General features: G+C 66.5%; 108 protein-coding genes and 1 pseudogene (2 of these 109 cut by a window edge). 58 read left to right on the plus strand and 51 right to left on the minus strand.

The annotated features are described in order from the left end of the window. From N7607_RS14000 to N7607_RS14020, 5 genes are all read right to left on the minus strand, one after another. Positions 1-66, minus strand: the 5' end (the start) of a protein-coding gene (locus tag N7607_RS14000) for a tetratricopeptide repeat protein (protein ID WP_279866278.1). Its footprint begins 534 nt before the window's first position; the window shows 66 of its 600 coding nt (coding positions 1-66); it begins with the start codon at positions 64-66; its stop codon lies beyond the left edge, outside the window. Between the two features lie 91 nt (positions 67-157). After that, a complete protein-coding gene (locus N7607_RS14005) occupies positions 158-787 on the minus strand; it encodes a hypothetical protein (protein WP_279866277.1) in 630 nt (209 codons plus the stop codon). Continuing rightward, a complete protein-coding gene (hemL, locus tag N7607_RS14010; protein ID WP_279866276.1) occupies positions 787-2070 on the minus strand; it encodes a glutamate-1-semialdehyde 2,1-aminomutase in 1284 nt (427 codons plus the stop codon). Before hemL ends, N7607_RS14005 begins: the two co-directional genes overlap by 1 nt. Before the next feature lie 32 nt (positions 2071-2102). Then, positions 2103-2738 (minus strand): thiamine phosphate synthase, encoded by a 636-nt coding sequence (thiE, locus tag N7607_RS14015; protein ID WP_279866275.1) that lies wholly within the window; start codon positions 2736-2738, stop codon positions 2103-2105. Next, entirely contained in the window at positions 2735-3532 is a 798-nt protein-coding gene (locus N7607_RS14020) for a hydroxymethylpyrimidine/phosphomethylpyrimidine kinase (RefSeq protein WP_279866274.1), read from the minus strand. The genes thiE and N7607_RS14020 overlap by 4 nt, the downstream gene beginning before the upstream one ends. A 190-nt stretch (positions 3533-3722) precedes the next feature. On the opposite strand from N7607_RS14020, the gene N7607_RS14025 reads away from it, so the two are divergent. The 3 genes from N7607_RS14025 (at position 3723) to N7607_RS14035 (ending at position 8505) form a co-directional block, all read left to right on the plus strand. Then, a complete protein-coding gene (locus N7607_RS14025) occupies positions 3723-6110 on the plus strand; it encodes a hybrid sensor histidine kinase/response regulator (protein ID WP_279866273.1) in 2388 nt (795 codons plus the stop codon). Positions 6111-6218: 108 nt separating this feature from the next. Beyond that, positions 6219-6854, plus strand: coding sequence for a TetR/AcrR family transcriptional regulator (locus N7607_RS14030; protein WP_279866272.1), 636 nt, complete (start codon positions 6219-6221; stop codon positions 6852-6854). 1 nt (position 6855) lies between these two features. Next, positions 6856-8505: an acyl-CoA dehydrogenase family protein gene (locus N7607_RS14035; RefSeq protein ID WP_279866271.1), complete on the plus strand. Its 1650-nt coding sequence runs from the start codon at positions 6856-6858 to the stop codon at positions 8503-8505. A gap of 127 nt (positions 8506-8632) precedes the next feature. Here the strand turns inward: N7607_RS14035 and N7607_RS14040 are convergent, their stop codons facing one another. Next, entirely contained in the window at positions 8633-9349 is a 717-nt protein-coding gene (locus N7607_RS14040) for a hypothetical protein (protein WP_279866270.1), read from the minus strand. A gap of 154 nt (positions 9350-9503) precedes the next feature. Here N7607_RS14040 and amn point away from each other — a divergent pair, with 154 nt between their 5' ends. Next, positions 9504-10970 (plus strand): AMP nucleosidase, encoded by a 1467-nt coding sequence (gene amn, locus N7607_RS14045; RefSeq protein ID WP_279866310.1) that lies wholly within the window; start codon positions 9504-9506, stop codon positions 10968-10970. Between the two features lie 158 nt (positions 10971-11128). On the opposite strand, the gene N7607_RS14050 is transcribed toward amn, so the two are convergent. Both N7607_RS14050 and N7607_RS14055 read right to left on the minus strand, forming a co-directional pair. Next, complete coding sequence (locus N7607_RS14050; RefSeq protein ID WP_279866269.1) at positions 11129-11608, minus strand: GNAT family N-acetyltransferase; 480 nt, start codon at positions 11606-11608, stop codon at positions 11129-11131. After that, positions 11605-12630 carry an NAD(P)-dependent alcohol dehydrogenase gene (locus N7607_RS14055; protein WP_137975014.1) on the minus strand — a complete coding sequence of 342 codons (1026 nt, stop codon included), beginning with the start codon at positions 12628-12630 and terminating at the stop codon, positions 11605-11607. Before N7607_RS14055 ends, N7607_RS14050 begins: the two co-directional genes overlap by 4 nt. Before the next feature lie 186 nt (positions 12631-12816). Between N7607_RS14055 and N7607_RS14060 the strand changes: the two genes are divergently transcribed. Next, positions 12817-13383, plus strand: a complete 567-nt coding sequence (locus N7607_RS14060) for a pseudouridine synthase (protein WP_279866309.1) — start codon at positions 12817-12819, stop codon at positions 13381-13383. A 94-nt stretch (positions 13384-13477) separates the two neighbouring features. Here the strand turns inward: N7607_RS14060 and N7607_RS14065 are convergent, their stop codons facing one another. Beyond that, positions 13478-13696, minus strand: coding sequence for a DUF2788 domain-containing protein (locus N7607_RS14065; RefSeq protein WP_279866268.1), 219 nt, complete (start codon positions 13694-13696; stop codon positions 13478-13480). Between the two features lie 94 nt (positions 13697-13790). Continuing rightward, a complete protein-coding gene (locus N7607_RS14070; protein WP_043308345.1) occupies positions 13791-14270 on the minus strand; it encodes an Lrp/AsnC family transcriptional regulator in 480 nt (159 codons plus the stop codon). 338 nt (positions 14271-14608) lie between these two features. On the opposite strand from N7607_RS14070, the pseudogene N7607_RS14075 reads away from it, so the two are divergent. Then, positions 14609-15235: pseudogene (locus N7607_RS14075) on the plus strand (GDSL-type esterase/lipase family protein); the annotation flags it as partial. 57 nt (positions 15236-15292) lie between these two features. Here the strand turns inward: N7607_RS14075 and N7607_RS14080 are convergent. The 3 genes from N7607_RS14080 to N7607_RS14090 all read right to left on the minus strand — a co-directional run bounded on the left by N7607_RS14080 (position 15293) and on the right by N7607_RS14090 (position 17304). Then, complete coding sequence (locus N7607_RS14080; RefSeq protein ID WP_279866267.1) at positions 15293-15712, minus strand: MAPEG family protein; 420 nt, start codon at positions 15710-15712, stop codon at positions 15293-15295. Between the two features lie 235 nt (positions 15713-15947). Next, on the minus strand, positions 15948-16832 hold the full coding sequence (locus N7607_RS14085) for a cation diffusion facilitator family transporter (protein WP_279866266.1): 885 nt from the start codon (positions 16830-16832) through the stop codon (positions 15948-15950). A 55-nt stretch (positions 16833-16887) separates the two neighbouring features. After that, positions 16888-17304: a polyribonucleotide nucleotidyltransferase gene (locus N7607_RS14090; RefSeq protein WP_279866265.1), complete on the minus strand. Its 417-nt coding sequence runs from the start codon at positions 17302-17304 to the stop codon at positions 16888-16890. 185 nt (positions 17305-17489) lie between these two features. On the opposite strand from N7607_RS14090, the gene hrpB reads away from it, so the two are divergent. Beyond that, positions 17490-20009: an ATP-dependent helicase HrpB gene (hrpB, locus tag N7607_RS14095; RefSeq protein ID WP_279866264.1), complete on the plus strand. Its 2520-nt coding sequence runs from the start codon at positions 17490-17492 to the stop codon at positions 20007-20009. Here the strand turns inward: hrpB and N7607_RS14100 are convergent. Beyond that, on the minus strand, positions 20006-20743 hold the full coding sequence (locus N7607_RS14100; RefSeq protein ID WP_279866263.1) for a transporter substrate-binding domain-containing protein: 738 nt from the start codon (positions 20741-20743) through the stop codon (positions 20006-20008). The genes hrpB and N7607_RS14100 overlap by 4 nt on opposite strands. A gap of 257 nt (positions 20744-21000) precedes the next feature. On the opposite strand from N7607_RS14100, the gene N7607_RS14105 reads away from it, so the two are divergent. Then, positions 21001-21729, plus strand: coding sequence for a transporter substrate-binding domain-containing protein (locus N7607_RS14105; protein WP_279866262.1), 729 nt, complete (start codon positions 21001-21003; stop codon positions 21727-21729). A gap of 22 nt (positions 21730-21751) precedes the next feature. On the opposite strand, the gene N7607_RS14110 is transcribed toward N7607_RS14105, so the two are convergent. Together N7607_RS14110 and N7607_RS14115 are read right to left on the minus strand one after the other, a co-directional pair. Beyond that, positions 21752-22186: a VOC family protein gene (locus tag N7607_RS14110; protein ID WP_279866261.1), complete on the minus strand. Its 435-nt coding sequence runs from the start codon at positions 22184-22186 to the stop codon at positions 21752-21754. Between the two features lie 70 nt (positions 22187-22256). After that, complete coding sequence (locus N7607_RS14115; protein WP_279866260.1) at positions 22257-22931, minus strand: hypothetical protein; 675 nt, start codon at positions 22929-22931, stop codon at positions 22257-22259. Positions 22932-23041: 110 nt separating this feature from the next. Here N7607_RS14115 and N7607_RS14120 point away from each other — a divergent pair, with 110 nt between their 5' ends. Together N7607_RS14120 and N7607_RS14125 are read left to right on the plus strand one after the other, a co-directional pair. Next, complete coding sequence (locus N7607_RS14120) at positions 23042-23521, plus strand: NYN domain-containing protein (RefSeq protein ID WP_279866259.1); 480 nt, start codon at positions 23042-23044, stop codon at positions 23519-23521. 25 nt (positions 23522-23546) lie between these two features. Further along, a complete protein-coding gene (locus N7607_RS14125) occupies positions 23547-24152 on the plus strand; it encodes a 3'-5' exonuclease (protein WP_279866258.1) in 606 nt (201 codons plus the stop codon). Between the two features lie 107 nt (positions 24153-24259). On the opposite strand, the gene N7607_RS14130 is transcribed toward N7607_RS14125, so the two are convergent. Beyond that, the gene (locus tag N7607_RS14130) at positions 24260-25843 is read right to left on the minus strand and encodes a peptide chain release factor 3 (protein ID WP_279866257.1); all 1584 of its coding nucleotides are present in this window, start codon (positions 25841-25843) and stop codon (positions 24260-24262) included. A 530-nt stretch (positions 25844-26373) separates the two neighbouring features. Here N7607_RS14130 and N7607_RS14135 point away from each other — a divergent pair. From N7607_RS14135 to N7607_RS14150, 4 genes are all read left to right on the plus strand, one after another. After that, on the plus strand, positions 26374-27537 hold the full coding sequence (locus N7607_RS14135; protein ID WP_279866256.1) for a type III PLP-dependent enzyme: 1164 nt from the start codon (positions 26374-26376) through the stop codon (positions 27535-27537). Positions 27538-27652: 115 nt separating this feature from the next. Beyond that, on the plus strand, positions 27653-28396 hold the full coding sequence (locus tag N7607_RS14140) for a LamB/YcsF family protein (protein ID WP_279866255.1): 744 nt from the start codon (positions 27653-27655) through the stop codon (positions 28394-28396). Continuing rightward, on the plus strand, positions 28393-29067 hold the full coding sequence (gene pxpB / locus N7607_RS14145; protein WP_279866254.1) for a 5-oxoprolinase subunit PxpB: 675 nt from the start codon (positions 28393-28395) through the stop codon (positions 29065-29067). Before N7607_RS14140 ends, pxpB begins: the two co-directional genes overlap by 4 nt. Continuing rightward, positions 29064-29984 (plus strand): biotin-dependent carboxyltransferase family protein, encoded by a 921-nt coding sequence (locus tag N7607_RS14150; RefSeq protein ID WP_279866253.1) that lies wholly within the window; start codon positions 29064-29066, stop codon positions 29982-29984. The genes pxpB and N7607_RS14150 overlap by 4 nt, the downstream gene beginning before the upstream one ends. A 94-nt stretch (positions 29985-30078) precedes the next feature. On the opposite strand, the gene N7607_RS14155 is transcribed toward N7607_RS14150, so the two are convergent. Beyond that, positions 30079-30471 carry a heme utilization protein gene (locus tag N7607_RS14155; protein WP_279866252.1) on the minus strand — a complete coding sequence of 131 codons (393 nt, stop codon included), beginning with the start codon at positions 30469-30471 and terminating at the stop codon, positions 30079-30081. Positions 30472-30788: 317 nt separating this feature from the next. On the opposite strand from N7607_RS14155, the gene N7607_RS14160 reads away from it, so the two are divergent. Continuing rightward, positions 30789-31922, plus strand: coding sequence for an ABC transporter substrate-binding protein (locus tag N7607_RS14160; RefSeq protein ID WP_279866251.1), 1134 nt, complete (start codon positions 30789-30791; stop codon positions 31920-31922). Positions 31923-31929: 7 nt separating this feature from the next. Here N7607_RS14160 and N7607_RS14165 read toward each other — a convergent pair whose 3' ends face one another. The 7 genes from N7607_RS14165 to N7607_RS14195 all read right to left on the minus strand — a co-directional run bounded on the left by N7607_RS14165 (position 31930) and on the right by N7607_RS14195 (position 40287). Beyond that, complete coding sequence (locus N7607_RS14165; protein WP_279866250.1) at positions 31930-32901, minus strand: ABC transporter ATP-binding protein; 972 nt, start codon at positions 32899-32901, stop codon at positions 31930-31932. After that, positions 32901-33875, minus strand: coding sequence for an ABC transporter ATP-binding protein (locus N7607_RS14170; protein WP_279866249.1), 975 nt, complete (start codon positions 33873-33875; stop codon positions 32901-32903). The genes N7607_RS14165 and N7607_RS14170 overlap by 1 nt, the downstream gene beginning before the upstream one ends. A gap of 162 nt (positions 33876-34037) precedes the next feature. Then, the gene (locus N7607_RS14175) at positions 34038-34937 is read right to left on the minus strand and encodes an ABC transporter permease subunit (RefSeq protein ID WP_279866248.1); all 900 of its coding nucleotides are present in this window, start codon (positions 34935-34937) and stop codon (positions 34038-34040) included. A 114-nt stretch (positions 34938-35051) separates the two neighbouring features. Then, on the minus strand, positions 35052-36062 hold the full coding sequence (locus tag N7607_RS14180; RefSeq protein ID WP_279866247.1) for an ABC transporter permease subunit: 1011 nt from the start codon (positions 36060-36062) through the stop codon (positions 35052-35054). Between the two features lie 54 nt (positions 36063-36116). Next, positions 36117-37703, minus strand: coding sequence for an ABC transporter substrate-binding protein (locus tag N7607_RS14185; RefSeq protein ID WP_279866246.1), 1587 nt, complete (start codon positions 37701-37703; stop codon positions 36117-36119). Positions 37704-37758: 55 nt separating this feature from the next. Continuing rightward, entirely contained in the window at positions 37759-39360 is a 1602-nt protein-coding gene (locus tag N7607_RS14190) for an ABC transporter substrate-binding protein (protein ID WP_279866245.1), read from the minus strand. Positions 39361-39573: 213 nt separating this feature from the next. Further along, entirely contained in the window at positions 39574-40287 is a 714-nt protein-coding gene (locus tag N7607_RS14195; protein WP_279866244.1) for an SIMPL domain-containing protein, read from the minus strand. A 202-nt stretch (positions 40288-40489) separates the two neighbouring features. Here N7607_RS14195 and N7607_RS14200 point away from each other — a divergent pair, with 202 nt between their 5' ends. The 3 genes from N7607_RS14200 to N7607_RS14210 all read left to right on the plus strand — a co-directional run bounded on the left by N7607_RS14200 (position 40490) and on the right by N7607_RS14210 (position 43407). Beyond that, a complete protein-coding gene (locus N7607_RS14200) occupies positions 40490-41761 on the plus strand; it encodes an ATP-binding protein (RefSeq protein ID WP_279866243.1) in 1272 nt (423 codons plus the stop codon). Then, on the plus strand, positions 41754-42314 hold the full coding sequence (locus N7607_RS14205; RefSeq protein ID WP_192400226.1) for a response regulator transcription factor: 561 nt from the start codon (positions 41754-41756) through the stop codon (positions 42312-42314). Before N7607_RS14200 ends, N7607_RS14205 begins: the two co-directional genes overlap by 8 nt. A 151-nt stretch (positions 42315-42465) precedes the next feature. Further along, complete coding sequence (locus N7607_RS14210; RefSeq protein WP_279866242.1) at positions 42466-43407, plus strand: AEC family transporter; 942 nt, start codon at positions 42466-42468, stop codon at positions 43405-43407. 311 nt (positions 43408-43718) lie between these two features. On the opposite strand, the gene pbpC is transcribed toward N7607_RS14210, so the two are convergent. The 7 genes from pbpC to gatC all read right to left on the minus strand — a co-directional run bounded on the left by pbpC (position 43719) and on the right by gatC (position 56169). Then, on the minus strand, positions 43719-46022 hold the full coding sequence (gene pbpC / locus N7607_RS14215) for a penicillin-binding protein 1C (RefSeq protein ID WP_279866241.1): 2304 nt from the start codon (positions 46020-46022) through the stop codon (positions 43719-43721). A 44-nt stretch (positions 46023-46066) separates the two neighbouring features. Continuing rightward, a complete protein-coding gene (locus N7607_RS14220) occupies positions 46067-51901 on the minus strand; it encodes an alpha-2-macroglobulin (protein WP_279866240.1) in 5835 nt (1944 codons plus the stop codon). Between the two features lie 140 nt (positions 51902-52041). Then, the gene (locus N7607_RS14225) at positions 52042-52413 is read right to left on the minus strand and encodes a carboxymuconolactone decarboxylase family protein (protein WP_279866239.1); all 372 of its coding nucleotides are present in this window, start codon (positions 52411-52413) and stop codon (positions 52042-52044) included. A gap of 34 nt (positions 52414-52447) precedes the next feature. Further along, positions 52448-52903 (minus strand): septal ring lytic transglycosylase RlpA family protein, encoded by a 456-nt coding sequence (locus N7607_RS14230; protein ID WP_279866238.1) that lies wholly within the window; start codon positions 52901-52903, stop codon positions 52448-52450. A 50-nt stretch (positions 52904-52953) separates the two neighbouring features. Beyond that, positions 52954-54399: an Asp-tRNA(Asn)/Glu-tRNA(Gln) amidotransferase subunit GatB gene (gene gatB / locus N7607_RS14235; protein ID WP_137974961.1), complete on the minus strand. Its 1446-nt coding sequence runs from the start codon at positions 54397-54399 to the stop codon at positions 52954-52956. A gap of 14 nt (positions 54400-54413) precedes the next feature. After that, positions 54414-55865 (minus strand): Asp-tRNA(Asn)/Glu-tRNA(Gln) amidotransferase subunit GatA, encoded by a 1452-nt coding sequence (gene gatA / locus N7607_RS14240; protein ID WP_279866237.1) that lies wholly within the window; start codon positions 55863-55865, stop codon positions 54414-54416. A gap of 16 nt (positions 55866-55881) precedes the next feature. Next, positions 55882-56169 (minus strand): Asp-tRNA(Asn)/Glu-tRNA(Gln) amidotransferase subunit GatC, encoded by a 288-nt coding sequence (gene gatC / locus N7607_RS14245; RefSeq protein ID WP_279866236.1) that lies wholly within the window; start codon positions 56167-56169, stop codon positions 55882-55884. Between the two features lie 218 nt (positions 56170-56387). Between gatC and mreB the strand changes: the two genes are divergently transcribed. From mreB to tldD, 8 genes are all read left to right on the plus strand, one after another. Further along, positions 56388-57425 (plus strand): rod shape-determining protein MreB, encoded by a 1038-nt coding sequence (gene mreB / locus N7607_RS14250; RefSeq protein WP_021701292.1) that lies wholly within the window; start codon positions 56388-56390, stop codon positions 57423-57425. 79 nt (positions 57426-57504) lie between these two features. Then, positions 57505-58536: a rod shape-determining protein MreC gene (mreC, locus tag N7607_RS14255; RefSeq protein WP_279866308.1), complete on the plus strand. Its 1032-nt coding sequence runs from the start codon at positions 57505-57507 to the stop codon at positions 58534-58536. Continuing rightward, entirely contained in the window at positions 58536-59024 is a 489-nt protein-coding gene (gene mreD, locus N7607_RS14260; RefSeq protein WP_279866235.1) for a rod shape-determining protein MreD, read from the plus strand. The genes mreC and mreD overlap by 1 nt, the downstream gene beginning before the upstream one ends. Positions 59025-59057: 33 nt before the next feature. Then, on the plus strand, positions 59058-59642 hold the full coding sequence (locus tag N7607_RS14265; protein ID WP_279866234.1) for a Maf family protein: 585 nt from the start codon (positions 59058-59060) through the stop codon (positions 59640-59642). Positions 59643-59711: 69 nt separating this feature from the next. After that, positions 59712-61169 (plus strand): ribonuclease G, encoded by a 1458-nt coding sequence (rng, locus tag N7607_RS14270; protein WP_279866233.1) that lies wholly within the window; start codon positions 59712-59714, stop codon positions 61167-61169. Beyond that, positions 61170-65009 (plus strand): YhdP family protein, encoded by a 3840-nt coding sequence (locus N7607_RS14275; protein WP_279866232.1) that lies wholly within the window; start codon positions 61170-61172, stop codon positions 65007-65009. It begins immediately after the preceding gene. A 46-nt stretch (positions 65010-65055) separates the two neighbouring features. Then, on the plus strand, positions 65056-65910 hold the full coding sequence (locus N7607_RS14280; RefSeq protein ID WP_279866231.1) for a carbon-nitrogen hydrolase family protein: 855 nt from the start codon (positions 65056-65058) through the stop codon (positions 65908-65910). Next, on the plus strand, positions 65907-67364 hold the full coding sequence (tldD, locus tag N7607_RS14285; RefSeq protein ID WP_279866230.1) for a metalloprotease TldD: 1458 nt from the start codon (positions 65907-65909) through the stop codon (positions 67362-67364). The genes N7607_RS14280 and tldD overlap by 4 nt, the downstream gene beginning before the upstream one ends. A gap of 60 nt (positions 67365-67424) precedes the next feature. On the opposite strand, the gene yjgA is transcribed toward tldD, so the two are convergent. Beyond that, positions 67425-67946: a ribosome biogenesis factor YjgA gene (yjgA, locus tag N7607_RS14290; RefSeq protein ID WP_279866229.1), complete on the minus strand. Its 522-nt coding sequence runs from the start codon at positions 67944-67946 to the stop codon at positions 67425-67427. 89 nt (positions 67947-68035) lie between these two features. On the opposite strand from yjgA, the gene pmbA reads away from it, so the two are divergent. The 6 genes from pmbA to N7607_RS14320 all read left to right on the plus strand — a co-directional run bounded on the left by pmbA (position 68036) and on the right by N7607_RS14320 (position 73313). Then, on the plus strand, positions 68036-69382 hold the full coding sequence (gene pmbA / locus N7607_RS14295; RefSeq protein ID WP_279866228.1) for a metalloprotease PmbA: 1347 nt from the start codon (positions 68036-68038) through the stop codon (positions 69380-69382). A gap of 154 nt (positions 69383-69536) precedes the next feature. Continuing rightward, a complete protein-coding gene (locus tag N7607_RS14300) occupies positions 69537-69929 on the plus strand; it encodes a FagA protein (protein ID WP_279866227.1) in 393 nt (130 codons plus the stop codon). Continuing rightward, positions 69922-71298, plus strand: a complete 1377-nt coding sequence (gene fumC / locus N7607_RS14305) for a class II fumarate hydratase FumC (protein WP_279866226.1) — start codon at positions 69922-69924, stop codon at positions 71296-71298. The genes N7607_RS14300 and fumC overlap by 8 nt, the downstream gene beginning before the upstream one ends. Positions 71299-71337: 39 nt before the next feature. After that, positions 71338-71787 (plus strand): tetratricopeptide repeat protein, encoded by a 450-nt coding sequence (locus N7607_RS14310; RefSeq protein ID WP_279866225.1) that lies wholly within the window; start codon positions 71338-71340, stop codon positions 71785-71787. Positions 71788-71799: 12 nt separating this feature from the next. Next, positions 71800-72417, plus strand: coding sequence for a superoxide dismutase (locus N7607_RS14315; RefSeq protein ID WP_279866224.1), 618 nt, complete (start codon positions 71800-71802; stop codon positions 72415-72417). A gap of 5 nt (positions 72418-72422) precedes the next feature. Next, entirely contained in the window at positions 72423-73313 is an 891-nt protein-coding gene (locus N7607_RS14320) for a ZIP family metal transporter (protein ID WP_279866223.1), read from the plus strand. A 147-nt stretch (positions 73314-73460) separates the two neighbouring features. Here N7607_RS14320 and N7607_RS14325 read toward each other — a convergent pair whose 3' ends face one another. The 10 genes from N7607_RS14325 to N7607_RS14370 all read right to left on the minus strand — a co-directional run bounded on the left by N7607_RS14325 (position 73461) and on the right by N7607_RS14370 (position 80537). Then, positions 73461-73733: an HPr family phosphocarrier protein gene (locus N7607_RS14325; RefSeq protein ID WP_137974950.1), complete on the minus strand. Its 273-nt coding sequence runs from the start codon at positions 73731-73733 to the stop codon at positions 73461-73463. 8 nt (positions 73734-73741) lie between these two features. After that, positions 73742-74599: an RNase adapter RapZ gene (gene rapZ / locus N7607_RS14330; RefSeq protein ID WP_279866222.1), complete on the minus strand. Its 858-nt coding sequence runs from the start codon at positions 74597-74599 to the stop codon at positions 73742-73744. 14 nt (positions 74600-74613) lie between these two features. Continuing rightward, on the minus strand, positions 74614-75078 hold the full coding sequence (gene ptsN / locus N7607_RS14335; RefSeq protein ID WP_279866221.1) for a PTS IIA-like nitrogen regulatory protein PtsN: 465 nt from the start codon (positions 75076-75078) through the stop codon (positions 74614-74616). 13 nt (positions 75079-75091) lie between these two features. Beyond that, a complete protein-coding gene (gene raiA / locus N7607_RS14340; RefSeq protein ID WP_021701305.1) occupies positions 75092-75400 on the minus strand; it encodes a ribosome-associated translation inhibitor RaiA in 309 nt (102 codons plus the stop codon). A gap of 157 nt (positions 75401-75557) precedes the next feature. Then, positions 75558-77060 (minus strand): RNA polymerase factor sigma-54, encoded by a 1503-nt coding sequence (locus N7607_RS14345; protein WP_279866220.1) that lies wholly within the window; start codon positions 77058-77060, stop codon positions 75558-75560. A 141-nt stretch (positions 77061-77201) separates the two neighbouring features. Then, complete coding sequence (gene lptB, locus N7607_RS14350) at positions 77202-77927, minus strand: LPS export ABC transporter ATP-binding protein (RefSeq protein ID WP_279866219.1); 726 nt, start codon at positions 77925-77927, stop codon at positions 77202-77204. Next, positions 77927-78472: a lipopolysaccharide transport periplasmic protein LptA gene (gene lptA, locus N7607_RS14355; protein WP_279866218.1), complete on the minus strand. Its 546-nt coding sequence runs from the start codon at positions 78470-78472 to the stop codon at positions 77927-77929. Before lptA ends, lptB begins: the two co-directional genes overlap by 1 nt. Then, positions 78459-79028 (minus strand): LPS export ABC transporter periplasmic protein LptC, encoded by a 570-nt coding sequence (gene lptC / locus N7607_RS14360; RefSeq protein ID WP_279866217.1) that lies wholly within the window; start codon positions 79026-79028, stop codon positions 78459-78461. Before lptC ends, lptA begins: the two co-directional genes overlap by 14 nt. Positions 79029-79037: 9 nt before the next feature. After that, the gene (locus N7607_RS14365; protein WP_279866216.1) at positions 79038-79562 is read right to left on the minus strand and encodes an HAD family hydrolase; all 525 of its coding nucleotides are present in this window, start codon (positions 79560-79562) and stop codon (positions 79038-79040) included. Continuing rightward, a complete protein-coding gene (locus tag N7607_RS14370) occupies positions 79563-80537 on the minus strand; it encodes a KpsF/GutQ family sugar-phosphate isomerase (RefSeq protein WP_279866215.1) in 975 nt (324 codons plus the stop codon). Positions 80538-80782: 245 nt separating this feature from the next. Between N7607_RS14370 and N7607_RS14375 the strand changes: the two genes are divergently transcribed. From N7607_RS14375 to hisC, 10 genes are all read left to right on the plus strand, one after another. Then, positions 80783-81592 carry an ABC transporter ATP-binding protein gene (locus N7607_RS14375; RefSeq protein ID WP_279866214.1) on the plus strand — a complete coding sequence of 270 codons (810 nt, stop codon included), beginning with the start codon at positions 80783-80785 and terminating at the stop codon, positions 81590-81592. Continuing rightward, on the plus strand, positions 81592-82389 hold the full coding sequence (gene mlaE, locus N7607_RS14380; protein WP_279866213.1) for a lipid asymmetry maintenance ABC transporter permease subunit MlaE: 798 nt from the start codon (positions 81592-81594) through the stop codon (positions 82387-82389). Before N7607_RS14375 ends, mlaE begins: the two co-directional genes overlap by 1 nt. Further along, entirely contained in the window at positions 82389-82856 is a 468-nt protein-coding gene (mlaD, locus tag N7607_RS14385; RefSeq protein ID WP_279866212.1) for an outer membrane lipid asymmetry maintenance protein MlaD, read from the plus strand. Before mlaE ends, mlaD begins: the two co-directional genes overlap by 1 nt. Positions 82857-82858: 2 nt before the next feature. Then, on the plus strand, positions 82859-83506 hold the full coding sequence (locus N7607_RS14390) for an ABC transporter substrate-binding protein (RefSeq protein ID WP_279866307.1): 648 nt from the start codon (positions 82859-82861) through the stop codon (positions 83504-83506). Further along, positions 83503-83811 (plus strand): STAS domain-containing protein, encoded by a 309-nt coding sequence (locus tag N7607_RS14395; RefSeq protein WP_279866211.1) that lies wholly within the window; start codon positions 83503-83505, stop codon positions 83809-83811. Before N7607_RS14390 ends, N7607_RS14395 begins: the two co-directional genes overlap by 4 nt. Before the next feature lie 117 nt (positions 83812-83928). After that, complete coding sequence (locus N7607_RS14400) at positions 83929-84168, plus strand: BolA family protein (protein ID WP_192400255.1); 240 nt, start codon at positions 83929-83931, stop codon at positions 84166-84168. A 28-nt stretch (positions 84169-84196) separates the two neighbouring features. Next, positions 84197-85462: a UDP-N-acetylglucosamine 1-carboxyvinyltransferase gene (murA, locus tag N7607_RS14405; RefSeq protein ID WP_137974936.1), complete on the plus strand. Its 1266-nt coding sequence runs from the start codon at positions 84197-84199 to the stop codon at positions 85460-85462. 12 nt (positions 85463-85474) lie between these two features. Next, positions 85475-86101 carry an ATP phosphoribosyltransferase gene (gene hisG, locus N7607_RS14410; protein WP_279866210.1) on the plus strand — a complete coding sequence of 209 codons (627 nt, stop codon included), beginning with the start codon at positions 85475-85477 and terminating at the stop codon, positions 86099-86101. A 182-nt stretch (positions 86102-86283) separates the two neighbouring features. After that, the gene (gene hisD, locus N7607_RS14415; protein ID WP_279866209.1) at positions 86284-87594 is read left to right on the plus strand and encodes a histidinol dehydrogenase; all 1311 of its coding nucleotides are present in this window, start codon (positions 86284-86286) and stop codon (positions 87592-87594) included. Between the two features lie 114 nt (positions 87595-87708). Then, entirely contained in the window at positions 87709-88764 is a 1056-nt protein-coding gene (gene hisC / locus N7607_RS14420; RefSeq protein WP_279866208.1) for a histidinol-phosphate transaminase, read from the plus strand. 57 nt (positions 88765-88821) lie between these two features. Here hisC and algW read toward each other — a convergent pair whose 3' ends face one another. Continuing rightward, positions 88822-89982 (minus strand): Do family serine endopeptidase AlgW, encoded by a 1161-nt coding sequence (gene algW, locus N7607_RS14425; protein ID WP_279866207.1) that lies wholly within the window; start codon positions 89980-89982, stop codon positions 88822-88824. Between the two features lie 114 nt (positions 89983-90096). Between algW and N7607_RS14430 the strand changes: the two genes are divergently transcribed. The 3 genes from N7607_RS14430 to cysN all read left to right on the plus strand — a co-directional run bounded on the left by N7607_RS14430 (position 90097) and on the right by cysN (position 93807). Beyond that, complete coding sequence (locus N7607_RS14430; protein ID WP_279866206.1) at positions 90097-90855, plus strand: Nif3-like dinuclear metal center hexameric protein; 759 nt, start codon at positions 90097-90099, stop codon at positions 90853-90855. A gap of 123 nt (positions 90856-90978) precedes the next feature. Then, complete coding sequence (gene cysD / locus N7607_RS14435; protein WP_279866205.1) at positions 90979-91896, plus strand: sulfate adenylyltransferase subunit CysD; 918 nt, start codon at positions 90979-90981, stop codon at positions 91894-91896. Positions 91897-91908: 12 nt separating this feature from the next. Next, a complete protein-coding gene (cysN, locus tag N7607_RS14440) occupies positions 91909-93807 on the plus strand; it encodes a sulfate adenylyltransferase subunit CysN (RefSeq protein WP_279866204.1) in 1899 nt (632 codons plus the stop codon). 53 nt (positions 93808-93860) lie between these two features. On the opposite strand, the gene N7607_RS14445 is transcribed toward cysN, so the two are convergent. Continuing rightward, on the minus strand, positions 93861-94295 hold the full coding sequence (locus N7607_RS14445; RefSeq protein ID WP_279866203.1) for a DUF1043 family protein: 435 nt from the start codon (positions 94293-94295) through the stop codon (positions 93861-93863). A 132-nt stretch (positions 94296-94427) separates the two neighbouring features. Between N7607_RS14445 and N7607_RS14450 the strand changes: the two genes are divergently transcribed. From N7607_RS14450 to zapE, 3 genes are all read left to right on the plus strand, one after another. Beyond that, positions 94428-95060, plus strand: a complete 633-nt coding sequence (locus tag N7607_RS14450) for an alpha/beta fold hydrolase (RefSeq protein ID WP_279866306.1) — start codon at positions 94428-94430, stop codon at positions 95058-95060. Positions 95061-95078: 18 nt separating this feature from the next. Beyond that, positions 95079-96425 carry a tryptophan--tRNA ligase gene (locus tag N7607_RS14455; RefSeq protein ID WP_279866202.1) on the plus strand — a complete coding sequence of 449 codons (1347 nt, stop codon included), beginning with the start codon at positions 95079-95081 and terminating at the stop codon, positions 96423-96425. Between the two features lie 85 nt (positions 96426-96510). Further along, a complete protein-coding gene (gene zapE, locus N7607_RS14460) occupies positions 96511-97605 on the plus strand; it encodes a cell division protein ZapE (RefSeq protein ID WP_279866201.1) in 1095 nt (364 codons plus the stop codon). A gap of 216 nt (positions 97606-97821) precedes the next feature. Here zapE and N7607_RS14465 read toward each other — a convergent pair whose 3' ends face one another. Continuing rightward, on the minus strand, positions 97822-98724 hold the full coding sequence (locus N7607_RS14465; RefSeq protein WP_279866305.1) for a GlxA family transcriptional regulator: 903 nt from the start codon (positions 98722-98724) through the stop codon (positions 97822-97824). Between the two features lie 221 nt (positions 98725-98945). On the opposite strand from N7607_RS14465, the gene N7607_RS14470 reads away from it, so the two are divergent. Continuing rightward, positions 98946-100082, plus strand: coding sequence for an acyl-CoA dehydrogenase family protein (locus N7607_RS14470; RefSeq protein ID WP_279866200.1), 1137 nt, complete (start codon positions 98946-98948; stop codon positions 100080-100082). 88 nt (positions 100083-100170) lie between these two features. Beyond that, complete coding sequence (gene nfi / locus N7607_RS14475) at positions 100171-100878, plus strand: deoxyribonuclease V (protein WP_279866199.1); 708 nt, start codon at positions 100171-100173, stop codon at positions 100876-100878. Positions 100879-100881: 3 nt separating this feature from the next. On the opposite strand, the gene N7607_RS14480 is transcribed toward nfi, so the two are convergent. Further along, entirely contained in the window at positions 100882-101919 is a 1038-nt protein-coding gene (locus N7607_RS14480) for an NADP(H)-dependent aldo-keto reductase (protein WP_279866197.1), read from the minus strand. 276 nt (positions 101920-102195) lie between these two features. Between N7607_RS14480 and rplM the strand changes: the two genes are divergently transcribed. The 7 genes from rplM (at position 102196) to N7607_RS14515 (ending at position 107006) form a co-directional block, all read left to right on the plus strand. Further along, complete coding sequence (rplM, locus tag N7607_RS14485; protein ID WP_137974922.1) at positions 102196-102624, plus strand: 50S ribosomal protein L13; 429 nt, start codon at positions 102196-102198, stop codon at positions 102622-102624. A gap of 14 nt (positions 102625-102638) precedes the next feature. Further along, complete coding sequence (rpsI, locus tag N7607_RS14490) at positions 102639-103031, plus strand: 30S ribosomal protein S9 (RefSeq protein WP_192400270.1); 393 nt, start codon at positions 102639-102641, stop codon at positions 103029-103031. Between the two features lie 251 nt (positions 103032-103282). Beyond that, positions 103283-103876, plus strand: a complete 594-nt coding sequence (petA, locus tag N7607_RS14495) for a ubiquinol-cytochrome c reductase iron-sulfur subunit (RefSeq protein ID WP_192400271.1) — start codon at positions 103283-103285, stop codon at positions 103874-103876. Then, positions 103876-105087 (plus strand): cytochrome bc complex cytochrome b subunit, encoded by a 1212-nt coding sequence (locus N7607_RS14500; protein WP_279866304.1) that lies wholly within the window; start codon positions 103876-103878, stop codon positions 105085-105087. The genes petA and N7607_RS14500 overlap by 1 nt, the downstream gene beginning before the upstream one ends. After that, on the plus strand, positions 105087-105869 hold the full coding sequence (locus N7607_RS14505) for a cytochrome c1 (protein WP_279866195.1): 783 nt from the start codon (positions 105087-105089) through the stop codon (positions 105867-105869). The genes N7607_RS14500 and N7607_RS14505 overlap by 1 nt, the downstream gene beginning before the upstream one ends. Positions 105870-105956: 87 nt before the next feature. Then, the gene (locus tag N7607_RS14510) at positions 105957-106574 is read left to right on the plus strand and encodes a glutathione S-transferase N-terminal domain-containing protein (protein ID WP_279866193.1); all 618 of its coding nucleotides are present in this window, start codon (positions 105957-105959) and stop codon (positions 106572-106574) included. Between the two features lie 15 nt (positions 106575-106589). Then, entirely contained in the window at positions 106590-107006 is a 417-nt protein-coding gene (locus N7607_RS14515; RefSeq protein ID WP_192400274.1) for a ClpXP protease specificity-enhancing factor, read from the plus strand. A gap of 79 nt (positions 107007-107085) precedes the next feature. Here N7607_RS14515 and N7607_RS14520 read toward each other — a convergent pair whose 3' ends face one another. The 4 genes from N7607_RS14520 to N7607_RS14535 all read right to left on the minus strand — a co-directional run bounded on the left by N7607_RS14520 (position 107086) and on the right by N7607_RS14535 (position 110500). Next, positions 107086-107619, minus strand: a complete 534-nt coding sequence (locus N7607_RS14520) for a BON domain-containing protein (protein ID WP_279866189.1) — start codon at positions 107617-107619, stop codon at positions 107086-107088. Further along, positions 107616-108209 carry a phosphoheptose isomerase gene (locus N7607_RS14525; RefSeq protein ID WP_137974915.1) on the minus strand — a complete coding sequence of 198 codons (594 nt, stop codon included), beginning with the start codon at positions 108207-108209 and terminating at the stop codon, positions 107616-107618. The genes N7607_RS14520 and N7607_RS14525 overlap by 4 nt, the downstream gene beginning before the upstream one ends. A gap of 127 nt (positions 108210-108336) precedes the next feature. After that, positions 108337-108693, minus strand: a complete 357-nt coding sequence (locus N7607_RS14530; protein WP_279866303.1) for a YraN family protein — start codon at positions 108691-108693, stop codon at positions 108337-108339. Beyond that, positions 108689-110500 carry a penicillin-binding protein activator gene (locus N7607_RS14535; RefSeq protein WP_279866187.1) on the minus strand — a complete coding sequence of 604 codons (1812 nt, stop codon included), beginning with the start codon at positions 110498-110500 and terminating at the stop codon, positions 108689-108691. Before N7607_RS14535 ends, N7607_RS14530 begins: the two co-directional genes overlap by 5 nt. A gap of 91 nt (positions 110501-110591) precedes the next feature. Between N7607_RS14535 and rsmI the strand changes: the two genes are divergently transcribed. Continuing rightward, positions 110592-110804: the start of a 16S rRNA (cytidine(1402)-2'-O)-methyltransferase gene (gene rsmI, locus N7607_RS14540; protein ID WP_279866186.1), read on the plus strand. Its footprint extends 687 nt past the window's final position; 213 of the gene's 900 nt are visible here — the first part of the coding sequence; it begins with the start codon at positions 110592-110594; its stop codon lies beyond the right edge, outside the window.

Genomic DNA, 110804 nt, shown 5'->3' on the forward strand with positions numbered 1-110804 from the left:
GCTGGCGAGCAGCGGAGCAACGAGCGACAGGCAGCCCAGGATCAGGGTGCGGCCGGTGCGATTCATGGAAATCCAAGCGCCTCGCGAAACAGACGGGCCTCATGCCCGGCCGGCGAAACGCGCCGGCCATCACATTATGTGATAAGCCGGGGCGTCCTTACAAAGTCTTTACCGGGATTTCCTCGCGAGCCGGCATGCGCAGCGTCAGCAGCAACCAGGCCAGCAGCGGGTAAGCCGGGGTCAGCAGGGCATGGAACAGGTCGACCCGGCGTATCGGGCCGATAAAGCCTTCGGTACCCACGGCCACGCCGGCGATCAGGAACAAGCCCACCACGCCGATGGCCTGCAGGCCCGGCCGCAGCTGCGGCCAGCGGCTCAGGCCGGCGTAGAGGATCAGCAGCAACGTCACCAGGTTGAGCGCCAGGCGGTAGCTCTGGTCCACGCCGAACACGCGGGCGCCGATAAACAGGCCGACCAATGCCAGCAGCCAGACGGTCCAGATAGGCCTGGCCCAGGCCAGTCCGCGGGCCAGCGCGAATGTGGCCAGGCCCAGCAGCGGCAGGCCGAGGGCGGCGCTGAGCTGGGTGAAGGAGCGGTGCTTGTCGATCCAGCTCGGGTCCAGCCCGTAGCGCACGGCGCCGCACAGCGCCGCCGTGGCGGTCAGGCCGAAGCCCAGCAGCAGGGCGCGCAGCACCGGCTGGCCGCTGAAGGCCGGGCGCAACCAGAGCAGGCTGGCCAGACAGGCCAGAGCCAGGGCTCCATCGCTGAAGGCGGTGCTGTACTGCATCACTTGAGCCTGGCGAAGGCGCGCTCGGCGGCGGCGAAGGTGATTTCCAGCTCCTTGTCGCCATGGGCGATGGAGGTGAAGCCGGCCTCGAAGGCGCTCGGGGCCAGGTACACGCCGCCTTCCAGCATCAGGTGGAAGAACTGGTTGAAGCGCGCCGCGTCGCTGGCCATCACATCACCGAAGGTGACGATGTCGTCGGCGCCGCTGAAGTACAGGCCGAACATGGCGCCGGCCTGGGTGGTGACGAACGGAATGCCGGCGGCATCGGCGCGCTCCTGCAGGCCGGCCAACATGCGGCTGGTGAAGTCGGAGAGCTCGGCGTGGAAGCCCGGGCGGCTGATCAGTTTCAGGGTGGTCAGGCCGGCGGCCATGGCCAGCGGGTTACCGGACAGGGTGCCGGCCTGGTAGACCGGGCCGAGCGGGGCGATGCATTCCATGATCGCGCGCTTGCCGCCGAAACAGCCGACCGGCATGCCGCCGCCAACGATCTTGCCGAAGGTCGACAGGTCCGGCACCACGCCGTAGTGGGCCTGGGCGCCGCCGAGGGCGACGCGGAAGCCGGTCATCACCTCGTCGAAGATCAGCACTACTCCATGCTTGTCACACTGCTCGCGCAGGCCTTCGAGGAAGCCCGGCGCCGGTGGCACGCAGTTCATGTTGCCGGCCACCGGCTCGACGATGATGCAGGCCACGGTCGAACCGACCTCGGCCAGGGTCTTCTCGACGGCGGCCAGGTCGTTGTAGGGCAGGGTCAGGGTGTGTTTGGCGAAGTCCGCCGGCACGCCGGCCGAGCTGGGTACGCCCTGGGTCAGCAGGCCGGAGCCGGCTTTCACCAGCAGGCTGTCGGAGTGGCCGTGATAGCAGCCCTCGAATTTGATGATGGCGTCGCGGCCGGTGTAACCGCGGGCCAGACGGATGGCGCTCATGGTCGCCTCGGTGCCGGAGCTGACCATGCGCACCAGCTCCATGGACGGCACAATGGAGCAGACAAGGTCGGCCATCTCCACTTCCAGGGCGGTTGGCGCGCCATAGGACAGTCCGTGCTGCAGCTGGTTACGCACCGCGTCGAGTACGTCGGGGTGGGCGTGGCCGAGGATCATCGGGCCCCAGGAGCCGACGTAGTCGACGTAGCGCTTGTCGTCCTCGTCGACCACATAGGCGCCTTCGGCGTGCTTGAAGAACAGCGGCGTGCCGCCGACGCTGCGGAAGGCGCGCACCGGCGAGTTGACGCCGCCGGGGATGTGTTTCTGGGCGTTGGCGAACAGGGCTTCGGAACGGGACATGGCAGCTCTCTTTAAGATCAACGGGCTCTAAATCAGGATTTGGCGAACAGCGCGCTGAAGGCGCGGGCGCGGGCCTCCACCTCGGCGGCGGAGGGCGCGGAGAACAGGGCGTGGACCACCGCCAGCAGGTCGGCACCCCGGGCGATCAGCTCGGCGCCGTTGTCCAGACTGACGCCGCCGATGGCGGTGATCGGCAGGCTGAAGCGCGCGCGGGCCTGCTCCAGTAGTTCTGGCGTGGCGCTCGGCGCGCCGGGCTTGGTCTGCGAAGTGAAGAAGCGGCCGAAGGCGAGGTAGCTGGCACCTTCGCGGACGGCCTGCTCGGCCAGTTCCAGGCTGGCGTGGCAGGTGCCACCGATGATCGCCTTGGCGCCGAGCAGGGCGCGGGCGGCGGACAGCGAGCCGTCGCCCTGGCCCAGGTGCAGGCCCACACCGAGGCGGGCCGCCAGCTCGGCGTCGTCGTTGATGATCAGGCTGGCACCGTGGCGCGCACACAGCTCGGCCAGGGCCTCGGCTTCGCGCAGGCGGCGCGCTGCGTCGTTGGACTTGTCGCGGTACTGCAGCAGGCGCGCACCGCCTTTTAGCGCCGCCTCCACGTACGGCAGCAGGCGGCCGTCGGCCAGCAGCTGGCTGTCGGTGATGGCGTAGAGGCCGCGCAACCGCTCCTTCACAACGAGAAGTCCAGCGGCAGGCGGCGCGGCACGAACTGGCCGCGGCCGGGCTGCTCGGCGTCGCGCAGGGTGCGCCAGGTGTAATCCAGGGCGCTGCGCACGGCGCTGACCACTTCCTCGCCCAGGGCCAGACGGCCGGCCAGGGTGCTGGCCAGGGTGCAGCCGGAGCCGTGGTAGCTGCCCGGCAGGCGGGCGCAGGTAAAGGTGTGGCGATCGCCGCCGCGCACGTAGAGGCGGTTGTGTACCTCGGCTTCGTCGCCGTGGCCGCCGGTAATCAGCAGGTTCTGGCAGAAGGGTGAGAGCTTCGCGGCGCATTCGTCCGCCGTGCCCTCGGGCAGTTCGGCGAGGATGCGCGCCTCCGGCAGATTCGGCGTGGCCGCCGCGGCGATCGGCAGCAGGCGTTCGCGCATGGCGTAGCCGACGTCGTCCTTGCCCAGCGAGCCGCCGCCGCCGGCACGCAGCACCGGATCGCACACCAGCGGTACGCCGGGCAGCAGCTGCATGATCTCGACCACAGTGTCGACCATTTCCACCGAGCCGAGCATGCCCAGCTTGACGGCGGCCACCGGCAGGTCGGCGATGATGGCGCGGGCCTGGGCCAATACCCAGTCGCGGTCGAGTACGCGGAAGTCGCTGACGTTAACCGTGTCCTGTACGGTCAGCGCGGTGACCGCCGGAGCGGCGTGGCAACCCTGGGCGAGCAGGGCTTCGATGTCCGCCTGCAGGCCGGCACCACCAGATGGATCGTGGCCGGACAAGCAGAGGACGACGGGGCGGGAGTTGTGTCTGTTCATGGCCGGCGAGCTTACCACCTGGCGGCGGGAGGCCCAATCGCCGGGGCGCGACATCTTGTCCGGGGCGACGAATTTTTACCCAGGGCCCTGTGATAAAGTTTCGCCCCATATAAATCAGAAGGATTCTGTGCGCCGTCCGCAACGGAGAGAGGGCTCCGGGACGGCTGTGCACGAGTTCATGCGGGGCGGCATGCGTTACTGGGTTTTACTTCTTCTGTTGGGCTGGTCCTGGCTGGCGCAGGCCGTCGAGTTCGACGAGCACGCCCGCTACCTGACGCTCGGCTCGAAGATGCAGGTATTCGAGGACGTGCGCGGCGACGCCAGCATCGAGCAGGTCAGCTCCGCCGCCCTGGACGCCAGCTTCCGCGACAACGGCAAACCGGTGCTCAACGCCGGCTACTCACGCTCGGTGTTCTGGCTGCGGGTCGACCTGCTGTACAACCCTGCCCAGTCCCGCAAGCCGAAGAACTGGCTGCTGGAGCTGGCCTACCCGCCGCTCGACCACTTGGAGCTGTACCTGCCCGATGGCGAGGGCGGCTATCGCCTGGCCGCGCGTACCGGCGACTCGCTGCCTTTCTCCAGTCGGCAGATCAAACAGAACAACTACCTGTTCGACCTCGAACTGACGCCGGGCCAGTCCCAGCGCATCTACCTGCGTGCGCAGAGCCAGGGCTCGATGCAGATGCCGCTGGGCCTGTGGGCGCCGGACGCCTTCATCGAGGCGCAGCCGGCGCGCATCTACACCTTCGGCCTGATCTACGGCGTGCTGTTGGTGATGCTGATCTACAACCTGTTCATCTTCCTCGCCGTCCGCGACACCAGCTACCTCTACTACATTCTCTACATCGCCTCGTTCGGCCTGTACCAGGTGTCGGTCAACGGTGCCGGCATCCAGTATTTCTGGCCGAACGATCCCTGGTGGGCCAACGCTTCCACGCCGTTCCTGATCGGTTCGGCGGCGCTGTTCGGTTGCCAGTTCGCCCGCAGCTTCCTGCATACCGCCGACCACAGCCCCTGGGTCGATCGCCTGCTGCGCCTGCTGATGGGCGTGGGCGCTCTGGTGATGGTGCTGGCGCTGACCACCAGCTACGCCAGCGCCCTGCGCCTGGCCACCCTGCTGGCCCTGGCCTTCACCGTGGTGATCTTCAGCGCCGGGGTGCTGGCCTGGCTGCGCGGCATGCGGGTGGCGCGTTACTTCATCATCGCCTGGTCGGCCTTCCTCGCCGGCGGGGTGATCAACACCCTGATGGTGTTGGGCTACCTGCCCTATACCTTCTTCACCATGTACGCCAGCCAGTTCGGCTCGGCGCTGGAGGTGGGCCTGCTGTCCCTGGCGCTGGCCGACCGCATCAACGCGATGAAGGAGGAGCGCGCGCGCATCCTGCAGGAGGCCGGGCGCGAGCTGGAAGTGCTCAACCGCGAGCTGGCCGACAACAACCGCCTGAAGGACGAGTTCCTCGCCACCGTCACCCACGAACTGCGCACGCCGATGAACGGGGTGATCGGCTCCCTGGAGCTGATGCAGACGGTCAAGCTCGACGTCGAGCTGGAGCAGTACCAGCGCACCGCCGCCAGCTCGGCGCGCGACATGATGCGCATGGTCAACGACATCCTCGCCCTCACCGAGCTGCAGGCCGGCAAGCTCTACCCGCGGCGCCAGCCGTTCAGCCTGCGCGGCCTGGTCGACGGCCTGCGTGCCCAGTACGGCGGCAAGGCGGCGGAGAAGGGGCTGCAGTTCGTCGTCGAACTGGAGGACAGCCTGCCCGATACCCTGGAAGGCGATGCCGCCAAGCTGGCCCAGGCCCTGGGCTACCTGCTGGACAACGCGGTCAAGTTCACCCACCAGGGCCAGGTGACACTGCGCATCGGCGCCGCCGGACCACTGGCCGGCAGCATGCCGCTGCGCCTGGAGGTGCTGGATACCGGCATCGGCTTCGTCACCCCGCAGGACGGCAACCTGTACCAGCGCTTCCATCAGCTGGACGGCTCCATGACCCGCCAGTACGGTGGCCTGGGCATCGGCCTGGCGATCTGCCGCCAGCTGGTCGAACTGCTTGGCGGCAGCCTGCAGCACCAGTCGCAGCCGGGTCGTGGCAGCGCCTTCGCCATCGCCCTGCAGCTCGACCTGCCGGCGCAGCGCCAGGACGTCGCCCCCGCTCCACGCCGGGTCGGCGGCGGCCAACCGCAGCGCCGAGCCGAGCAGTGCACGGTGCTGATCGTCGAGGACAACGCGATCAACCAACTGGTGACCCGCGGCATGCTGCTCAAGCTCGGCTACCGGGTGCGCACCGCCGACAACGGCGTGGAGGCCCTGGAAGTGCTGCGCAGCGAGTCAATCGACGCGGTGTTGCTGGACTGCCAGATGCCGGTGATGGACGGCTTCGCCACCTGCCGCGCGCTGCGCAACCTGCCCGGCTGCGCCGAGACCCCGGTGCTGGCAATCACCGCCCACAGCCACAGCGGCGACCGCGAGCGCTGCCTGGCTGCCGGCATGAGCGACTACATGGCCAAGCCGGTGAAGTTCCTCGAGCTGCAGGCCCTGCTGCACGACTGGGTGCTGTGCCGCGCGCCGACCTGAGTCTTTCCCACGAAGCAACGATCCGGCCGCATTTTGGCCGAATCGTCGTTTTCATCAAGAAGTGAATCGTGATTCACTGATCTGAATTCATGAATCCGGATTCAGCTCATGGCCTATCGCACCACCGCCGCCCGTATCGACCGTGCCCAGGAGCTACGCGAACGCATCCTCGTCTGCGCCCATGGCCGGGTCGCCGAGGGTGGCTTCGCCAACCTGACCATGCAGGCCCTGGCCGAAGACGTTGGCATCGCCACCGGCAGCCTGTACCGCCATTTCAGCGGCAAGGGCGAGTTGGCGGCGGAAGTGTTCAGCGATGCCTGCCGCATCGAGGTGGACGCCCTGGCCGAGATCCTGCGCGGCCCCGGTAGCGCCACCCAGCGCCTGGCCGCCGGCCTGGAGCAGTTCGCCGCGCGCGCCTGGCACAGCCGGCAGCTGGCTTTCGCCCTGATCGCCGAGCCGGTGGAGCCGGAAGTGGACGAGCAGCGCCTGCTGTTCCGCGAGGCCTACGCCGAGCTGTTCGTCGACCTGCTCGAAGAGGGCGTGCGCAGCGGCGAGTTCCGCGTGGCGCAGGTCAACCTGATCGCGGCCTGCCTGGTCGGCGCCATCGCCGAGGCCCTGGTCGGCCCGCTTTCTCCCCCGGCCCGCGCGGCCCGCGACGCCGGTCTGCCGGCGGCGGACCTGGCCACCGTCAGCCAAACCCTGGTCACCTTCTGCCTGCGCGCCGTCGGCGCTTCGGAGTCCTGATATGTCCCTGCAGCAATTCGCCGAAACCCACGAAGTGTTCAACCAGGTGCCGTCGCTGGATGGCGCCAACCTGTACCGCCTCGACCTGCCGCTGCAGGAATGGACCCGGCGCTTCGGCGGCGGCTGGGCCGAAGACCGCCTCAACAGTTATGGCGCGCTGGCCGGCGGTGCGCTGATGCAGGCCGGCTTCCTGGCCAACGAGAACAAGCCGGTGTTCAAGAGCCATGATCGCTACGGCAACCGTGTCGACCTGGTGGAATTCCACCCGGCCTACCACGAGCTGATGCGCACGGCCATCGAGCACGGCATTCCCTCGCTGCCCTGGACCGACCCGCGCGAGGGCGCCCAGGTGGCCCGCGCCGCGCTCAACTACCTGCACAACCAGGCCGAGGCGGGTAACGCCTGCCCGCTGACCATGACCTACGCCGCCGTGCCGGCGCTGCGGCTGCAGCCCAACCTGGCCGAGATCTGGGTGCCGAAGATCCTCGCCACCGAGTACGACCCGCGCAACGTCGGCATCGAGCAGAAGGCCGGCGTGACCATCGGCATGGCCATGACCGAGAAGCAGGGCGGCACCGACGTGCGCGCCAACACCACCCGCGCCTACCCGGTGGGCCTGGGTGGCCCCGGCGAGGCCTACGAGCTGGTCGGCCACAAGTGGTTCTGCTCGGCGCCGATGTGCGACGCCTTCCTCACCCTGGCCCACACCGACAAGGGCCTGAGCTGCTTCCTGCTGCCGCGCCATCGCCCGGACGGCACGCGCAACCAGTTCTACATCCAGCGCCTGAAGAACAAGCTGGGCAACTGGGCCAACGCCTCCAGCGAGGTGGAGTACCGTGGCGCCCTGGCCTGGATGGTCGGCGAGGAAGGCCGTGGCGTGCCGACCATCATCGAGATGGTCTCGCTGACCCGCTTCGACTGCATGATCGGCTCCAGCAGCCTGATGCGTCAGGCCCTGACCCAGGCCGCGCATCACTGCGCGCACCGCAAGGTCGGCGGCCGCGTGCTGGCCGAGCAGCCGCTGATGCAGAACGTGCTGGCCGACCTGGCGCTGGAGAGCGAGGCCGCCCTGGCCCTGACCCTGCGCATGGGCAAGGCCCTGGACAATCCGCACGACGAGCAGGAGGAAAAGTTCGCCCGCCTGGTCACCGCCATCGGCAAGTACTGGATCTGCAAACGCGCCCCCGCAATGATCAATGAGGCGCAGGAGTGCATGGGCGGCGCCGGCTACGTCGAGGAGACCATCCTGCCGCGCCTGTACCGTGAGGCGCCGGTCAACTCGATCTGGGAGGGCTCGGGCAACGTGCAGTGCCTGGACGTGCTGCGCGCCCTGTCCAAGGAGGCCGGCGTGCTCGACGCGCTGTTCGCCGAGCTGGGCGATGGCCACGGCGATGCGCGCCTGAAGGCGCATATCCAGCAGCTGCAGGCGGACTTCCGCGACACCGCCGATATCCAGTACCGCGCCCGCCAGCTGACCGAAGACGTGGCCGTGGCCCTGCAGGCCAAGCTGCTGCTGGAGGCCGGCAACGCCACGGTGAGCGATGCCTTTATCGGCAGCCGCCTGGCCGACGGCGGCCGCGTCTACGGCACCCTGCCGCGTGGCGTGGATGCCGAGGCGCTGGTGGCGCGCAGCACGCCGCATCTGGTCTGAGCTTGACGATCCCCGCTGTCTGCATGAGTCGGTAGCCCGGATGTAATCCGGGAATCAGGCCGCTCCAGCCCCGGATTGCATCCGGGCTACGCCGCCGGCCGATGCTGACGGCTTGCGCAGATGGGACTCAGCGGCGCTGCCAGATCATCTTGCCGGTGTTGCTCTCGGTCACCAGGTAGGGCGTGCTGAAGTGGTAGCGCGCTGCCGGCTGGTAGTCGCTGGCGCCTTTCAGCTGTACCAGCAGCAGGCCCTTGTCGCTGCGCCAGCGCCCGCTGTACTGCAGCTCGCCGGGGCGGTCGTAGCTCCACTCGCTGCCGCCGGCCACGCTGCGGCGCCACTGGTCGATGCTGCCGTCGGCGCGGATGCGCAGGGTGGTGACGGTGGTCATCGAGGCGAATTCCAGGCCCTCGCTGTTGGTCATCTGCTCGTAGATCCAGGTGCCGACCAAGGCGGCGTCCTGGTTCGGATCGGGCGGTGCGGGCGCCGGTCCCACGCGCTGGAACATGGCTTCGCGCACCAGCGTCTCGCCGCTGCGCGGGTCGCGGGCGGCCAGGCTGGTGGCAAGCATGCCGTTGGCGTAGTTGCCGTTCATGTTGGCCAGCGCCTGGCCGGAAGTCGGGTCGCTGATCTGCGCCTGCAATGCCTGGCCGTCGAAGCTGCCGCTGACCTTGAGGCGCAGATGCGTTCCCTCCCGGTATTCGCCCTCCACCTGCTGGCCCTGGCTGCGCAGGACCAGCTCGGTCGGCTGGTTGTCGACGCTGGCCTGGTACAGGCCGTCCAGTTCGGCAGCCAGGGCCGGGTTGCCGAGCAAGACGAGCAGAAAGCAGATCGACAGGGCGCGCACCGTGGCTCTCCTCGGGGTGGATGAGGAGAGCCTAGATGGTTCTCGGTGGCCTTGCCTCAGCTCCCATCGCCGAGCAACCGGCGCTGGCGAGGCGACCGTCGCAAGGCGCAAGATAGGGCCGTGATCCCAGCCAGGAAGCTGTCCCGTGACTGCCATGCCGCATACCGATTTCGTCGTCGCCGCCACCGCCGAGGAGGCCGTCGACCGCCTCGCCGACCTGCATCGCCAGGCCACCGGCGGGCTGAGCCAGGCGCTGAAGAACTACCTCAAGGAACGCAGCGTGCCGAGCCAGGCCGAGCGCGCGCAGTTCCGCTACCCGGAACTGCGCCTGACCTACCTGTGCCAGGGCGAGGTGCCGAGCACCGTGCGCGCCTATGCCAAGGTCCAGGTGCCGGGCACCTACCGCGCCACTGTGACCCAGCCGGAAGCCTTCCGCGGCTATCTGCTGGACCAGCTGCGGCCGCTGATGGAGGACTTCTCGGTCACCGTCGAGGTGGGTTTCAGCCAGCAGAACATCCCCTATCCCTATGTGGTCGAGCAGGGCGACGAGCTGGCCGGCAGCGGCGTCAGCGCCGCCGAACTGGCGCGAGTGTTCCCCAGCACCGATCTGTCCGCCGCCACCGACTCGGTGGCCGACGGCCTGTATGGCTGGGGCGACAGCAGCGACCTGCCGCTGGCGCTGTTCGACGCCGCGCGCACCGACTTCTCGCTCAAGCGCATCCAGCACTACACCGGCAGCGACTGGCGTCATGTGCAGCCGTGGATCCTGCTGACCAACTACCACCGCTATGTCGACCAGTTCATCCGTCACGGCCTGGAGCAGCTGCGCGACAACCCGCGCTTCCAGCGCATGGTGCTGCCGGGCAACGTGATCATCGAGCGCGGCACCTCCGAGGAGGACGCCCAGGCCGTGGCCGACGCGGTGGTCTGGCACCGCTACCAGATGCCGGCCTACCACCTGATCGCCAACGACGGCCATGGCATCACCCTGGTCAACATCGGTGTCGGCCCGTCCAACGCCAAGAACATCACCGACCACCTGGCCGTGCTGCGTCCGCACTGCTGGCTGATGATCGGCCACTGCGGCGGCCTGCGGCAGTCGCAGACCATCGGCGACTACGTGCTGGCCCACGCCTATATGCGCCGCGACGGCATCCTCGACCGGGTGCTGCCGCCGCATATCCCGATTCCGGCCCTGGCCGAGGTGCAGCAGGCCCTGCAGGAGGCGGCCGCAACTGTGACCGGAGAGAAGGGTGAAACCCTGAAGAAGCGCCTGCGCACCGGCACCGTGCTGACCTACGACGACCGCAACTGGGAGCTGCACTGGGCCCACGAGCGGCCGCTGATCAACCTGGCTCGCGCGGTGGCGGTGGACATGGAGAGTGGCACCATCGCCGCCCAGGGCTATCGCCTGCGGGTGCCCTACGGCACATTGCTGTGCGTATCGGACAAGCCGCTGCACAGCGAGATCAAGCTGCCCGGCTCGGCCACCGGCTTCTACCAGCGCGCGGTCAGCCAGCACCTGTCGATCGGCATCGCCGCCCTCGACCTGCTGCGCTGCCAGCTCGACTCGCTGCACTCGCGCAAGCTGCGCAGCTTCGACGAACCGCCGTTCCGTTGATCGAATGGCGTGAGCGCGCCGGAGTCATCCGCCCTGCGTAGTGCTCGGCGTAGCCCGGATGTAATCCGGGAAGCAGGCGACCGTCCCCGGATTGCATCCGGGCTACAACACTGCGTGGTGTAATGCCTGCGGCGAGTGCAGCCAACGGGGGCGGCGGGTCAGACGCTTTCGCGCAGCTGCAGGTGCAGCAGGGGGAAGGGCTTGTCGGCGCCATCCAGGGGCGAACGGCCGATCTGCTCGAAGCCCTGGCTGAGGTAGAAGGCCACGGCGCCGGGGTTCTGCTCGTTGACGTCGACCAGGCGCACGCCGTCGCGGTCGATGGAGTGGTGCAGCAGCGCCTTGCCGAAGCCCCGGCCATGGGCGGCCGGGTCGACGAAGAGCATTTCCAGGCGGTCCTCGGCGGTGCCGGCAAAGCCCTGCACGCGGCCCTGCTCGTCGCGCAGGCAGGTCAGGCGCACCAGGTCGAAATACCGCTCGCCGAGCATGCGCCGGTAGAACTGGATGTCCTCCTCGGCGAGAAAGTGGTGGGTGGCGCGCACCGCCGCCTCCCACACTTCCAGCAGGCGCGGGCGATCAGTGCCGTCCACCGCGCCTAGGTGCCACGCGGCGTTACGCCGCCAATGAAACAGGTCGGTCATTTACTCGCATCCAGCACCACCCGGTAGCGGGCCTTGCCGGCACGCAGGTGGTCGAGCGCGGCGTTCACCTGGCTCATGGGGAAGTGCTCGACCTGCGGCAGGATCTGATGGCGGGCGCAGAATTCGAGCATGGTCGCCATGGTCTTCGGCGAACCCACCGGCGAGCCGGACAGGCTCTTCTGCTGCGGGATCAGGCTGAACACATGCACCGGGATGGCGCTCGGCACGATGCCGACGAAGTGCAGCCGGCCCTTGCCGCGCAGGGTGGCGAGCAGGGCGTTCCAGTCCAAGTCGGCGCTGGCAGTGACCAGCAGGAAGTCGAGGGTGCCGGCGATCGCCTTCATCGCGGCGCTGTCGGTGGAGGCCACCACCTTGTGCGCGCCCAGGCGCTTGGCCTCGTCCTGCTTGCTCAGCGACGAGGTGAAGGCAGTGACGTCGCAGCCCCAGGCATTGAGGAAGCCCAGGGCCAGGTGGCCGAGGCCGCCGATGCCGACCACGCCGACGCGGTCGGTGGGCTTCACGTCGAAGTCCAGCAGCGGGCTGAATACGGTGGAGCCGGCGCAGAACAGCGGGCCGACCAGGGCCGGGTCGAGGCCTTCCGGCAGCGGCACAGCCCAGGCCCAGTGCGAGCGCAGGCGATCGGCGAAGCCGCCGTGGCTGCCGACGATGGTCGGCTTCACCGTGCGGCACAGCTGGTGCGAGCCTTCCATGCACGAGCCGCAGTGCATGCAGCTGCCCTTGTACCAGCCGATGCCGACGCGCTGGCCGAGCTTGAGGCCGCGCACCTGGTCACCGACGCGTACCACGGTACCGACCACTTCGTGGCCGGGGATAAAGGGGTAGCGGGCGTTGCCCCACTCGTTGTCGATCATCGACTGGTCGGAGTGGCAGATGCCGCAGTACTCCACCGCCACTTCGACTTCCTCGGCGCCCAGCGGGCCCGGGTCGTAGCTGTGGCGCTCCAGCGGCGCACCCGGCGCGGTGGCGGCCCAGCCGGTGAAGGTGGCGAGTTCGTTGCTCATGGCGGCATCCTCTGCAGTCGATTCGATGGCAGCAGCTTAGCCCGACGAGCGGCCGATTGGACCATCATCAGCGATCCTGATGATGCTCGGTTACACTGCGCGCTCTGCAACCGCACCGGAACCCGCATGTCGCGCCCGCCCCGTTCTCCCGCTCCACGTCGCCCCGGTCCCGCTCCCGCACGGCGGGTGGCCAAGGCGCCGCCGGCCGAGCCGCGGCTGATCGTGCTGAACAAGCCGTTCGATGTGCTTACCCAGTTCAACGACGAACAGGGTCGCGCCACCCTCAAGGATTTCGTCGCCGTGCCCGGCGTCTATCCGGCCGGGCGCCTGGATCGCGACAGCGAAGGCCTGTTGTTGCTGACCAACGACGGCCGCCTGCAGGCGCGCATCGCCGACCCCAAGCACAAGCTGGCCAAGACTTACTGGGTGCAGGTGGAGGGCGAGCCGAGCGAGGAGCAATTGCGCCAACTGCGCGAGGGCGTGCAGCTCAACGACGGGCCGACCCTGCCGGCCGAGGCGCGGCGCCTGGAAGAGCCGCAGCTGTGGGAGCGCAACCCGCCGGTGCGTTTCCGCAAGAGCGTGCCGACCGCCTGGCTGGAACTGGTGATTCGCGAGGGCCGCAATCGCCAGGTGCGGCGCATGACCGCCGCCGTCGGGCTGCCGACCCTGCGTCTGGTGCGGGTGCGCATCGGCCCGTGGAGCCTGGAAGGGCTGCAGCCGGGCGAGTGGAAAGACTTGCCGCCGCGGCTGTAGGAGCCCTTTCATGTGGGAGCGGCCTTGGCCGCGATAAGGAAGCCGAAAAAGCCATCGCGGCCAAGGCCGCTCCCACGGAGGTTCGTCGCGGGCCTCAGCCGTGGATACCGCGGCCCACCTCGATGAGGTAGGTGATCAGCGGCTTGGCCAGGAAGGCGAACAGGCACAGGCCCAGGCCTAGGAACAGGATGGCGGTGCCGAGGCGGCCGGCCTTGGACTTCTTCGCCAGGTCCCAGATGATGAAGAACATGAACACCATCAGCCCGCCCACCAGGACGTACATCATCAGGGCTTCGAACTGTTCGGTTTCCATGGCGGCCTCGCGGGTATGACTGGGACTTCGACGGGGCGGCGATTATACGCGCGCCCTCGCTACCTGCAGTAGACGCCAGTCGGCCCTGCGGCGTTCAGCCGCGCAGGTGTTCCAGCGGCAGTTCGGTGCTGGACAGCACCTGGTTGAGTACGAAGCTGGAGCGCACGCTGGTCACGCCCTCGATGCGGGTCAGCTGGCCGAGTAGGAATTTCTGGTAGTGGTCCATGTCCGGCACCACCACCTTGAGCTGGTAGTCGGCGTCCATCCCGGTCACCAGGCTGCACTCCAGCACCTCGGGACACTGGCGGATCACCGACTGGAAGTGTTCGAAGCGCTCCGGGGTATGGCGGTCCATGCCGATCAGCACGAAGGCGGTCAGCGACAGGCCGAGCTTCTTGCGGTCGAGCAGCGCCACCTGGCGGGCGATATAACCATCGTCCTCCAGCTGCTTGACCCGCCGCGAACAGGGCGAGGGCGACAGGCCGATGCGTTCGGCCAGCTCCTGGTTGGAGATGCGTGCGTCGCGCTGCAGTTCGGCGAGGATGCGCAGATCGTAGCGGTCCAGTTTGTTCATTGTGCGGCTTCTTTGTATTCGGATTGCGCTGAATAATCTCTCAGTGAGTGATTATTGCGCAAGTGGCGTATTGGTGAGCAATATTCGCAATCCTTTGGCGTGTTGCGCTGGTTAAGCTTTTCCTCAGTTTCATGGCCCGGACGTTATGTCCACCCGCGACGCCCAATCAGGTGCCGCGGCGCCGGCGGTCCTACCGGATCGTGCAGGCCCCCGGGTCCGCACCGCTCAACCAGGCGGGCGAGGAAAGCGGCGACACGATTGCCAGTGCCGGACAAGTAGTTCTAGGGGGAGGCCGAGAGGCCTCCCCCTTTTCTTTGCGCTTGCGGCAAGATCGGCCCATGCACCTTAGTGATGACCTGCGCCGCCGTGCCGGCCTGCTGCTCTGGGCCTTCGCTCTGCTATGCGCCTGTTGGCTGGCGCTGCGGGCCGGCGAGCGCCCGCCTGCGGCAACTACCCGCGAGGAGCGGGTGGAGGCGGCGTTCGTCACTCTGGGCAAATCCACCCGTAGGGCGCCGCTGGTATTGCTGGGCGACTCGATCAGCGCCGGCCACACCTGGAGCGCCGGCAGCGGCTGTAAGGCGCCGCTGAACCTGGCGGTATCCGGCGCGCAGAGTGGCGATCTGCTGCGTCACCTGCATCTGGTGGAGGCCGCCGGTGCCGAGCGGGCGCTGCTGCTGATCGGCATCAACGACCTGCGCCATGGCGTGAGCTACGAGCGCCTGCTGGCCAATTACCGGGAAATTCTGTTGCGCCTGCAGGCGCAGGGCGTGACGCCGGTGCTGCAGTCCACCCTGCGGGTAACGCCGCTGCATGAGCATCACCAGGCGCTCAACCAGCAGGTCGCCCGCTTGAACGAGCAGCTGCGCGCCTGGGCGCGGGAGCAGGGCTGGCAGTATCTGGATGTGCAGGCCGTCCTCGATGGGCGCAGCTATCGCGGCGACGGCCTGCACCTCAACGCCGGGGGTTACCGGGCGTGGGAGCAGCTGCTCGCGCCGATCCTGCGCGAGCAGCTGTGTGCGGGCTCAGACCAGGCCGGCCAGCTGCAGCAGCCACCAGGCGAGGATCAGCATCTGGGTCAACAGGCCGGCGAAGCGCAGCCAGACGAACAACGGGCTGGTGCTGATCAGGTGCATCAGCGACTGGAACAGGCGCGCGCCGAGTAGCACGCAGGCCAGCGGGTCGGTGATCGTGGTCTGCCCGGCGTGCATCGCGTAGAGCAGCGCGGCGGCCTGCAGCGGCAGGTTTTCCAGGCTGTTGGCGTGGGCCCGTACCAGGCGCTGGCCGAACGCGCTGGGCGTGTTGCTGCCGTCCGGGGCGAAGGCGTTGACCTTCATCCTGCCGCCGAGCACGAACAGGCCGCGCTGGTTGATGATCAGGAACATCAGCAGCAGCGGCCAGGCGACCAGGCCGAGCAGAGCGATGGCGGAGGGAGAAAGGGTCATGCGGCACCTCGTCTTGTTGTTGTGCCGGCAGTCTAGAGAAATTAGAGCAATTGCTCTAGTCGATTCTTTACCGCTTTCCCCACGCTCTTTACCCAGGCTTTACCCCGTCCCGGGTGGCGATCGGGGAGACTGGCGTCCACTCGTTCCGGACGCCATGCCGATGCGCAAGACCCTAGTGATCACCGATATCTGCCTGCTTCTGTTGCTCGGCCTGACGCCGCTGATTCCCCGGCCGTCAGCGGGCGACGACTTCGCTCGGGTCGGCATGCACCAGCACCTCGGCGCGGGGAAACTCGGCGCGGATCGCCTGCTCCACCAACACGCAGAGGCGGTGCGCCTCCCTTAGGCTGAGTTCGCCCGGCAGCTCCAGGTGCAGCTGGACGAACCAGCGGGTGCCGGAGATGCGCGTGCGCAGGTCATGGGCGCCGAGCACGCCGGGCACGGCGCAGGCCAGGGCGTGCATGCGCTCGCTGACGTCGGGCGCCAGCTCCTCATCCATCAGCACCGCCACCGCCTCGCGCACGATGCTGATCGCACTCCACAGGATGTAGGCGGCAATGCCCAGGCCGAACAGCGGGTCCAGCCGATGCCAACCCAGCGCCGCCAGCACCAGGGCGAGCAGGATGCCGGCATTGAGCAGCAGGTCGGAGCGGTAGTGCAGGGCGTCGGCTTGGATCGCCGTGGAGCCGGTGACGCGCACCACATGACGCTGGAACAGCAGCAGGGCGCAGGTCAACCCCAGCGACAGCAGCATCACCGCGATACCCAGCGCCTGGGCGGCGAGCGGCTCCGGGTGCTGCAGACGCTCCCAGGCCTGCAGCGCCACCAGCACCGCGCTGGCGCCGACGAACAGCGCCTGGGCCAGGCCCGCCAGGGCCTCGGCCTTGCCGTGGCCGTAGCGATGATCCTCGTCGGCCGGGCGCAGCGCATAGTGCACGGCGATCAGGTTGAGCAACGAGGCGGCGCCATCCAGCAGCGAGTCGGTCAGGCCGGCCAGCAGGCTGACCGAGCCGCTCAACCACCAGGCCACGGCCTTGGCGCCGGCCAACAGCAGCGCGGTGGCCAGGGCGGCGGCCGTGGCCTGGCGCAGCAGGCGGGCGTGCTGGGGCGCGATGGTCATGTTGACGTGTAGGAGGGGGAGGGGCGCCGCAGCCGAGCGGCGGGCGCCCTTTGCATCAGGCGGCCGGGCGCAGGCCGTAGGCGGCCAGTTGCTCGACGCTGCCGTTGTGCTGGATCAGGCGCGGGTCGTCCAGCGGCAGGTCGCGGCCGATCTCGCGATGGAGGATGGCCTTGAGCTTGATCGGGTCGACCTTGCCGTCCGCGCCGATGGCCTCGCGCAGTTTCTCCGGGGCGACCGAATACTGGTCGTTGGGCAGGTAGATGGCGCCGGTGGCGAAGTCGATGCCGAAGGCGATCAGCCCGGGGATCACGTAGAACAGGATGCCGATGGCGTTCAGGCCGGCCACCACCGGATCGACCTGGCCCTCGATCTGGCCACGGCGGTCCGGGAAGAACAGCGTGCCGCAGGCGGCCAGCTGGGTCAGCAGGGTCGCGGCGAGAACGCCGCCGATAACGCGAGAATGCATGCGCATGGGCACCTCCTGGAAATGGTGCGGCACTATACCAAGGCCGCCATTGCAGTTGGATGCCCCGCACCGCGCTTCGGTTCGACCAGGTGTTTCCTCTTCATTCGCCGCATCTGGCGAGCCGTGCCGCAATGCGCTTGGCCAATGCAGCGGGAACAGCCCCTATAATCGCCGGCTGTTTCGGAGAACCCATGAACCGCCTGCCCATCGACGACGTATTGCCCGCGCTGCGCACCGCCTTGGCCGAGCGCCACGAGGCCGTGCTGGAGGCGCCGCCCGGCGCCGGCAAGACCACCCGCGTGCCGCTGGCCCTACTCGACGAGCCGTGGCTGGCCGGGCAGAGCATCCTTATGCTCGAGCCCCGGCGCCTGGCCGCGCGGGCTGCGGCCGAGCGCCTGGCCAGCGAGCTGGGCGAGAAGGTCGGCGAGACGGTCGGCTACCGCATCCGCCTGGACAGCAAGGTCGGGCCGCGGACCCGCATCGAGGTGGTCACCGAGGGCATCCTCGCCCGCCGCCTGCAGGACGATCCGGCGCTGGAAGGCGTCGGCCTGGTGATCTTCGACGAATACCATGAGCGCAGCCTGGATGCCGACCTGGCCCTAGCGCTGACCCTCAACGGCCGCGAGCTGCTGCGCGACGAGCCACTCAAGGTGCTGCTGATGTCGGCGACCCTGGAGGGCGAGCGATTGTCGGCGCTGCTCGGTGCTGCGCCGGTAGTCTCAAGCGAGGGGCGCATGCACCCGGTGGAGATGCGCTGGGGCGCGCCCTGGCAACCGGGCGAACGCATCGAGCAGCGCGTCGCGCAGACCGTGCTGCAGGCGCTGGCCGATGAGAGCGGTAGCTTGCTGGTGTTCCTTCCCGGCCAGGCGGAGATTCGCCGCGTCAACGAGCAGCTGCAGGAGAGCCTGGGCCAGCGCCCCGAGGTGCTGCTCTGCCCGCTGCACGGCGAGCTGGAGCTGAGCGCCCAGCGCGCCGCCATCGAGCCGGCACCGGCCGGCAAGCGCAAGGTGGTGCTGGCCACCAATATCGCCGAGACCAGCCTGACCATCGATGGCGTGCGCGTGGTGGTGGATGCCGGCCTGGCGCGGGTGCCGCGTTTCGACCCGGCCAGCGGCATGACCCGCCTGGACACCCAGCGCATCTCCCGCGCCTCGGCCACCCAGCGCGCCGGCCGTGCCGGGCGCCTGGAGCCGGGGGTGTGCTATCGGCTGTGGTCGCAGACCCAGCACGAGCAGCTGGCCGCCTATGGCGCGGCGGAAATTCTCCAGGCCGACCTGGCCGGCCTGGCCCTGCAGCTGGCGCGCTGGGGCGTCGAGCCTGCCGAGCTGGCCTGGCTCGATCTACCGCCGGCCGCTGCCTTCGCCCAGGGCCGCGACCTGCTGCAGCGGCTCGGCGCGCTGGATGAGCGCGGCGCGCTGACCAGTCATGGCCAGGCCATGGCCGAGCTGCCGGCGCATCCGCGCATTGCCCACCTGTTGCTGCGTGGCCAGGCGCTGGGCCTCGGTGCGTTGGCGGCGGACCTGGCGGCGCTGCTCGGCGAGCGCGATATCCTGCGTGGCGGTGGCGCCGACTTGCACAGTCGCATGAGCCTGCTGGCCGGCGAGTCGCGTGCCGCCGGTGGTTCGCGTGGCGGCGTGCAGCGCGCGCGGCAACTGGCCCGGCAGTTCCGCGGCTATCTGCGCGGCAAGGCCGATGAAGCCGTGGCCGATCCCGAACATCCGCGCTGGCTCGGTGCGCTGCTGGCCTTCGCCTACCCGGACCGGGTCGCTCGCCAGCGCAAGGCCGGTGGCGGCGACTACCGCCTGGCCAATGGCCGCGCCGCGCAGTTCGGCGAGCCGGATGCGCTGATGAAGCACGAGTGGCTGGTGATCGCCGATCTCGGCAGCCGCCAGGGGCAGCGTGAGGAACGCATCTACCTAGCGGCCGATCTCGATCCTTCCCTGTTCGACTCGGTGCTGGCCGAACAGGTGAGCGTGCGCGAGGAACTGGAGTGGGACGAGCGCGAGGGCGTGCTGCGCGCCGAGCGCCAGCGCCGGGTCGGCGAGCTGGTGCTCAGCCGGGAGGCACTGACCAGCCTGGACGAGGCCGCACGCAGCCGCGCGCTGCTCGGCCTGGTGCGGCGCAAGGGCTTGGAGCTGCTGGCGTGGACGCCCGAGCTGCGCCAGTGGCAAGCGCGGGTGGCGCTGCTGCGTCGCCTCGACCTGGAGCAGAAGGGCGCCAGCGAATGGCCGGACCTGAGCGACGCCGCGTTGCTGGCGACGCTGGAGGACTGGCTGCTGCCGTATCTGGGCAAGGTAAGCCGGCTCAGCCATTTCGCCAATCTCGACCTGTCGAGCATCCTCCAGGGGTTGCTGCCCTGGCCGTTGCCGCAGCGCCTGGACGAACTGGCGCCGAAGCACCTCCAAGTGCCGTCCGGTTCGCGCATCGCCATCGATTATTCCGAGAGCCCGCCAGTGCTGGCGGTGCGCCTGCAGGAGCTGTTCGGCCTGGCCACCACCCCGCGCATCGCCGGTGGCCGGCAGATCGTCCTGCTGCATCTGCTGTCGCCGGCCCGGCGCCCGGTGCAGGTAACCCAGGACCTGGCCAGCTTCTGGGCCAACACCTACCTGGAAGTGAAGAAAGACCTGAAGGGCAGGTACCCGAAGCACTACTGGCCGGACGACCCCCTGGTGGCCGAGCCGACGGCGCGGGCCAAGCCGCGCGGTACCTAGTCGACCTGCAGTTTCTCGCCAGCCGCCTGCAGCTCCTCGTAGGCACGATCCAGCTGGTCGAGCAGCTGCTGGCCGCCGGCGGCGTGGCGCGAGGCGATCAGGCGCAGCTGGATGTGCTGCAGCACCGTGTAGGGCAGCGGCGACAGGCCGAGGGCCTTGCGGGTCTGCTCCACCGGCGCCTGGTAGTCGAGCAGATAGTCGCCGCGCCTGCGCAGCAGCATCTCCAGGGCCGAGGCATGGGTGCTGGTGCGGTGGGTGCTGATGCTCATCGCCGGATCGGCGAGCAGGTCGTTGACCTGTTTCCAGTAGCTGTAGCCGGTGATGACGATGATGCCCTTGCCGCGCAGCCCCTCGGGAATCTGCGGCGGCGGCGTGTCCTGGCGGTGGTACAGCGCCAGGCTGAGGTCGCCCATGCTGTGCCGGGCCTCGTAGGTGTGGCCGGCCAGTTCGGTCTTGCCGCCGGCGCCGGCCCACAGCTGCACGCTGCCATCCTGCAGGCCGGCGTACAGGCGCGCGCCGGGCAGCGAGCGGTATTCGCCGCGGTAGCCGGCATGGCGCAGCAGGCGTTCGGTCAGGGCGAGGATCGAGCCGCGCGGCTTGCCGCTTTCGTCGGTCCAGGAATAGGGGGGGAATTCGTAAAAACCGACGGTTACCGTCGGATCGGGCGCATTCTGCGCGAGGGCACTTGCACAGCAGAGCCATGCCAGCAGGGCAGCAAAGAAGGTTCTGCGCATCGTCTACCGCGCGGCTCGTGGCCGTCTTGTTGTCGTTCTGGTCCCGAATATGGCGGCAGCCGCAGGCTTTGTCCAGAGCCTCGCGACAACTGCCTGCGTGGCCCGCGAGGCCACGGCTTGGCTGGCTTACGAGCTATGCTGAGCGAAGCGGCGCTACGCTGAGTTACCATGCCAGGCAGAAATTGGAGAACACATGTACCAGCCATTCGCCTTGCAGTTCGAGTGCGCTATCTCGCTCCAGTCGGTGCGCTGAGATCATGCTGCGCGCGCTCGTCCTGTTGCTGTTCAGCTGCTGCGTCTCGGCGCAACAGGCTCGTGAGCCTTTGCGCGTGGTCACCGACTACTGGCCGCCGTTCCGCATGCAGGGGGCCGGCGGCCAGCTGGAAGGGCTGGATATCGACCTGCTGGACGAACTGCAGCGACGTACCGGCCTGCGCTTCGAGGTGCGCCTGCAGCCCTGGGCGCGGGCGCTGGAGGACATGCGTCGCGGCCAGGCCGACCTGATGACCGGCCTGGCGCGCACGCCCGAGCGCGAGCAGTACATCGACTATCTGGAACCCACCTACTACGCCTGTGCGCCGCGCCTGTACGGCGCCCCGGAGCGTGCCGCCCTCGGCGACTATGCCCAGCTGGGCGGGATGCGCATCGGCTACGTGCTGCAGTCGGCCTACTTCGAACCGTTCGACTCGGATGCGGCGCTGAACAAGATCGGTGTGAAGAACGAGGAGCAGCTGCTGCAGATGCAGCTGCGTGGGCGAGTCGAACTGATGATCGGCACCGACTGCCAGGTGGATTTCCAGCTGCGCGACCCGATGCTGGCGCGGCAGCTGGTCAAGCTCGCCTATCAGCCGCCGGCGCAGACTCGGCTGTATCTAGGGCTGTCGCGCACTGGGCATGGCGCCGCGGAGCGCGAGCTGCTGGCCCGCACGCTGCAGCAGCTGCTGCAGGACGGCTGGATGGAGCGGGCGGCCCGGCGCTATCGCTGAGCTGCCTGGTTCGCCAGGCCGCTCAGTGGCTGTGCGGCTCGACGTACAGCTCGTAGACCATCTCCATGTCCCAGTAGGCGGCCTCGATCTTGTGCCCATCCAGGTCGCGGACGAAGCAGCCGTAGTAGGGCTCGCCATAGTGCGGGCGCGGGCCGGGCGGGCCGTCGGGACTGGCGCCGGCTTCCAGCGCCGCCTCGTAGAAGGCGTGCACCGCCTGCTTGTCCGGCGCGACGAAACCGAAGTGGGTGCCGTTGCCGACATTCGCCGGCTGGCCATCGATCGGTGTCTGTACCCAGAACTCCGGGTACTCGCGGCCCCAGGCCACGGCGCCGGGGTGTTCGAGGATGCGCTTGCAACCGAGGGCGTGCAGCACCTTGTCGTAGAAGGCTACGGCCTGGTCGAACTGATTGGTGCCGATGGAGACGTGGGACAGGATGCTGGGATTCTGCTCGGACATGGGGGGTTCTTCCCTGGAGGTCGGACGCCCCAAGCCTAGCAGCTGATTCGCGGGTTTTCTGTCGGCCGAGTCAGCTACTGTGGCTGTCTTCGGTCGGGCGCTGGCTGCACAGCATGTAGCAGCGGAACAGCACCACGCTGGAGAACAGCTGGAGGAAGCCGTTGACCACATCCAGCAGCAGGCTGCCGACCGCGTCCGGCTGCTCGCCGAGCAGCTGCAGGGTCCAGTCGTCCAGCAACCACAGCGGCACGATCACCAGCAGCACGCAGGCCAGCAGCGACCAGAAGTGGCCGATGCTGAGCAGGAAGCTCTCGCGCATGGCCTGCAACGGCGACAGCCCGCGCAGCACCAGCAGGTACTCGGCGAACGCCAGCTTGACCATCACCCACAGCGCCAGCGGCAGCAGCAGCGCGCCACTGAGCATGATCAGCAGGGTGCTCAGCCCGGCCAGCACGGCGAACGCCGGCCACAACGGCACGGCGGCGGCCAGCAGGTTGCGCACCGCCGGGCGCTGGCCCTGGCTGCGGGCGTCGAGGAAGAGGATCAGCGCGGCGCTGTACAGCGGGTAGAAGAACAGCCCGACCAGCAGCTCGTAGGCCGGCGCATGGGCGGGGTCGGTAAACCCGGACACCAGCGCGCGCACCAGGCATTCGGCGGCGATCAGCGGCAGGCACAGCGGCGCGATGCTGGCCAGGTGTCGGCTGAAGAACTGGAAGGAGTCACGCAGAACGGTAAGCGGGTTCATCGGCAGGCATCACGGCAGCACTTCATGCAGTCACTTTAGCCGATGGCCGGGGGCGACGAACATGCTGGCCAGTAGCGCATAATGCCGCTCCTTTCGTCCGGCCCTGTCTCGTGAAAAAAATCGCCCTGTTCGCCGATGTGCAGAACCTCTATTACACCGTGCGCCAGGCCCATGGTTGCCACTTCCACTACGCCGAACTGTGGCGCCAGGTGGCGGCGCTGGGCGAGATCGTCGAGGCGCGCGCCTATGCCATCGACCGTGGCGACGCCAAGCAGCGCCAGTTCCAGCAGATCCTGCGCAACCTCGGCTTCGAGGTGCTGCTCAAGCCCTATATCCAGCGCAGCGATGGCTCGGCCAAGGGTGACTGGGACGTGGGTATCACCCTGGATGTGATGGAAGCTGCCGAGCGGGTGGACGAGGTGGTGCTGGCGTCCGGCGATGGTGACTTTGACCTGCTGCTGCAGCGGGTGCGTGAGCGCCGCGGTGTCGCCAGCACCGTGTATGGCGTGGCCGGGCTCACCGCCCATTCGCTTATCCGCGCCGCCGACCGCTTCGTGCCGGTCGAGGGCTCCCTGCTGTTGAAAAGCTGAACTGCTGAAGAGCTGAGGAAGACCGATGCCAGAACGCATCGCCGTGATCGACTTCGAAACCACCGGCATGTCGCCGGCCCAGGGCGCGCGACCGACCGAGATCGGCGTGGCCATGATCGAGGACGGGCGCATTGTCGCCCGCTACCAGAGCCTGATGAATGCCGGTGCCTGGGTGCCGCCGTTTATCGAACAGCTCACCGGCATCAGCAACGCCATGGTCCGCGGCGCGCCACCGGTAGCCGAGGTGATGGCCGAGGCCGCCGAGTTCATCGGCGATGCGCCGCTGCTGGCGCACAACGCGGCGTTCGACGCGAAGTTTTGGGATGCCGAGTTGGGCCTGGTGGGGCGCCGCCGCGGTCGCGACTTCGCCTGTTCGCTGCTGCTGTCGCGGCGCCTGCTGCCGGAGGCGCCGAGCCACAGCCTGGGCAACCTCAACCGCTGGGTCGGCCTGCCCAGCACCGGCCAGGCCCACCGCGCGCTGGCCGATGCGGAGATGGCGGCCAACCTGACCCTGCACCTGCAGGAGTTGCTGTGGCAGCGCCACGATATCCGCGCCGACCACGGCTATCTATGCGGCCTGCAGAAGCTCTCGGCGGCCAAGGTGCGTGCGCTGCTGCAGGCGAGTGCGTAGCTGACTCCCCTCTCCCTCTGGGAGAGGGGCCGGGGGTGAGGGAATGCTGCAGGCTGCTCGCCGCTTCCCCTCACCCCAACCCTCTCCCGGAGGGAGAGGGGGCTACATCAGTGGTGCTCGCGAGTCGCGCGGAACTGGATGTCCGGCCATCGCTCTTCCATCAGGCTCAGGTTGACCCGGGTCGGCGCTAGGTAGGTGAGGTGCCCGCCGCCGTCCACGGCCAGGTTCTCGAAGGCCTTGTCCTTGAACTCCTTGAGCTTCTTCTCGTCGCTGCACTCGATCCAGCGGGCCGACCAGACGGTGATCGCCTCGTAGGCGCACTCGACCTTGTATTCCTCCTTCAGGCGGCTGGCGACCACATCGAACTGCAGCACGCCGACGGCACCGAGGATGATGTCGTTGTTGCGCTCCGGGAAGAACACCTGGGTGGCGCCTTCCTCGGCCAGTTCCTGCAGGCCCTGGCGCAGCTGCTTGGATTTCAGCGGGTCCTTCAGGCGCACGCGGCGGAACAGCTCCGGGGCGAAGTGCGGGATGCCGGTGAAGCCCAGCACTTCGCCTTCGGTGAAGGTGTCGCCGATCTGGATGGTGCCGTGGTTGTGCAGGCCGATGATGTCGCCGGCGTAGGCCTCTTCCAGCTGTTCGCGTTCGCTGGAGAAGAAGGTCAGGGCGTCGGCGATCTTCAGGTCCTTCTTGATGCGCACGTGGCGCATCTTCATGCCCTTCTCGTACTTGCCCGAGCAGATGCGCATGAAGGCGATGCGGTCGCGGTGTTTCGGGTCCATGTTCGCCTGGATCTTGAACACGAAGCCGCTGAACTTCTCTTCCACCGGTTCGACCACGCGCTCGTGGGCGGCGCGCGACAGCGGCTTCGGCGCCCAGTCGACGATGCAGTCGAGCACCTGGTCGACGCCGAAGTTGCCCAGCGCGGTGCCGAAGAACACCGGGGTCATCTCGCCCTTGAGGAAGGCGTCCTGGTCGAACTCGTGGCAGGCGCCCTGGACCAGCTCCAGCTCGTCAACGAAGCGCTCGTACATGTCGCCCAGGTGGGCGCGGGCCTCGTCCGAGTCCAGCTTGTCGATCACCTTCTGCTCGGTGCGCTCGTGGCCGTGGCCCGGCGTGTAGACGATGATCTTGTCTTCGCGCAGGTGATACACGCCCTTGAAGTCGCGGTAGCAACCGATCGGCCAGGTGATGGGCGCGGCCTTGATCTTCAGCACCGCCTCGATCTCGTCGAGCAGCTCGATGGGGTCGCGGATATCGCGGTCGAGCTTGTTGATAAAGCTCACAATTGGAGTATCCCGCAGGCGGCAGACTTCCATCAGGGCGATGGTGCGCGGCTCCACGCCCTTACCGCCGTCGAGCACCATCAGGGCGCTGTCCACTGCGGTCAGGGTGCGGTAGGTGTCTTCCGAGAAGTCTTCGTGGCCGGGGGTGTCGAGCAGGTTGACCATGTGCGAGCGGTAGGGGAACTGCATCACCGAGGTGGTGATGGAGATACCGCGCTGCTTCTCCATCTCCATCCAGTCGGAGGTGGCGTGGCGGTCGGATTTGCGCGACTTCACGGTCCCTGCGACCTCGATTGCCTTGCCCATCAGCAGCAGCTTCTCGGTGATGGTGGTCTTACCGGCGTCGGGGTGGGAAATGATCGCGAACGTGCGGCGTTTGGCGACTTCTGCGGCCTGGATGCTCATGGCGGAAAACCTGTCGACTCGGTCGTCGGAGTGTCAAAAAAGGCGGCGATTATACCGGTAAAGGCCTAGGGCTGTTTCCGTTTCGTCGCGGCCGCGCCGGCGCTGGTTTTGTGCAGCATTTCGGACGTTTTGTTAAGGATCGAAAACAGTCAATCAGGCAGGCGACAACCGGGTGCAAAAGCGCGGCAATTTTCGGTTGATCTGTGGGGCTCATGGTCCTAAAGTTCGCGCCCGAACGCTCATGCTGGAAACGATCCATCCGGCTCAAGTACTGACGACGAGAGACTCGGAGGCACTTGCAGAACCACCCCGGCGTTGTTGCTCCGCCTGGCCGTAGTCGGTCTACTGCCTGCGGCGAAGCGCCTAGCCATGATGATTCTGCAAGTGCCTACGGGGCCGCTACGGCAACTCGGCGACATGCCTTGGGAAGTAGGCGAACCAAAGTGGGGAAACTGATCAGGCGTTCGCGGCTCGAAACACAGAGCCACTCCCTCTTTCAATAACGTGTTTTGCCATTTGGAGTCCCGAGCATGTCGATCAAGGTCGAAGACTATTTCGCACCCGAAACTTTCAAGCGCATGAAGGCGTTTGCCGATCAGCAGGAAACCCCCTTCGTGGTGATCGACAAGCAGACCATCGCCAATTCCTACGATCAGTTGGTCAACTGCTTCCCCTTCGCCAAGATCTACTACGCGGTGAAGGCCAACCCGGCCATCGAGATCACCGAGCTGCTGCGTGACAAGGGCTCCAACTTCGACATCGCCTCGATCTACGAGCTGGACAAGGTCATGAGCGCCGGCGTCGGCCCGGAGCGCATCAGCTACGGCAACACCATCAAGAAAGCCCGCGACATCCGCTACTTCTTCGACAAGGGCGTGCGCCTGTTCGCCACCGACTCGGAAGCCGACCTGCGCAACATCGCCAAGGCCGCGCCAGGGGCCAAGGTCTATGTGCGCATCCTCACCGAAGGCTCGACCAGCGCCGACTGGCCGCTGAGCCGCAAGTTCGGCTGCAACCCGGACATGGCCCTGGACCTGCTGATCCTGGCCAAGCAGCTGGGCCTGGTGCCGTACGGCATCTCCTTCCACGTCGGCTCGCAGCAGCGCGACATCGACGTGTGGGACGCCGCCATCGCCAAGGTCAAGGTGATCTTCGAGCGTCTGAAGGAAGAAGACGGCATCACCCTGCAGATGATCAACATGGGCGGCGGCTTCCCGGCCAACTACATCCAGCGCACCAATGACCTGGAAACCTACGCCGAGGAAATCACCCGCTTCCTCAAGGAAGACTTCGGCGACGAGCTGCCGGAAATCATCCTCGAGCCGGGCCGCTCGCTGATCGCCAACGCCGGCATCCTGGTCAGCGAAGTGGTGCTGATCGCGCGCAAGTCGCGTACCGCCGTGGAGCGCTGGATCTACACCGACGTGGGCAAGTTCAGCGGCCTGATCGAAACCATGGACGAGTCGATCAAGTTCCCGATCTGGACCGAGCGCAAGGGCGAGATGGAAGAAGTCATCATCGCCGGCCCGACCTGCGACAGCGCCGACATCATGTACGAGAACTACAAGTACGGCCTGCCGCTGAACCTGGCTGCCGAAGACCGCCTGTACTGGTTGTCCACCGGCGCCTACACCACCAGCTACAGCGCGGTGGAATTCAACGGCTTCCCGCCGCTGAAGGCCTTCTACCTGTAAGCCTGTGTGGTAACGCCAAGGCCCGCCTCGTGCGGGCCTTTTCGTTGCTGGGCTAGGCTCAGTTGCACGGCCTGGCGATTTACGCGATAACGCGCGACTTCTAGGAGGAGCGCAGATGTCCCGAATACTGCTGAACTGCGACATGGGCGAGAGCTACGGCGCCTGGCGCATGGGCGACGACGAGCACGCCATGCCGCTGGTGGATCAGGCCAACCTGGCCTGCGGCTTCCACGCCGGCGATCCGCTGATCATGCGGCGCAGCGTCGCCCTGGCCGTGCAGCACGGCGTGAGCATCGGCGCCCATCCGTCTTATCCCGATCTGCAGGGTTTCGGCCGCCGCCATCTGTCCTGTTCGCCGGACGAGGTCACCGCCCTGGTGTTGTACCAGCTCGGTGCATTGGACGCCTTCTGCCGCGCCGCTGGTGTCCAGGTCGCCTACGTCAAGCCGCATGGCGCGCTGTACAACGACCTGGTGCGCGACGATGCGCTGTTCGGCGCGGTACTGGCGGCCTGCGCCGCGTATCGCCAAGGCCTGCCGCTGATGGTGCTGGCCCTGGCCGACAATGTGCGCGAGCGTCGTCTGGCCGAGGCGGCCGGCGTGCCGCTGCTGTTCGAGGCCTTCGCCGATCGCGCCTATCTCGCCGATGGCCAGCTGGCGCCACGGCGTCTGGCCGGTGCGGTCCACCAGCAGCCCGAGCGCATCCTCGAACAGGCCCTGGCCATCGCGGCGGGCGAGCCCTTCGCCGATATCGACGGCAAGTCCCTGCAGCTGCAGGCCGACAGCCTCTGCGTGCATGGCGACAACGCCGAGTCGCTGGCCGTGCTGCGTCGTCTGCGGGCCCAGCTGGACGCCCTGTGATCCGTCTCGAGCCGGCCGGCGCCGAAGCCCTGTTGCTGGTGCTGGCCGAACAGCCGACGCCCGACCTGTCGCTGCGTATCGCCGCGCTGGCCGAGCGCATTCGCCACGATCTGGGCCCGCTGCTGACCGATCTGGTGCCCGGCTGGACCAGCCTGCTGCTGCACTACGACCTGTTGCGCACCGATCACCTGGAGCTGGCCGAGCGGCTCACGCCTCTGCTGGATGCCTGGCTGGCTGCGCCCGTGGTGAGCGATGCCGGGCGCCTGCATGAAATCCCCGTGTGGTATGCCGGCGAGGATCTGGCCGAGGTGGCGCGCAGCTGTCGGTTGTCGGTGGAGCAGGTGATCGAGCTGCACAGCGCCACCGAGTACCGGGTCGGCGCCATCGGTTTCGCGCCTGGTTTCGCCTATCTGGGCGAGTTGCACGAGCGCCTGGCCCTGCCGCGCCGTGCCACGCCACGCACCCTGGTACCGGCCGGCAGCCTGGCCATCGCCGAGCGGCAGACCGCCATCTACCCGCAGGCCTCGCCTGGCGGCTGGCATCTGCTCGGGCTGAGCCCGTCGCCCTTGTTCGACGTTGCCCACACGCCGCCGTGCCCGCTGGCGCTCGGTGATCGGGTGCGCTTTCTGCCCATCGACCAGGCGCGCTACCGCGCCGAGCTGCGCCAGTGAGCGGCCTGCTCGTGGTGCGTGCGGGACCGCAGAGCCTGCTGCTGGATGGCGGGCGTGTTGGCTGGCAGCACCTCGGGGTCTCTCCCGGTGGGCCGCAGGATCTGCATGCGGCGGCCTGGGCCAACCGTCTGCTGGGCAATCCGGCGGGTACGCCGCTGCTGGAGATCGCCCTGGGCGATGTCGAACTGCAGAGCCGCGTAGATACCTGGCTGGCGCTGACCGGTGCCGATGCACCCTTGAGTGTCGAGGGTCGGGCGCTGCCTGGCTGGGCACGCTTCGCCGTGCGTGCCGGCCAGCGCATTCGCCTGGGTTATGCACGCAGTGGCCAACGTGCCTACCTGGCGGTAGCGGGTGGTTTTCATGCCGCGCCGGTGCTGGGCAGCGTCAGCACCCAGTTGCGCGAAGGCCTGGGTGGTCTGGATGGTCGGGGCGGCAAGCTGGCCGCCGCCGATGAACTGCCCTGTGGCCCGGCTCATTTCGCCTGCGCCGCCAGCGTGCCCTGGCCCTATCTGCCGGACTATCGCGCCGCGCCCCTGCTGCGGGTGATCACCGGTGGCGATGCGGTGGAGTTCAGCGAGGCCGCGCTGGCCACCTTCTTCGAGCAGAGCTGGCGGCTCAGCCCGCAATCCGATCGCATGGGCGCGCGCCTGCAGGGTGAGCCGGTAGCGGCGCCGCAGCGGCAGTGGTCGCTCGGCGTGGCTCGCGGCGCCATCCAGGTGCCGCCGGATGGTCAGCCGATCATCCTGCAGGCCGACCGCCAGACCATGGGCGGCTATCCCATCCTCGGCTGGCTGCATCCGCTGGACCAATGGCGCCTGGCGCAATGCCCGGCGCAACAGAAGCTGCGCTTCACCCAGGTCAGCGTCAGTGACGCCCAGGCCGAGTTGCGCGAGTTCCAGCGCTTCTTCAACAACTAATCGCCCAGAAAAGGCGAAGGCGCCACGGTGGGCGCCTTCTGGCTTTCGAGCTGTGCACACATCATTGCTTGCTGGCTCCTGACTCCACGGGGTTTCAGGCGATGCTGCTGCCGGTACGATCGAAGCCGTCTTCAGCCACGTTGCTACCGGTGCGGTCGAAACCGTCGGCGGCGATCTTGTCACCTGCACGCTCGGCGCCGTCTTCGGCGACGTTGCTACCGGTGCGGTCGAAACCGTCGGCGGCGATCTTGTCACCTACACGCTGGGCGCCGTCTTCGGCGACGTTGCTGCCGGTGCGGTCGAAACCGTCGGCGGCGATCTTGTCGCCTACACGTTCGGTGCCATCAGCGGCGATGTAGCTAGCGGTGCGATCAAAACCATCTGCGGCGATATTGCTGCCGGTACGGTCGAAGCCGTCGGCTGCGAAGATGATGCCGCTGGCGGCGAAGGTGGTGGCGAACAGGGTGGCGAGGATTTGCTTTTTCATTGTTTGGTGCTCCGGGGTAGGGGTTAAGTTGTCTACGGGGCCTATGTTCGGGGAAGGACTTCGCCGAGAGAACTTGAAGCGGTTAATGCTGCGCATCAGCGTTATCGATTGTTTGCGCGGCGGCTCTAGACCGGGGATCTTGCGTGCCATGCGGGCTGTTCGGGAGGCGCTCAGTCACGCGTTTCCGGGTGCTGCGTACACCTTGGGCGGATGCCCCGTCATGCCGATGAGGCTAATCTGGTGCCTATGAACGCCCGTCGACCTTGCCTGTATGTATTGGCATCGCCGATAGAAACGACGGGCACTGGAGCGTGATGATGTTGCGACGGCTGGTGTGCTGTTTTGCTGTATCTGCCTGGTTGTGTAGCGCCGCGGTCGCGGACGAGACGGGAGTCGATGCCAAGGAACTGCATCTGGGCATGGTCAATGCCCAGAGCGGGCCGGCGGCTGGCCTCGGCAAGGGCATGCTGGCGGGCGCCCAGGCCTACTTCCAACGGGTCAACGCGGCCGGCGGTGTCCATGGGCGGCGCCTGGTGCTGCTGGTGCGCGATGATGGTTACGAGCCTGCGCGTACGGCCCGCCTGACCGAAGAGCTGATCGACTCCCGCAGCGTCTTCGCTCTGTTCGGCTATGTCGGCACGCCCACTTCGCGGGCCGCGATGCCGGCCACGCTGGCCGCCGGGGTGCCGTACCTGTTTCCTTTCTCGGGTGCCGAGGTGCTGCGCGAGCCGCTGCATCACTGGGTATTCAATGTGCGTGCTTCCTACTTCGCCGAGACCGAGCTGCTGGCGGCGCACATGACCGAGGAGTTGAAGCTGAGCCGTGTCGCCCTGCTGATGCAGAACGACTCCTTCGGCGAAACGGTCAAGGGTGGCCTGGCCGGCGCGCTGCTCAAACGCGGCTTGCACGTCGAGGGCGAGGCACGCATCCTGCGCAACTCGCTGCAGATCGGCGAGGCCGTGCGTCAGCTGCTGCCGAGCCAGCCGCAGGCGATCTTCTTCGTCGGTACCTATAAACAGTTGGCCGCGGCCATTCGCGAGGCCCGCGCCCTGGGCATGCAGGCGCGCTTCTTCAGCGTGTCCTTCGTCGGCACCGACAGCTTTATCGCCGAGGCCGGTGCGGATGCCGAGGGCGTGTATATCTCGCAGGTGGTGCCGCCGCCCGAGGACGCCTCGCTGCCGCTGGTGCGCGACTACCAGGCGGATATGCAGGGACCGCTCGGTTACGCCTCGCTGGAGGGCTATATCGGCGCCGCCGTGCTGGTGGAAGCGCTGCGTCGGATCGGGCCGCAGCCGACCCGGGCGCAACTGGTCGATGCGCTGGAGTCCCTGGACCTCGACCTCGGCGGCTTCCAGGTGCGCTTCGGGCCCGATGACCACCAGGGCTCGGATGCGGTCTACCTGACCCGCATCGAACAGGGGCGGGCGGTGCCGGTGCAGCGCCAGCCCTGAGCGCACCTCAGCCGGAGATTTCCTCGGCGTGGTGGCAGGCTACCTGGCGCGCCTCGACCAGGCGCAGTTCCGGTACCTCCACGCGGCAGCGCTCGGTGGCGTGCGGGCAGCGTCGGTGGAAGGCGCAGCCGGGCGGCGGGTCGAGCGGGTTGGGCAGCTCGCCGGCGATCTTGATCTTCGGCTTGGCCGGGTCTGGATGGATCGCTGGAGTCGCGGATAGCAGGGCGCGGGTGTAGGGGTGCAGCGGCCTCTCGTAGATCAGCGCGGCCGGGCCCATCTCGGCCGGGCGGCCGAGGTACATCACCAGCACGTCGTCGGCCACGTGCTGCACCACCGCCAGGTTGTGCGAGATGAACACATAGCCGGTCTGGTACTGCTCCTGCAGGTCCATGAACAGGTTGAGCACCTGGGCCTGGATGGACACGTCCAGCGCTGAGGTCGGCTCGTCCGCCACCAGCACCTTGGGTTGCAGCATCATGGCGCGGGCCAGGGCGATACGCTGGCGCTGGCCACCGGAGAACATGTGCGGGTAGCGCTGGTAGTGCTCGGGGCGCAGGCCCACCTGCTGCATCATGCTCTGCACCTTCTCGCGGCGCTCGGTGCGCGACAGGCCGGTGTTGATCAGCAGCGGCTCGGCCAGCTGGTCGCCGATCTTCTGCCGCGGGTTGAGTGAGGCATAGGGGTTCTGGAACACCATCTGCACGTCGCGGCGCAGTTGCTTGCGCTGTGTTTTATCGGCGCCGGCCACCTCCTGCCCGGCGATCTGCAGGCTGCCGGCGCTGGGCTCCTCGATCAGGGTCAGGGCGCGGGCCAGGGTCGACTTGCCGCAGCCGGATTCGCCGACCACCGCCAGGGTCTTGCCGGCCTCCAGCTGGAACGACACGCCATTCAGCGCGCGCACCAGGGCATTGGGCTTGAACAGGCCGCGGGAGATTTCGTAGTGACGGGTCAGCTCGCGGGCCTCGAGGACGATGCTCATCAGGCCACCTCCGCGGTCAGGTTGAGGGGGTAGAAGCAGCGCACCGCGCCGCGCACGTGCGGTTCCAGCGCCGGGCGTTGCTCGCGGCAGTGCGGCTGGGCGTAGGGGCAGCGCGGCGACAGCAGGCAGCCGGCGGGGCGGTCGTAGCGGCCGGGCACGATGCCGGGCAGGGTGGCCAGGCGCTCGGCGCCCAGGCTGTGCTCGGGAATCGCCTTGAGTAGCGCCTCGGTGTAGGGGTGGGTCGGTGCGTCGAACAGGGTCGGCACGCTGCCGATCTCCACCGCTTGCCCGGCGTACATCACGCACACGCGCTGGGCGGTCTCGGCGACCACGGCCAGGTCGTGGGTGATCAGCACCAGGCCCATGCCCTCGCTGCGCTGCAGGTCCAGCAGCAGGTCCATGATCTGCGCCTGGATGGTCACGTCCAAGGCGGTGGTCGGCTCGTCGGCGATCAGCAGCTTGGGTTCGGCGGCGATGGCCATGGCGATCGCCACGCGCTGGCTCATGCCGCCGGAGAGCTGGTGCGGGTAGGCGTCGAGACGGCTGGCGGCGCCGGGGATCTCCACCCGCTCCAGCAGCTGCAGGGCACGCACGCGGGCGGCCTTACCCTTGAGGCCGAGGTGCTGGCGCAGCACTTCCTCGATCTGGAAGCCCACCGTGTAGCTGGGATTGAGCGCGGTCATCGGGTCCTGGAACACCATGGCCAGGTCCTTGCCCACCACCTTGCGGCGCTGGCGGCCCTTGAGCGTGAGCATGTCGTGGCCGTCGAAACGCAGGCTGTCGGCGCGCACGATGCCGGGGGCGTCGATCAGGCCCATCAGCGCCATCATGGTCACCGACTTGCCGGAGCCGGATTCGCCGACGATGGCTAGCACTTCGCCCTTGTCCACCGACAGGTCGAGGCCGTCGACCACGGGTACGGCATCGGCGGCGCCGAAGCGCACGGACAGGTTGCGAATATTGAGCAGGCTCATGCCGACCTCCTTGCGTGCGCGGAATTCCCCCTCTCCCATTTATGGGAGAGGGTCGGGGAGAGGGCGGCGTGAGTCGTTATACCCTCTTCCCCAGCCCCTCTCCCGCAAGCGGGAGAGGGGAGGACAAGCGCCGGCGTTGGATAGATGTTCATGCTGGGCACCTTACTGCGCATTCTTCAGTTTCGGGTCGAGCGCATCGCGCAGCCCGTCGCCCATCAGGTTGATCGCCAGCACGCTGAGCAAAATGGTCAGCCCCGGCAGAGACACCACCCACCAGGCGCGTTCGATGTAGTCCCGCGCTGAGGCCAGCATGGTTCCCCACTCGGGCGTCGGCGGTTGCACGCCGAGGCCGAGGAAGCCCAGGGCCGCCGCGTCGAGGATGGCCGAGGAGAAGCTCAGGGTGGCCTGCACGATCAGCGGCGCCATGCAGTTGGGCAGCACGGTGATGAACATCAGCCGCGGCAGGCCGGCGCCGGCCAGGCGCGCGGCAGTGACGTAGTCGCGGTTCAGCTCGCCCATCACCGCGGCGCGGGTCAGGCGCACGTAACTGGGCAGCGAGACGATGGCGATGGCGATCACCGTGTTGATCAGCCCGGGGCCGAGGATGGCGACGATGGCCACGGCCAGCAGCAGCGAGGGCAGGGCCAGCATGATGTCCATCAGGCGCATGATCGAGGGGCCGAGCAGGCCCGGGAAGAAGCCGGCGACCAGGCCCATGAGGATGCCGGGGATCAGCGACATCAGCACCGAGGCCAGGCCGATCATCAGCGACAGGCGTGCGCCGTGGATCAGCCGCGAGAGCAGGTCGCGGCCCAGTTCGTCGGTGCCGAGCAGGAAGCGCGTCTGCCCGCCCTCCAGCCAGGACGGCGGGGTGAGCAGGGCGTCGCGGAACTGCTCGCTGGGGTCGAACGGCGCGACCCAGGGCGCGAACAGCGCGCAGAACACGATGATCAGCATGAACAGCAGGCCGCCGACGGCGCCCTTGTTGTGGGCGAAGGCATGCCAGAATTCCTTGAGCGGCGAGGGGTAGAACAGCGCCTGGTCGGCGGCGGTCGCAGTCATGGGTGCGCCTCCTGCTTGTGTAGGAGCGAGCTCTGCTCGCGAAGCTTTTGCGTGGCCGGGGTTCGCGAGCAGAGCTCGCTCCTACGGGAAGACATATGCGGCATGGCGTGTTCCTTAGCGCTGATGGCGAATACGTGGGTTAACCAGGCCGTAGAGGATGTCCACGACGAAGTTGACCAGGATCACCAGGCAGGCGATCAGCAGGATGCCGTTCTGCACCACCGGGTAGTCGCGGGCGCCGATGGCCTCGATCAGCCACTTGCCAATACCCGGCCAGGAGAAGATGGTTTCGGTCAGCACGGCGCCGGCCAGCAGGGTGCCGACCTGTAGGCCGAACACGGTGAGCACCGGGATCAGCGCGTTGCGCAGGCCGTGGACGAACACCACGCGGGCCGGGGACAGGCCCTTGGCGCGGGCGGTGCGGATATAGTCCTCGCGCAGCACTTCGAGCATCGCCGAGCGGGTCATGCGCGCGATCACCGCCAGGGGAATGGTGCCCAGCACGATGGCCGGCAGGATCATGTGCATCAGCGCGTCCTGGAACGCACCTTCCTCCTCGCTCAGCAGAGTGTCGATCAGCATGAAGCCAGTGACCGGCTCGATGTCGTAGAGCAGGTCGATGCGCCCGGAGACCGGCGTCCAGCCCAGGTACACCGAGAAGAACATGATCAGCAGCAGGCCCCACCAGAAGATCGGCATCGAGTAGCCGGCCAGCGACACGCCCATCACCCCGTGGTCGAACAGCGAGCCGCGCTTGAGGGCGGCGATCACTCCGGCGATCACGCCCAGAGTGCCGGCAAATAGCAGGGCGGCCAGGGACAGTTCCAGGGTCGCCGGGAACAGGGTGAGGAATTCGTCCCACACGCCCTCGCGGGTGCGCAGGGATTCGCCCAGATCGCCCTGGGCCAGCTTGCCGATGTAGTCCAGGTACTGGGCCGGCAGCGGCTTGTCCAGGCCCAGGCGGTGCATGGCTTCGGCGTGCATCTCGGGGTCGACGCGGCGCTCGCCCATCATCACTTCCACGGGGTCGCCGGGGATCAGACGGATCAGCGCGAAGGTCAGCAAGGTGACGCCGAAAAAGGTGGGGATCAGCAGCCCCAGGCGTCTGGCGATAAAGGACAGCATTGCGTTGTGGTACTCCGCATCAGGTTGAACCCGCGCCTTCGTGGGGCGCGATTGTTATGGCTTGCGCTTCACATGGGTGAAGTTGTTGGAGCCCAGGGGGCTGAGCACGAAGCCCTCGACATCCCGGCGCAGCACGGCGAACTGCTTGGGGTGGGCGAGGGCGATCCAGGGCGCCTGCTGGTGGAAAATCGCCAGCGCCTCGCGGTACAGCGCAGCGCGACGCTCCGGCTCGGCGACCCGGCGGGCCTCGCGGATCAGCTGGTCGAATTCCTTGTGACACCAGCCTGCCTGATTCTCGCCACTCTCGGCGGCGGCGCAGGACAGGTTGGGGGTGAGGAAGTTGTCCGGGTCGCCGTTGTCGCCGGCCCAGCCCATGAATACCAGGTCGTGCTCGCCGTTCTTGGCGCGCTTGATCAGCTCGCCCCACTCGAACACGCGGATGTCGGCTTGGATGCCGATGGCGGCCAGGTCGGCCTGCAGCATCTGCGCGCCGATGCCCGGGTTGGGATTGGTCGGGCCGCCGCCGGGGCGGGTCCAGATCGACAGTTTGAGGCCCTGGGCGTGGCCGGCCTCGGCCAGCAGTTGGCGGGCGCGTTCCACATCCTTGGGCCAGGGCTGCAGGCGCTCGTCGTAGCCGAGCAGGGTGGCCGGGTAGGGCGCCGCCGCCAGACTGGCGTTGCCCTCGCCGTACTGGGCCCGCAGGTAGGCCTGGCGGTCGAAGGCCAGGTTGATGGCCTGGCGCACGCGCACGTCGTCCAGCGGCTTGTGCCGGGTGTTGATGGCGACGTAGGCGGTGAGCAGCGAGTCCAGCTCCAGTACCTGCAGCTCCTTGTTCTCGCGCAGCTTCGGTACATCGCTCGGGCGGGGGAACACGGCCACCTGGCAGGCGCCGGCCTTGAGCTGTTGGATGCGCACGTTGGGGTCGGGGGTGATGGCCAGCAGCAGGCGATCGAGCGCCGGTTTGCCGCCCCAGTAGTGCGGGTTGCCGGCGAAACGCACCTGGGCGTCCTTGGCGTAGCGCTCGAAGACGAAGGGGCCGGTGCCGATGGGCTGGCTGTTGAGCTTTTCCGGTGTTTCGGCGTCGAGTAGCTGTTCGGCGTACTCGGCGGAATAGATGGAGGTGAAGCCCATGGCCAGGTCGGCCAGGAAGGGCGCCTCGGGGTGTTTCAGGGTGAAGCGCACACGGTGTTCGTCGAGCGCCTCGATCTGGTCGATCAGCTCGGCGAAGCCCATGGCCTCGAAATAGGGAAAGCCGCGCGGGGCCAGTTCGTGCCAGTCGTGGTCCTTGTCGTGCTGGCGCTGGAAGCTCCACAGCACGTCGTCGGCATTCAGCTCGCGGCTCGGCTTGAACCAGGGTGTTGCATGGAACTTCACGCCCTTGCGCAGGGTGAAGGTGTAGGTCAGGCCGTCGGCGCTGATCTCCCAGCTCTCGGCCAGGGCGGGAATGATGCGGGTGCTGCCGGGGGCGAACTGCACCAGGCGTTCGTAGACCGTCTCGGCCGAGGCGTCGGCGGTGGTGGCGGCGGTGTACTGGACGATGTCGAACCCTTCCGGGCTGGCCTCGGAGCAGACCACCAGCGATTGCTGAGCGAACGCCGGCAAGCCGGCGCAAAGCGCCAGGAGCATGAGGAGACTGCGCATGAACCGTTCCTTCTGCGGATGAAGCCGGGCGGCATGCAGCCGCCCGGAACTCGGCTTACTTGCCGACACCCACGCCGTAGAAGGAGTTGAGCGCGAACGGGCTGATCTTGAAGTCCTGCACGTTCTTGCGCATCGGTTGGTAGACGGTGGAGTGGGCGATCGGGGTGATCGGCACCTGGGCCTTGAGTACGTGCTGAGCCTGTTTGTACAGCTCGGTACGCTTGGCCACGTCGGAGGTGGCCTTGGCGGCCTTCACCAGCTTGTCGTAGTCCTCGAAGCACCACTTGGAGAAGTTGTTGCCGTCGACCGCGTCGCAGCCGTACAGGGTGCCCAGCCAGTTGTCCGGGTCACCGTTGTCGCCGCTCCAGCCGATCAGCATGGCGTCGTGCTCGCCGCCCTTGGCGCGCTTCATGTACTCGCCCCATTCGTAGCTGACGATATTGGCCTTGATGCCGATCTTCGCCCAGTCGGCCTGGAGCATCTCGGCCATCAGCTTGGCATTGGGGTTGTACGGGCGCTGCACCGGCATGGCCCACAGGGTGATCTCGGTGCCTTCGGCGATGCCGGCGGCCTTGAGCAGGGTCTTGGCCTTCTCGGGATCATAGGCCGGGTCCTTGACGCTGTCGTCGTAGGACCACTGGGTCGGCGGCATGCCGTTTACCGCCAGCTGGCCGGCGCCCTGGTACACGGCATCGATGATCGCTTGCTTGTTCACCGCCATGTCCAGCGCCTGGCGCACTTCGAGCTTGTCGAACGGTTTGTGGGTGACGTTGTAGGCGATGTAGCCGAGGTTGAAGCCCGGCTGCGAGGGCATGTTCAGGTTGGCGTCTTTCTTCAGCGACTCGAGGTCGGCCGGGCGCGGGAACAGGGTGATCTGGCACTCGCCAGCCTTGAGCTTCTGCATGCGCACCGAGGCGTCGGTGTTGATGGCGAAGATCAGGTTGTCGATCTTCACGTCTTCCGGCAGCCAGTAGTCCTTGTTGCCGGTGAAGCGGATCTGCGCGTCCTTCTGGTAGCGCTTGAACACGAACGGACCGGTGCCGATCGGCTTCTGGTTGATGTCGGCGGCCTTGCCGGCCTTGAGCAGCTGATCGGCGTATTCGGCGGACTGGATCGAGGCGAAGCTCATCGCCAGGTTCTGGATAAAGGCGGCGTCGACGCTGTTGAGGGTGAACTTGACGCTGTGGTCGTCGAGCTTCTCCAGCTTGGCGATATTGGCGTCCATGCCCATGTCGGTGAAGTAGGGGAATTCGGTGGGGTAGGCCTTACGGAACGGATGCTCCTTGTCGAGCATGCGCTGGAAGGTGAACAGCACGTCATCGGCGTTGAATTCGCGGCTCGGCTTGAAGTACTCGGTGGTATGGAACTTCACGCCCTTGCGCAGCTGGAAGGTGTAGGTCAGGCCGTCGGCCGATACGTCCCACTTCTCGGCCAGGCCCGGCACCACTGCGGTACCGCCTCGTTCGAACTGGCTCAGGCGGTTGAACATGGTTTCCGCGGCGGCATCGAAGTCGGTGCCGGTGGTGTACTGGCCCGGGTCGAAACCGGCGGGGCTGCCTTCGGAGCAGAACACCAGATTGCTGGCGGCGCTGGCGAAGGGGGCGCTGGCGATCAGCCCAGCGGCGAGAAGAGCCTGGATGACGGCGTTCTTACGCATGTTGACCTCATGTTTGTTGTGGTTGTGATCCTTGAGGGATGCCTTGTGGGCACCTTGCGTGAAGCTATGCACGGCATATGCCGCGGGCAAGCGTGAAACGCGATTGAGTGTAGAAGCTGTGGCGAAGCTGTAATGCTTTGTCGCAATTGTGCAAATTTCGCGGAGGGGTGTGGCGATGGGCCACTGCCGTTGGCGGTGGCCCATCGCTCCCGATCAGGGCAGCTGCACCTCGATCACACCGTCGGCGCTCATGCTCACGCGGCTGGTGCCGGCCTCGATCTGCGGCGCCGCTTCGCTCTTGCTGAAGCTGCCGCGATCCATGGCCATGGCGCGCATCGGCATCACCGGCTGGAAGCCGCCGCTGTTGAGGTTGAGGCTGACCAGCTTGTAGCCCTTGCCGCCGACCGCGTCGGTGGCCAACTGGGCGCGGGATTTGAAGGCTTCCACGGCCTGTTTGATCAGGCCGTCTTCGCTGGTCTGGCGGGTATCCTCGGCCACGGCGAAGCTCATCTCGGCCATCTTCAGCTCACCCAGCAGGTCGGCGGACAGCTGCGACAGGCGGGCGAACTCGGCGCTTTCCAGGCGCAGCTCGGCGCGCTCGCGCCAGGCGCTGATCTTGCTGCCTTCGTCCTCGTACACCGGGTAGCTCTGCCGGCTGCCGAGGCTGACTTTCACGCCCTGCACCTTGCGCGCCTTGTCGATGGCGGCATTCAGTGTCTTGGTCACGCCGGCGGCCAGCTCGGCCGGGTCGTCGCTCTGGGCCTCGGTGTAGAGGGTGACGTACATGCGGTCGTGGGCCACTTCCTGGCTGACTTCAGCGCGCAGCGATACCTGGTTGTAGCGCGGCTCGTCGGCCATGGCCGGCAGGCTGGCGAGAGTGGCCAGGCCGAGGGCGACGGTGGCGGCGAGACGGTTGAGTGCGTGCATGGGGACTCCTTGCGGGTGGTTGTCCTGGTGTTTGACGAAGTGGTCAGACTATTCGGGTTAAAGGTGGTTCGCAGGTTTTCTTTTTCCAGTTGTTGGCCCGTTCGCGGCTTAGTTCGGGCGAGGGCAGCGCTGCGTCCGGTTGACGCAGGTCAGCGGCCACCCAGGCCCTCTGGTTATACTCGCCGGCATGCCCGGAGCCTCTATGTACGCACCTGTCCAATTGCTGTCCGCCAGCCGCCAGAACCTCTGGCGCCTGACTCTGATTCGTCTGCTGGTGCTGGCCGCCCAGGCCGGTTCGGTGGGCATCGCCTACCTGTCCGACCTGCTGCCGCTGCCCTGGCTGCCGCTGTGCATCACCCTCGGCGTGTCGCTCGGCCTGTGCCTGCTCACCGCCCTGCGCCTGCGCGGGCCGTGGCCGGTCACCGAATTGGAATACACGGTGCAGCTGGCCTGCGACCTGGTGATCCACAGCCTGCTGCTGTACTTCTCCGGGGGCTCGACCAACCCCTTCGTCTCCTACTACCTGGTGCCGCTGACCATCGCCGCGGCAACGCTGCCCTGGCTGTATTCGATGTTCCTCGCCGGGCTGGCGCTGACCGGCTACACCGCGCTGCTGATCTGGTATCACCCGATGCACCTGAACAACGTGCAGCATGAGGCGATGCTGATCAGCCTGCACCTGTTCGGCATGTGGCTGAACTTCCTGCTGTCCGCCGCGTTCATCACCTTCTTCGTGGTCAAGATGGCCGGCGCCCTGCGCCGCCAGGACGAACTGCAGGCGCTGCGCCGCGAGGAAGGCATGCGCGATCAGCAACTGTTGGCCGTGGCCACCCAGGCGGCCGGCGCTGCCCACGAGCTGGGCACGCCGCTGGCGACCATGAGCGTGCTGCTCAAGGAGCTGCGCCAGGAGTACCGCGACAAGCCGACCCTGCAGGACGACCTGGCCCTGCTGCAGGAGCAGGTCAAGCTGTGCAAGGAGACCCTGCAGCACCTGGTGCGCGCCGCCGAGGCCGATCGCCGCCAGGCGGTGTTCGAGCAGACCGCCGTGCAATGGCTGGAGACCACCCTCAATCGCTGGCACCTGATGCGCCCCGAGGCCACCTACCGCTTTCAGTGCCTGGGCTCGGGCGCGGTGCCGCGCCTGCTGCCGCCGGCGGACCTGACCCAGGCCCTGCTCAACCTGCTGAACAACGCCGCCGACGCCTGCCCGGACAAGCTCGACATTCGCCTGGACTGGGACGCGAGCTGGATCAACCTGAGCATCCGCGACCATGGTGCCGGGGTACCGCTGGCCATCGCCGAGCAGATCGGCAAACCCTTCTTCACCACCAAGGGCAAGGGCTTCGGCCTCGGCCTGTTCCTCAGCCAGGCCAGCGTGACGCGGGCCGGCGGTTCGGTGAAACTCTACAATCACGAAGAGGGCGGCACGCTGACGGAACTGCTGCTGCCGAGGCTTGGAGATGAGCATGTCTGACGAACAACTGCACGATCAGGAAGACCAGCCGCACCTGCTGCTGGTGGACGACGACGCCACCTTCACCCGCGTCATGGCACGCGCCATGGACCGCCGCGGCCTGCGCGTGAGCGTGGCCAACTCGGCGGAAGAGGGCCTGGCCCTGGCCAAGGAAGACCTGCCGGACTATGCCGTGGTCGACCTGAAGATGGAGGGCGACTCCGGCCTGGTGCTGCTGCCCAAGCTGCTGGAGCTGGACCCGGAGATGCGTGTGGTGATCCTCACCGGCTATTCGAGCATCGCCACCGCCGTGGAGGCGATCAAGCGCGGCGCCACCAACTACCTGTGCAAGCCGGCCGACGCCGACGACGTGCTCACCGCGCTGCTCTCCGAGCATGCCGACCTCAACACGCTGGTGCCGGAAAACCCGATGTCGGTGGATCGCCTGCAGTGGGAGCACATCCAGCGCGTGCTGGCCGAGCACGACGGCAATATCTCCGCCACCGCCCGAGCCCTCGGCATGCACCGCCGTACCCTGCAGCGCAAGCTGCAGAAGCGCCCGGTACGCCGCTAAGCCTCTCGTGGCAATGACGTAGGGCGGGTGAAACCCGCGTTGGACTGACGCGCGGGTTGCACCCGCCCTACGCTGATTGAAAGCCTGGTGAAAGCCATTGTCCGACTGCAGCGGTTACCATTAGCCGCCTAATCAAGTAGTCGGGAACGCCATGCTCGCCGTTGTCCAGCAGACCCTCGCCATCACCGCGCCGGTGTTCTCCATGCTGTTCCTCGGGGTGGCGCTCAAGCGCCTGGCCCTGATCGACGCGCACTTCATCAATACCGCCTCGGCCCTGGTGTTCAACGTCAGCATGCCGGTCATGCTGTTCCTCGCGATCCTGCATGCCGACCTCAACACCGCGTTGCAGCCGGCGCTGCTCGGCTATTTCCTGCTGGCCACGGTCATCGGCTTCCTGCTGGCCTGGGGCTGGGCCCTGCTGCGGGTGCCGCGGGCCGAGCGCGGGGTGTTCGTGCAGGGCTCGTTCCGCGGCAACAACGGCATCATCGGCCTGGCCCTGGCCACCAGTCTGTACGGCGACTACGGCCTGTCGCTGGGCGGCATCCTCGGCGGGGTGGTGATCCTCAGCTACAACACCCTCTCGGTGATCGTGCTGGAGGTGTACAACCCGAACAGCAAGGCCAGCCCCTGGAGCATCCTGCGGGGCATTCTGCGCAACCCGCTGATCCTCGGAGTGCTGGCGGCCATTCCCTTCGCCTACTGGCAGGTGCGCCTGCCCGGCTGGCTGACCACCTCCGGCGAGTACCTGGCGCAGCTGACCCTGCCGCTGGCGCTGATCTGCATCGGCGGCACCCTGTCGCTGGCCTCCCTGCGCGCCAGCGGCGGCCTGGCCGTCGGTGCCAGCCTGATGAAGATGGTCTGCTTGCCGCTCCTGGCGACCGCCGGCGCCTTCGCCTGCGGCTTCCGTAATGCCGAGCTGGCCATCCTGTTCCTCTACTTCGCCAGCCCCACGGCGGCGGCCAGCTTCGTCATGGCCAAGGCGGCCGGCGGCAACCACGAGTTGGCGGCGGCGATCATCGTCCTCACCACGCTGGTGGCGGTGGTCACCACCAATATCGGCCTGTTCGTGCTGCAGTGGGGCGGCTGGATCTGACGCTGTTAAAGCCGTAGCCCGGATGCAATCCGGGGGGAGCGACCACTGAGCAGTCTTTCCCGGATTGCATCCGGGCTAAATGAGCGGCAAGCCAACTACGGCAAAAATTCCACCTGCAGCGCCCGGCTGGCGCTGCGGCCCTGGTCGTCGCTGACCCGAATGCGGTATTGGTCCGAGCGCGCGGGTCGCCATTGCAGGGCGGCCTGACTAGCCCTGGCCCACCAGGCCGTAGCCCGGATGCAATCCGGGAACGGTCCTTCGGCAAATCGCCCTTCCCGGATTGCATCCGGGCTACATGAGCGGCAAGTCAGCTACGGCAGAAATTCCACCTGCAGCGCCCGGCTGACGCTGCGGCCCTGGTCGTCGCTGACGCGGATTCGATACTGTCCCGAGCGCGCGGGTCGCCATTGCAGGGCCGACTGCGGCGGGCCCTGGCCGACCAGGGTGTGGTCGGCGAACCAGTACAGCAAACGGGCATCGGCGGCGGCATGGGCCGCCAGGGTGATGCTTTCCTGCGGTTGCGACAGGCGCAGGCTGTAGGTCACCTGGGTCAGCGGCGAGGTGATGCGCGGCGCCTCGCTGGTATCGATGGCGGCCTGTACCTGGCAGTCGTGCTGGGCGTCCGGTGGTGTGCGGCGGGGCAGGCCGGCGGCGGCGAACAGGCGCTGCAGGTCGGACGGCCAGAACTCGAATACCCGCAGTTCAGTGGTCGCCGGGTCGAAGGGCGGGCAGGCGGCCTTGCCGGTCCGCCGGTCGACCATTACCGGGCGGTGCAGGTTGGACACGCGGATCGGCGAAACACCGGGGATGTACCAGGTCTTGCGGGTCTGCGGGCACCAGCGGTTGGGCAGCTCGCCGGAGGCGGCGCAAACCTCGACGCGGGTCAGCCCCACTGGCGGCCGGTCGACCGCTGCGCTCACCTCCGGCAAGGCCAGCGGCAGGGCGTCGGCGATGCGGAAGAACAGCGGCGCGGCGGTCTTGATGCCGACGAAGGCCGGGTTCGGCGTGGCGTCGAAGTTGCCGACCCACACCACCAGTACGTAGGGCCCGACCAGACCGGCGCTCCAGGCATCGTGGAAGCCCCAGGAAGTACCGGTCTTCCAGGCTACCGGCCAGTCGCGACCGCGGGCATCGGCGGGCAGGCCGTCCGGGCGCGGGTTGTGGCGCAGCATGTCGCGAACCATGAAGGCCGCCTGCGGCGACAGGAGCTGGGTGCCCGGCTCGCTGCGCTCCTCGCGGGTCCAGCGCAGCGGGCGCAGGCGCCCGTCGCCGGCCAGCATCAGGTACAGCCTGGCCAGTTCGGCCGGGGTCAGCTCGCCGCCGCCCAGCGCCAGGGCCAGGCCGTAGAACTCCTCCTCGCGCAGGCCCTTGATGCCGGCGCGTTGCAGCAGGCCGTGCAGCGATGGCTGGCGCAGCTGGCTGGCCAGCCACACGGCCGGCACGTTGCGACTGCGGATCAGCGCATCCTGGGCGGTCAGCGGGCCGACGAACTTGCCGTCGAAGTTCTCCGGCTGGAAGGCGCCGAAGGCACTGGGCGCGTCCTCGAGGATGCTCATCGGCTGGATCACGCCCTGGTCCAGGGCCAGGCCGTAGAGGAAGGGTTTCAGCGTCGAGCCCGGCGAGCGGCGCGACTGCACGCCGTTGACCTGGCCGTGGATGCTCGCATCGAAGTAGTCCGCCGAGCCGACCAGCGCCTTCACCGCCTGGTCGCGGCTGTCCACCAGGATCGCCGTGGCGTTGCGCACACCCAGCTTGCGCCGGTCGGCGACGAACTGGCCGACCAGCTGTTCCAGACGCTGCTGCAAGCGTGGGTCGAGGGTGCTGTGCAGCTCGTTGCCCGCGTGGCTGGCCAGCAGCTGCTCGCTCAGGTGCGGCGCGCGGAAGGCCAGCTGGCGCCGGGTGCGGGCCTGCAGCGGCAACTCCAGCAGGCCATCGTTGCGCGGGTCGTCGGCGTGTTCGCGGCGCCACTGGGCCATCAGCTGCAGGCGCGCGCGCTGCAGCGCCGGGCCGAACCGGCCGCGCCCCGGCTGCTGGGGAATCACCGCCAGGGCCAGGGCCTCGCTGAGCGAGAGCTGCGCCGCCGCCTTGGCGAAATAGATGCGGCTGGCGGCTTCCACGCCTTCGATATTGCCACCCATGGGCGCCAGGTTGAGGTAGGCCTCGAGGATGTCGTGCTTGCTGTGGCGCGCCTCGATCCACAGGGCCAGGGCGATCTGCTGCAGCTTGCCGGGAATCTGCCGCGAGTTGAGGTCGTGCAGGCGCCTGGCCAGCTGCATGCTCAGGGTCGAGCCGCCTTGGCGCATGCCGCCGCCATAGGTGGACATGGCCGCGCGCACCAGCGCCGTGGGGTCGACGCCCGGATGCCGGTAGAAGTGGCGATCCTCCTTGAGCAGCAGGGCCTCGACCATGGCCGGCGCGATGCGCTGCAGCGGTACCCACAGGCGGTACTGGCCATCGCTGGCCAGGGTCATGCGCAGTAGTTCGCCGTTCTCCGCCAGCACCATGCGCGACAGCGGCGCCGCGTCACGCAGTGGCGCATGCGGCCACAGGCGCAGGGCCAGGAGCAGCAGGATGAATAGGCCGAGGCCGGACAGACAGCGTTTCAGTCGGGACATGGCGTTTCAAAAAGAAGCGGCCCTCGCGGAGGAGGGCCACTGGTTCAGGGTTTGACGATGGTCAGCTGGCCGGCCTTGCCGCGGGCCTGCTGGGTGGTGTCGTACATGCCTTCGGCGTAGGCCGGCGGCGTGCCGAAGGTGCCGGCGTTGGTGGCGCGCACGCGGTAGACGAAGGTGGCGGCGTCGCGGTAGACGGTGCCGTAGAGCACCACGCGGTCGTCGCGCACATCGGCAAACTCGGGCGACCAGTCGCTCATCGCCAACTCGCCCACCGGCGGCTGCCAGCTCGGCTCCTCGGTCTCTTCTTCGCTGTACTCGTCTTCCTCAGTGGCTTCGGTGACCGGCGCCGGCTGGTTGTACACCGGCTCGGTGCCGCCCGGCAGCAGGTCGACCACGGCGACCTGCTGCACCTGGTCGAAGTCCTTGGCGCGCAGGCGCAGGCGCACCAGGAACTCGTCGCCGACGCGCACCTGCTTGACCGGCTCTCCGTTCAGGTCGGTGTACTCGTGGCTGACCTCCAGGCCTTCGGTGATCACCTTGTCCGGCGCGCCGCGGTCGTAGCCGCCTTCGCTGAGCATGTAGAACACCGGTGCATCGCCGTCCTTGCGCAGCAACAGCATCTTGGCTGCCTGCGGCACGTCGCCGAGCGGCGGCTTGCCGCTCAGCGGTAGCGGCTGTTCGCCCTGCTTGCCCAGCCAGGCGCTGACGCGCAGGTTGAGGCCGTCCTCGGCGCGCTCGCCGTAGCTGTCCAGCGCCCGCAGCAGCAGGGCGGCGGACAGCGAGTTGTAGCGCTGTTCGCTGAGACGCTGGCCCATGGCGTCGAGCAGCTTCACCGGCACCTCGTCCAGCTCGGTGGGGAAGTGCTTGGCCAGCAGGCGCAGGTGTTCGGCGTCGTGCACCAGCGGGTCGTAGTACAGGCCGTAGCTGCTCCAGCCCTGCTCCAGGTTGCGCCACACTTGTTGGTCAAACAGCTTGTCGGCCTGCTTGTCCTGCTTCAGCAGCTTGTAGCTGGCGGCCAGGTAGGCAGCACCGATGTCCTGCTGCCAGTTCTTGCTGTGGTAGGTCTCGTAGCGCTCGCGGATATCCGCCAGCGCGCCGCTGGTGACCACGCCCTGGCGGGTCAGCAGGTAGGCGGCGTAGGCGCGGTTGCGCAGTTCCTCCAGGCCTTCGCTGGGGCCGTTGGCCAGTTGCGAGAGGTAGCCGTTGGCGCGATTGAGCAGGTCGCCCGGCACCGCGAAGTTGCGCTCCTTGGCCTCGATCAGGAAGTCGGTGGCGTACAGGCTGGCGAACGGCGCCACCTGCGGGTTGGCCGCCCACAGGCCGAAGCCGCCTTCCAGGTTCTGCCGCGAGCGCAGGATGCGCACGGCGTTGTCGAAGGACGGCACCGCCTGCGGGTCGACGCCCGTGGCCGAGCTGCCCCAGACCAGCGCCGGCATGGCCTTGGATACCAGTTGCTCGGTGCAGCTGTAGCCGTAGTCGTCCAGGTAGCTCTGCAGGCCGCTGGCCCAGACCAGTGGCGAGCCGGCGGCGGCGAAGCGCACGTCACGCAGCTGCGGGTAGAGGTCGCGGCTGACCTGTACCTCGCCGCTGGTGTCTTCCGTGCGGCCCAGGGTCAGGGCCACGCGGCGCTCGACCAGCGGGCGTACCGAGGTGGTCTCGCCGATCTTCACGCGGCGGCCGTCGGGCAGGGTGGCGACGAAGGTCATGTCCGCCGAGCCCAGGGTTTCCTGGGCCAGCAGGTCGATCTCCACCACGCCTTCCTTGCGCGGCGCCAGCTGCAGTTCGGCCTGGTCGATGGACTTCATCTTCAGCCCGGCGCTGGTTTCCACGCTGACCTTGACGGTGGTCGGCTGCTCCAGGTTGCTGAACACCCCGGCACTGACCTTGAACACGTCGCCCGGGGCGACGAAGGCCGGCACGTTGGGCGTGATCACCAGCGGGCCGCGTACCTCGGTGGCGCCTTCGACCACGCCGATACGGGCGTCGTCCACCGCCACCACGAACAGGTGCAGCTTGCCGTTGAAGTAGTCCGGTACCTCGTAGCGGAAGCTGTTGTCGCCCGCTTGCAGGTCGACCAGACCGGACCAGTAGGCCACCGGCGGCTTGCGCTTGCGCTTGAAGGGGTTGAGGTGGGCGCCGAGCAGGTCCTCGCCGTCACCACCGGCGGCTGCGGCGTCGAGCAGTCGGCTGAACTCCGGCAGCAGCAGGTCGAGAATCTGGCTGGTCTGCACTTCCAGCGCACGCTTCTGGAAGAACTGCGCCAGCGGGTCCGGCGCCTTGTAGCGCGCAACCTGCAGGATGCCTTCGTCGATGGCGTAGACCACGGCGCGGCCGGGGCGGTCGGTGCTGACCTTGATGTCCAGCGCCTGGCCCGGCTCGATATGCTCGGCGGCACTGACCTGCAGCGGGATGCGCCGCGCGTCCAGCTTGATGCGCAGCGGCGCCACGCCGTAGGACAGCGGGCTCATGTACACCTCGGGCGAGGCGCTGTCGCGGACGAACTGCACGTTGACGTAGGCGTTGCCCTCCAGCTCCGCGGGCAGGCGGATGCGCTGCACGCTGCTGGTGCTGTCGGCCTTGAACCACTGGTGGGCGTAGACCTTGTCGCGCTCGATGGTGATCAGGCCGGCGCCGGTGTAGGGCGCACGGATACTGATCTCGACCTCGTCGCCCTGGGCGTAGGCATCCTGGTTCAGGCGCAGCTGTAGCTCGGCGTTGCGTTCCAGCGAGCGACTGGCGTTGCCGTGGCCGGCGACGCTGTAGTCCACCTGGTTCAGCGGCGTGCCGTCGGCGGCCTTGAGGGTCAGGGTGAAGTCGCCGGGCTCGCTGGTGTTCAGCCTCTGCTTGCTGCCGCTGGCGGCGATGTTCAGCGGCTGGCTGCCCAGCGGGATGTTCTTGATCCGCGACTGGTACTTGTAGGTACCGTTGGACTGCTTGACCAGCACCGATACGTAGCGGTGCTCGACCAGCTCGGTGGACAGGCCGTCCACCGCCAGCGGCTCGAGGTCGGGCCCGATGGCCAGCCACTCGACTTCGCGCTTGGCGCCCTTGCTCACGTAGTCCAGCGCATCGACGCTCTTGACCCCGGCCAGCCAGGGTGCGGACGACACCATCAGGCTGCTCTGGGCGGCGACGTTGCGCCCGCCCTCGGCCTCGAACACCCGGGCCAGCAGGCTCAGGCGATAGGTGCTGGCGGCGTAGCGATCCAGGCGCAGGTCGAGGCTGGTCTCGCCGTTGTCGTCGGTCTGGGCTTCTGCCAGCTCCTCGGTGCTGCTGTCGCTGAGCGAGTTGTTGATGCGGAAGCGGTAGTCGGCGTACTGCTCGAAGGCCGCGTAGGCCGGCGACAGGGTCATCTCGGCGGTGACCCGGCGGCCCGAGGCCGGCGCGCCGAACAGGTGCATGGCCTTGACCTTGGCCTCGACCTGCTCGGGGGCGATCCAGCCCTTCACCGGGGTCTTGGCCAGGGTGGCGCTGACCTTCATGCGGTCTGGCTCGAAGTCGCGCACCTTGAAGTCGACGCTGCCCAGCTCGGTGCGCCGCTCGTCTTCGTCGATCAGGCTCAGGCTGGCGGTGTAGGTGCCGGCCGGCGCCGCCTCGCTGCTGTGGAAATCGAGGCTCTCGAAGCCGCTGGCGGAGAGCTTCAACTGCTGGCGCAGCACGCTCTGGCCGCGCGGGTCGCGCACGTCCAATTCCACCGGCAGGCCCTGCAATTGGCCGCTCCAGTTGGCGCTGCGCACGATCATGCCCAGGTGCGCGGTCTCGCCCGGGCGATACAGGCCGCGGTCGCTGAACAGGTAGGCGCCGAGGCGGTCCGGCTCGCCATTCTCGTACTGGCCGCCGACTTCGAAGCGCGACAGGTCGAGGCGGTGCTGGCTGGTCGCCACCGGCAGGAAGGACTGGTCGTTGCCGTAATTGACCACGTACATCAGCGGGGTCTTCTCGCGGCGCAGCTCGTCGAGCTTGGCGAAGTGTGCCTGACCGTTGCCGTCGGTATGGGCGCTGGCCACCGGCAGGCCGTTGCGGCCGAGGATCTGCACTTCGGCGCCGGCTACCGGGCCGCCCTGGCCGATCGACTGGACGAACAGGTCGTGGCTGCCGTCGCTGCTGCGTTTGGCGATGATGCCGAGGTCGGTGACCACCACGAAGCGCAGGTCGCGGGTCGGGTTGTCGTCGTAGTAATAATCGAAGGTGTCCTGGCTAGGGTCGTCCTCGGAGCTGAGCTTGATCACGAAGATGCCGCGCCGGCCGCCTTCGGCGTTCAGGTAGGGCGCCAGGTCGACGTGGCTGTACTGGGTCTTCGAGGGATCGCCGGCGTCCAGCGGCAGCTTGACCTGCATGCGCTCCACCAGGCGGTCGAAGTAGATGTTGGGCAGTTCGGGGCGGGCGAAACTGCCGTTGTTCTGGTCCACCAGGTGATGCAGCTGGCTGGGCAGCAGGCGCGAGATTTCCACCTGGGCGCCGGGCACGCCACGGCCGAGGATGCCCAGCTGCTTCTCGCCGTTCAGGCTGAGCAGCGCACCCTCCGAAAGGAAGGCCAGGGCACGAGGGTACTTGGGCATCTGCAGCAGGCTGTAGGTCGGGTCCTTGGCCAGGTAGCCGCCGACCGCCTCGACCTTGGCCGCCACCTTCACATAGACGTAGCGCCCCGGTTCGGCCTTGAACTTGAAAGCGTGCAGGCTGTTGAGCGGCTCGACGCTGGGCACATGGGTCAGCTTCACGCGCTCGGCGCGGGCCAGGGTCTGTTCGTCGACTTCCGACTCATCCCAGTATTCGCTGCCCTGATTGTCGCGCTCGGGCAGCAGCCAGACCTGCACCTGCTTGGCGATGGCCTCGTCGCTCACCGCGCTGGAGCTGCTGAACATCAGCACCGGCTCCGGTTCGCCGCGATCATTGTCGACGAACTGGATATTGCTGGCGCCGAAGGTCAGGCGATAGCGTCCCGGCACGCTGACGGAGGCGTGCAGTGGCTGGCCACTGGCGTTGCCGCCATCGCGGGCCTGAATGCCCTTCTCCACCTGCAGGCTGACGCCGGTGGTTTCCAGCGGGGTGGCCAGCGGCGCGGAGTGCACGTAGGCGGCCAGCTTGTTCTTGGCGAAGCTGATCTCCGGGGTCGGTGCCACATCCTTGTCGCGGTATTCCAGGCCACGGTCCAGGGCGATGGAGACGCGCTGGCGGAAGGACTCTTCGTCGACCGGGTGGGAGAAGCTGATGGTCGCCACCAGCTTCTTCAGGCTCGGCACCACCGGATCCTGGTACAGCTCGTGGCTGGTTACGTCGGCGGTGAACGGCTGGGTGCGCAGGTCGAACTGGTAGCGGTCGAGCAGCACGCCGTCGGCCAGCAGGCCTTCTTCATTCAGGCTGACCTGATAAGCCTGGTCGATCGGCCAATCGGCCGCCGGGGTGAACACCAGGCTGCGGTCGTTGGCCCAGTGCCAGGCACCTTTGACGGCCGGCTGCAGGCTGATGCCCTCGTGGACTTCCTTGCCGATCGCGTCCAGCGGGGCGGCGGATTCGTGGAAGTCGACGCGCAGGGTGTCGATGCTGATCGGCTCGTGCTGGTAGCCGGTCAGGTTCGGCGCGTGCACCGAATAGGCCACGGTGTGCGGCACCGGCAGGTTCTGGTACCAGTGCCAGGCGTAGGCACCGGCGCCACCGAGCAGGGCCAGCACGGCCAGGCCGGCGGCAGTCTTGCCGGGGCGTGCGCGCAGCCAGCTGCCGCCGGCGCACAGGCCCTGCCACAGCTTGCGCAGCCACAGCGGCGGCTGCCAGCTGCCGACCAGGGCAGACAGCAGCCAGCGCGCCAGGCGCAGGACACCGAGAATGACGAAGGCGAGTACGGAGAAGATGCGGCGCATGGCCGACTTGAGCGAAGCGAGCATAAACATCCCTGCTTATGAAGATACGGACATTGCGTCCGCGGCGCCGACAGCACTGCCTGTCGAGGGCGTGAATTATGCGCCTGCCCGCCATCCTGGCGAGCGGTGCGGATCGGTGAAATTCGAGCGCTTTGTGCGCTGTGTCACGCTTGCTCGGCGATCACTTCCTGGGCTGCGCGAAAGGCATCGATGGCCGCCGGCACGCCGGCATAGACGGCGCAGTGCAGCAGGGCCTCGCGGATTTCCTCCACCGTGCAGCCGTTGTTCAGCGCGCCGCGCACGTGGCCCTTCAGCTCCTGCGGGCACTTCAGCGCGGTCAGCGCGGCCAGGGTGATCAGGCTGCGGGTCTTGCGCTCCAGCACACCGCGGGTCCAGACCCCGCCCCAGGCGTGTTGGTTGACGAATTCCTGCAGCGGCTGGGTGAAGTCGGTGGCGTTGTTCAGGGCGCGGTCGACGAAGGCGTCGCCCATGACTTCACGGCGCACCTGTTCGCCGGCTTTGGCGTTGTCGTTCATTGCATGCTCCTGGTGATCCCTGCGATGGCGGGCGTTAGTTGTCCACGCTCTCGACGCGCACCTGGGCGACGCCGGCGCGCAACATGCCCAGTTCACGGGCGGCGGCTTGCGACAGGTCGATCAGGCGGCCGCGGGTATGCGGGCCGCGGTCGGTGATGCGCACCACCACCGAGCGGTGGTTACTCAGGTTGGTGACCTTGACCCGCGTGCCGAACGGCAGCTCGCGATGGGCGGCGGTGAAGGCGTTGTTGTTCAGGCGCTCGCCGCTGGCGGTGCGCCGGCCGTGGTGGCGCGAGGCGTAGTAGGACGCCTTGCCCTTGGCCTGGTAGCTCGGCTCTGCCGCCGGCTTGGTGTCCGCTTTAGCCGGTGCGCTGACGCTCGGCGCCGGCTTCGGCGGCGTGGCTGGTGCCTCGGGGCGCTGTGCGCTGGGCTGGCTGGCGCAGCCGGCCAGTAGCAACAGCGGCAGGAAGATGGTCGCGATCTTGTGCATGGCGGCTCCCAGAGAGAACAACGCCGGGTTGCCCCGGCGTCGCTGCGCTCTTAGTTTTCGAGCTTCTTCTTGAGAAGTTCGTTCACCTGGCCGGGGTTGGCCTTGCCCTTGGCGGCTTTCATCGCCTGGCCGACGAAGAAGCCGAACATCTTGCCGCGCTTGGCCTCGTCGCTGGCGCGGTACTGTTCGACCTGCTCGGCGTTGGCAGCCAGTACTTCGTCGAGCAGCTTCTCGACGGCACCGCTGTCGGTGTTCTGCACCAGGTCCTTGGCTTTGATGATCTCGTCCGGCGAGCCTTCACCTTCGGCCATGGCGGCGAACACGGTCTTCGCGGCCTTGCCGTTGATGGTGCCGTCCTTCAGGCGCAGGATCATCTCGCCCAGGTGCTGGGCGGAGACTGGCGACTGCTCGATCTCCAGGTTGTCCTTGTTGAGCAGGCTGGACAGCTCGCCCATCACCCAGTTGGCGGCCAGCTTGGCATCGCCGCAGGTCTGCTGGACCTGCTCGAAGTAGTCGGCCAACTCGCGGCTGGCGGCCAGCACGCTGGCGTCGTAGGCGGACAGGCCAAACTGCGCCTCGAAGCGCTCGCGCTTCTGCACCGGCAGCTCCGGCAGGCTGGCGCGAACCTCGTCGAGGAAGCTCTGCTCGATCACCACCGGCAGCAGGTCGGGGCAGGGGAAGTAGCGGTAGTCGTTGGCTTCTTCCTTGCTGCGCATGGAGCGCGTCTCGTTGGCCGCCACGTCGTACAGCACGGTTTCCTGGACGATCTTGCGGCCGGATTCCAGCTCGTCGATCTGCCAGGCGATTTCGGTGTTGATGGCGCGCTCGATGAACTTGAACGAGTTGACGTTCTTGATCTCGCGGCGGGTGCCGAACTCGGCCTGGCCCTTGGGGCGTACCGAGACGTTGCAGTCGCAGCGCAGCGAGCCTTCGGCCATGTTGCCGTCGCAGATGCCCAGATAACGCACCAAGGCGTGGATGGCCTTGGCGTAGGCCACGGCTTCCTTGGCGCTGCGCATTTCCGGTTCGGAGACGATCTCCAGCAGCGGCGTGCCGGCACGGTTGAGGTCGATGCCGCTCATGCCGTGGAAGTCTTCGTGCAGGCTCTTGCCGGCGTCTTCTTCCAGGTGCGCGCGGGTGATACCGATGCGTTTGGTGCTGCCGTCTTCCAGGGTGATGTCGAGGAAGCCCTTGCCGACGATGGGGTGGTCCATCTGGCTGGTCTGGTAGCCCTTGGGCAGATCCGGGTAGAAGTAGTTCTTGCGCGCGAAGACATTCTTCGGCGCGATCTCGGCGTCGATCGCCAGGCCGAACTTGCAGGCCATGCGCACGGCCTCGGCGTTCAGCACCGGCAGGGTGCCGGGCATGCCCAGGTCGACCAGGCTGGCCTGGGTATTGGGCTCGGCGCCGAAGGTGGTGGCGCTGCCGGAGAAAATCTTCGATTGGGTGCTGAGCTGAGCGTGGATCTCAAGCCCGATCACGGTTTCCCATTGCATGTCTTGATCCTTCCTCAGAAGCCGCTCGGTGCTTGTTTGTGCCAGTCGCTGACCTGCTGGTACTGGTGCGCGACATTCAGCAGGCGACCTTCCTGGAAGTAGTTGCCGAGCAACTGCACGCCGACCGGCAGACCGTCGACGAAGCCGGCGGGCATCGACAGGCCGGGGATGCCGGCCAGGTTGGCGGTGATGGTGTAGATGTCTTCCAGGTATTCGGCGACCGGGTCGTTGTTCTTTGCGCCGATCTTCCAGGCCAGGTTCGGCGTGGTCGGGCCGAGGATCACGTCGACCTCGTTGAAGGCCGCGACGAAGTCGTTCTTGATCAGCCGGCGGATCTGCTGGGCCTTGATGTAGTAGGCGTCGTAGTAGCCGGCGGACAGCGCGTAGGTGCCGACCATGATGCGCCGCTTCACCTCCGCGCCGAAGCCCTCACCGCGCGAGCGCTTGTACAGGTCCTGCAGGTCCTTGGGGTTCTCGCAGCGGTAGCCGAAGCGCACGCCGTCGAAGCGCGACAGGTTGGAGCTGGCCTCGGCCGGGGCGATCACGTAGTAGGCCGGGATGGCGTGCTGCATGTTCGGCAGCGAGATGTCCTTGACCGTGGCGCCGAGCTTCTTCAGCTCATCGACCACCGCCAGCACCCTCTCGCCGATGCGGGCATCGAGGCCGGCGCCGAAGTACTCCTTCGGCAGGCCGATGCGCAGGCCGGCCAGCGGTTGGCTCAGGGCGGCCAGGTAGTCATCGACCGGCTGGTCGACGCTGGTCGAGTCCTTCGGATCGAAGCCGGCCATGGCGCCCAGCAGCAGGGCGCAGTCCTCGGCGGTGCGGGCCAGTGGGCCGCCCTGATCGAGGCTGGAGGCATAGGCGATCATGCCCCAGCGGGAGACGCGGCCGTAGGTCGGCTTGATCCCGGTGAGGTTGGTCAGTGCGGCCGGCTGGCGGATCGAGCCGCCGGTGTCGGTGCCGGTGGCAGCCGGCAACAGGCGCGCGGCTACGGCAGCGGCGCTACCGCCGGAGGAGCCGCCCGGTACGCGGGAGGTGTCCCAGGGGTTCTTCACCGCGCCGTAGTGGCTGGATTCGTTGGCCGAGCCCATGGCGAACTCGTCCATGTTCAGCTTGCCCAGGGTGACGGTGCCGGCGGCGGCCAATTTATCGACCACGGTGGCGTCGTAGGGCGCCTTGAAACCGGTGAGGATCTTCGAGCCGCAGCTGGTCAGCACGCCCTTGGTGCAAAACAGGTCCTTGTGGCCGATCGGCGCGCCGAGCAGGGCGCCGTCTTCACCACTGGCGCGGCGGGCATCGGCGGCCTTGGCCTGGCTCAGGGCCAGCTCCTCGGTGACGGTAATAAAGCTGTTGAGATGCGGGTCAAGCTGCTGGATACGGGCCAGCAGGGCGCCGGTCAGCTCGGCGGAGGAGAAGGTCTTGTCCTTCAGGCCGCGGGCGATCTCGGCCAGGGTCAGTTGGTGCATGGGAAACCCTTTCCTTTTATTCGATGACTTTCGGCACGAGGAACAGGCCGCTTTCCACGGCCGGGGCAACCGCCTGGTAGGCGTCGCGCTGGTTCTGTTCGGTCACCACATCGGCGCGCAGGCGCTGGGTGGCTTCCAGCGGGTGGGCCAGGGGCTCGACGCCGCTGGTGTCGACCGCCTGCATGGCGTCGATCAGGCCGAGGATGTTGTTGAGGGTCGCGGTGGTTTGTGGAATCTCGCCTTCGCTCAGGCCGAGACGGGCCAGATGGGCGATTTTTTCCACGTCGGAGCGTTCGAGCGCCATCGTGATTCTCCAAGAAGCAGGCGGGTGACCGGGCGGAAGCAGGCGGGGAACGGATGCCGCATGGGGCGGTCAGATGCCGCGATTTGGGGCCCTAAAGGCCCGGAAAAGCAGGCAATTTAGCACAGACGCCGCCTTGCCCAAAAGGTCGCTCATTGATAGAGTTTGCCGCACTTTTTTACCCAGCGTTTTCATCGCGCTCTGTCTAGGGCTTCTTTCTCATGTTCAAGAAACTGCGTGGCATGTTTTCCAGCGATCTGTCGATCGACCTGGGCACCGCCAATACCCTGATTTATGTCCGCGAGCGTGGCATCGTCCTCAACGAGCCGTCCGTGGTCGCCATTCGTAGCAGTGGCAACCAGAAATCTGTGGTCGCCGTCGGCACCGAGGCCAAGCGCATGCTGGGCCGTACTCCGGGCAACATTTCCGCCATCCGCCCGATGAAAGATGGCGTGATCGCCGACTTCAGCGTCTGCGAGAAGATGCTGCAGTACTTCATCAACAAGGTTCACGAGAACAGCTTCCTGCAGCCGTCGCCGCGCGTGCTGATCTGCGTACCGTGCAAATCCACCCAGGTCGAACGCCGCGCCATCCGCGAATCCGCCCTCGGCGCCGGTGCCCGTGAAGTGTTCCTGATCGAAGAACCGATGGCCGCCGCCATCGGTGCCGGCCTGCCGGTCGAAGAGGCCCGCGGCTCGATGGTCGTCGATATCGGCGGTGGTACCACCGAAATCGCCCTGATCTCGCTGAACGGCGTGGTCTACGCCGAATCCGTGCGTGTCGGCGGCGACCGCTTCGACGAAGCCATCATCACCTACGTGCGCCGCAACTACGGTTCGCTGATCGGCGAATCCACCGCCGAGCGCATCAAGCAGGAAATCGGCACCGCCTACGCCGGCGGTGACGTGCGCGAAGTCGACGTGCGCGGCCGCAACCTGGCCGAAGGCGTACCGCGTAGCTTCACCCTGAACTCCAACGAAGTGCTGGAGGCGCTGCAGGAGTCCCTGGCGACCATCGTCCAGGCCGTGAAGAGCGCCCTGGAGCAATCCCCGCCCGAGCTGGCCTCGGACATCGCCGAGCGCGGTCTGGTGCTGACCGGCGGTGGCGCCCTGCTGCGCGACCTGGACAAGCTGCTGGCCCAGGAAACCGGCCTGCCTGTGATCGTCGCCGAAGACCCGCTGACCTGTGTGGCGCGCGGCGGTGGCCGTGCCCTGGAGATGATGGATCGTCACTCCATGGACCTGCTGTCCACCGAGTGATCTTTCCCGATGTGAGCCGAAGCCGGAAGCCGAACCTTCCGGCTTTGTGTTTTCTAGCCGTCAGCCGAGGGTAGCTGCCATCAAACCGCTATTTGCCAAGGGACCGTCGCTGGGCGTACGACTGCTGGTGCTGGTCGTGCTGTCGGCCGTGCTGATGGTGGTGGATGCGCGTTTCGAGGTGCTGCAGCCGCTGCGCGCCCAGGTCGGCCTGATCACCGAGCCGGCCTATCGCATCGCCCGCCTGCCGGTCACCCTCTGGGAGGATGCCAATCAGCAGCTGACCAGCCGCAGCGAGCTGATGGCCGAGAACGAGAAGCTCAAGGCCGAGTCGTTGCTGATGCAGGGCCGCCTGCAGAAGCTGGCCACCCTCACCGAGCAGAACGTGCGCCTGCGCGAACTGCTCAACTCCGCCGCCCTGGTGGACGAGCGGGTGCTGGTCACCGAACTGATCGGCGTCGATCCCAATCCCTTCACCCACCGCATCCTGATCGACAAGGGCGAGAAGGATGGCGTGTTCATCGGCCAGCCGGTGCTCGACGCCCGCGGCCTGATGGGCCAGGTGGTCGAGGTGATGCCCTATACCGCCCGCGTGCTGCTGCTCACCGACACCAACCACAGCATTCCGGTGCAGGTGAACCGCAATGGCCTGCGTGCCATCGCCGCCGGCAACGGCAATCCGGAGCGCCTGGAGCTGCGCCACGTGGCCGATACCGCGGATATCAAGGAAGGCGATCTGCTGGTCAGCTCCGGCATGGGCCAGCGCTTCCCGGCCGGCTATCCGGTGGCCACGGTCAACGAAGTGGTGCATGACTCCGGACAGCCCTTCGCCATTGTCCGCGCGGTACCCACCGCCGCCCTCAATCGCAGCCGCTACATGTTGCTGGTATTCACCGACGGCCGCACCGCCGAGCAGCGTGCCACCGAGGCTGCCGAGGCCCAGGAAGCCGCCGACCGCGAGGCCGCCGACGGCCAGGCCCGGCCCGAGACGCAGCCGACCCCGGCCGCCACGCCGCCGCAGGGTTCACCGAGCGGTGCGACGCCGACGCGATCCGCGGCCACCCCGGCACCTGCCGCCCCCGCCGCTCCGGCCGTCGAACGGGAGAGTCAGTGATGGTCCAGGTCAAGGCACACAACAGCTGGGTGATCTGGTTCACCCTGATCCTCGCCCTGCTGCTCAGCGTGGCGCCCATGCCGCAGTTCATGGAAATCGGTCGCCCGCTGTGGCTGGCCCTGCTCCTGTCCTACTGGGTGCTGGCCGTGCCGCATCGCATCGGCATGGTCAGCGCCTGGTGCCTGGGGCTGGTGCAGGACGTGCTGTTCGGCTCGCTGCTCGGGCAGAACGCGCTGATCCTCACCCTGATTATCTTCCTGGTGCTGTCCCTGCAGCGCCGTCTGCAGATGTTCCCCATGTGGCAGCAGAGCCTGGTGCTGCTGGTGGTGTTCGGCATCGCCCAGCTGGTGCAGCTGTGGCTCAACGCGCTGACCGGCAACCGCCCGCCGACCCTGGCCTTCGTCCTGCCGGCGCTGATCAGCGCCTTGCTCTGGCCCTGGGTGTTCGCCATCCTGCGTGGGCTGCAGCAGCGTTTCGCCATTCGCTGACCCGCCATCCCCACCTGACCCGGAGACCTCTGCATGGCCACGCTTCATCTGGCTTCGGGTTCCCCCCGCCGGCGCGAGTTGCTGGCGCAGATCGGCGTGCCCTTCGTCACGCTGAGCGCAGCCATCGATGAAACGGCATTGCCCAACGAGCCGGCAGAGCGCTATGTAGAGCGCCTGGCGCGGGAAAAGGCGCAGGCCGGGCTGGCTGCACTGGGGCAGGCGCAGACAGCCGTGGTGCTGGGCGCCGACACCAGCGTGGTGCTCGACGGGCGTATTCTCGGCAAGCCGGAGAACCGCGCCGAGGCGCTGGCGACCCTGGCGGCGCTGTCCGGGCGCGAGCACCAGGTGCTGACCGCCGTCGCCCTGGCCAGCAGCGAACGTATCGAATCGCGGGTGGTGATCAGCCGGGTACGTTTCCGCCCGCTACGCGCCGGTGAGGCCGAGGCCTATTGGCAAACCGGTGAGCCGTGCGACAAGGCGGGCAGCTATGGTATTCAGGGACTGGCGGCGGTGTTCGTCAGCCAGATCGAGGGTAGCTATTCGGCCGTGGTCGGCCTGCCGCTGTGCGAAACCGCGCAGCTGCTCGAGGAATTCGGGATTCCGTGCTGGCAGGCCTGACCTGCCGGCCCAAACAGTTAGCGTGGCAGCGGCCCCTGGCCAGCAGTCGCGACGCGCAGAGTAGGACGCATGAGCGAAGAAATCCTGATCAACATCACGCCGATGGAGTCGCGCGTGGCGGTGGTGGAAAACGGCGTGCTGCAGGAAGTGCACGTCGAGCGCACGCAGAAGCGCGGCATCGTCGGCAATATCTATAAAGGCAAGGTGGTGCGCGTGCTGCCGGGCATGCAGGCGGCATTCGTCGACATCGGCCTGGAGCGCGCCGCCTTCATCCACGCGGCGGAGATTTCCACCCGCGAAGGCAGCGCGGTGGAGTCCATCGGCGCGCTGGTCCATGAGGGCCAGAGCCTGGTGGTGCAGGTGACCAAGGACCCGATCGGCACCAAGGGCGCGCGCCTGACCACCCACCTGTCCATTCCCTCGCGCTATCTGGTCTACATGCCGCGCACCGCGCACGTCGGCATTTCGCTGAAGATCGAGGACGAGGCCGAGCGCGAGCGCCTCAAGCAGGTGGTGGCCGATTGCGTGGCCGCCGAGGGCATCGAGGAAGTCGGCGGCTTCATCCTCAGAACCGCCGCGGATGGCGCCGGGGCCGATGAGATCCTCGCCGATATCCGCTACCTGCGTCGCCTATGGGAGCAGATCGCCGCGCAGATGAAGACCGCGCCGACCCCCTCGGTGATCTATGAGGACCTGTCGCTGGCCCTGCGCACCCTGCGCGACCTGGTCAATCCGAAGATCGAGAAGATTCGCGTCGACTCGCGGGAGACCTTCGGCAAGATCATCCAGTTCGTCGACGAGCTGATGCCGGAGATCGCCGACCGCCTGGAGCACTACCCCGGCGAGCGACCAATCTTCGACCTGTACGGCGTCGAGGACGAGATCCAGCGCGCCCTGGAGCGCAAGGTGCCGCTCAAGTCCGGTGGCTACCTGATCGTCGACCCGGCCGAGGCGATGACCACCATCGACGTCAACACCGGCGCCTTCGTCGGCCACCGCACGCTCGAAGAAACCATCTTCAAGACCAACCTCGAGGCGGCCACCGCCATCGCCCGCCAGCTTCGCCTGCGCAACCTGGGCGGAATCATCATCATCGACTTCATCGACATGGAAGATGAAGAGCACCAGCGCCAGGTGCTGCGCACCCTGGAGAAGCAGTTGGAGCGTGACCATGCCAAGACCAACATCATCGGCATCACCGAACTGGGTCTGGTGCAGATGACCCGCAAGCGCACCCGCGAGAGCCTCGAGCAGGTGCTGTGCGAGCCGTGCAGCTGCTGCCAGGGCCGCGGCAAGCTGAAAACCCCGGAAACCATCTGCTACGAGATCTTCCGCGAGATCCTCCGCGAGGCCCGCGCCTACCAGGCCGAGGGCTACCTGGTGCTGGCCGAGCAGAAGGTGGTCGACCGTCTGCTGGACGAGGAGTCGGGCAACGTCGCCGACCTGGAGGCCTTCATCGGCCGGCCGATCAAGTTCCAGGTGGAGAGCATGTATTCCCAGGAGCAGTATGACGTGGTGCTGCTCTGAATGAACTTCCTCGCTAGCCTGCTGAACAGGCTGCTGCGCTGGGGCCTGGGCCTGTGCGCGCTGGTGCTGGTGCTGGCCGCGCTGTACGTCAGCCTGGGCCGCGAGCTGGTGCCGCTGGTGGCCGACTACCGCGACGAGGTCGAGACCAAGGCCGCCACGGCGCTGAACATGCCGCTCGCCATCGGCAGCCTGGAGGGCGGTTGGCGCGGCCTGGCACCGGTGCTCACGGCCCATGACGTGCTGGTCGGTGAAGGCGCCAGCGCCGTGCGCCTGGACCAGGTGCGCGTGGTGCCGGACGTGCTGGCCAGCCTGCTGGCGCGCCAGCCGCGCCTCGCCAACCTGCAGGTCGAGGGCCTGCAGCTGAGTCTGCGCCAGGACGCGCAAGGGCGCTGGGCGGTGGAGGGCCTGCCGCAGCGCGAGCCAGCCAAGCCCTTCGATCCGCAGAAGCTGATCGACGGCCTGGGCATGCTCAGCAAGGTTTCCCTGCTCGGCAGTCAGCTGACCTTCGAGCCCTTCGAGCAAGCGCCGCAGAGCCTCACCTACATCGACCTGACCCTGCGCAGCGGCAGCGTGCGCCAGCGCCTCGACGGTCGCCTGCGCCTGCCCGATGGCCAGCCGCTGGCGTTCAACCTGCGCCTGCGTCTGGACCGCCAGGACTGGCGCGCCAGCAGCGCCGACGCCTACCTCAGTCTGCCGCAGAGCGATTGGGCCGCTTGGCTGCCCCGGGGCCTGACCCGTGACTGGCAGCTGAGCAAGGCCCAGGCCGGCGGTGAGTTCTGGCTGGAGTGGGCGCAGGGTCGGGTGCAGCGCGGCGCCGCCCGCCTGCATGCGCCGGAGATTCGTGGCGCCTACGCCAAACGCGAGCCGGTGCAGGTCAACGACCTGGGCCTGAGTGCTTTCTTCGAGCGGCGCGCCGATGGCTTCGACCTGCTGGTGGATGCCCTGGCCCTGAGCCTGGGCGAGACCCGCTGGGGCGAGGCGCAGCTGGCGCTGCAACAGACCCTCGACGCCAATGGCCAGGTCGAGCGCTGGAGCCTGAGCGCCGACCATCTCGACCTGACCCCGCTGACGCCGGTGGTGCTGGCCCTGGCGCCGCTGCCGGACAAGGCCGCGGAAGTCGTCGGCGCGCTGCGCCCGCGTGGCGCCCTGCGCAACCTGCAGCTGGATTATCTGCCGCAGCTGACCGACGCCAAGCGCGTGCAGTTCTCGACCAATCTGGAGCGCGTCGGCATCGGCGCCTGGCAGGGCGTGCCGGCGGTGGACAATGCCAGCGGCAGCGTGCGCGGCGACCTGGGCGGCGGCGAGGGCCTGGCCGCCAGCGAGAATTTCGGCCTGCACTTCCCCAACCTGTTCCCGCAGATGTGGCGCTACCGCCAGGCCGGCGCCCGCCTGCTGTGGGAGCTCGATGACGAAGGCCTGACCCTGCAGAGCCCCTACCTGCAGGTGGTGGGCGACGAGGGGCGGATCGCCGGCGACTTCCTGGTGCGGATGAAGAAGGACCCGGCCCTGGAGGACTACATGGACCTGCGGGTCGGCCTGCAGGACGGCGATGCGCTGCAGGCCAAGAAGTACCTGCCGACCCTCTCCCCCGGCCTCAGTCCGGCCCTGGCCGAGTGGTTAAACGAATCGATCCGCAAGGGCCATATCGACGACGGCTGGTTCCAGTACCAGGGCTCCCTGGCCAAGGGCGCCGAGGATGCCTCGCGCAGCATCAGCCTGTACTTCCTGGTGGACGGCGCCGAACTGGCCTTCCAGCCCGGCTGGCCGGTGCTGCGCGAGGCGCGCGGCGAGGTGCTGATCGAGGACGACGGTGTCGATGTGCGGGTGCCCGAGGCGCGCATTCTCGACAGCCGCGTGCGCGATGTGACGGTCAACGTACCCAAGGCGCCTGCGGGGCAGCCGCCGCGCCTGGCGCTGAGTGGCGAACTGGACAGCAGCCTGCCCGACGCCCTGAAGATTCTCCAGGAAGCGCCGATCGGCACCGCCGAGATCTTTGCCGGCTGGCAGGGGCAGGGCCCGCTGAACGGCAAGCTGAAGCTGGACATCCCCCTGGCCAAGGGCCAGCCACCCCAGGTGCAGGTGGACTTCGCCACCGAGGGCGCACAGCTGCAGATCAGCACGCCCAAGCTGGCGCTGAGCCAGATCAAGGGCGCGTTTCGCTTCGATACCGCCACCGGCCTCAGCGCTCCGGATATCCGTGCCCAGGCCCTGGGCCACGCCGTGCGCGGCCGGGCCCTGGCCGAAGGCGCGCGTGGCAATGCGCGCACGCGCATCGAGGCCAGCGGCAAGATCGCCCTGGCCCAGCTCACCGGCTGGCTGGGCGTGACCCAGCCGCTGCCGCTCAAGGGCGAGATTCCCTACAAGCTGAACCTGGCACTGGACGGCGGCGACAGCCAGCTGCGCATCGAGTCCGACCTCAAGGGCCTGGCCGTGGAGCTGCCGGCGCCCTTCGCCAAGCTCGCCACTGACACGCGTCCCACTACCTGGCGCATGACCCTGCAGGGCAACGAGCGACGCTACTGGCTGGATTATGGCAACGTGGCCAGCCTGGCCTTCGCCGCCCCTCCGGGTGCGGCGCTGCAAGGGCGCGGCGAGCTGCGCCTGGGTGGCGAGCCGGCGCGCTTGCCCTCGGACCAGGGCCTGCGCGTCAGCGGGCGCATCGCCGAGCTGGACTGGAACGCCTGGCAGGCCGCGGCCAAGCCGCATGTCGGCCTGGCCGGGGATGGCCAGACCCTGCAGTTCTTCCGTGGTGCGGATCTGAACATCGACCGCTTCAGCGGCTTCGGTACCCAGGTCGACAATCTCGCGGTCAAACTGGCGCGGGCCCAGGCCGGCTGGCAGCTGGACCTGAACAGCGCGCTGCTGGAAGGCCAGGTCGGCCTGCCGGACGCCAAGGGTGCGCCGATCAGTATCGACCTGGCGCGCCTGAGCTTCCCGCCGGCCGAGCCGCGCAAAGCCGACCAGCCTGACGAGCCGGATGCCCCCGATCTGCTGGCCGCCGTCGATCCGCGGCAGATTCCCGCGCTGGACGTGCGCATCGCCAAGGTCATGCAGGGCGATGCGCTGATCGGCGCCTGGTCGCTCAAGGCGCGGCCGACGCCGCAAGGCGTGGCCTTCAGCGAGCTGTCGCTCGATCTCAAGGGCCTCAAGCTGGCTGGCAACGCCGGCTGGCAGGGCGCGCCGGGGGCCAGTTCCAGCTGGTACAAGGGCCGCATCGAGGGCAAGAACCTGGCCGATGTGCTCAGCGCCTGGGGCTACGCGCCCAGTGCCACCAGCGAGCGCTTCCGTCTGGATGTGGATGCCAGCTGGCCCGGATCGCCGGCCTGGTTCGCCCTCGAGCGCCTGTCCGGCCGTCTCGACGCCAGCCTGCGTAAAGGCCAGTTCGTCGAGGTACAGGGCTCTGCCTCGGCCCTGCGCGTGTTCGGCCTGCTCAACTTCAACTCGATCAGTCGGCGTCTGCGCCTGGACTTCTCCGACCTGCTCGGCAAGGGCTTCAGCTACGACACCACCAAGACCCTGCTGGTCGGCAAGGATGGTGTGTTCCAGACCCGCGAGCCGCTGCGCGTGGTCGGCCCGTCCAGCACCCTGGAGCTGAACGGCACCCTGGACATGGCCCGCGACCAGATCGACGCCAAGCTGCTGGTGACCCTGCCGGTGACCAACAACCTGCCGCTGGCGGCACTGATCGTCGGCGCGCCGGCTATCGGCGGCGCCCTGTTCGTGGCCGACAAGCTGCTCGGCGACCGCGTGGCGCGCTTCGCCAGCGTGCAGTACAAGGTCAAGGGCCCTTGGCAGAACCCCGAGATCAGCTTCGAAAAACCCTTCGAGAAGCCACGTTGAGGTCAGCACGGGCGACTTGCGGTAGCATGCGGGCAAGGAGGCGTTCATGTCCCTCGCCGTAATCCAGATGGTCAGCCAGGACGATGTCCTGGCCAATCTTGCCGCCGCCCGTCGTCTGCTCGAGCAGGCGGCCGAGCGCGGCGCGCGTCTCGCCGTGCTGCCGGAAAACTTCGCCGCCATGGGTCGCCGCGACCAGGCCGACCTCGGCCGCGCCGAGGCCGCGGGCGCTGGTCCGATCCTGCCCTGGCTGCGCCAGGCCACCCGTGATCTAAGGTTATGGGTAGTGGCCGGGACCATTCCCCTGCCGCCGGACGCCCGCCCCGAGGCCAAGGCCCATGCCTGCTCGCTGCTGGTCGACGAGCATGGCGAGCGGGTGGCGCGCTACGACAAGCTGCACCTGTTCGACGTGGATGTGGCCGACAGCCGTGGCCGCTACCGCGAGTCCGACGACTACGCCTTCGGCGAGCAGGTGGTGGTGGCCGAGACGCCCGTGGGGCGCCTGGGCCTGAGCGTGTGCTACGACCTGCGCTTCCCCGAGCTGTACAGCCGGCTGCGCGAGGCCGGCGCCGAACTGATCAGCGCGCCGGCGGCCTTCACCGCCGTTACCGGCGCTGCGCACTGGCAGGTGCTGACCCGCGCCCGCGCCATCGAGACCCAGTGCTACGTGCTGGCGGCGGGGCAGGGCGGTTCGCACCCGGGCGGGCGCGAGACCTTCGGCCACTCGGCGATCATCGACCCCTGGGGCCGGGTACTGGCCGAACAGGCAGAAGGCGAAGCGGTGCTGCTCGCCGAACGCGATGCCGCCGAGCAGGCCGCCGTGCGCCAGCGCATGCCGGTGGCGCGACACAGACGATTCATTGCGCCGGCCCAGCCCGGTCCGGCGCCGACGGAGCAGTTATGAGCGACATCCTCGGCCGCGTCAGCGGCCATCTGTTGGCCCCCGGCAACCTGACCATCGAGCAGTTGCCGGCGATCCTCGGCGAACTGGCCGGTCCCGGCATCGACGCGGCGGACCTGTACTTCCAGAGCCAGGTCTCCGAGTCCTGGGTGCTGGAAGACGGCATCGTCAAGGAGGGCAGCTTCAACCTCGACCAGGGCGTGGGCGTGCGCGCCCAGTCCGGCGAGAAGACCGGTTTCGCCTACAGCAACGCCATCCATGCCGAGGCTCTGAGCCAGGCGGCACGCGCCGCCCGTTCGATCGCCCGGGCCGGCCAGCAGGGCCGCGTGCAGGCCTTCGCCAGCCCGGCGGTGGTCGCCCTATATGGCCAGGACAACCCGCTGGAAGTGCTGGAGCGCGCCGAGAAGGTCGAGCTGCTCAAGCGCATCGACGTGTTCACCCGCACCCTCGACCCACGCATCAAGCAGGTCACGGTCAGCCTGGCCGGGGTCTGGGATCACGTGCTGGTGGCCGCCAGCGACGGCAGCCTGGGCGCCGACATCCGCCCGCTGGTGCGCTTCAACGTCAGTGTGATCGTCGAGCAGAACGGCCGCCGCGAGCGTGGCGGCCATGGCGGCGGCGGGCGCAGCGACTACCGCTACTTCCTCGAGCAGGACGGCAATGGCGAAGAGCGCGCCATGGGCTATGCCCGCGAGGCGCTGCGCCAGGCCCTGGTCAATTTGGAAGCGGTGCCCGCGCCGGCCGGCACCCTGCCGGTGGTGATGGGCGCCGGCTGGTCCGGCGTGCTGCTGCACGAGGCGGTCGGCCACGGTCTGGAAGGCGACTTCAACCGCAAGGGCAGTTCGGCCTACAGCGGCCGCGTCGGCCAGCCGGTGGCGTCCAAACTGTGCACCATCGTCGATGACGGCACCCTGGCCGGCCGCCGCGGCTCGCTGAGCCTGGACGACGAAGGCACTCGCACCCAGTGCACCACGCTGATCGAGAACGGCGTGCTCAAGGGCTATATGCAGGACAAGCTGAACGCCCGCCTGATGGGCGTGGCGCCGACCGGCAACGGCCGTCGCGAGTCCTACGCGCACCTGCCGATGCCGCGCATGACCAATACCTACATGCTGGCCGGCGAGAGCGACCCGGAAGAGATCATCCGCTCGGTGAAGCGCGGCATCTACTGCGCCAACCTTGGCGGCGGCCAGGTGGACATCACCAGCGGCAAGTTCGTGTTCTCCACCAGCGAGGCCTACCTGATCGAGGACGGCAGGATCACCACCCCGGTCAAGGGCGCAACCCTGATCGGAAACGGCCCGGAGGCCATGAGCAAGGTGTCCATGGTCGGCAACGACCTGGCCTTGGACAGCGGCGTGGGTACCTGCGGCAAGGACGGCCAGTCGGTGCCGGTGGGCGTCGGTCAGCCGACCCTGAAGATCGATGCGATCACCGTGGGTGGCACCGGCGCCTGAGGTGCCGGGCGGGAGAGTCTGAAGCAGGACGCGGCCTAGGCTGCGCCCGCAGAGGCAGGGTTAACGCAGGCCGCGCTGGACCTCGTCCAGATCGCGGATGTACTTGAAGATTTTGCGCGCGGCGGCTGGCGGTTTGTTCCGCACCGCCTCGTGCTGGGCATGACGGATCAGGCTGCGCAGGTGCTGGCGGTCGGCTTCCGGGTAGTCGACGACGAAGCTCTCCAGGGTGGTGTCGTCACCGGCGACCAGGCGATCGCGCCAGCGCTCCAGGGCGTGGAAGCGTTCGTTGTATTCGCGGGTGGAGCTGTCGACCTGGTCGATCAGGGCGAGGATGCCCTCGATGTCCTGGTCACGCATGAGCTTGCCGATGAACTGGACGTGGCGTTTCTTGGCGGCATTGGCCGTGTGTTTCGGCGCCTCGGCCAGGGCCTTGCGCAGGCCGTCGGTGATCGGCAGCTTGGCGACCAGGTCGGGCTTGAGGGTGGTCAAGCGAGCGCCGAGATCCTGCAGGGCGTGCAGCTCGCGCTTGATCTGGGTCTTGCTCTTCTCGCCGGAGAAGTCTTCGTCGTATGAATCAGCCATGGGGGCGGTCCGGATGGAAACGCCGCCATGATAACCAGTCAGGGAGGGCCTGTCCGCAGCGGACCGGCCGCCCGTCGTTGGAGTGCAACATGAGTTCAGCACAAGCAGTGGGCCCGCAGGCCCTGCCGGATCTGCAGGCGCAGGTCGAGCAGATCATCGCCGAGGCGCGCCGTCAGGGCGCCAGCGCCTGCGAAGTGGCGGTGTCGATGGAGCAGGGGCTGTCCACCACGGTGCGCCAGGGCGAGGTCGAGACGGTCGAGTTCAACCGCGACCAGGGCTTCGGCATTACCCTCTACGTCGGTCAGCGCAAGGGCTCGGCCAGCACCTCTGCCAGTGGCGAGGCGGCGATTCGCGAGACGGTGGCTGCCGCCCTGGCCATCGCCAAACATGCCTCGGAAGACGATTGCGCCGGCCTCGCCGACGCTGCGCTGATGGCCCGCGAGCTGCCCGAACTGGACCTCTACCATCGCTGGGCCATCGCGCCGGAACAGGCGGTGGAGCTGGCGCTAGCTTGCGAGGCGGCGGCTTTCGCCACCGACAAACGCATCAGCAACGCCGACGGCACCAGTCTCAGCACTCACCAGGGCTGCCGGGTCTATGGCAACAGTCATGGCTTTATCGGCGGCTACGCCAGCACTCGTCACAGCCTGAGCTGCGTGATGATCGCCGAGGGCGACGGGCAGATGCAGCGTGACTACTGGTACGACGTCAATCGCCAGGGCGAACTGCTGGCCGATCCGGCGAAGATTGGTCGCCTGGCCGCCGAACGCAGCGTGGCGCGCCTGGGCGCGCGACCGGTGCCGACCTGCGAGGTGCCGGTGCTGTTCGCCGCAGAGCTGGCGACCGGGCTATTCGGCCACCTGCTCGCGGCCATTTCCGGCGGCAACCTCTATCGCCATTCCTCATTCCTCGAGGGTGCGCTGGGTCAGCGCCTGTTCCCCGAATGGCTGAACCTCGACGAGCGTCCGCACATTCCGCGCGCCATGGGCAGTGCCACCTTCGACGGCGACGGCCTGGCCACTTATGCCAAGCCCTTCGTCGCTGGCGGCGAGCTGGTGTCCTACATCCTCGGCACCTACTCCGGGCGCAAGTTGGGCATGCCGAGCACGGCCAACTCCGGCGGCGTGCACAACCTGTTCGTCAGCCATGGCGATGAGGATCAGCAGGCGCTGCTCAAACGCATGGGACGTGGCCTGCTGGTCACCGAACTGATGGGGCAGGGCCTCAATCTGGTCACCGGCGACTACTCGCGCGGCGCCGCCGGCTTCTGGGTGGAGAACGGCGAGATCCAGTTCCCGGTGCAGGAAGTCACCATCGCCGGCAACCTGCGCGACATGTTCAGCCAGATAGTCGCAGTGGGTAGCGACCTGGAACTGCGCGGAAATATCCGCACCGGCTCGGTGCTGATCGAGCGGATGACCGTCGCCGGCAGCTGATAACGCAGCCGTCCAGCAAAGCCCGCCGCCTGCACAGGCCGCGGGCTTTTTGCTGTCTGCTGTTTGCCTGGTGTGGGATGCCCGTACAGTTAGTGTATTGATTATTCTTATCAAATAAGAATTAATATCAATATCGAGCTGCGACGAGTGCACCATGTCGTTTCCCTTTCTTTCTCCATGTCTGGACTGTTGGTACTGGCAGGGCTTCCGCATTCGCTGCGCGTTGCTGCCCGACGAGCCGCGCCTGCTCGACCAGCATGAGCTGCATGGCCGCCAGTTGGTGGCGCATGGGCGCCTCGGTGCCTGGCGCATGTCGCGCACCACGCTCGAACTCCTGCTCGACACCGCCTGCGATCCGGCGCTGCCCTGGCACTGGCGCAGCCTCTGCCTGGACCGCGCCTATCGACCGCTGCAAGCCATGCAACTGCTGGCTCGCGATCGGCGCCGGCAGCGCCGCCTGAACGATCTGCGTAACCGGCTGGCCACCCTGCGCTTGCCGCCCTCCCTCTCATTCAACGAACCGCTAGAAGGAAATCCCTATGAGTGACACCCGTATCGAACGCGACAGCATGGGCGAACTGGAAGTCCCGGCCGCGGCGCTCTACGGTGCGCAGACCCAGCGCGCAGTGAACAACTTCCCGGTTTCCGGTCAGCGCATGCCGGCGCCCTTCATCCGCGCGCTGATCCTGGCCAAGGCCGCAGCGGCACGGGCCAACGTCGAGCTGGAGCAGCTCAGCCAGGCACTGGGCGATGCCATTGTCACGGCCTGCCAGCAGCTGCTCGACGGCGACTTCATGGCGCACTTCCCGGTCGACGTGTTCCAGACCGGCTCCGGCACCAGCTCCAACATGAACGCCAACGAGGTGATCGCCACCCTGGCCAGCCGCCTGCTCGGCGACAAGGTCAACGCCAACGACCACGTCAACTGCGGGCAGAGCAGCAACGACATCATTCCCACCACCATCCATGTCAGCGCCGCGCTGGAGCTGAGCGAGAATCTGCTGCCGGCCCTCGGTCATCTGCTCAAGGTGCTGTGCGACAAGTCGCTGGAGGTGCAGCCCTATGTGAAGACCGGGCGTACCCACCTGATGGATGCCATGCCGGTGCGCATGAGCCAGGTGCTGGACGGCTGGGCCCAGCAGATCCAGGCCAACATCATCCACCTGCGCGCGCTGCAGCCGAGCCTGCAGGCTCTGGCCCAGGGCGGCACGGCGGTAGGCACCGGGGTCAACGCGCATCCGCGCTTCGCCGAACACTTCTGCCGCGAGCTGAGCGGGCTGACCGGCGTGCCGTTCAGCAGCGGCACCAACTTCTTCGCCCTGATCGGCTCGCAGGACACCGCGGTGGCCGTGTCCGGCCAACTGAAGACGGTGGCCGTGTCGCTGATGAAGATCGCCAACGACCTGCGCTGGATGAACTCCGGCCCGCTCGCCGGCCTCGCCGAGATCGAGCTGGAGGCGCTGCAGCCGGGCTCGTCGATCATGCCGGGCAAGGTCAATCCGGTGATCCCTGAGGCCGCCGCCATGGTCGCCGCCCAGGTAATCGGCAACGACACCGCCATCTCCATCGCCGGCCAGTCCGGCAACTTCGAGCTGAACGTGATGCTGCCCCTGGTGGCGGACAACCTGCTGCACAGCATCCAGCTGCTGAGCAACGTCAGCCGCCTGCTGGCCGACCGCGCAATCGCCAGCTTCAAGGTCAACCAGATCAAGCTCAAGGAAGCGCTGGATCGCAATCCGATCCTGGTCACCGCGCTCAATCCGCTGATCGGCTATCTGAAGGCCGCCGACATCGCCAAGCAGGCCTACCGCGAGGGGCGGCCGGTCATCGAGGTGGCGCTGGAGAACACCGATCTGTCGCGGCAGCAGCTGGAGCAATTGCTCAACCCGGAAAAACTCACCGAAGGCGGCCTCTGAGGTCGCCGCAACGGCCCGCGAGGGCCAGGAGGGCAGGCGATGGAGCATTGGAAGAAGACCATCGAGGCGGGCAATCGCCGCTTCGCCGAGGGCGACTGGGTGCAGGCGCGCGAGCTGTATCTGCAGGCGCTGGCCGAGGCGCAGGTGCTGTTCGGGCGCTGGGCCGACCATGACATGGCGGTCGCCGCCTTCGTCATCTCCCACCATAACCTGGCCGATCTGCACCTGATGCTCGGCCATCTGGAAGAGGCGGCGGAGAACCTCTGCGCCAGCCATGAGCGCATGTTGCAGACCCTGGCCGACACGGCCCTGGCGGAAGGGCTGCGCGCCGCCGCCATGCACCACAGCCGGCGCACCTACCTCGAGCTGCTGCAGTTCATCGCCGAACACGGTGCCTTTCCGCGCACCGACCGCCTGCTCGGAGCGCCGCAGCGTCACGCCTGGCCGCACAAGCCGAGCCCGGCCAGCCCTGGCCGCCACTATCACTGAAGGAGTTCACCGATGCCCCACAGCCTGCCGGCGTTGCCCTATGCCTACGATGCCCTGGAGCCGCACATCGATGCGCAGACCATGGATATCCACTACAGCAAGCACCACCAGACCTACATCAACAACCTGAACGCCGCGCTCGAAGGATCGTCCTATGTCGAGTGGCCGGTGGAACAATTGCTGACGCGTCTGGCCGAGCTACCGCAGGCGCTGCATGCGGCGGTGATCAACCAGGGCGGCGGGCATGCCAACCACAGCCTGTTCTGGACGGTGATGGCACCGGGCGGCGGTGGCGAGCCAAACGGCGACCTGGCCGCGGCGATCGATGCCCAGCTCGGTGGTTTCGCCGCTTTCAAGGAGGCCTTCACCAAGGCCGCGTTGACCCGCTTCGGCAGTGGCTGGGCCTGGCTCAGCGTGACCCCGGAGCGAAAGCTGGTGGTGGAAAGCAGCGCCAACCAGGACAGTCCGCTGATGCACGGCAATGTGCCGATTCTCGGGCTCGACGTGTGGGAACACGCCTACTACCTGCGCTATCAGAACCGCCGCCCGGAATACATCGGCGCCTTCTATAACGTGATCGACTGGGGCGAGGTGGCGCGGCGCTACCGAGATGCCCTGTGCGGAGACTGATCGGCATGTTGCAGAGTTTCTCCTCTGGCGGAAGCCGGACATTGCGCTATCTGATCGGCTTCTCGCTGGTCCTGCTCGGCTGCAGCCTGTTGCTAATGCAGGCGCGCGGGGTTGCCGAGCAGGCCATTGAGCCGCAGATCTGGCGCGCGCTGCAGGGCGGCCTGCTGTGCGCCCTGGGCACGGCGCTGGGGGCGCTGCCGGTGTTGTTCATGCGCAGCATCTCGACCCGCTTCGCCGATACCCTGCTGGGCTTCGGTGGCGGGGTGATGCTGGCCGCCACGGTGTTCTCGCTGCTGATTCCGGCGCTGGATGCGGCGGGAGCGCTGGGCTTCTCCAAGTGGGGTGCGGGTTTTCTCGCCAGCCTGGGCTTGCTGATCGGCGCCGGGGCACTGTTCGGCCTGGGGCGCCTGCTGCCCGAGGTGCAGCTGCGCGCCGGCGATGGTCAGCTGCAGGCGCTGGCGCCGAATATCCTGCTGTTCGTGGTGGCGATCATCCTGCACAACATTCCCGAGGGCATGGCCGTGGGCGTATCCGCCGGCGCCGGTCTGCCGGGGGCGGACAGCCTGGCCATGGGCATCGCCCTGCAGGACCTGCCGGAGGGGCTGATCATCTCTCTGGTACTGGTGGGTGCTGGGATGGGGCGTGGCAAGGCGCTGCTGGTCGGCGCCGCCTCGGGGCTGGTGGAGCCGCTGTTCGCCGTGCTCTGCGCCTGGCTGGTCGGTATCTCGGCGCTGCTGCTGCCCTGGGGGCTGGCGCTGGCGGCGGGAGCCATGCTGTTCGCCGTGGTCCACGAGATCATTCCCGAGTCGCACCGCAAGGGCTACGCCACGGAGGCCAGTCTCGGTCTGGCGGCCGGCTTCTGCCTGATGATGGTGATGGATACCGCGCTCGGCTGAGAACCTGTTTACGATCTCCTGGCTGTCGGCCATACGGCGTTAAAAACGGCCTCGGAATGCTCATTTACCATTCGTAAACTGCGCTTCCTCGGCCGTTTTTGCCTTGTCTGGCTTTAATCCAGAAATCGTAAACAGGTTCTGAGCGGGTTATTCGCCTTCGTCGAACTTGTTGTTGATCAACTCGACCAGCGCATCCAGCGCCTCGTCTTCGCGCTCGCCTTCGCTGAACAGGTGCAGGTTGGTGCCCTTGCCGGCGGCCAGCATCATCACCGCCATGATGCTCTTGCCGTCCACCTGGCTCTCCGCCGAGCGGCCGACGCGGACCTGGCAGGGGAACCCGCTGGCCACTCCGACGAACTTGGCGGCGGCACGGGCGTGTAGGCCGAGCTTGTTGATGATGGTGATCTCGCGGGTGGGCATTGCAGTCCTTAGCCGAGGTCGCGGTGGCGGACCTGGACATTCTTCAGTACGGGTTTCAGGGCTTCGCCCAGGCGATTGGCCAGGTATACCGAGCGATGATGACCGCCGGTGCAGCCGATGGCGATTGTCACGTAGGAGCGGTTGCTGGCGGCGAAGCGCGGCAGCCACTTGTGCAGGTAGGCCTGGATGTCCTGGTACATCTCTTCCACGTCCGGCTGCGCCGCCAGGTACTCGGCGACTGGCGCTTCCAGGCCGGACATGTCGCGCAGGTCCGGCTTCCAGTAGGGATTGGGCAGGCAGCGCACGTCGAACACCAAGTCGGCATCCACCGGCATGCCGCGCTTGAAGCCGAACGATTCGATCAGGAAGGCGGTTCCCGGCTCAGGCTTGTTGAGCAGGCGCAGCTTGAGGGTGTCGCGCAGCTGATAGAGGTTCAGGTGGGTGGTGTCGATCTTCAGGTCGGCCAGGTCGATGATCGGCGCCAGCAGCTGTGCCTCGTCACGGATGGCCTCGGCCAGGGCGCGTTCCTCGTTGGTCAGCGGGTGGCGCCGGCGGGTCTCGGAGAAGCGCTTGAGCAGGGTGTCTTCGTCGGCATCGAGATATAGCACGTCGCACTGGATATGGCGGCTGCGTACTTCCTCGAGCAGTTCGGGGAAGCGCTTGAGCTGGCTGGGCAGGTTGCGGGCGTCCACCGACACGGCGACCTGCGGGTGCAGCAGCTCGGTCTGCAGCAGGGCGCGTTCGGCCAGGTCCGGCAGCAGGCCGGCGGGCAGATTGTCGATGCAATAGAAGCCGTTGTCTTCCAGCACGTCGAGGGCGGTGCTCTTGCCCGAGCCGGAACGTCCGCTGACGATGATCAGACGCATACCGCCTCCCGTGCTCAGTGGCCGCTCTGAACGTCGACCACGACCTGATACAGGCTCTCGTTGCTCTGCGCCTGGCGCAGGCGCTCGCGCACTTCGCTGCGGTCGAGCATGCTGGCGATCTGGCGCAGCAGCTCCAGGTGCTCGTCGGTGGCCGCCTCCGGTACCAGCAGGACGAACAGCAGGTCTACCGGTGCACCGTCGATGGCGTCGAAGTCCACCGCCGCATCCAGGTGCAGCACGGCGCTGATCGGGGCGCTGCAGCCGGGCAGGCGGCAGTGGGGAATGGCGATGCCGTTGCCGAAGCCGGTGGAGCCGAGCTTCTCGCGGGCGATCAGGTTTTCGAAGATGTCCTGGGCGTCCAGATCGGTGAGATCGCGGGCAACCAGGTTGGCAATCTGTTCGAGTACACGTTTCTTGCTGCCTCCCGGCACGTTCACCAGGGAACGTGCGGGAGTCAGGATGGTTTCGAGTCGGATCATCTGGGAGGGGCTGTCAGCGAGCCGTGGCGCCTTGCAGGCGACCCAGCTGCTTTTCCTTGTGCTTGATCAGTTGTCGGTCGAGTTTGTCGGTCAGCAGGTCGATGGCCGCATACATGTCTTCGTGTTCGGCGTTGGCGACGATCTCGCCGCCGGCAATGTGCAGGGTCGCTTCGATCTTCTGCTTCAGCTTCTCGACCTCCATGATGACCTGCACATTGGTGATCTTGTCGAAATGGCGTTCCAGCCGGCTCAACTTCTCGCCGACATAGTCACGCAGAGCGTCGGTCACATCCAGTTGATGTCCACTGATGTTGACTTGCATACCGCTTCTCCTTGTTGCCTGGTGTAAGAGACAGACTAGCTTGCCTGCCGCCGTAACACGTTGGCTGAAAGGGCTGGTGCACTGCGGGCCATGGTTCCCCCATGCAGGGTATCTGGCGCTCGGTACGGTGGTGCAGAAGCCTTCCGCTCAGGGCCGCTTACATCAGTCGCTTGCGTTCGCTGGATGGCGCTATGCCGAGCGATTCGCGGTACTTGGCGACAGTGCGGCGGGCTACCTGAATGCCCTGTGCTTCCAGTAAACCAGCGATCTTGCTGTCGCTCAACGGCTTTTTCGCGTTTTCCGCGGCCACCAGTTTCTTGATGATGGCGCGGATCGCGGTGGACGAGCATTCCCCGCCTTCGGAGGTGCTGACGTGGCTGGAGAAGAAGTACTTCAGCTCGTAGATGCCGCGCGGGGTGTGCATGAATTTCTGCGTGGTGACCCGCGAAATGGTCGACTCGTGCATGCCCACCGCCTCGGCGATGTCGTGCAGTACCAGTGGCTTCATGGCCTCGTCGCCGTATTCGAGGAAGCCGCGCTGGTGCTCGACGATCTGCGTGGCGACCTTCATCAGCGTCTCGTTACGGCTCTGCAGGCTCTTGATGAACCAGCGCGCCTCCTGCAGCTGATTACGCATGAAGGTGTTGTCGGCGCTGGAGTCGGCGCGTTTGACGAAGCCGGCGTATTGCGGGTTGACCCGCAGGCGCGGCACCGCTTCCTGGTTCAGCTCCACAAGCCAGCGTTCGTTGTGCTTGCGCACGATCACATCCGGCACCACGTATTCTGGCTCGCTGGCCTCGATCTGTGAGCCCGGGCGCGGGTTGAGGCTCTGGATCAGCTCGATGACCTGGCGCAGCTCGTCCTCTTTCAGCTTCATGCGGCGCATCAGCAGGCTGTAGTCGCGGCTGCCGAGCACGTCGAGGTGGTCGCCGGCCAGGCGCTGGGCCTCGGCCAGCCAGGGCGTGCTGGCCGGCAGCTGGCGCAGCTGCAGGAGCAGGCATTCACGCAGGTCGCGGGCGCCGATGCCGGCGGGCTCGAAGTGCTGGATGCGATGCAGAACGGCTTCGACCTCGTCGGCCTCGATCTCCAGTTCCGGATCGAAGGACTCGACGATCTCGTCGATGGATTCTTCCAGGTAGCCCTGGTTGTTGATGCAATCGATGATGGTGACGCCGATCAGCTTGTCGGTATCGGACATCGGCACCAGGTTGAGTTGCCACAGCAAATGGCTCTGCAGGCTCTCGCCGGCGGAGGTACGGGTGGTGAAGTCCCACTCGTCGTCATCGTTGCTGGGCAGACTGCTGGCGCTGGTCTGGTAGACGTCTTCCCAGGCGGTGTCGACCGGCAGCTCGCTGGGGATGCGGTCGTGCCATTCGCCGTCTTCGGCGCTCTCGTTGTTGTTTACCGCGACGGTGCTGTCCTGGAAGCTCGAGCTGTCCTGCTGAGCAGAACTGTTCTGCTCGGCGTTGTCGGCCATCGGGTCGGAGTTGTCGAAGTCTTCGCCTTCCTCCTGACGTTCCAACATGGGGTTGGATTCCAGGGCTTCCTGGATTTCCTGCTGCAGGTCCAGGGTGGAGAGCTGGAGGAGACGGATGGCCTGTTGCAGCTGCGGAGTCATCGTCAGCTGCTGGCCCATCTTGAGGACTAGCGACGGTTTCATGGTGTGGGGCTGGGTACCTTGTTCACTTGCCGGCGCGCGGCGCCATCCACTGCAGGGCGGCGAAGCGCCCTAGGAAGCAAATTATATGCCTGACCTTGAATGATTCTAGCCCTTTGCGCAAGCCCCGTACGGGGCTCGGGCTCAGAGGCGGAATTCGTGGCCCAGGTAGACTTCCTTGACCAACTGGTTGGCCAGAATGGCCTCGGCATCGCCTTCGGCGATCAGCTGGCCGTCGTTGACGATATAGGCCGTTTCGCAGATATCCAGGGTCTCGCGTACGTTGTGATCGGTGATCAGCACACCGATGCCCTTGGCCTTGAGGTGGTGGATGATCTGCTTGATGTCGCCGACCGAAATCGGGTCCACGCCGGCGAAGGGCTCGTCGAGCAGGATGAACTTCGGCTCGGTGGCCAGGGCGCGGGCAATCTCCACGCGGCGGCGCTCGCCGCCGGACAGGCTCATGCCGAGGCTGTCGCGAATGTGGTTGATGTGGAATTCCTGCAGCAGGGCTTCCAGCGCCTCTTGGCGGCCTGCGCGGTCGAGGTCCTTGCGGGTCTCAAGGATGGCCATGATGTTGTCGGCCACTGACAGCTTGCGGAAGATCGAGGCTTCCTGCGGCAGGTAGCCGATGCCGGAGCGGGCGCGGCCGTGCATGGGCTGGTGGCTGATGTCCTGGCTGTCGATCAGCACGCGGCCCTGATCGGCCTGGACCAGGCCGACGATCATGTAGAAGCAGGTGGTCTTGCCGGCGCCGTTGGGGCCGAGCAGGCCGACGATCTGGCCGCTGTCGATGGACAGGCTGACGTCGCGGACCACCTGGCGGCCCTTGTAGCTCTTGGCCAGGTGCTGGGCTTTGAGAGTCGCCATTACTGCGCCTGCCCCGGCTGGCCGTTCTTCTTGCGTGGCTGCAGGATCATGTCGATGCGCGGACGCGGCGTGGAGACATCGCTGCCCGTGGCGCGGCCGGCGTTGACGATCTGGCGCTGGGTGTCGTAGACGATCTTCTCGCCTTCGAAGGTGTTGCCCTGCTGGATCACCTTGGCCTGGTCGATCAGGACGATGCGCTCGTTGCTCGCGTAGTACTGGATGGTCAGGCCGTAGGCCTTGACGATGTCCTTATCGACGGATGGCTTCTGCTCGTAGTAGGCCGGTTTGCCCACCGAGGTGAAGACCTCGATCTCGCCGTTGGCATCCTGAGTGATGGTCACGGTGTCGCCGGTGATCTTCATGGTGCCCTGGGTGATCACCACGCCGCCGCGGTAAACGGCCACACCTTGCTTGTCATCCAGTTCTGCGCTGTCTGCCTGGACCCGAATCGGTTGCTCACGGTCGCTGGGCAGGGCCCAGGCGCTGGCGCTTCCGAGCGCGGCGCTCAGGCTGAGCAGTAGGGGGAAGGTTTTAACGAACCTCATGCTGGCCTCTTACGTTGGACAGCAAGTTGATCTTGCCGTCGTTCATGTACGCTTTCATTCCCTGTGCCGTGGTCACCCCATTGGCGGCCTCGATTCTAACGGCTTGCTGGGTCTGCGCATATTCCTCGTCGGGGAATACGGTGACTCGGCTGCTGGTAATCACGGTCGGGCGGTTCTTGGCGTCGGTGCGGGCGATGCGCACGTTGTCGATCAGCTCGACCTGCTTGCCCTCCGGCGCCACCTCGCCCTTGTCGCTGCGCACGTGCCAGGGGAACTGGGTGCCGCGATAGAGTTGCAGGTCCGGCTTGTCCAGCAGGGTGATGTCGCTGGCCTTGATGTGTTCCAGCTTGGCGGCGGTCATCTCGTACTGCAGCTTGCCGTCTTCCTGGAACTGCTGGGTGCTGGCGCCGACCACGTAGAAGTCGATGGCGTTGTCGGCCTCGGCTGCCGCCCGGCGATCCATGAAGGTCTCGGGACGGACGTTCCAGTAGCCGAGCGCGCCGATCAGGGCGACTGCCAGCAGACCGATCACATAATTGCGCAGTTTGCCGTTCATGGGCAGGTCCTAGAGGTAGGCGGCCTGGGCGGCTTCGAGCGTGCCCTGGCCGCGCATGATCAGTTCGCAGAACTCGCGCGCCGCGCCTTCGCCACCGCGGGCGCTGGTCACGCCGTGGGCATGCTGGCGGACGAAGCCGTCGGCGCTGGCCACTGCCATGCCCAGGCCGACGCGGCGGATCACCGGCAGGTCGGGCAGGTCGTCGCCCAGGTAGGCGACCTGTTCGTAGCTCAGGCCCAGCTCGCCGAGCAGTTCATCGAGCACCACCAGCTTGTCCTCGCGGCCCTGGTACAGGTGCTGGATACCCAGATTCTGCGCGCGGCGCTCGACCACCGGGGTCTTGCGTCCGCTGATGATGGCGGTACGCACCCCGGAGTTGATCAGCATCTTGATGCCGTGGCCGTCCAGGGTGTTGAAGGTCTTGAATTCGCTGCCGTCGACGAGGAAGTACAGCTTGCCGTCGGTGAGTACGCCATCGACGTCGAAGATGGCGAGTTTGATGGCCTTGGTGCGTTGCAGCAGATCGGCGGTCATTTACAGCACTCCGGCGCGCAGCAGGTCGTGCATGTTGAGGGCGCCAACCGGCTTGTCCTCGTCATTCACCACCACCAGCGCGTTGATCTTGTGGTCTTCCATGATTTTCAGCGCCTCGGCGGCGAGCATCTCGGCGCGGGCGGTCTTGCCGTGAACGGTCATCACCTGATCGATGCTCGCCTCGCGCACATCGACGCCCTTGTCCAGGGTGCGGCGCAGGTCGCCGTCGGTGAAGATTCCGGCCAGCTTGCCGTCGGCCTCGACGATCACCGTCATGCCCAGGCCCTTGCGGGTCATTTCCAGCAGCGCCTCGCGCAGCGAGGTGCCGCGCTGTACCAGTGGCAGGCGCTCGCCGGCATGCATCACGTTCTCCACCTTGAGCAGCAGGCGACGGCCGAGAGCGCCACCCGGGTGGGAGAAGGCGAAGTCTTCGGCGGTGAAGCCGCGGGCTTCCAGCAGGGCGATGGCCAGGGCGTCGCCAATCACCAGGGACACGGTGGTGGAGGAGGTCGGTGCCAGGTTCAGCGGGCAGGCCTCCTGGGCCACGCGGGCGTCCAGGTTGACTTCGGCGGCCTTGGCCAGCGCCGATTCGGGGTTGCCGGTCATGCTGATCAGTTGGATGCCCAGGCGCTTGATCAGTGGCAACAGGGTGACGATTTCGGCGGTGGAACCGGAGTTGGACAGGGCCAGGACCACGTCGTCCTTGGTGATCATGCCCATGTCGCCGTGGCTGGCCTCGGCTGGGTGGACGAAGAAGGCCGGGGTGCCGGTGCTGGCCAGGGTGGCGGCGATCTTGTTGCCGATATGGCCGGACTTGCCCATGCCGACCACGACCACGCGCCCGCTGCAGTTCAGGATCATCTCGCAGGCACGCACGAAGTCGGCGTCGATGCGGCTCAGCAGGCTTTCCACAGCCTCGGCTTCGAGGCGGATGGTGCGCTGCGCGGACTGGATCAGGTCGCTGGTCTGGCTCATGAGATCTTCGTGGTGCTCGGCATAAAAGACCGGGAGTATAACGACAAAGGTGGCCGGCCTCACCTGGCACTCGGCGCGCTCGGTGCATCTTGTGACCAATTGTTATGAAAAAGTTGCAGCGACTTGGGCTGCAATAACCGCCAATGCTATATTCCGCGCCCTGTTCGGCCTGACCGCGGCGCGAGGTGTCCCTGCCGTGGGAACCTGCGTCTGTCCATGGAAGGGCCGCATCACAAGGAGTTTGGATGAGCGCCGTGAATGCCTATGCCGTCGAGTTGAAGGGCCTGACCTTCAAGCGTGGCGCGCGCAACATCTTCAATAATGTCGATATCCGCATCCCGCGTGGCAAGGTCACCGGGATCATGGGGCCGTCCGGCTGCGGCAAGACCACCCTGCTGCGCCTGATCGCCGCCCAGCTCAAGCCGGCCAGTGGCGAGGTCTGGGTCAATGGGCAGAACCTGCCGACCCTGTCGCGCAGCGACCTGTTCGACATGCGCAAGCAGTTTGGTGTCCTGTTCCAGAGCGGGGCGCTGTTCACCGACCTGGACGTGTTCGAGAACGTTGCCTTTCCGCTGCGGGTGCATACCCAGCTGTCCGACGAGATGATCCGCGATATCGTGCTGATGAAGCTGCAGGCCGTTGGCCTGCGCGGCGCCGTCGAGCTGATGCCGGACGAATTGTCTGGCGGCATGAAGCGCCGCGTGGCACTGGCCCGCGCGATTGCCCTGGATCCGCAGATTCTCATGTACGACGAGCCGTTCGTCGGCCAGGATCCTATCGCCATGGGCGTGCTGGTGCGCCTGATCCGCCTGCTCAACGACGCCCTAGGCATCACCAGCATCGTGGTTTCCCATGATCTGGCCGAGACCGCCAGCATTGCCGACTACATCTATGTGGTGGGCGATGGCCAGGTGCTGGGGCAGGGCACGCCGGCCGAGCTGATGGGCTCGGATAACCCGCGCATCCAGCAGTTCATGAAAGGCATTCCGGACGGTCCGGTGCCCTTCCACTATCCGGCGCCGGATTACCTCGATGATTTGCTGGGAGAGCGCTGATGCGTAGGAAGTCCCCTCTCGAACGCATCGCCCTGCTCGGGCGCGCCGGCATCGACGTGGTCGCGGCCATGGGCCGTTCGACCCTGTTCCTGCTCAGTTCGCTGTTCGGCCGCAGCGGCCTGCGCAATGGCGGGCAACTGCTGATTCGCCAGCTCTACTCCGTGGGCGTGCTGTCGCTGCCGATCATCGTGGTCGCCGGCCTGTTCATCGGCATGGTGCTGGCCCTGCAGGGCTACAACATCCTGACCAGCTACGGCTCCGAGCAGGCGGTGGGGCAGATGGTGGCCCTGACCCTGCTGCGCGAACTGGGCCCGGTGGTCACCGGCCTGCTGTTCGCCGGTCGTGCCGGCTCGGCGCTGACCGCCGAAATCGGCAACATGAAGTCCACCGAGCAGCTGTCCAGCCTGGAAATGATCGGCGTCGACCCGCTCAAGTACATCATCGCGCCGCGCCTGTGGGCCGGTTTCATCTCCATGCCGCTGCTCGCCGCCATCTTCAGCGTGGTCGGTATCTGGGGTGGCGCCATGGTCGCGGTGGACTGGCTCGGCGTGTACGAAGGCTCGTTCTGGTCGAACATGCAGAACAGCGTGGAATTCACCGAAGACGTGCTCAATGGCGTGATCAAGAGCATGGTGTTCGCTTTCGTCGTGACCTGGATCGCCGTGTTCCAGGGTTACGACTGCGAGCCGACCTCGGAAGGCATCAGCCGCGCCACCACCAAGACCGTGGTGTATGCCTCCCTCGCCGTGCTCGGCCTCGACTTTATTCTGACCGCCCTGATGTTTGGAGATCTCTGATGCAAAGCCGCTCCCTGGAAATCGGCGTCGGCCTGTTCCTGCTGGCTGGACTGCTGGCGCTGCTGCTGCTCGCCCTGCGGGTCAGCGGCCTGTCCGCCGGAAGCGCCGGTGATACCTACAAGCTGTATGCGAACTTCGACAACATCGCCGGTCTTACCGTTAGGGCCAAGGTGACCATGGCCGGCGTGACTATCGGCAAGGTCACCGCCATCGACCTGGACCGCGACAGCTATACCGGTCGCGTGACCATGGAGCTCGAGAAACGGGTCGACAACCTGCCGCTGGACTCCACCGCCTCGATCCTGACCGCCGGTCTGCTGGGCGAGAAGTACATTGGCATCAGCGTCGGTGGCGAGGAGGATCTGCTCAAGGATGGCAGCACCATCCACGACACCCAGTCGGCACTGGTGCTGGAAGACCTGATCGGCAAGTTCCTGATGAACTCGGTGAATAAGGAAAGCAAATGAACATGTTGAAGATCCTGCGCCGCGGCCTGTTGGTCCTGCTGGCCAGCCTGCCGCTGGCGGCCATGGCCGCGCCCAGCGCCCATGATGTGGTGAAGAGCACCACCAACGAGCTGCTCGGTGATCTCGAGGCCAACAAGGCCGCCTACAAGCAGAATCCACAATCCTTCTACGACACCCTGGATCGCATTCTCGGCCCGGTGGTGGACAGCGAAGGCATCTCGCGCAGCATCATGACCGTGAAGTATTCGCGCGGCGCCAGCGATGCGCAGCTGCAGCGTTTCGAGGACAACTTCAAGCGCAGTCTGATGCAGTTCTACGGCAATGCCCTGTTGGAGTACGACAACCAGGGCATCCGCGTGCTGCCGGCCAAGGCCGAAGGCGCCGAACGCGCCAGCGTTGGCATGGAAGTCACCGACAAGAAGGGCACCGTTTACCCCGTGTCCTACACCATGGTGCAGGTCGACGGGCAGTGGAAGCTGCGCAACGTGATCATCAACGGCATCAACGTTGGCAAGCTGTTCCGCGACCAGTTCGCCGACAGCATGCAGCGCAACGGCAATGACCTGGACAAGACCATCGACGGCTGGGCCGAAGTGGTGGCCAAGGCCAAGGACAGCGCCGAAGGCCAGCAGGCGAGCGGCCAGCAATGAGCGAAACCGCCATCCGCCAGGGCGCCAGCGGCGAGCTGCTGCTCTGCGGCGTGCTCGACTATCGCAGCGGTCCGGCCCTGCGCGAGAGCGGGCGCCAGTTGATCGCCGCCAGCCCGGCTCGCGAGCTGGTACTGGACTGCGCGGCGGTGGAGAAGTCCAGCAGTGTCGGCCTGTCCCTGCTGCTGGCCTTTATGCGCGATGCCGCACAGGTGGGGAAGAGCCTGAAGGTGCGTGGTCTGCCGCAGGACATGCAGGGCATCGCCCGGGTCTCGGGGTTGCACGAGCTGCTCGACCTGCCGGCCTGAACCCGCGCCAAAGCCCTCCGTCTGCCGGGCTTCGCAGGCGGGGGGCTTTTTTGTATCATTGCCGACCCCGCGAGCCTTGGGCCCGCCAGAATCCTTTTGCGCCGATCGAGGTTGAGCATGCAGGCCGTAGAAGTTAAGAACCTCCTGGAGGCCCAGCTGCCCAACACCCGCGTCGAGGTGGAAGGCGAAGGCTGCAACTTCCAGCTGAACCTGATCAGCGACGAGCTGGCCGCGCTCAGCCCGGTCAAGCGCCAGCAGCAGATATACGCCCACCTCAACGCCTGGATCGCCGATGGCAGCATCCACGCCGTGACCATGAAATTCTTCAGCCAGGCCGCCTGGGCCGAGCGTTCCTGAGCCTGCGGGCAGCGAGATCGAGATCCGAATGGACAAACTGATTATTACCGGCGGTATCCGCCTCGATGGCGAAATCCGCATCTCCGGGGCGAAGAACTCCGCCCTGCCGATCCTGGCTGCCACCCTGCTGGCCGACACCCCGGTCACCGTGTGCAACCTGCCGCACCTGCACGACATCACCACCATGATCGAGCTGTTTGGCCGCATGGGCGTACAGCCGATCATCGACGAGAAGCTCAGCGTCGAAGTCGACGCCAGCAGCATCAAGACCCTGGTCGCACCGTACGAGCTGGTGAAGACCATGCGCGCCTCGATCCTGGTGCTCGGCCCCATGGTCGCGCGCTTCGGTGAAGCCGAAGTGGCCCTGCCCGGTGGTTGCGCCATCGGCTCGCGTCCGGTCGACCTGCACATCCGCGGCCTGGAAGCCATGGGCGCGAAGATCGACGTTGAAGGCGGCTACATCAAGGCCAAGGCGCCGGAAGGCGGCCTGCGTGGCGCGCACTTCTTCTTCGATATCGTCAGCGTGACCGGTACCGAGAACATCATGATGGCCGCAGCCCTGGCCAAGGGCCGTACCGTGCTGGAAAACGCCGCGCGTGAGCCGGAAGTGGTCGACCTGGCCAACTTCATCAACGCCATGGGTGGCAAGGTCAGCGGCGCCGGTACCGACACGATCGTCATCGACGGCGTCGAGCGCCTGGGTGGCGGTCGTTACAGCGTGATGCCCGACCGTATCGAAACCGGTACCTACCTGGTGGCTGCGGCCGCTACCGGTGGCCGCGTCAAGCTCAAGGACACCGATCCGACCATCCTCGAGGCCGTGCTGGCCAAGCTGCAGGAAGCGGGCGCCGAGATCACTACCGGCAAGGACTGGATCGAGCTGGACATGAAGGGCAAGCGTCCCAAGGCCGTCAATGTGCGCACCGCGCCGTACCCGGCTTTCCCGACCGACATGCAGGCCCAGTTCATCTCCCTCAACGCCATCGCCGAGGGCACCGGCACCGTCATCGAGACCGTGTTCGAGAACCGCTTCATGCACGTCTACGAGATGAATCGTATGGGCGCGCAGATCCTGGTCGAAGGCAACACCGCCATCGTCACCGGTGTGCCGGCGCTCAAGGGCGCTCCGGTGATGGCCACCGACCTGCGCGCCTCCGCCAGCCTGGTGATCGCCGCGCTGGTCGCCGAGGGCGAAACCCTGATCGACCGCATCTACCACATCGACCGTGGTTACGAGTGCATCGAGGAAAAACTGCAGTTGCTCGGCGCCAAGATTCGCCGCGTGCCGGGCTAGTAAGGGCATTTCATGCTGACCATCGCGCTGTCCAAGGGCCGCATTCTCGACGACACCCTGCCGCTGCTCGCCGCGGCAGGTATCGAGCCGACCGAGAATCCGGAAAAGAGCCGCAAGCTGATCATTCCGACCACTCAGGATGACGTGCAGCTGCTGATCGTGCGCGCCACCGACGTGCCGACCTACGTCGAGCACGGCGCCGCCGACCTCGGCGTGGCCGGCAAGGACGTGCTGATGGAGTACGGCGGCCAGGGCCTGTACGAGCCGCTCGACCTGCAGATCGCCAACTGCAAGCTGATGACCGCCGGCAAGGTCGGCGCGCCGGAGCCGAAAGGCCGCCTGCGCGTCGCCACCAAGTTCGTCAACGTGGCCAAGCGCTACTACGCCGAACAAGGTCGTCAGGTCGACGTGATCAAGCTGTACGGCTCCATGGAGCTGGCGCCGCTGGTTGGCCTGGCCGACAAGATCATCGACGTGGTCGACACCGGCAACACCCTGCGTGCCAACGGTCTGGAGCCCCAGGAGCTGATCGCCCACGTCAGCTCGCGACTGATCGTCAACAAGGCCTCGATGAAGATGCAGCATGGCCGCATCCAGGCGCTGATCGAGACCCTGCGCACGGCGGTCGAAGCGCGATGACCGCCAGGGATGGCGGGAATGTCGAAAATGCAGGAGCATTTTTCGACCACCGAAGCTAATACCTTCGACGCGACCATCGGTCGCGTCCGCCTATCCGTGTCATAGCCAGAATTCTCAGGTGCCCGCGCGGTACGGCTGGTACTCTACGGGCGCCTGAGCAATAGCCAATCAAGAGGCCCGCTATGACCGCTCCTACCGCCATCCGCCGACTCAATGCCGCTGACCAGGACTTCGCGCGACACCTGGATCATCTGCTGAGCTGGGAAAGCGTGTCGGACGACGCGGTCAACCAGCGCGTGCTGGATATCATCGCCGCCGTGCGCAGCCGTGGCGATGCCGCCGTGGTCGAGTTCACCGAGAAGTTCGACGGTCTACAGGTCGCCGCCATGGCCGACCTGATCCTGCCGCGCGAGCGTCTGGAACTGGCCCTGACCCGCATCAGCACCGAGCAGCGCGCGGCACTGGAAAAGGCCGCCGAGCGCGTACGCCTCTACCACGAACGGCAGAAGCAGGGCTCCTGGACCTACACCGAGGCCGACGGCACGGTGCTGGGGCAGAAGGTCACCCCGCTGGATCGCGCCGGTCTGTATGTTCCCGGTGGCAAGGCTTCCTATCCGTCTTCGGTGCTGATGAACGCCATCCCGGCCAAGGTCGCCGGCGTGCCGGAAGTGGTCATGGTGGTGCCGACCCCGCGTGGCGAGATCAACGAGATCGTCCTCGCCGCCGCCTGCGTGGCTGGCGTCGACCGCGTGTTCACCATCGGCGGCGCCCAGGCCGTGGCCGCGCTGGCCTATGGCACCGAGAGCGTGCCACCGGTGGACAAGATCGTCGGCCCCGGCAACATCTACGTGGCCACCGCCAAGCGCCACGTATTCGGCAAGGTCGGCATCGATATGATTGCCGGCCCCTCTGAAATTCTCGTGGTCTGCGATGGCCAGACCGATCCGGACTGGATCGCCATGGACCTGTTCTCCCAGGCCGAGCACGACGAGGACGCTCAGTCCATTCTGGTCAGCCCGGACTCCGCCTTCCTTGATCGCGTGGCCGAGAGTATCGCCAAGCTGCTGCCGACCCTGGAACGCGAGACCATCGCTCGCACCTCCCTGGAGGGTCGCGGCGCGCTGATCCAGGTCGCCGACATGGCCCAGGCCATCGAAGTGGCCAACCGCATCGCGCCGGAGCACCTGGAACTGTCGGTGGAGAATCCCGAGCAGTATCTGCCGCAGATCCGCCATGCCGGCGCCATCTTCATGGGCCGCTATACGGCAGAAGCTTTGGGCGACTATTGCGCCGGGCCGAACCACGTGCTGCCGACCTCCGGCACCGCGCGCTTCTCCTCGCCGCTGGGCGTGTACGACTTCCAGAAGCGTTCGTCGATCATCCATTGCTCGGCCGAGGGTGCCTCCGAGCTGGGCAAGGTCGCCTCCGTGCTGGCACGCGGCGAGTCGCTGACCGCCCATGCACGCAGCGCCGAGTACCGCATCAAGCATTGATGGCCGATTGGTAGGGTGGACAACGCTTTGCTTGTCCACCGCTTCACCCGGTGGAAAACGCTTCGCGGTTTTCCACCCTACGCAAACCGAACGAATTCGAGGAGAGAAGGGCAGATGAGCAAATTCTGGAGCCCCTTCGTCAAAGACCTGGTGCCCTACGTGCCGGGCGAGCAGCCGAAACTGGCCAAGCTGGTCAAGCTGAACACCAACGAAAACCCCTACGGCCCGTCGCCCAAGGCGGTCGCCGCCATGCAGGCCGAGCTGGGCGACAGCCTGCGTCTGTACCCCGACCCCAATAGCGACCGCCTGAAACAGGCGGTGGCCGACTACTACGGCGTGAGCAGTGCCCAGGTGTTCGTCGGCAACGGCTCCGACGAGGTGCTGGCGCATGCCTTCCACGGCCTGTTCCAGAACGGCAAGCCGCTGCTGTTCCCCGACGTGACCTACAGCTTCTACCCGGTCTACTGCGGCCTGTACGGCATTCCGTACGAGGCCTTGCCACTGGACGACCAGTTCCAGATACGCCCCGAGGACTACGCGCGGCCCAATGGCGGGATCATCTTCCCCAACCCCAACGCGCCGACCGGCTGTCTGCTGCCGCTGGACGCCGTCGAGCGCCTGCTGCAGGGCAGCCCGGACAGCGTGGTGGTGGTGGACGAGGCCTACATCGACTTCGGCGGCGAGACTGCGATCAAGCTGGTCGACCGTTATCCGAATCTGCTGGTGACCCAGACCCTGTCCAAGTCGCGCTCCCTGGCAGGCCTGCGGGTCGGCATCGCGGTCGGTCATCCGGACCTGATCGAGGCGCTGGAGCGGATCAAGAACAGCTTCAACTCCTACCCGTTGGACCGCATGGCCATCGTCGGCGCGGCGGCGGCCTTCGACGACGAAGCCTACTTCCGCGAGACCTGCCAACTGGTGATCGACAGCCGCGAGCAGGTGGTGGCCGAGTTTTCCGGCCTGGGCTTCGAGGTGCTGCCATCGGCGGCCAACTTCATCTTCGCCCGTCACCCGCAGAAAGATGCCGGCGAGCTGGCGGCGGCGCTGCGTGAGCACGGCGTCATCGTGCGGCACTTCAAGCAGCAGCGTATCGCCCAGTTCCTGCGTATCACCATCGGCAATCCGGAACAGAACCAGGCGTTGCTGGATGCCCTGCGGCAAGTACTCTAACCAGAAGCCGTAACGTAAAAGGCGCCCCGCGGGGCGCCTTTTTTCATGGCCGTTTGTTTAGGGTTGCTGCGGCTGCTGCACTTCGGCCGGAGGGCGCACGCCGATCTCGGCGGTCAGCTCCAGGGTCTCGCCGCCGCGCAGCACTTCGATCACCACTTTCTCGCCGGGCTGGGTACGCGCTACTTGGTTCATCGAGCGGCGGCCGTCGACGGCGGCCTCGTCGGCGATCTTCAGGATCAGGTCGCCCGGCTGCAGACCGGCCTTCTGCGCCGGACCATCGCGGTAGATGCCGGCGACCAGGATGCCGGCGCGGCCCTGCAGGCCGAACGATTCGGCCAGCTCCGGGGTCAGCGGCTGCACTTCGATGCCCAGCCAGCCCCGGATTACCTGGCCGCGCTCGATGATCGCCTTCATCACGTCGCGCGCCAGCTTGACCGGGATGGCGAAGCCGATGCCTTGCGAGCCGCCGGACTTGGAGAAGATCGCGGTGTTGATACCGATCAGATTGCCGTGGGCATCGACCAGAGCGCCGCCGGAGTTGCCCGGGTTGATCGCCGCGTCGGTCTGGATGAAGTCCTCGTAGGTATTGAGGCCCAGCTGGTTGCGCCCGGTGGCGCTGATGATGCCCATGGTCACGGTCTGGCCGACGCCGAACGGGTTGCCGATGGCCAGGGTGACGTCGCCGATCTGGATCTGGTCGGAGCGCCCCAGGGTCATGGCCGGAAGGTTCTTCAGGTCGATCTTGAGCACCGCCAGATCGGTCTCCGGATCGCTGCCGATCAGGCGGGCCAGGGTCTCGCGGCCGTCCTTGAGTGCCACCACGATCTGGTCGGCGTCCGCCACCACGTGGTTGTTGGTCAGCAGGTAGCCCTCCGCGCTCATGATCACCGCCGAGCCCAGGCTCGACTCCATGCGCCGCTGCTTGGGCAGGTTGTCGCCGAAGAAGCGGCGGAACACCGGGTCTTCCAGCAGCGGATGGCTCGACGCTTTGTTGACCATCTTGGTGGTGTACAGGTTGGCCACCGCTGGCGCCGCGCGGCTCACCGCATCGGCATAGGACACCGGGCCTTCCTGGGCGATGCCATAGCGCGGCGCCTGCTGCAGGTGCACTTCGTTGCCGGGCAGGCCGACCCATTGCGGGTAGCGCTGGATCAGCAGCAGTGCCAGCAGCAGGCCGACCAGCAGGGGCCAGCCAAGGAAGCGCAGGGCCTTGAGCATCTAAGTGAAATCCTGAGGGTTGCGAGGGCCTGGAGCGGCCCTTAAGGTGGCGGCATTATAGAGGTGCCGCCGGCCGGAAGGGCAGCATCCGCAACAGTTTGATGAGGAAAAACCATGGCCATCGCTCTGACCACCCTGGTCGAGGAAGCCGACCGCTTCCTTAACGCGGCCCGCATCTCCGACTACTGCCCCAACGGCTTGCAGGTCGAGGGCCGGCCGCAGGTACGGCGCATCGTCAGCGGCGTGACCGCCAGCCAGGCGCTGCTGGATGCAGCGGTGGAGGCCGAGGCCGACGTGGTGCTAGTCCACCACGGCTATTTCTGGAAGGGCGAGGACGCCTGCATCACCGGCATGAAGCGCCGCCGCCTGCAGACCCTGCTGGGCAACGACATCAGCCTGCTGGCCTATCACCTGCCGTTGGACGTGCACCCGGAGGTGGGTAACAACGTGCAGCTGGCGCGGCAGCTCGATGTCACCGTGGAAGGCCCGCTCGACCCGAACAATCCCAAGGTGGTCGGTCTGCTCGGCTCGCTGGCCGAACCCATGAGCGCCCGCGACTTCGCTCGCCGCGTGCAGGAGGTGCTGGGTCGCGAGCCGTTGCTGGTCGAAGGGCAGGGCATGGTGCGGCGCATCGGTTGGTGCACCGGCGGTGGCCAGGGCTACATCGACAACGCCATCGCCGCCGGGGTCGATCTGTACCTGACCGGCGAGGCCTCCGAGCAGACCTTCCACAGCGCGCGCGAGAACGGCGTGGGCTTTATCGCCGCCGGGCATCACGCCACCGAACGCTACGGCGTGCAGGCCCTGGGCGACTATCTGGCGCGGCGTTTCGCCATTGAGCACCTGTTCATCGACTGTCCCAATCCGGTCTGAAAACCGAGCATATACCTAGATCGTTTCGATCTAAAAGCCGTCCTGAATAGAATAGGGTGCTGTGCTAGAGTGCGCGCTCGTCCACGGCCCGCCGGCCGTTCATTCCCTGATCTGTGATAAGCCATGCTCGACAAACTGACGCACCTGAAACAGCTCGAGGCGGAAAGTATCCACATCATTCGTGAAGTGGCCGCCGAATTCGACAACCCGGTGATGCTGTATTCCATCGGTAAAGATTCCGCCGTGATGCTGCACTTGGCGCGCAAGGCATTCTTCCCCGGCAAGCTGCCGTTCCCGGTCATGCACGTGGACACTCGCTGGAAATTCCAGGAGATGTACCGCTTCCGCGAGAAGATGGTCAAAGAGTACGGGCTGGATCTGATCACCCACATCAATCCGGATGGTGTGGCGCAGGACATGAACCCCTTCACCTACGGCAGTGCCAAGCACACCGACGTGATGAAGACCGAGGGCCTCAAGCAGGCGCTGGACAAGCACGGCTTCGACGCCGCCTTCGGTGGCGCGCGCCGCGACGAGGAAAAGTCCCGGGCCAAGGAGCGCGTGTACTCCTTCCGCGACAGCAAGCACCGCTGGGACCCGAAGAACCAGCGTCCCGAGCTGTGGAACGTGTACAACGGCAAGGTCAAGAAGGGCGAGTCGATCCGCGTCTTCCCGCTGTCCAACTGGACCGAGCTGGACATCTGGCAATACATCTATCTGGAGCAGATCCCGATCGTGCCGCTGTACTTCGCCGCCGAGCGCGAAGTGATCGAGAAGAACGGCACGCTGATCATGATCGACGACGAGCGCATCCTCGAGCACCTGTCTGACGAGGAGAAAGCCCGTATCCAGAAGAAGATGGTGCGTTTCCGCACCCTCGGCTGCTACCCGCTGACCGGTGCGGTGGAGTCCACGGCGACCACGCTGACCGACATCATCCAGGAAATGCTTCTGACCCGTACTTCCGAGCGCCAGGGCCGTGTGATCGACCACGATCAGGCCGGCTCGATGGAAGAAAAGAAACGTCAGGGCTACTTCTAAGGATTCCGCACCATGAGTCATCAATCCGATCTGATCAGCCAGGACATCGTTGCGTACCTGGCCCAGCACGAACGCAAAGAACTGCTGCGCTTCCTTACCTGCGGCAACGTCGACGACGGCAAGAGCACCCTGATCGGGCGCCTGCTGCACGACACCAAGATGATCTACGAAGACCATCTGGAGGCCATCACCAAGGACTCCAAGAAAGTCGGCACCACCGGCGATGACGTCGACCTGGCGCTGCTGGTCGACGGTCTGCAGGCCGAGCGCGAGCAGGGCATCACCATCGACGTGGCGTACCGCTATTTCAGTACCGCCAAGCGCAAGTTCATCATCGCCGACACCCCCGGCCATGAGCAGTACACGCGCAACATGGCCACCGGCGCCTCCACCTGCGACCTGGCGATCATCCTGATCGACGCGCGCTACGGTGTGCAGACCCAGACCAAGCGTCACAGCTTCATCGCCAGCCTGCTGGGCATCAAGCACATCGTCGTGGCCATCAACAAGATGGACCTCAAGGGCTTCGATCAGGGCGTGTTCGAGCAGATCAAGGCCGACTACCTGAAGTTCGCCGAAGGCATCTCGCTCAAGCCGACTTCGCTGTTCTTCGTGCCGATGTCCGCGCTCAAAGGCGACAACGTGGTGAACAAGAGCGAGCAGTCGCCCTGGTACACCGGCCAGTCGCTGATGGAAATCCTCGAGACCGTGGAAGTCGCCGGCGATCGCAACTTCAACGACCTGCGTTTCCCGGTGCAGTACGTCAACCGGCCGAACCTGAACTTCCGCGGTTTCGCCGGTACCCTGGCCAGCGGCATCGTGCGCAAGGGCGACGAAGTCATCGCTCTGCCGTCGGGCAAGGGCAGCAAGGTCAAGTCCATCGTCACCTTCGAGGGTGAGCTGGAGCAGGCCGGCCCGGGTCAGGCGATCACCCTGACCCTGGAAGACGAGATCGACGTGTCCCGCGGCGACATGCTGGTGCATGCCGACAACCGCCCGCAGGTGGTCGACAGCTTCGACGCCATGCTGGTGTGGATGGCTGAAGAGCCGATGCTGCCGGGCAAGAAATACGACATCAAGCGCGCCACCAGCTATGTGCCGGGCTCGATTGCCAGCATCGCCCACCGGGTCGATGTGAACACCCTGGAAGAGGGCGCGGCGAGCAGTCTGCAGCTCAACGAGATTGGCAAGGTCAAGGTTGCCCTGGACGCGCCGATTGCCCTCGACGGCTACGCACACAACCGCACCACCGGCGCCTTTATCGTCATCGACCGCCTGACCAACGGCACCGTCGGCGCCGGCATGATCATCGCCGACCCTGTCGGCGCTGGCGGCAGCACGCACCACGGTGAGCAAGCGCACGTATCGACCGAAGAACGCGCCGCGCGCTTCGGCCAGCAACCGGCCACCGTGCTGTTCAGCGGCCTGTCCGGCGCCGGCAAGAGCACCCTGGCCTACGCCGTCGAGCGCAAGCTGTTCGACATGGGCCGTGCCGTGTACGTGCTGGATGGCCAGAACCTGCGCCATGACCTGAACAAGGGCCTGCCGCAGGATCGCGCCGGTCGCACCGAGAACTGGCGTCGTGCCGCCCACGTGGCGCGCCAGTTCAACGAGGCCGGTCTGCTGACCCTGGCTGCGTTCGTCGCCCCGGATGCCGAAGGCCGCGAGCAGGCCAAGGTGCTGATCGGCAACGATCGCCTGCTCACCGTGTACGTGCAGGCTTCGCCGCAGGCCTGCGCCGAGCGTGATCCGCAGGGCCTGTATGCCGCCGGTGGCGACAACATCCCGGGCGAATCCTTCGCCTACGACGTACCGCTGGATGCCGATCTGGTGATCGACACCCAGTCCTCGTCGGTGGAGGAGGGCGTCAAGCAGGTGCTGGATCTGCTGCGTTCGCGCGGCGCGATCTAAGCATCGGCCAATAAAAAGCCCCGCATCTGCGGGGCTTTTTTATGCCTTTTCGATCAGCGCTTGAGGCCGAAACCTTCGTCCAGGGTGCCGGGGGCGTCCGGCTCCTTCGGTGCGTAGTCTTTCGGTGCCTCGGTACTGCGCGGCGGGGTCAGGCGTTCACGTGGCGCCTTGCCGTCGTCGGCATGCAGCGCGGCCAGCAGGCGCTGGCGGGTCACCTCGTCGGCGGCCAGGCGGTCGGCGCCATGCGACAGGTGCTCCTGCACGTCCTGGTAGCTCTGGGTCAGCTTCTTCACCAGGCTGGCGGTGGTGTTGAAATGGGTCACTACCTCGCTCTGGTAGCTGTCGAAGCGTTGCTGCAGATCGTCCAGCTGACGCTGGGTGCGGCTGGGAGCGGCGTTGGGCAGCAGGCGCGCGGCCAGGAAGCCGATGGCGACGCCAACCAGCAGGGCCATGGCGGGCAGCAGCCAGGGGGTGAGCGATTGTTCCACGAGTCCTTCCTCTGAAAGCGGCTTTGTTTTACGGTAGCGGCTCTCGCCGGCGCTGTATACCGCGGCAAAGCCCTGTTGTGCGATGTGCCTAACCAAGACGTGTCGACCCTGCCCGGGGTCACGGAGTTCCTGCTGTTGATCCGCGAAACCCCTCTGCTGCTCGACGGCCCCTGCGGCCAGCTCGAAGCCCTGTTCTGTGAAGTGCCGGACGCCCGTGGCGTTGCCCTGATCTGCCATCCCAACCCGGTTCAGGGCGGCACCATGCTCAACAAGGTGGTTTCCACCTTGCAGCGCTCGGTGCGCGACATGGGCTACCACACCCTGCGCTTCAACTACCGCGGCGTTGGTGCCAGTGCCGGCAGCCACGACATGGGCAGTGGCGAGGTGGATGACGCCGAGGCGGTGGCGCACTGGCTGCGTGGCCAATACCCCGAGCTGCCGTTGACCCTGCTCGGCTTCTCCTTCGGCGGCTTCGTCGCTGGCGCCCTGGCTGGGCGGCTGGAAGACCAGGGTGTCGCCATTCCGAAGCTGTTCATGGTGGCGCCGGCGGTGCATCGCCTGCAGGCGCCCGAGCATCTGCCGCAAGCTGGCGAGCTGGTGGTAGTGCAGCCGGAGCAGGACGAGGTGGTGGAGCCCGACGCGGTCTACGCCTGGTCCGCGGCGCTGCCGCGTGCCCATGAGCTGCTGAAGGTGGCAGAATGCGGCCACTTTTTTCACGGCAAGCTGCCCGAGCTGAAAGAGCTGGTTCAGCCCCGTCTCCAATAAGTTGAAGCGAATAGCCAGATGACCACCCGTATCCTTACCGGCATCACCACTACCGGCACCCCTCACCTGGGTAACTATGCCGGCGCGATCCGTCCGGCCATCGTCGCCAGCCGCGCCGCCGACGCCGATTCCTTCTATTTCCTCGCCGACTACCACGCGCTGATCAAGTGCGACGACCCGGCGCGCATCCAGCGTTCGCGCCTGGAGATCGCCGCCACCTGGCTGGCGCTGGGGCTGGATACCGACAAGGCGACCTTCTACCGCCAGTCCGATATCCCCGAAATTCCCGAGCTGTGCTGGTTGCTCACCTGTGTCGCCGGCAAGGGCCTGCTCAACCGCGCCCACGCCTACAAGGCCTCGGTGGACAAGAACGTCGAGCAGGGCGAAGACCCGGATGCGGGCATCACCATGGGCCTGTTCAGCTACCCGGTGCTGATGGCGGCGGACATCCTGATGTTCAACGCGCACAAGGTACCGGTCGGCCGCGACCAGATCCAGCACGTGGAGATGGCGCGCGATATCGGCCAGCGCTTCAACCACCTGTTCGGCCAAGGCCGCGAGCTGTTCACCCTGCCCGAGGCGGTGATCGAGGAAGAAGTGGCGACCCTGCCCGGCCTCGACGGCCGCAAGATGAGCAAGAGCTACGACAACACCATCCCGCTGTTCGGCACTGCCAAGCAGCTGAAGGAAGCGATCGCCCGCATCGTCACCGATTCCAAGATGCCGGGCGAGCCCAAGGATGCCGACGGCTCGCACCTGTTCACCCTGTACCAGGCGTTTGCCTCCCAGGCGCAGCAGGCCGAGTTCCGTGCCGAGCTGGAGGGAGGCCTGGCCTGGGGCGAGGCGAAGAGTCGCCTGTTCCAGCTGCTCGACGCTGAGCTGGGTGAAGCGCGCGAGCGCTACAACGCGCTGATCACCAAGCCGGCCGATCTGGAAGATATCCTTCTGGCCGGCGCCGCCAAGGCACGCAAGATCGCCACTCCGTTCCTCGGCGAGCTGCGCGAGGCGGTCGGCCTGCGCTCATTCCGCGAGCAGGTGCAGACCGGCGGTGGCGAGAAGAAGAAAGCGGTCAAGAGCGCGCGCTTCGTCAGTTTCCGCGACGAGGACGGCAGCTTCCGCTTCCGCCTGCTGGACGCTGCCGGCGAGCAGTTGCTGCTGTCCAAGTCTTTCGCCGACGGCAAGGCGGCTGGTCAGGCCAGCAAGGCCCTGCAGTCCGGCGCGGCGTTGGATGTACGCGGTGAAGGCCAGGTCTTCTCCGTGTGGCTGGGCGATGAGCGCGTCGGCGAGAGCCCGGCCTTCACCGACGCCAATGCACTGGAGGCGGCCATCGAGCGACTGCGCGAGGCGCTGACGCCGCAGGAGTAAAGGCCTGCGCGGCCACTGGCCGATTGCCAAGCACGGGGCGCGTCGCTAAAGTGACCGCCCCGTTTTTGTTACCGAAGTTCCCAGCATGACTCCTCTTGAGCGTTATCAGGCCGATCTGAAGCGGCCGGACTTCTTCCACGACGCCGCACAGGAAAACGCCGTGCGCCACCTGCAGCGTCTGTACGACGAACTGGTGGCGGATTCCCAGGCGTCTTCCGGGCTGTTCGGCAAGTTGTTCGGCAAGAAGCGCCAGGAGCCGGTCAAAGGTCTCTACTTCTGGGGCGGCGTCGGCCGCGGCAAGACCTACCTGGTCGATACCTTCTTCGACGCGCTGCCGTTCGAGCAGAAGATGCGCACCCACTTCCACCGCTTCATGAAGCGTGTGCACGAGGAAATGCGCACCCTCAAGGGTGAGAAGAACCCGCTGACCATCATCGGCAAGCGCTTCGCCGACGAGGCGCGGGTGATCTGCTTCGACGAGTTCTTCGTCAGCGACATCACTGACGCCATGATCCTCGCCACGCTGCTGGAGGAGCTGTTCAAGAACGGCGTGAGCCTGGTGGCCACCTCCAACATCGTGCCGGACGGCCTGTACAAGGACGGCCTGCAGCGCGCGCGCTTCCTGCCGGCCATCGCCCTGGTCAAGCAGTACACCGAAGTGGTCAACGTCGACAGCGGCGTGGACTACCGCCTGCGCGCCCTGGAGCAGGCCGAGCTGTTCCACTGGCCACTGGATGCCGAGGCCGAGATCAGCCTGGAGAAGAGCTTCAACAGCCTGCTGCCCGAGCACTGCAAGGTGGAGGAGAACAAGGCGTTGATGATCGAGAACCGTCCGATCATGGCGCGCAAGGAAGGCGATGACGTGGCCTGGTTCGAGTTCCGCGAGCTGTGCGACGGCCCGCGCAGCCAGAACGACTACATCGAGCTGGGCAAGATCTTCCACGCGGTGATCCTGGCCAACGTTGAGCAAATGGGCGTGGCCAAGGACGACATGGCGCGGCGCTTCATCAACCTGGTGGACGAGTTCTACGACCGCAACGTCAAGCTGATCATCTCGGCCGAGGTGGAGCTGAAGGACCTGTATACCGGTGGACGCCTGAGCTTCGAGTTCCAGCGCACCCTCAGTCGCCTGCTGGAGATGCAGTCGCACGAGTTCCTCTCGCGGCCGCACAAGCCCTAGCAAATCACCGGAAAGCTACTGCGCTCGGTCAGGCTGTGTTGAAAGCAGGCTCAGAATGCTTATTTACAACTCGTAAACTGCGCATCTTCGCCTGCTTTCGCCTTGCCTGCCCTTCGCTCGCTACGCTTTCCGGCAATTTGCGGTATCAATGAAAGAAGGGCTGCCCATGGGCAGCCCTTCTGCGTTTCAGGCAGTCTGCGACCAGTCGGCCCGCGCTCAGGCGCTGTCCTTGTGCTGGAACTGCCGGCGGTACTGGTTGGGTGACAGCTCGGCATGCTGGCGGAACAGGCGGGCGAAGAAACTGGCGTCGTCGTAGCCGACTTCGTAGCTGATGGTCTTGATGCTCTTGCGGGTGGCGCTGAGCAGGCCCTTGGCCGTCTCGATGCGCAGGCGCTGCAGGTAGTGCAGGGGTTTGTCGCCGGTCGCCGCCTGGAAGCGCCGCATGAAGTTGCGGATGCTCATGCCGTGCTGGCGCGCTACGTCCTCGATGCGGAATTTTTCGGCGAAGTGCTCTTCCAGCCACTGCTGCACCTGCAGGATGGCCACGTCCTGGTGCAGTTTCTGCCCGCCGAAGCCGATGCGCCCGGGGCTGTAGCTGCGCTGGGTCTCGTAGAGGATGTCGCGCGAGACGCCCTGGGCGATGCCGGCGCCGCAGTAGCGCTCGATCAGGTAGATGTACAGGTCGCAGGCCGAGGTGACGCCGCCGGCGCAGTACAGGTTGTCGGCGTCCGACAGGTGCTTGTCCTGGTTCAGCAGCACCTTGGGGAAGCGCTCGGTGAACTCGCGGAAGAAGCGCCAGTAAGTGGTTGCCTCCTTGCCGTCGAGCAGCCCGGCCTGGGCCATCCAGAACACGCCGGTGGCCTCGCCGCAGATGGCGCTGCCGGCGGCATGTCGTTCGCGTAGCCAGGGCAGGACCTCGGGGCAGCGCTGGCAGAGGGCGTCGAAGTCGCCCCAGAAGGCCGGCAGGATCACCACCTCGGCCTCGCCCAGGCTGCCGTCCACCGGGATCACCGCCTCGCTAAAGCTGGTCACTGCCTGGCCGTCCGGGCTGACCACGCGGATCTGGAACGCCGAGGTCGGTCCCAGGCCCTGCTGCTTGCCGTGGCGCAGCCCGGCCATGTGGAAGAAGTCCCGGGCCTGCATCAGGGTGGCGGCGAAGACGCCATCGGTGGCGAGTATGGCGATGCGGGTAGGCGACATGTTTGTTGTTCTTGTTAGTGATTAAACGGTCATCAGGTGGCTGGATCGTCTTATTTTTTGTCGCATGTGTCCAGTGCCCCTGGCAACGACGCTGGCCTAGAGTGGGGGCACCCAACGATCACTCAGAAGCAGGTGTAACAATGATTCCAAGAACCCTGTTCAGCTCCGAGCACGAGCTGTTCCGCGAGTCCGTGCGCAAGTTCTTCGAGCAGGAGGCGGCGCCTTTCCACGCCCAGTGGGAAAAGGACGGTCACATCGACCGCGCCCTGTGGAACAAGGCCGGTGACGCCGGCATGCTCTGCTCCCACATTCCCGAGGAATACGGCGGCATGAGCGCCGACTTCCTCTACAGCGCCGTGGTGATCGAGGAGCAGTCGCGCCTCGGCCTGTCCGGTGTCGGCTTCTCGCTGCACTCGGACATCGTCGCGCCCTACATCCTTCACTACGGCAGCGAAGCGCAGAAGCAGCATTACCTGCCGAAGATGGTGACCGGCGAAGTGGTCACCGCCATCGCCATGACCGAGCCGGGCACCGGCTCCGACCTGCAGGGCGTGAAGACCACCGCCCTGCTGGATGGCGATCACTACGTGATCAACGGCTCGAAGACCTTCATCACCAACGGCTGGCTGGCCGACATGGTGATAGTCGTCGCCAAGACCGATCCCAAGGGCGGCGCCAAGGGGATCAGCCTGTTCCTGGTAGATGCCAACACCCCGGGATTCTCCAAGGGCAAGCGCCTGGAGAAGGTCGGCATGAAGGCCCAGGACACCTCCGAGCTGTTCTTCCAGGACGTGCGCATTCCCAAGGAAAACCTGCTGGGCAAGGAGGGCATGGGCTTCGTCTACCTGATGCAGGAGCTGCCCCAGGAGCGTCTGACCGTGGGCGTGGGCGCCATCGCCTCGGCCGAGGCGGCGATCAAGTGGACCCTGGACTACACCCGTGAGCGCAAGGCCTTCGGCAAGTCCGTCTCCGACTTCCAGAACACTCGCTTCAAGCTGGCCGAGATGACCACCGAGGCGCAGATCGGCCGGGTGTTCGTCGACCGCTGCCTGGAGCTGCACCTGCAGGGCAAGCTGGATGTGCCGACCGCGGCGATGCTCAAGTACTGGGGTACCGACCTGCAGTGCAAGGTGATCGACGAGTGCGTGCAGCTGCATGGTGGCTACGGCTACATGTGGGAATACCCGATCGCCCGTGCCTGGGCCGACTCGCGGGTGCAGCGCATCTACGCCGGCACCAACGAGATCATGAAAGAGATCATTTCCCGCTCGCTGTAAGCCTCTCCTGGTTCGCCTGCGGTCGTCGCGGGCGAACCAGCCTCTGCCGATGTCGGTCTACCGATCCATTGCGGGATTGGAGTCGCCGATGCATACATCACCCTTCGCCGATTGGGACGGGACCGCGCAACAGGCGCGCGTGCTGCAGAGTGCGCTGGCCGAACGAGTGGTGCTGGAGGATGACTTCGCGCCGCCGCGGATAATCGCCGGCGTGGATGTCGGTTTCGAAGAGCAGGGCAGCATCACCCTGGCGGCCGCCGTGCTGCTCGATGCTAATACCTTGCAGCTGATTGCCCATAGCGTGGCGCGCATTCCCACCAGCATGCCCTATGTGCCGGGGCTATTGTCTTTCCGCGAGCTGCCGGCCTTGCTGCAGGCATTGCGCGATCTGCCGCAGATACCGGATCTGATCTACTGCGACGGCCTGGGCATCGCCCACCCGCGCCGGCTCGGCATCGCTTCGCACCTGGGCGTGGTGACCGGGCTGCCGACCATTGGTGTGGCCAAGAGCATCCTCGTCGGTACTCATGCGGAGCTGCCGCAGGAGAAGGGCGCGCGCGTGCCGCTCAGGCATGCGGGTGAGCAGGTTGGCTGGATGCTGCGCAGCAAGGACAAGGTCAAGCCGCTGATCGTCTCGCCAGGGCATCGCGTGAGCATGGCTAGCGCCGTCGAGCTGGTGCTGGCCTGCTGCCGTGGTTATCGCCTGCCCGAGCCGACCCGCCTGGCGGATCGGCTGGCTTCGCGCCGCGGCGAGATGCCGGCGCCCCGAGCGAGCACGCCGGACCTGTTCGGCTGAGCCTCAGGGCGCCGGGTTGGGTTGCTCGCGTTGGATGGCCTCGATGCCCTCCAGAACCTCTGCCGAGAGCCGGAGATCGATGCTGTCCAGGTTGCTCTCCAGCTGCTCCGGGCTAGTGGCGCCGATGATGTTGCTGGTGACGAAGGGTTGGCGGGTGACGAAGGCCAGCGCCATCTGCGCCGGGTCCAGACCGTGCTCGCGGGCCAGCTGCACGTAACGGTCGCAGGCGGCCTGGGCTTGCGGGTTGGTGTAGCGCGAGAAACGGCTGAACAGGGTGATCCTCGCGTTGGCCGGACGGGCGCCGTTGGCGTATTTGCCGGAGAGCATGCCGAACGCCAGCGGCGAGTAAGCCAGTAGGCCGCACTGCTCGCGGATCGCCACTTCCGCCAGGCCCACCTCGAAGCTGCGGTTGAGCAGGTTGTAGGGGTTCTGGATCGACACCATGCGAGCCAGGCCCAGGCTGTCGGCCAGTTGCAGGAACTTCATGGTGCCCCAGGGCGTTTCATTGGACAGGCCGATATGGCGGATCTTGCCGGCCGCGATCTGCTCACCGAGGGCTTCGAGGATTTCCTGCAGCGGGGTGAAGCCCTGCTCCTGATGGCGATAGCCGAGCTGGCCGAAGAAGTTGGTGCTGCGCTCCGGCCAGTGCAGCTGGTACAGGTCGATCCAGTCGGTCTGCAGGCGCTTCAGGCTGTCGTCGACGGCGGCGCTGATATGCGCGCGGTTGTGCTTGAGCTGGCCGCCGCGGATGTAGTCGATGCCATTGCCGGGGCCGGCCACCTTGCTGGCCAGGATCCAGTCGGCACGGTTGCCGCGAGCCTTGAAGTAGTTGCCGATGATGCGTTCCGTGGCGCCATAGGTATTGCTACGCGGCGGCACCGGGTACATCTCGGCGGTATCGAGGAAATTGATCCCGGCGGCGCGGGCACGATCGATCTGGCCGAAGCCATCGGCCTCGCTGTTCTGCTCGCCCCAGGTCATGCTGCCCAGGCACAGTGCGCTGACGCTAAGGTCGCTGCGGCCCAGTTGACGGTATTCCATGTGCGGCTCCTTGGTTCAAGCGGGAGCGCCCAGCATAAAGCAGGTTGCTATTTTCGCAGCAATCGGCATAATTCCGCGGCTTTCTCGGCGGGGATGCCTAGCCCGTACGAGAAGGAAGGTGGGGATGCCTAGCCCACCGAAACCCCGCCGTGGCGGACGCGCTGACCCGAGCCCCCGACAGCGTCTGTTTCCGGCTGTCTTTGACCTTGTCAAAGCAAGCACTATTCAGTAAGATCCGCCGTCTTATTTTCAGGGCGGCCCCTGAGGCTATAGCGAATGAAGACTTTTACTGCAAAACCGGAAACTGTTAAGCGCGACTGGTACGTCGTCGACGCTGCAGGTCAGACCCTGGGTCGTCTGGCCACCGAAATCGCGAGCCGTCTGCGCGGCAAGCACAAGCCGGAATACACCCCGCACGTTGATACCGGCGACTACATCGTCGTGATCAATGCCGAGCAGGTGCGTGTAACTGGCGCCAAGACCTCCGACAAGATGTACTACTCGCACTCCGGTTTCCCGGGTGGCATCAAGGAAATCAGCTTCGAGAAGCTGATCGCCAAGGCCCCCGAGCGCGTGATCGAGACCGCGGTCAAGGGCATGCTGCCGAAGAATCCGCTGGGTCGCGACATGTATCGCAAGCTGAAGGTGTACAAGGGTGCCGTTCACCCGCACACCGCTCAGCAGCCCCAAGAACTGAAGATTTAACGGAATAGTTCATTATGTCGGCGACTCAAAATTACGGCACTGGCCGTCGCAAGACCGCTACCGCACGCGTATTCCTGCGTCCGGGCACTGGCAAGATCTCCATCAACAACCGCACCCTGGAAACTTTCTTCGGTCGCGAAACCGCTCGCATGGTCGTGCGTCAGCCGCTTGAGCTGACCGAAACCACCGAGAAGTTCGACATCTACGTCACCGTTCTCGGTGGTGGTGTCAGCGGTCAGGCTGGTGCGATCCGTCACGGCATCACTCGTGCCCTGATGGACTACGACGAAGGCCTGCGTCCTGCCCTGCGCAAAGCCGGCTTCGTGACTCGCGATGCTCGCGAAGTAGAACGTAAGAAAGTCGGTCTGCGCAAAGCGCGTAAGCGTCCGCAGTACTCGAAGCGTTAATTCGCTGCTACGTTCAAAGACGCCCAGACTCTTCGGAGCTGGGCGTTTTTTATTGCTGCCTGTTTTTACTCTGCGACAACCTGTCGCATTGGTGGAAAGCCCGGTCTGCAAGGCCTGCGACCAATTTGTATCCGGTAATTACCTTGTCAGAAAAGGGGCTTTTCTTTACCATTCGGCAAATTTTGTGCGGCCCGATTTATTACTTAGTAGAGGCCTGACCACAGGCCACAAAGCTGATGGGAGACGACTGAATGAGCAATGACGGCGTGAATGCAGGCCGGCGTCGCTTCCTGGTGGCGGCCACTTCGGTGGTAGGTGCTGCCGGAGCGGTGGGTGCTGCGACCCCGTTCGTGGGGTCATGGTTCCCCAGTGCCAAGGCCAAAGCGGCCGGTGCACCGGTGAAAGTGAATATCGCCAAGGTCGAACCTGGCCAGCAGATGATCGCCGAATGGCGCGGTCAGCCGGTATTCATCGTGCGTCGTACCGAGGAGATCCTGGCCAACCTGACCAAGATCGACGGCAGCGTTGCCGACCCGGAATCCGCCGCCTCCGTGCAGCCGGAATACGTCGACAAGAAGACTCGCGCGATCAAGCCGGAAATCCTGGTGTTGGTCGGTCTGTGCACCCACCTGGGCTGCTCGCCGTCCTTCCGCCCGGAAGTGGCACCGGCCGATCTCGGTCCGGAGTGGGTCGGTGGCTATTTCTGCCCCTGCCACGGTTCGCGCTACGACCTCGCCGGTCGCGTCTACAAGGCCCAGCCCGCGCCGCTGAACCTGCCGGTTCCGCCGCATTCCTACGAGTCCGATGAAGTCATCGTCATCGGCGTGGACCAGGAGAAAGCATGATGGAAAAATTCATGGCCTGGGTCGATGCGCGCTTCCCCGCGACCAAGATGTGGGAAGACCATCTGAGCAAGTATTACGCTCCGAAGAACTTCAACTTCTTCTACTTCTTCGGCTCGCTGGCACTGCTGGTGCTGGTCAATCAGATCCTCACCGGTATCTGGCTGACCATGAGCTTCACGCCGTCCGCCGAGGAAGCCTTCGCTTCCGTCGAGTACATCATGCGCGACGTGGAGTTCGGCTGGATCATCCGCTACCTGCACTCCACCGGTGCCTCCGCGTTCTTCGTGGTGGTCTACCTGCACATGTTCCGCGGTCTGCTCTACGGCTCCTACCAGAAGCCACGTGAGCTGGTGTGGATCTTCGGCATGCTGATCTACCTGTGCCTGATGGCGGAAGCCTTCATGGGCTACCTGCTGCCGTGGGGTCAGATGTCCTACTGGGGCGCCCAGGTGATCATCTCGCTGTTCGGTGCCATCCCGGTGATCGGCGATGACCTGACCCAGTGGATCCGTGGTGACTACCTGATCTCCGGCATCACCCTGAACCGCTTCTTCGCGCTGCACGTGATCGCCCTGCCGATCGTCCTGCTCGGCCTGGTCGTGCTGCACATCCTGGCGCTGCACGAAGTCGGTTCGAACAACCCGGACGGCGTCGACATCAAGAAGAACAAGGACGAGAACGGCGTGCCGCTCGACGGCATCGCGTTCCATCCCTACTACACTGTGAAAGACATTGTCGGCGTGGTGGTCTTCCTGTTCGTCTTCTGCGCCATCGTGTTCTTCTTCCCGGAGATGGGTGGTTACTTCCTCGAGAAGCCGAACTTCGAGCAGGCCAACCCGTTCAAGACCCCCGAGCACATCGCTCCGGTGTGGTACTTCACCCCCTTCTACGCCATCCTGCGCGCCGTACCGGACAAGCTGCTGGGCGTGATCGCCATGGGCGCCGCCATCGCCGTGCTGTTCGTCCTGCCTTGGCTCGACCGTAGCCCGGTCAAGTCGATGCGCTACAAGGGCTGGCTGAGCAAGGTCTGGCTGCTGGTGTTCTGCGTGTCCTTCGTGATCCTCGGCGTGCTGGGCGTACTGGCACCGACTCCGGGCCGTACCCTGCTGTCGCAGATCTGCACCGCGCTGTATTTCGCCTACTTCATCCTGATGCCGTTCTACACCCGGATGGAGAAGACTAAACCGGTTCCGGAAAGGGTGACTGGCTGATGAAAAAGCTATTTGCTGCATTTGTTATCGCTGCACTGCCGGCCTTCTCCTTTGCCGCTGGCGGCCATGGCGTCGAGCTGGACAAGGTTGACCTCGACCTGACCGACAAGGCTGCCCTGCAGGATGGCGCGCGTACCTTCGCCAACTACTGCATGGGCTGCCACAGCGCCAAGTTCCAGCGCTACGAGCGCGTTGCCGATGACATCGGCATCCCGCACGAACTGATGCTGGAAAACCTGGTGTTCACCGGTGCCAAGATCGGCGACCACATGAAGATCGGCATGAAGCCGGAAGATGCCAAGGCCTGGTTCGGCGCTGCGCCGCCCGACCTGACCCTGGTTGCCCGCGTACGCGGCGCCGACTGGCTGTACACCTACCTGCGCACCTTCTACGAGGACCCGACTCGTCCGCTGGGTGCCAACAACAAGGTGTTCCCGAACGTCGGTATGCCCAACGTGCTGGTCGGCCTGCAAGGCCGCCAGGTCATCGGTTGCAAGCAGGTTCAGGTGGTCGAGGAAGGCAAGAAGCAGTACGACCCGCTGACCGGCGCGCCGATCACCCACGAGGCCTGCGACCAGCTGACCATCGTGCCGAAGACCGGCACGCTGACCGAGGCTGAGTTCGACGAGAAGGTCCATAACCTGGTGACCTTCCTCGCCTACTCGGCCAACCCGGTCAAGCTGGAAAGCCAGCGCATCGGTACCTATGTCCTGCTGTACCTGGCCTTCTTCTTCGTGTTCGCCTACCTGCTGAAGCGCGAATACTGGAAGGACGTGCACTGATACACTGCGTCACCGCTGTAAACGCACGCGCCCCTCAAGGGCGCGTGCGTTTTTCTGTTTCTGCCATTTCGAAAAGTGAGGGGCGCCATGGCCGCGACCAATAAGCTGGCCTGTTATTCCGACCCTGCCGACCACTATTCCCATCGCGTGCGACTGGTGCTGGCCGAGAAGGGCGTAAGCGCCGAGATCATCGATGTCCAGGCCGGGCGTTGCCCGCCCAAGCTGGCTGAGGCCAACCCCTATGGCGGCGTACCGACCCTGGTCGATCGTGACCTGGCCTTGTACGAATCCACCGTGGTGATGGAGTATCTCGACGAGCGCTATCCGCATCCGCCGCTGCTGCCGGTGTATCCGGTGGACCGGGCCAAGAGCCGCCTGCTGATGCACCGCATCCAGCGCGACTGGTGCAAGCTGGTCGACCAGATTCTCGACGCGCGCACCAAGGAAGCGGACCGGGCCGTGGCGCGCAAGGAGCTGCGCGAGAGCCTGACCGGCGTGTCGCCGCTGTTCGCCGACAAGCCGTTCTTCCTCAGTGACGAGCTGAGTCTGGTGGACTGTTGCCTGCTGCCGATCCTGTGGCGTCTGCCGAAGCTGGGCATCGAGCTGCCGCGCCCGGCCAAGCCGCTGCTGGACTATATGGAGCGGGTATTCGCCAGCGAGGCCTTCCAGGCCAGTCTATCCACCGTCGAGCGCGATATGCGCTGAGCCGAGGAGGCCGAGATGAACTCCAGTCGCCCCTACCTGGTACGTGCCCTGTACGAGTGGATAGTCGACAACGACTGCACCCCGCACCTGCTGGTGAATGCCGAGTTCCCCGGTGTGCGCGTGCCGGCCGGCTACGCCAACGATGGGCAGATCGTCCTCAACGTGTCGCCCAGTGCCGTGCGCAACCTGCACATGGACAACGAGGCGGTCAGCTTCGAGGGGCGTTTCGGTGGCGTGGCGCACTCGCTGTTCGTGCCGTCCGGCGCCATGCTGGCGATCTATGCGCGGGAGAACGGCCAGGGCATGGTCTTCGAGCTGGAGCCACCGGTCGACGATGACGAGGAGGAAGGGCCGGAGCCCGATGATGACGGTCCGTCCGGTGGTGAGCCGCCACGGCCCAGCGGGCGGCCCAGTCTGAAGGTGGTCAAGTAGCAATAAAAAAGGCGATCCGAGGATCGCCTTTTTCATGTTCGCGGCAAGCTGGCTTGCCGTGGCATCGCCTGTCGCCGGCTCAGTTGGTGTACTGGTACAGGGTGACGATCTTCTGCACGCCGGACACGCTCGACACCACGTTGGTGGCGGCGCCGCCTTCGGCCCGGGTCACCAGGCCGAGCAGGTAGACGACGCCATTCTCGGTCACCACCTTGACCTTGGCGCTCGGCACCTTGCTGTCGGCCAGCATCATGGTCTTGATCTTGCTGGTGATCAGCGCGTCGTTGCTGCGGGCCAGGGCGCTGGTGGGCTGCAGTACCTGGATCTCGTTGTGCAGTTTCTTCACGCCCTGTACGCCGTTGGCGGCCTGACCTGCTTTCTCTTTCAGGTCTGCGCGCGGAGTCTGGCCGGCCAGCAGGATCACGCCGTTGTAGCTGGTGACCACGATGTGCGAAGTCGGGCCGGTCAGGTCCGGATGCGAGCGCGACACGGCGCTGGCCACGTTGGGCTCGAGGAACTGGTCGTCGATCTTGTTGCCGATGCTGCGGTTGCTGCAGCCGCCGAGGGCCAGGCCCAGGGCGAGAGTGGCGAGAATCAGGGCATTGCGGGTCATTCTTCACTCCCGAACAGTTGACGATCAATCAGGTCGCACAGGCAATGGATGGCGAGCAGGTGCACTTCCTGGATGCGCGCGGTGACCTTGGAGGGCACGCGGATCTCGACGTCCTCCGGCAGCAGCAGCGAGGCCATGCCGCCACCGTCGCGGCCGGTCAGGGCCACGACCACCATCTCGCGGTCGTGAGCGGCCTGGATGGCCTGGATCACGTTGGCCGAGTTGCCACTGGTGGAGATCGCCAGTAGCACGTCGCCGGGCTGACCGAGGGCGCGGATCTGCTTGGAGAACACCTCGTTGTAGCTGTAGTCGTTGGCGATCGAGGTGATGGTCGAGCTGTCGGTGGTCAGGGCGATGGCCGGCAGGCTGGGGCGCTCGCGTTCGAAGCGGTTGAGCAGCTCGGAGGAGAAGTGCTGGGCATCGCCGGCCGAGCCGCCGTTGCCGCAGGTGAGGATCTTGCCCTCGTTGAGCAGCGAATGAACCATGACCTGGCTGCCGTGCTCGATGAAGGGTACCAGCACTTCCATGGCCTGCTGTTTGGTGTCGATGCTGGCCTGGAACATCTGGCGAATGCGGTTTTGCATATCCATGGGATGGAACCTTAGGTGTGCTGGCTGAGACAGCCGGAAATGGCGAAAGTCGCCGTGGCGCGCGATGAGCGGGGTTGTACCCGAAGACGGCGCCGCGGGTCGACTTGAAATTCTTGATCGGGCCTATTCACGTTTCGAAAGCGTTGCGTAGCCAGTTCAGTCCGGAATCGCCAGGGCCTATAGCCACCACGTCGAAGCGGCAGGGCTGCTTGCCCCAGCGATTCTCGCGCTGCAGGAACAGTTCGGCGGCGAGAGCCAGGCGCTGGCGCTTGCGGGCGTCGACGCTTTCCAGCGCGCCGCCCCAGGCGGCGTGCTTGCGGTAGCGGACTTCGACGAATACTACTGTATCGCCGTCGAGCATGACCAGATCGAGCTCGCCGCCGCGGCAGCTCCAGTTCTGCGCCAGCAGGCGCAGGCCCTGTTGCTGCAGGTGGTCGCGCGCCAGGTTCTCGGCGGCGCGACCGCTGTCCTGGCGCGAATTAATTGAGGCTGTCCGGCAGGCGCTGGACCTGGCCGTTGCGGAACTCGGCCCAGGGCAGCTGGCGCTCGATGCGCTGGGCCTGGTTCAGGCTGAGGTTGCCGGAAAGGCCTTCGACCTGGCTATCCGGCAGGGCCTTGAGCTGGCTCAGTCGCGGGGCCAGGCGGAAGGCGTCTACGCCCATGGCGTACAGGCGACCGAGGCTGCCGGCGGCTTGCGGCCATTGCTGGTCGACCTGCTGGCGCAGGGCGTCGTTGCTGTCCAGCAGCCATGGGGTTTCGCAGAAGCGGATGCCTTCCAGGTCCTGGTATTGCGCCGGGTTCTGCCCGCCGGTGTAGAGGTGCGAGGTGGCGTATACCGGTAGGTCGCCGGCGTACTGGAAGGCCAGAGTCGGTTTGATCTGCTGGGCCTGCTGCGGGGTGGCGGCGAGGAAGATGAAGTCGATGTCCTGGCGGCGCGCCGGCAGGGCGGCCAGCTGGGTGCCCAGGGTGTTCTGCAGGCGCTTGGCGCGGGCTTCGCTCTGGCGCAGCTGGAGTAGGTCGGCGATCTGCTGGGCCAGCTCCACCGGCTGGTCGACATGCTCGGCGGCGATCAGGTTGCCGCCGGCGGCCTGCCAGCTCTGCTGGAAGGCGGCCAGCACACGGTTACCCCACTCGCCACTCGGCACCAGGGCCACGGCGCTGCGCATGCCATCCGCCCAGGCGCGGCGCGCGACTTCGCGGGCCTCGTCTTCGGCGGCCAGGCCGAACTGGAATAGCTGGGCCGGTGCTTCGCGTCCGGCGTCGCTGTAGTTCAGGGCCAGGGTGGTCAGCGGCAGCTGCGGACGTTCGCTGAGTTGCTTGACCAGCGGTTTCTCCAGCGGGCCGACAACCAGTTGCGCGCCGTCGGCCTGAGCCTGGCGGTAGAAGTCGTCCAGCGAGGACAGGCGCGAGCTGTCGTAGAGCAGGATTTCCGGCGGGTTCTGCCCGGCCTGTTGGGCCTGGTAGTGGGCGGCTAGGAAACCGTCGCGCAGGGCTCGGGCCACCGAGGCCAGCTGGCCTTCCTGCGGCAGCAGCAGGGCGATCTTCTGCAGCGGCTGGCCGGCCAGTTCCTTCAGCTTGCCCAGCGCCTGCGGCAGCTGCTCCGCGGCTGGGTGCTGCGGGTGCTGGTTCTTCCAGCCATCGATGGCGGCCAGTTGCTGGTCCGGGGTGCCGGCGCTCTTGGTGGCCAGGGCCAGGCTCAGCCAGCCGTCCAGATCGCTGTCGCCGGAGCTGATCAGCTGGCTCTGGGGCAGGCTGGAGACCAGGGTCCAGATCGCCTGATGGTTGGCGTTGGCCGCTTCACCGCTGAGCAGCGGAGCGATGAACACGCGTTCGCGGGCGGCAGCCAGGGTCTGGCCATCGGCTTCCAGAGCGCGGGCCTGGACCAGCTGGGTGCGGATCTGCTGCTCCACCGGCAGCTCCGCCAGGCGCTCCAGGCTCGGGTGCTGCAGGGCCTTGAGGGCGCTCTTCGGTTTGTTGCGGGCCATGGCCAGTTCGGCATCGAGGGTGGCGGCGAACACTTGCTGGGCCGGCTTCAGGCCATCCAGCGAGATTTCATCGAGGATGCGTGTGGCGCGCCCGATGTCCTGCTGGCGATAGGCCTGGTCGGCGGCCGCCAGGCGCAGCAGGGCGGCTTGCTCCGGCTCGCTGGTGCTGGCTTGCTGCAGCAACTGGTCGATGCTGGCCTGAGGTGTGCGCGGCAGCTCGCCCAGGCTGGACGAGGGCGAACCGGCGCAGGCGGCCAGGAGGCCGGCAAGGCAGAGGGCGGAGAGCGGGCGCAGGCAGGCGATCATCTAATACGTTCCTGGTACTGATCAGAAAGAAGGCGGGATTGTACCCAAGCCCCGCGGCAGGCGCGATGTTGGTGCCTGGAAACGGGCTACAATGCGCGCTTTCCGCAATCGAGGTGCGCCCGTGAGTGCTTCCGCTGTTCCTGCCGCCGCCGGCACGCTGTACGTGGTCGCCACGCCTATCGGCAATCTGGACGACATCAGTGCGCGGGCGCTGCGCATCCTAGGTCAAGTGGCGCTGATCGCCGCCGAGGACACCCGGCATTCGGTGCGCCTGCTGCAGCACTTCGGTATCGCCACGCCGCTA

The organism is Pseudomonas sp. GD04019 (genome assembly GCF_029837695.1).
Lineage (GTDB): Bacteria > Pseudomonadota > Gammaproteobacteria > Pseudomonadales > Pseudomonadaceae > Aquipseudomonas.

Bases quoted from the DNA above. Each gene is read 5' to 3' on its own strand.
- fumC (WP_279866226.1), top strand. From the start codon at position 69,922: ATGAGTGACACCCGTATCGAACGCGACAGCATGGGCGAACTGGAAGTC.
- amn (WP_279866310.1), top strand. From the start codon at position 9,504: ATGCCGCATACCGATTTCGTCGTCGCCGCCACCGCCGAGGAGGCCGTC.
- murA (WP_137974936.1), top strand. From the start codon at position 84,197: ATGGACAAACTGATTATTACCGGCGGTATCCGCCTCGATGGCGAAATC.
- algW (WP_279866207.1), bottom strand. From the start codon at position 89,982: ATGCTCAAGGCCCTGCGCTTCCTTGGCTGGCCCCTGCTGGTCGGCCTG.
- N7607_RS14275 (WP_279866232.1), top strand. From the start codon at position 61,170: ATGAACTTCCTCGCTAGCCTGCTGAACAGGCTGCTGCGCTGGGGCCTG.
- N7607_RS14175 (WP_279866248.1), bottom strand. From the start codon at position 34,937: ATGACTGCGACCGCCGCCGACCAGGCGCTGTTCTACCCCTCGCCGCTC.
- N7607_RS14020 (WP_279866274.1), bottom strand. From the start codon at position 3,532: ATGAACAGACACAACTCCCGCCCCGTCGTCCTCTGCTTGTCCGGCCAC.
- N7607_RS14050 (WP_279866269.1), bottom strand. From the start codon at position 11,608: ATGACCGACCTGTTTCATTGGCGGCGTAACGCCGCGTGGCACCTAGGC.
- N7607_RS14165 (WP_279866250.1), bottom strand. From the start codon at position 32,901: ATGAGCATCGTCCTCGAGGCCCGCGAGCTGACCCGTCACTACGAAATC.
- zapE (WP_279866201.1), top strand. From the start codon at position 96,511: ATGACTCCTCTTGAGCGTTATCAGGCCGATCTGAAGCGGCCGGACTTC.
- N7607_RS14100 (WP_279866263.1), bottom strand. From the start codon at position 20,743: ATGCGCAGAACCTTCTTTGCTGCCCTGCTGGCATGGCTCTGCTGTGCA.
- ptsN (WP_279866221.1), bottom strand. From the start codon at position 75,078: ATGATCCGACTCGAAACCATCCTGACTCCCGCACGTTCCCTGGTGAAC.
- N7607_RS14035 (WP_279866271.1), top strand. From the start codon at position 6,856: ATGTCCCTGCAGCAATTCGCCGAAACCCACGAAGTGTTCAACCAGGTG.
- mlaE (WP_279866213.1), top strand. From the start codon at position 81,592: ATGCGTAGGAAGTCCCCTCTCGAACGCATCGCCCTGCTCGGGCGCGCC.
- lptC (WP_279866217.1), bottom strand. From the start codon at position 79,028: ATGAACGGCAAACTGCGCAATTATGTGATCGGTCTGCTGGCAGTCGCC.
- cysD (WP_279866205.1), top strand. From the start codon at position 90,979: ATGCTCGACAAACTGACGCACCTGAAACAGCTCGAGGCGGAAAGTATC.
- N7607_RS14535 (WP_279866187.1), bottom strand. From the start codon at position 110,500: ATGATCGCCTGCCTGCGCCCGCTCTCCGCCCTCTGCCTTGCCGGCCTC.
- pbpC (WP_279866241.1), bottom strand. From the start codon at position 46,022: ATGTCCCGACTGAAACGCTGTCTGTCCGGCCTCGGCCTATTCATCCTG.
- rapZ (WP_279866222.1), bottom strand. From the start codon at position 74,599: ATGCGTCTGATCATCGTCAGCGGACGTTCCGGCTCGGGCAAGAGCACC.
- N7607_RS14210 (WP_279866242.1), top strand. From the start codon at position 42,466: ATGCTCGCCGTTGTCCAGCAGACCCTCGCCATCACCGCGCCGGTGTTC.
- N7607_RS14105 (WP_279866262.1), top strand. From the start codon at position 21,001: ATGCTGCGCGCGCTCGTCCTGTTGCTGTTCAGCTGCTGCGTCTCGGCG.
- mreB (WP_021701292.1), top strand. From the start codon at position 56,388: ATGTTCAAGAAACTGCGTGGCATGTTTTCCAGCGATCTGTCGATCGAC.
- N7607_RS14110 (WP_279866261.1), bottom strand. From the start codon at position 22,186: ATGTCCGAGCAGAATCCCAGCATCCTGTCCCACGTCTCCATCGGCACC.
- hrpB (WP_279866264.1), top strand. From the start codon at position 17,490: ATGAACCGCCTGCCCATCGACGACGTATTGCCCGCGCTGCGCACCGCC.
- N7607_RS14300 (WP_279866227.1), top strand. From the start codon at position 69,537: ATGTCGTTTCCCTTTCTTTCTCCATGTCTGGACTGTTGGTACTGGCAG.
- N7607_RS14135 (WP_279866256.1), top strand. From the start codon at position 26,374: ATGTCGATCAAGGTCGAAGACTATTTCGCACCCGAAACTTTCAAGCGC.
- N7607_RS14190 (WP_279866245.1), bottom strand. From the start codon at position 39,360: ATGCGTAAGAACGCCGTCATCCAGGCTCTTCTCGCCGCTGGGCTGATC.
- N7607_RS14025 (WP_279866273.1), top strand. From the start codon at position 3,723: ATGCGTTACTGGGTTTTACTTCTTCTGTTGGGCTGGTCCTGGCTGGCG.
- N7607_RS14325 (WP_137974950.1), bottom strand. From the start codon at position 73,733: ATGCCCACCCGCGAGATCACCATCATCAACAAGCTCGGCCTACACGCC.
- hisC (WP_279866208.1), top strand. From the start codon at position 87,709: ATGAGCAAATTCTGGAGCCCCTTCGTCAAAGACCTGGTGCCCTACGTG.
- N7607_RS14220 (WP_279866240.1), bottom strand. From the start codon at position 51,901: ATGCTCGCTTCGCTCAAGTCGGCCATGCGCCGCATCTTCTCCGTACTC.
- cysN (WP_279866204.1), top strand. From the start codon at position 91,909: ATGAGTCATCAATCCGATCTGATCAGCCAGGACATCGTTGCGTACCTG.
- N7607_RS14430 (WP_279866206.1), top strand. From the start codon at position 90,097: ATGGCCATCGCTCTGACCACCCTGGTCGAGGAAGCCGACCGCTTCCTT.
- rng (WP_279866233.1), top strand. From the start codon at position 59,712: ATGAGCGAAGAAATCCTGATCAACATCACGCCGATGGAGTCGCGCGTG.
- N7607_RS14455 (WP_279866202.1), top strand. From the start codon at position 95,079: ATGACCACCCGTATCCTTACCGGCATCACCACTACCGGCACCCCTCAC.
- N7607_RS14370 (WP_279866215.1), bottom strand. From the start codon at position 80,537: ATGAGCCAGACCAGCGACCTGATCCAGTCCGCGCAGCGCACCATCCGC.
- N7607_RS14345 (WP_279866220.1), bottom strand. From the start codon at position 77,060: ATGAAACCGTCGCTAGTCCTCAAGATGGGCCAGCAGCTGACGATGACT.
- N7607_RS14520 (WP_279866189.1), bottom strand. From the start codon at position 107,619: ATGACCCGCAATGCCCTGATTCTCGCCACTCTCGCCCTGGGCCTGGCC.
- N7607_RS14195 (WP_279866244.1), bottom strand. From the start codon at position 40,287: ATGCACGCACTCAACCGTCTCGCCGCCACCGTCGCCCTCGGCCTGGCC.
- N7607_RS14170 (WP_279866249.1), bottom strand. From the start codon at position 33,875: ATGAGCCTGCTCAATATTCGCAACCTGTCCGTGCGCTTCGGCGCCGCC.
- raiA (WP_021701305.1), bottom strand. From the start codon at position 75,400: ATGCAAGTCAACATCAGTGGACATCAACTGGATGTGACCGACGCTCTG.
- pmbA (WP_279866228.1), top strand. From the start codon at position 68,036: ATGAGTTCAGCACAAGCAGTGGGCCCGCAGGCCCTGCCGGATCTGCAG.
- N7607_RS14070 (WP_043308345.1), bottom strand. From the start codon at position 14,270: ATGAACAAACTGGACCGCTACGATCTGCGCATCCTCGCCGAACTGCAG.
- N7607_RS14500 (WP_279866304.1), top strand. From the start codon at position 103,876: ATGGAAAAATTCATGGCCTGGGTCGATGCGCGCTTCCCCGCGACCAAG.
- N7607_RS14125 (WP_279866258.1), top strand. From the start codon at position 23,547: ATGCCAGAACGCATCGCCGTGATCGACTTCGAAACCACCGGCATGTCG.
- N7607_RS14365 (WP_279866216.1), bottom strand. From the start codon at position 79,562: ATGACCGCCGATCTGCTGCAACGCACCAAGGCCATCAAACTCGCCATC.
- lptA (WP_279866218.1), bottom strand. From the start codon at position 78,472: ATGAGGTTCGTTAAAACCTTCCCCCTACTGCTCAGCCTGAGCGCCGCG.
- N7607_RS14395 (WP_279866211.1), top strand. From the start codon at position 83,503: ATGAGCGAAACCGCCATCCGCCAGGGCGCCAGCGGCGAGCTGCTGCTC.
- hemL (WP_279866276.1), bottom strand. From the start codon at position 2,070: ATGTCCCGTTCCGAAGCCCTGTTCGCCAACGCCCAGAAACACATCCCC.
- N7607_RS14185 (WP_279866246.1), bottom strand. From the start codon at position 37,703: ATGCGCAGTCTCCTCATGCTCCTGGCGCTTTGCGCCGGCTTGCCGGCG.
- yjgA (WP_279866229.1), bottom strand. From the start codon at position 67,946: ATGGCTGATTCATACGACGAAGACTTCTCCGGCGAGAAGAGCAAGACC.
- N7607_RS14080 (WP_279866267.1), bottom strand. From the start codon at position 15,712: ATGACCCTTTCTCCCTCCGCCATCGCTCTGCTCGGCCTGGTCGCCTGG.
- N7607_RS14400 (WP_192400255.1), top strand. From the start codon at position 83,929: ATGCAGGCCGTAGAAGTTAAGAACCTCCTGGAGGCCCAGCTGCCCAAC.
- N7607_RS14375 (WP_279866214.1), top strand. From the start codon at position 80,783: ATGAGCGCCGTGAATGCCTATGCCGTCGAGTTGAAGGGCCTGACCTTC.
- N7607_RS14205 (WP_192400226.1), top strand. From the start codon at position 41,754: ATGTCTGACGAACAACTGCACGATCAGGAAGACCAGCCGCACCTGCTG.
- gatC (WP_279866236.1), bottom strand. From the start codon at position 56,169: ATGGCGCTCGAACGCTCCGACGTGGAAAAAATCGCCCATCTGGCCCGT.
- hisG (WP_279866210.1), top strand. From the start codon at position 85,475: ATGCTGACCATCGCGCTGTCCAAGGGCCGCATTCTCGACGACACCCTG.
- gatA (WP_279866237.1), bottom strand. From the start codon at position 55,865: ATGCACCAACTGACCCTGGCCGAGATCGCCCGCGGCCTGAAGGACAAG.
- N7607_RS14090 (WP_279866265.1), bottom strand. From the start codon at position 17,304: ATGCGCATGCATTCTCGCGTTATCGGCGGCGTTCTCGCCGCGACCCTG.
- N7607_RS14310 (WP_279866225.1), top strand. From the start codon at position 71,338: ATGGAGCATTGGAAGAAGACCATCGAGGCGGGCAATCGCCGCTTCGCC.
- N7607_RS14180 (WP_279866247.1), bottom strand. From the start codon at position 36,062: ATGCTGTCCTTTATCGCCAGACGCCTGGGGCTGCTGATCCCCACCTTT.
- N7607_RS14230 (WP_279866238.1), bottom strand. From the start codon at position 52,903: ATGCACAAGATCGCGACCATCTTCCTGCCGCTGTTGCTACTGGCCGGC.
- N7607_RS14065 (WP_279866268.1), bottom strand. From the start codon at position 13,696: ATGGAAACCGAACAGTTCGAAGCCCTGATGATGTACGTCCTGGTGGGC.
- N7607_RS14280 (WP_279866231.1), top strand. From the start codon at position 65,056: ATGTCCCTCGCCGTAATCCAGATGGTCAGCCAGGACGATGTCCTGGCC.
- N7607_RS14525 (WP_137974915.1), bottom strand. From the start codon at position 108,209: ATGGATATGCAAAACCGCATTCGCCAGATGTTCCAGGCCAGCATCGAC.
- N7607_RS14160 (WP_279866251.1), top strand. From the start codon at position 30,789: ATGTTGCGACGGCTGGTGTGCTGTTTTGCTGTATCTGCCTGGTTGTGT.
- petA (WP_192400271.1), top strand. From the start codon at position 103,283: ATGAGCAATGACGGCGTGAATGCAGGCCGGCGTCGCTTCCTGGTGGCG.
- rplM (WP_137974922.1), top strand. From the start codon at position 102,196: ATGAAGACTTTTACTGCAAAACCGGAAACTGTTAAGCGCGACTGGTAC.
- N7607_RS14200 (WP_279866243.1), top strand. From the start codon at position 40,490: ATGTACGCACCTGTCCAATTGCTGTCCGCCAGCCGCCAGAACCTCTGG.
- N7607_RS14130 (WP_279866257.1), bottom strand. From the start codon at position 25,843: ATGAGCATCCAGGCCGCAGAAGTCGCCAAACGCCGCACGTTCGCGATC.
- lptB (WP_279866219.1), bottom strand. From the start codon at position 77,927: ATGGCGACTCTCAAAGCCCAGCACCTGGCCAAGAGCTACAAGGGCCGC.
- N7607_RS14515 (WP_192400274.1), top strand. From the start codon at position 106,590: ATGAACTCCAGTCGCCCCTACCTGGTACGTGCCCTGTACGAGTGGATA.
- gatB (WP_137974961.1), bottom strand. From the start codon at position 54,399: ATGCAATGGGAAACCGTGATCGGGCTTGAGATCCACGCTCAGCTCAGC.
- N7607_RS14140 (WP_279866255.1), top strand. From the start codon at position 27,653: ATGTCCCGAATACTGCTGAACTGCGACATGGGCGAGAGCTACGGCGCC.
- N7607_RS14225 (WP_279866239.1), bottom strand. From the start codon at position 52,413: ATGAACGACAACGCCAAAGCCGGCGAACAGGTGCGCCGTGAAGTCATG.
- hisD (WP_279866209.1), top strand. From the start codon at position 86,284: ATGACCGCTCCTACCGCCATCCGCCGACTCAATGCCGCTGACCAGGAC.
- N7607_RS14465 (WP_279866305.1), bottom strand. From the start codon at position 98,724: ATGGCCGGGCTGCGCCACGGCAAGCAGCAGGGCCTGGGACCGACCTCG.
- mlaD (WP_279866212.1), top strand. From the start codon at position 82,389: ATGCAAAGCCGCTCCCTGGAAATCGGCGTCGGCCTGTTCCTGCTGGCT.
- N7607_RS14390 (WP_279866307.1), top strand. From the start codon at position 82,859: ATGTTGAAGATCCTGCGCCGCGGCCTGTTGGTCCTGCTGGCCAGCCTG.
- N7607_RS14155 (WP_279866252.1), bottom strand. From the start codon at position 30,471: ATGAAAAAGCAAATCCTCGCCACCCTGTTCGCCACCACCTTCGCCGCC.
- rpsI (WP_192400270.1), top strand. From the start codon at position 102,639: ATGTCGGCGACTCAAAATTACGGCACTGGCCGTCGCAAGACCGCTACC.
- mreD (WP_279866235.1), top strand. From the start codon at position 58,536: ATGGTCCAGGTCAAGGCACACAACAGCTGGGTGATCTGGTTCACCCTG.
- N7607_RS14470 (WP_279866200.1), top strand. From the start codon at position 98,946: ATGATTCCAAGAACCCTGTTCAGCTCCGAGCACGAGCTGTTCCGCGAG.
- N7607_RS14320 (WP_279866223.1), top strand. From the start codon at position 72,423: ATGTTGCAGAGTTTCTCCTCTGGCGGAAGCCGGACATTGCGCTATCTG.
- tldD (WP_279866230.1), top strand. From the start codon at position 65,907: ATGAGCGACATCCTCGGCCGCGTCAGCGGCCATCTGTTGGCCCCCGGC.
- N7607_RS14085 (WP_279866266.1), bottom strand. From the start codon at position 16,832: ATGACCATCGCGCCCCAGCACGCCCGCCTGCTGCGCCAGGCCACGGCC.
- N7607_RS14510 (WP_279866193.1), top strand. From the start codon at position 105,957: ATGGCCGCGACCAATAAGCTGGCCTGTTATTCCGACCCTGCCGACCAC.
- N7607_RS14030 (WP_279866272.1), top strand. From the start codon at position 6,219: ATGGCCTATCGCACCACCGCCGCCCGTATCGACCGTGCCCAGGAGCTA.
- N7607_RS14115 (WP_279866260.1), bottom strand. From the start codon at position 22,931: ATGAACCCGCTTACCGTTCTGCGTGACTCCTTCCAGTTCTTCAGCCGA.
- nfi (WP_279866199.1), top strand. From the start codon at position 100,171: ATGCATACATCACCCTTCGCCGATTGGGACGGGACCGCGCAACAGGCG.
- N7607_RS14055 (WP_137975014.1), bottom strand. From the start codon at position 12,630: ATGAGCAACGAACTCGCCACCTTCACCGGCTGGGCCGCCACCGCGCCG.
- N7607_RS14315 (WP_279866224.1), top strand. From the start codon at position 71,800: ATGCCCCACAGCCTGCCGGCGTTGCCCTATGCCTACGATGCCCTGGAG.
- N7607_RS14505 (WP_279866195.1), top strand. From the start codon at position 105,087: ATGAAAAAGCTATTTGCTGCATTTGTTATCGCTGCACTGCCGGCCTTC.
- N7607_RS14005 (WP_279866277.1), bottom strand. From the start codon at position 787: ATGCAGTACAGCACCGCCTTCAGCGATGGAGCCCTGGCTCTGGCCTGT.
- N7607_RS14480 (WP_279866197.1), bottom strand. From the start codon at position 101,919: ATGGAATACCGTCAACTGGGCCGCAGCGACCTTAGCGTCAGCGCACTG.
- N7607_RS14265 (WP_279866234.1), top strand. From the start codon at position 59,058: ATGGCCACGCTTCATCTGGCTTCGGGTTCCCCCCGCCGGCGCGAGTTG.